This is a genomic window from Enterobacter sp. GER_MD16_1505_Eko_090 (assembly GCF_003331015.1).
Taxonomy (GTDB): Bacteria; Pseudomonadota; Gammaproteobacteria; order Enterobacterales; family Enterobacteriaceae; genus Enterobacter; species Enterobacter roggenkampii.
The window spans coordinates 1-111,636 of sequence record NZ_PUQF01000016.1 but is presented as its reverse complement, the minus strand read 5'-3'; the positions used below and the strand labels follow the sequence as shown (position 1 = coordinate 111,636).

Below are 111,636 nucleotides of genomic sequence, written 5' to 3'. Positions count from 1 at the left end.
CTCAGAAGTGAAACGCCGTAGCGCCGATGGTAGTGTGGGGTCTCCCCATGTGAGAGTAGGGAACTGCCAGGCATCAAACAAGTGAAGAGGCCATCCGAAAGGATGGCCTTTTTGCGTTTATGCGCCAAAAAACGGTAGGCCGGTTAAGGCAAAGCCGCCACCCGGCAAGTCAGACCGCACTCCAAGCCACAATAAACTGCGCAATCCCGTCCACATCATTTAAATCCAGCACCGGAACCTCAAGTTCCACTGCCACATCGCTGGCCACCGCAATGACATGCTCATCCAGCGTTAACTCGCTCATATCATGCCCGGCATCGCTTCTGAAAAGTAGGATCTTAGGCACGGCCTCATGCTTAAATCCCTCAACCAGCACCAGATCCAGCGTGGAGTGATCCATCCGGCTAACCAGATAAGCGAGATTCAGCGGCGCCTCATCCGGCGTTTCTGTCATTAACGCCCAGCGCTGAGGACTTGCTACCATCGTTTGTGCTGCTCCGGCCTTACGCAGCTCATAGCTGTCTTTTCCGGGCGTATCAATGTCCATGTTGTGATGACTATGCTTAATCAAACCAGGGCGAAGCCCTCTGGCACAAAGCGCAGGAATGAGCTTTTTCAACAGCGTGGTTTTCCCGGTCCCACTCCAGGCGGAAATGGCTACAACAGGTATCATCTTTTCTCCTGCATCATCTGCAAATCTTCACTCGTATTTACGTTCACAAACGCTGATTTCACATCGCTAAAATCAACGGAATGGCCGCCAGACTCACGCATAAAGACCATCACCCTGCGCTCTCCCGCGGCCAGGTAGGCCTGCAGAGCAGGCGCTAGCGATCGATGCATCAACGCGATAGCAGGATGGTCACGCTCGCCGTCATGTACCCAAACCACAGGAGCCGTACCACGAAGCAGGAACAGACGCTCGACAAGACAAGACGGAATAAACGGGGTATCGCAGGGGCAGAAGATGAACCACTCTCCGTGCGACTGTTGCATGACTGAAAGCATACCGGCAAGCGGTCCCGGGTAATTCTCAAGGCTATCTTGATAAACGGCGTACCCGCTTTGCCGGTAAGTGTCGATATGCCGGTTAGCGCTGATGGCCATTGCCGTCACCTGGCCGGCGAGCGTATCGGCGACATGCTGCCACAAGGGTTTTCCATTAAGAAGCTGAAGCCCCTTATCTTTACCGCCCATTCGCGTTGCTCTGCCGCCTGCCAGAACGACCCCGATGATTTCCTGGCTAACATTCACGAATATCGCCTCTTTTATTGTGGGATTGACCCTGCTAACGTGTCACTCTAAATGAAAGGAGCACCACCATGAAATGTAAACGTCTGAATGAAGTTATTGAACTCCTCCAGCCAGCCTGGCAGAAAGAGCCAGAGCTCAATCTGATGCAATTTTTACAGAAACTGGCAAAAGAGTCAGGTTTTGACGGCGATCTGGCAGACCTTTCTGACGACATCCTGATCTACCACCTTAAAATGCGCGACTCTGCCAAAGATGCTGTTATTCCTGGTATTCAGAAAGATTATGAGGAAGATTTTAAGACGGCATTGCTGCGCGCCCGAGGCGTAATTAAAGAGTAAAAGCTTGTAAGCGGCGGCACCGAAATCGCCACAAGATGATATCCTGAATCATTCGTATAATTTCCGGATGATCGGATGAACGACCAGGCTTTTACTTTCCAGACATTACACCCGGACACCATTATGGATGCCCTGTTTGAACAGGGTATTCGGGTGGATTCCGGGCTAACACCGTTAAACAGCTACGAAAACCGCGTCTATCAATTTCAGGACGAGGATCGTCAGCGCTATGTCGTAAAATTCTATCGTCCTGAACGCTGGTCCGCTGAACAAATTCAGGAAGAGCATCAGTTCGCTCACGATCTGCTGGATGACGATGTCCCCGTTGCCGCACCGCTGAAATTCAATAACCAAACGCTCCTTACGCACGAAGGGTATTACTACGCAGTATTCCCAAGTCTGGGTGGCCGTCAGTTTGAAGCGGATAATATCGATCAGATGGAGTGGGTTGCCCGCTATCTTGGGCGTATACACCAGACGGGACGCAAAAAAGCCTTTATTGCCCGCCCGACTATGGGGATTCAGGAATACCTTCTTGAACCGCGCACAATATTCGAAACGTCTGCAATGATCCCCGCAGCGCTAAAGGATGATTTCCTCAACGCCACCGATAAGCTTATTGCTGCAGTGAAAACCTGCTGGCGTGATGATATTTCCGTCCTGCGCCTGCATGGCGATTGTCACGCCGGGAATATTCTCTGGCGTGACGGCCCGCTGTTTGTCGATCTCGATGATGCGCGTATGGGGCCAGCGGTTCAGGACCTGTGGATGCTGCTGAATGGCGACAAAGCCGAGCAACGCATGCAGCTTGAAACCATTATTGAAGCTTATGAAGAATTTAGCCCGTTTAATTCAGACGAAATTGCCCTGATTGAGCCTTTACGTGCGATGCGTTTTGTTTATTATCTCGCATGGTTAATCAGGCGTTGGGACGATCCGGCATTTCCTCGTAATTTCCCGTGGCTTACCGGAGAGGATTACTGGCGTAGCCAGATATCTACATTTACTGAGCAGGTTAAGGTTCTTCAGGAGCCCCCTCTGCAATTAACGCCGATGTATTAATGGACACACCCAGGAGAGAGTTAATCATGAAAAAAATTTGGCTGGCGCTGGCAGGTATGATTCTGGCATTTAGCGCTTCTGCTGCACAGTTTACCGACGGCAAACAGTACATCACGCTGGAGAAGCCGGTCGCTGGCGAGCCACAGGTACTGGAGTTCTTCTCGTTCTATTGCCCACACTGTTACCAGTTCGAGCAGGTGCTGCATGTCTCTGACAACGTGAAGAAAAAGCTGCCGGAAGGCACCAAAATGACCAAGTACCACGTCGAGTTCCTGGGCCCATTGGGTAAAGACCTGACTCAGGCATGGGCGGTGGCGATGGCACTGGGCGTAGAAGATAAGATCACTTCGCCAATGTTTGAAGCCGTACAGAAAACCCAGACCGTTCAGACCACTGCGGATATCCGTAAAGTGTTCGTTGATGCCGGCGTGAAAGGTGAAGAGTACGATGCCGCATGGAACAGCTTCGTGGTGAAATCACTGGTTGCCCAGCAGGAAAAAGCGGCTGCTGACCTCCAGCTTCAGGGCGTTCCGGCGATGTTTGTTAACGGCAAATATCAGCTGAACATGCAGGGCATGGACACCAGCAGCATGGATATTTTCGTACAGCAGTATGCAGATACCGTGAAATACCTGGTTGAGAAGAAGTAATTTCGTTAATGTAAAAACGCCGGTCACTGACCGGCGTTTTTGTATGAAGATTTTATCTTGTCTATCTGTTCGTCTTTCTCTTTCCAGAGCGTATTAAGCCACTGCTGGAAACGACGTTTGAAGTTCTTATCGTTTACGTAATCACCGTGCAGTTCAGCGTCAATCGGAACCAGGTCGACGTGCACGACAATACGCGTCAGTTTGCCGCTGAGCATATCGAAGAACGGCGTCTTATCGTTTTCCGGATAGCAGAGCGTGACGTTAAGAAGTTTATCGAACTGTGCTCCCAGCACGTTAAGCGCCATCGCAATCCCCGCTGCCTTTGGCGGCAACAGATGCTGATACGGAGAGCGAGTTTGCTGGCGCTTCTCTTCCGTAAACCGGGAGCCTTCAACAAAGTTCACGATGGTCGTTGGATGCGCACGAAACTTTTCACAGGAGCGGCGCGTGGTCTCCACATCCTTACCGCGACGTTCCGGATGACGAATCAAATAGCTGCGCGAATAGCGTTTCATAAACGGCATATCGAGCGCCCAGCAGGCCAGCCCGATAAAAGGCACCCAGGCGAGCTGCTGTTTCAGGAAATATTTGTTCATCGGGATGTGTTTGCGAAAAAGCACGCATAACACCACGATGTCCGCCCAGCTGTGGTGATTGCAGATCAGCAGGTACCAGTTCTTTTTGTTAAGGTTCTCCAGCCCTTTGACATCCCACATCAGGTGCGGGTTAAGGCGCAACAGGATCGCCAGTCCTTCGCACCAGCAAAACATCATGAAATTACAAAATGCGGACACGGCTCGCCACACCATGGGTACAGGCAGCAGCAGTTTAATGATCCCGGCGATAATGATCGGTACGGAACAGGCGATCGTCACCAGGATAGTTAAAATGATGCTTAGCAGTAATGTTATTGCAGCGAGCAATCTCGACATGATGAGCTTTTTCAGGTGGTTAGCTGTAAGTGAGCGACCGGATAGTCGACGCTGGGCGCTGATTTTACCAGAAAACAGACAAATGAATGGCGCTTTCATAGGGTGATTTGGCGGCTTTTACCCCGGCGCAGAAGATTTCGCTGTCGTTCCGCGTAAATCAAGGCTTATATCCACATAGACTAAATTGTCATCAGTTGGCCATATAGAGGCGATCTCATAACATAACAATCTGATAATTAAGATCTAAATATTGCCTTATATGTATTTTTTACGTCTGTTATTCATGTGAAGTGAAAATACTCACAAACTTATCCACAGTTTGATTTTTACGAGCGATCCTCACGATCGCAAAATCTTTTCCTGTATCGGGCCTGAATAACTGATGTTTTCATCCTTCTGTGGCATCCTTTACGCATAAATTGATTAAAGGCACGGACATTATGGTTCAGATCCCAGAAAACCCTCTTATTCTCGTCGATGGCTCTTCTTACCTGTATCGGGCGTACCATGCGTTTCCTCCTCTGACCAACAGCGCAGGGGAACCTACCGGCGCAATGTATGGCGTGCTGAATATGCTGCGCAGCCTGATCCTTCAGTATCAGCCAACCCATGCGGCCGTCGTGTTTGATGCGAAAGGCAAAACGTTCCGCGACGAGTTGTTTGAACATTACAAATCCCACCGTCCGCCAATGCCTGACGATCTGCGTGCGCAGATAGAGCCGCTGCATGCGATGGTGAAAGCGATGGGTCTGCCGCTGCTGGCCGTTTCTGGGGTTGAAGCGGATGACGTCATCGGTACGCTGGCGCGTGAAGCCGAAAAGATGGGTCGTCCGGTACTGATTAGCACCGGTGATAAAGATATGGCGCAGCTGGTGACGCCAGGGATTACCCTGATTAACACTATGACCAACACCATTCTTGGGCCGGAAGAGGTGGTCGCAAAGTATGGCGTGCCGCCAGAGCTGATTATCGATTTCCTCGCGTTGATGGGCGACTCCTCGGATAACATTCCTGGTGTCCCTGGCGTCGGTGAGAAAACCGCGCAGGCGCTGCTTCAGGGGCTGGGCGGGCTGGATACGCTCTACGCGGAATCAGACAAAATCGCCGGTCTCTCCTTCCGTGGTGCCAAAACCATGGCTGGGAAGCTGGAAGAGAACAAAGAGGTGGCTTATCTCTCCTATAAGCTGGCCACAATCAAAACCGATGTCGAGCTCGAACTGGGCTGTGAACAGCTGGAAGTGCAGCAGCCTTCTGCGGACGAGCTTCTAAGCCTGTTTAAGAAATACGAATTTAAGCGCTGGACCACTGACGTGGAAGCCGGTAAATGGCTGCAGGCAAAAGGGGCAAAACCTTCCACAAAGCCGAAGGAGACGATTGTCGTTGATGCAGAAGAGCAGGCGGAAGAAGAAGCCGTGGCGCTTTCCTTCGACAATTATGAAACTCTTCTTGAAGAGTCACAGCTCATTGCCTGGATCGAGAAACTGAAAAAGGCGCCGGTCTTTGCCTTTGACACCGAAACGGACAGTCTCGATAACATCTCTGCCAATATGGTAGGCCTGTCATTTGCGACAGCGCCAGGTCATGCGGCCTATGTTCCCGTGGCGCACGATTACCTGGATGCGCCGGAACAGATCTCCCGTGAACGCGTGCTTGAACTGCTGAAGCCGATCCTGGAAGATGAAAAGGCGCTCAAGGTTGGGCAAAACCTCAAGTACGACCGCGGCATTCTGCAAAACTACGGCATTGAACTGCGCGGGATCGCCTTCGACACCATGCTTGAATCTTACATTCTGGACAGCGTCGCGGGCCGCCATGATATGGATTCCTTATCTGACCGCTGGCTCAAGCACAAAACCATCACCTTCGAAGAGATTGCCGGCAAAGGGAAAAATCAGCTCACCTTTAACCAGATTGCTCTTGAAGAGGCAGGACGCTACGCGGCGGAAGACGCTGACGTTACGCTGCAGCTCCACCTGAAGATGTGGCCAAAACTGCAAAAGCACGAAGGTCCGCTGAATGTGTTCCAGCATATTGAGATGCCGCTGGTACCCGTGCTGTCCCGCATTGAACGCAACGGCGTGAAAATCGATCCAACGGTGCTGCATAACCACTCCGGGGAGCTGGCGCAGCGCCTGACCGAGCTGGAGCAGAAAGCGCATGAGCTTGCAGGCGAGCCGTTTAACCTCTCTTCACCGAAGCAGCTGCAAACCATTTTGTTTGAAAAGCAGGGCATCAAGCCGCTGAAGAAAACCCCTGGCGGTGCGCCTTCAACCTCTGAAGAGGTGCTGGAAGAGCTGGCGCTGGACTACCCGCTGCCAAAAGTGATTCTGCAGTACCGTGGTCTCGCGAAGCTGAAGTCTACCTACACTGATAAGCTTCCGCTGATGATCAACCCGAAAACGGGCCGCGTGCACACCTCATATCATCAGGCTGTCGCGGCGACCGGTCGTCTCTCGTCAACCGATCCCAACCTGCAGAACATCCCGGTACGTAACGAAGAGGGCCGCCGTATTCGCCAGGCTTTCATCGCACCAGAGGATTATCTGATTGTCTCTGCTGACTACTCGCAAATTGAGCTGCGCATTATGGCGCATCTGTCCCGCGACAAAGGCCTGCTGACCGCGTTTGCCGAAGGGAAGGATATCCACCGGGCAACCGCGGCGGAAGTCTTCGGCTTGCCGCTGGACAGCGTGACCAACGAACAGCGCCGCAGCGCTAAAGCGATCAACTTCGGTCTGATCTACGGCATGAGCGCGTTCGGCCTTTCACGCCAGCTCAATATTCCGCGTAAAGAGTCGCAGAAGTATATGGATCTCTACTTCGAGCGCTACCCGGGCGTGCTGGAATATATGGAACGTACCCGCGCGCAGGCGAAAGAGAAAGGTTACGTTGAAACCCTGGACGGCCGCCGTCTCTACTTACCGGACATCAAATCCAGCAACGCGGCGCGCCGCGCGGGCGCAGAGCGTGCCGCGATCAACGCCCCGATGCAGGGGACCGCGGCGGACATTATTAAGCGTGCAATGATCGCCGTGGATGCCTGGCTCGAGAAAGAGAAACCGCGTGTGAAAATGATCATGCAGGTACACGATGAACTGGTATTTGAAGTGCACAAGGACGACCTCGACGCCGTGTCGAAGAAGATCCACGAACTGATGGAAAGCAGCATGACGCTGGACGTGCCGTTGCTGGTGGAAGTGGGAAGTGGTGAAAACTGGGATCAGGCTCACTAAGGGTTCTTCGCATAACGCGCTTTTTATGTAAGTTTGCAACATGGCAACGCGCGTTTTGTGACGATCATTAGAATTCCCTATGTAAAGAATGAAAAAAAACTACAAAAAGTGCTTTTTCTGCAACACAAAAAGGGGTAGAGTTATCGGCGTAGGGTACAGAGGTAAGATGTTCTATCTTTCAGACCTTTTACTTCACGTAATCGGATTTGGCTGAATATTTTAGCCGCCCCAGTCAGTAATGACTGGGGCGTTTTTTATTGCGGCAAAGAAATGTTCAGGCAAAAAAAGCGCGGCCATTGCCGCGCTCGGTATTACTCTTCTTCCGCTTCCGTCGCGGGTTCCAGCTCGCTAAACCAGGTGTCGAGCTTCTGACGCAGCTTGTCCACGCCCTGCTTTTTCAGCGAGGAGAACGGCTCAACCTGCACATCGCCGTTGAACGCCAGCACCGCTTCGCGAACCATATTCACCTGCGCTTTACGCGCGCCGCTTGCCAGCTTATCGGCTTTCGTCAGCAGCACCAGCACGGCGATATCGCTTGCCACCGCCCAGTCGATCATCTGCTGATCGAGATCTTTCAGCGGGTGGCGAATATCCATCAATACCACCAGACCTTTCAGGCACATGCGTTTTTCGAGGTATTCACCCAGCGCACGCTGCCATTTGATTTTCATCTCTTCGGGTACCTGCGCATAACCGTACCCCGGTAAGTCGACCAGGCGTTTGCCCTCTGCGACTTCAAACAGGTTGATCAGCTGGGTACGGCCAGGTGTTTTTGAGGTACGCGCCAGGTTCTTCTGATTGGTCAGCGTATTCAGGGCGCTGGATTTACCCGCATTAGAGCGGCCAGCAAAGGCCACTTCAATACCGGTATCAGAGGGGAGGTGGCGAATATCGGGCGCACTGGTGACAAAATGCGTCTGTTGGTAGTTCCAGGTAGTCACGTGGTCGTCTCCAAAAATCGTAATCTGAGGGGGATTATACCTGAATGCGGGCAAAAGACTTTTTTCATTGCACTCAGCCTGTAGGCTTAAGCCCTGGCCGCTGTGAGAGATTGGCTATACGTACTATGGGAGATTTCAGAGAAATCGCAGGAGCAAGAAAAAGGCAAACTGTTTTAAATCATCATCTTATTTCCAGGTAATTATCTGAAAATCCGTTTTTGTACCGTTTCGTTGCTTGTTAGTTTAAGCGAACACGGTAAAGTATGCGGCAAGGCGAGGAAGCCAACAGGATGATGACTTAAGGATAAGGGTCAGGAGCGCCAGGAGGCGAAGACGCAGGATTGTCAGGACGACCAGCGCCCGGAGGCGTTTTAACAGGAAATGGAACCGTATCACGGACGGTATTAGCCAAGGGATAAACAGGGTTTGTTGTTGGCAAACATGGAATGTCTGACCCGTTAAGGGTTGTGAGTCAGGAAAAAAGGCGACAGATTGCTCTGTCGCCTTTTTTCTTTGCTTGCTTTCTGCTAGATTTCGCCGCAATTCTATACTGAAGAAAACGACTTAAAGATAAAACATCATGAAAAAACCAACCTCCGCTGCGGGCGCGAAACGCCCTGCAAAAGCACGCCGCAAAACGCGCGAAGAACTGAACCAGGAAGCGCGCGACCGCAAACGCGACAAAAAACATCGCGGTCATGCTGCGGGTAGCCGTGCCAACGGTGGTGGTGCAGCGGGCGCTTCTGCAAAAAGCAAGCAGCAGAAAGATCCTCGTATCGGCAGTAAAACTCCCATTCCACTGGGTGTGACAGACACCCCGGTCACTAAGCAGCACAAACCAAAGAGCGAGAAACCTATGCTTTCACCGCAGGCTGAGCTGGATTTGCTGGAGAACGATGAGCGCCTGGACGCGCTGCTGGAACGTCTTGAAGAGGGTGAAACCCTGACCGCTGAAGAGCAGTCATGGGTGGATGCCAAACTGGATCGCATCGACGAGCTGATGCAGAAGCTGGGTCTGTCTTACGATGACGAAGACGACGAAGAAGAAGACGAAAAGCAGGAAGATATGATGCGTCTTCTGAAGGGTGGAAACTAACATTTGCACCCGGCAGGCACGATAGTCCTGCTTATAACCCTTCCGGTTATATGTTATCTGGTGTGGTTATTCGTTAAACTACGGCGGTTGTCGCGGCGACAGAAGTGGCTGCGCACCCGAATGATGTCCCGCAATGGGGTCAGAACGGGCCGCCGTATACGAACGCGACACCAACGGAAGGAGTGAGCATGTCAGCACCAACTATCGACTGGGATTTGGCCCTAATCCAGAAATATAACTATTCCGGGCCGCGTTATACGTCATACCCCACCGCGCTGGAGTTCTCCGATGCCTTCGGCGAGGAGGATTTTCAGCAGGCTGTCGCGCGCTATCCTGAGCGTCCGCTGTCGCTCTATGTCCATATTCCGTTCTGCCACAAGCTTTGTTACTTCTGCGGCTGCAATAAAATCGTGACCCGCCAGCAGCATAAAGCCGACCAGTATCTTGACGCGCTCGAACAGGAAGTTGTGCATCGCGCGCCGCTGTTTAAAGGCCGTCACGTCAGCCAGCTTCACTGGGGCGGCGGTACGCCAACCTATCTGAACAAAGCGCAAATAAGCCGCCTGATGACCCTGCTGCGCGGCAATTTCAGTTTTAACGTCGACGCTGAAATCTCGATCGAAGTCGATCCGCGTGAAATTGAGCTGGATGTGCTGGATCACTTACGCGCAGAAGGCTTCAACCGCCTGAGCATGGGCGTGCAGGACTTCAATAAAGAGGTTCAGCGCCTGGTGAACCGCGAGCAGGACGAAGACTTTATCTTTGCCTTACTCAACCATGCGCGTGACATCGGTTTCACGTCGACCAACATCGACCTGATTTACGGCCTGCCAAAGCAGACGCCGGAAAGCTTCGCCTTTACGTTGAAGCGCGTGGCTGAACTCAGTCCGGACCGCCTGAGCGTCTTTAACTACGCGCATCTGCCGACGCTCTTTGCCGCCCAGCGCAAAATCAAAGATGCCGATCTGCCTTCTGCCCAGCAGAAGCTGGATATCCTGCAGGAAACCATCACCTCGCTGACCGACACCGGCTATCAGTTTATCGGCATGGATCACTTTGCCCGTCCGGACGACGAACTGGCGGTCGCTCAGCGCGAAGGGGTCCTGCACCGCAACTTCCAGGGCTACACGACCCAGGGCGATACCGATCTGCTCGGCATGGGCGTCTCCGCCATCAGCATGATCGGCGACTGCTACGCGCAGAACCAGAAAGAGCTAAAGCTGTATTACCAGCAGGTGGATGAGACCGGCAACGCGCTGTGGCGCGGCATCGCATTAACCCGTGACGACTGCATCCGTCGCGATGTGATTAAGGCGCTTATCTGCAACTTCCGTCTCGATTTCAGGGACGTGGAAGCGCAGTGGGCGCTGAACTTCAGCGATTATTTCGCGGAAGACCTGAAGCTGCTGGCGCCGCTGGCGAAAGACGGGCTGGTGGATATGTCGGAGAGCGCGATTGAGGTCACGCCGAAAGGGCGTCTGTTGATCCGCAATATCTGCATGTGCTTTGACGCATACCTGCGTCAGAAAGCGCGTATGCAGCAGTTCTCGCGGGTGATTTAAACGGTAATGCCGGGTGGCGGCTTCGCCTTACCCGGCCTACAAAAGTGCGAAATGTAGGCCGGGTAAGCGAAGCGCCACCCGGCTTTTCATCGCCAACTCGCTAGCTAAACAGCCCAACCAGCGCCGCACACAGCACCGCCGCAACGGCGGTTTGTGGCGTGTGGCTTTCAGCGGCTCCGCTAGAGAGCATATTCACGAATGTTTCCAGCATGATGTTCACCCCCAATTTCCGGGCACGATCATACAAAACTCATCGGAACAGTAAAGCGCAAAATAACGGCAATTTGCGCTCAATTAATAACCTTTACACAAGCGCGGATATTACTCCATTCCCAGCTCTTTCAGCTTGCGCGTCAGGGTATTGCGTCCCCATCCTAACAGGCGAGCGGCTTCCTGCTTATGACCCTGGGTATGACGAAGCGCGGTGGTCAACAGCGTACGCTCCATCTCAGGCTGAGCCTCAGACAGCAGGTTTTGATGACCGGAACGCAGCGCGCGGTCGGCCCACTGCGCCAGCAGCGTCGCCCAGCTGTCCGGCAGCGCGTGTCCGCTACTGCTTTCCGGCGCGGTCGCCTCAAACAGCTCGGCCGGTAAATCCTGAATCAGCACTTCCTGACCGGCAGCCATCACGGTTAACCAGCGGCAAGTGTTTTCCAGCTGACGCACGTTGCCTGGCCACGCCAGACGCGTCAGAGCGGCATCGGTTTCGGGATGAAGCTGCTTAGCTTCCACACCCAGCTCGCGGGCAGCCACCTGCAGGAAATGACGCGCCAGGCGGGGAATATCTTCCCGGCGTTCACGCAGCGGCGGCAGATGAACGCGAATGACGTTCAGACGATGGAATAAATCCTCACGGAATTTGCCTTCCTGCACGCGCTGCTCCAGGTTCTGGTGGGTCGCGGCGATAATACGCACGTCCACCTTCACCGGCGCATAACCGCCCACGCGATAAAACTGCCCGTCGGCCAGCACGCGCAGCAGACGGGTCTGAACGTCCAGCGGCATATCGCCGATCTCATCCAGGAACAGCGTGCCGCCGTCAGCCTGTTCGAAGCGCCCCTGGCGAATGGTATTTGCGCCGGTAAACGCCCCTTTTTCGTGCCCGAACAGCTCGGATTCAATCAAGTCCTTTGGGATCGCCGCCATATTCAGGGCGATAAACGGCGCTTTTGCCCGCGGGCTGTGGCGATGCAGCGCATGGGCCACAAGCTCTTTACCGGTGCCCGATTCGCCGTTAATCAAGACGCTGATGGAGGAGCGGGACAGACGGCCAATAATGCGAAACACGTCCTGCATCGCCGGCGCTTCGCCGATGATGTCGGTGGTTGGCCCAAAATCGGGCGCGTGGCGCGGCTGTTGCTGCTCCTGATAATGGCTAATCGCGCGCTCAACCAGCGCCACCGCTTCGTCGATATCAAACGGTTTGGGCAGATAATCGAATGCCCCTTGCTGGTAAGCGCTCACCGCGGCATCCAGATCGGAATGAGCCGTCATTATGATGACCGGAAGCATAGGGTGGCGTTGTTTGATCTGCTTTAACAGCGCCAGCCCGTCCATGCCCGGCATACGGATATCCGACAGCAGAACATCGGGCGTTTTAGTGGTGAGTGCGTCGAGCACTTCGCTGCCGCTCTCAAACGTCGTGCAGCTTAATCCTGCCCCTGTGAGCGCGCGTTCAAGCACCCAACGGATGGAGCTATCGTCATCGACTACCCAGACTATCCCTCGTTGCATAAACGTCACCTTTATTTTTTAATCGGCAGGAAAACCGAAAACTCGGTATGTCCCGGCCAACTGGTAAATTCAATTTTTCCAGAGTGTTGGTCGATCAAACTGCGGGCAATGGATAAGCCCAGGCCGGTACCGCCTTCACGGCCGCTGACCATCGGGTAGAACAGAGTGTCCTGAAGATGCGATGGAATACCGGGGCCGTTATCCTCGACGTCGATACGGGCCGCAAGCCGATAGCGCACGCCGTGTAACGTGAGCTGGAAGGCGGTACGGGTGCGCAAAATAATCTCGCCCCCTTCCGGTCCCAGCGCCTGCAGGGCATTGCGCACAATGTTCAACAGGACCTGCTCAATCTGATCCGGGTCATGGGCCAGTTCCGGCAGGCTTGGGTCGTAATCACGCACCAGCGTGACGTTCTCCGGCAGCTCCATCGAGACGAGCTTCACCACCCGCTCGGCCACTTTATGGATGCTTTCTGTGACGTGCATTCCCGGCTGCTGTGGCCCGAGAAGACGGTCAACCAGATTTCGCAGGCGGTCCGCCTGCTCGATGATGACGTTGGTGTACTCCGCCAGCGCAGGGTCGGGCAGCGCCTTGGTCAGAAGCTGCGCCGCGCCGCGTAACCCACCCAGCGGGTTTTTGATTTCATGCGCCAGGCCGCGCACCAGGTCTCGGGCGGCAATTTGCTGCGCATGCTGAAGCTGCTCCTGGCTCAGGCGACGCTGATTATCCATCGGCGCCATTTCCAGCAGGATCAAGCCTTCGGGAAGACGTTGCGCGGTCAGCGACAGAATGTGCGAGCGCCCGTCGATCACCAGCGTCACTTCGTTATCGGTGAAACCCTGGCCCGCCTGTAAACTTTCCTGCATCAGGCCAATATTCAGCGAAAAATAGCTCAGAAGTTCCGGAAGCGGGGTGCCGAACAGTTTGCGTGCGCTTTGGGCGAGCAGCTGCTGTGCCGCCGGGTTGGCGTAATGAACGGCCAGCTCGTCATCCACCAGCAAAATGCTGTTAATCAAAGAATTGAGGATCTGCCCAGCATCGGGCAGCGTGCCAGTTGCCATTCAGCAGTCTCCTGGAGTCGTTTGCACTAATTTAGTGCAGTATAGCGTTTTCGGCGTCAAAAGCGCGTGAGATCAGGTTGTTGGTGGAGAAAAAAGCCCATCCGGAGATGGGCTAAAAGTTTCCACGGCAACTACTCCCGGCGCTTGTCACGCCGGGTAAAACAACTTAATTAAACGCTGTAGTACAGTTCGAACTCAACCGGATGCGGAGTCATGCGCACGCGGTCGTTCTCTTCAGTACGCAGGGCGATGTAGGCATCAATAGCGTCGTCAGTGAATACGCCACCTGCGGTCAGGAACTCACGGTCTGCGTCCAGCGCCTGCAGGGCTTCTTCCAGAGAGCCAGCAACCTGTGGGATCTCTTTCGCTTCTTCTGGCGGCAGGTCGTACAGGTTTTTGTCCATCGCTTCGCCTGGGTGGATCTTGTTCTTGATACCGTCCAGACCGGCCATCAGCAGTGCTGCGAAGCACAGGTATGGGTTAGCCGCTGGATCCGGGAAGCGAACTTCGATACGACGCGCTTTAGGAGACGCCACCACCGGGATACGGATAGAAGCAGAACGGTTACGCGCAGAGTAGGCCAGCATCACTGGCGCTTCGTAGCCCGGGACCAGACGCTTGTAGGAGTTGGTGGTTGGGTTCGCCAGGGCGTTGATCGCTTTAGCGTGTTTGATTACGCCGCCGATGTAGTACAGCGCCTGCTCGGACAGACCGGCATATTTGTCACCAGAGAACAGGTTGGTACCGTTCTTGGACAGAGACATGTGGCAGTGCATACCGGAACCGTTGTCGCCAAACATTGGTTTTGGCATGAAGGTCGCGGTTTTACCGAAACGGTGCGCAACGTTGTGCACAACGTATTTGTAGATCTGAATTTCGTCCGCTTTTTTGGTCATGGTGTTGAAGCGGGTAGCCACTTCGTTCTGACCCGCAGTCGCCACTTCGTGGTGGTGAGCTTCAACAACCAGGCCCATCTCTTCCATCACCAGACACATGGTGGAACGAATGTCCTGTGCAGAGTCGACCGGAGGAACCGGGAAGTAACCGCCTTTCACGCCTGGACGGTGACCTTTGTTACCACCTTCGTATTTGGTGGAGGAGTTCCATGCGCCTTCGATGTCGTCGATAGCCACGTGGGAGCCAGAGATAGAGGCACCAAAACGGATGTCATCGAACAGGAAGAACTCTGGCTCTGGCCCGAACAGAACGGTGTCCGCGATGCCGGTAGAACGCAGGTACTCTTCAGCGCGTTTCGCGATAGAACGTGGGTCGCGGTCGTAGCCCTGCAGCGTGCCTGGCTCGAGGATGTCGCAACGGATGATCAGGGTAGGTTCTTCGAAGAACGGATCAATGACCGCAGTGGTTGCATCTGGCATCAGAACCATGTCGGATTCGTTAATGCCTTTCCAGCCACCAATGGAGGAGCCGTCAAACATTTTGCCTTCTTCAAAGAATTCGGCGTTCACCTGATGAGCAGGGATTGTGACGTGCTGTTCTTTACCTTTGGTGTCGGTGAAGCGGAGATCAACAAACTTCACTTCATGTTCGTTCAGCATCGTCAAAACGTGTTCAGCGGACATACTTAACTCTCCAGATTGGTCATTGTCGTCGTGGTAACGAGGTCTTCAGTTTCTGTTTGTACTGGCTGTTGCCATGTAATTTTTATAAAGCGAAATCTGTGCCAACTTTTAAAACACCCCAAAAAGGCGTTATCATGCGCACCATAGTGCAAAAGGGCTGCACCACAATGGTAATGTTGCACCAGTATAGTGCTTCAGTGTGAACACCGAGCACCATATTGGTGCAATTTTCGTTAAAGTGCCCTTTTTCGCTCCGTGAAAGCGATCACAAAGCATCTCTGCGATACTTGTTTGCGGAGGATGTTTGTGATCCTGTTTTGTAGTGCGATTAATCCGTGTACAATAACGCGCTATTTCTAATGCCTGAGGCAAAGTTGTGATCGAAAATTTGCGTAACATCGCCATCATCGCGCACGTTGACCATGGTAAAACTACCCTGGTTGATAAGCTGCTGCAGCAATCCGGTACGTTTGATGCACGTGCCGAAACTCAAGAGCGTGTGATGGACTCCAACGATTTGGAGAAAGAGCGTGGGATTACTATCCTCGCGAAAAACACCGCTATTAAATGGAATGACTACCGTATCAACATCGTTGATACCCCAGGGCACGCCGACTTCGGTGGTGAAGTTGAGCGCGTGATGTCCATGGTGGATTCCGTGCTGCTGGTGGTTGACGCATTTGACGGCCCAATGCCGCAAACGCGCTTCGTGACCAAAAAAGCATTTGCCCATGGCCTGAAACCAATTGTTGTTATCAACAAGGTTGACCGTCCTGGCGCACGTCCTGACTGGGTTGTTGATCAGGTATTCGACCTGTTCGTTAACCTCGACGCGACCGACGAACAGCTGGACTTCCCTATCATTTACGCTTCGGCGCTGAATGGTATCGCGGGTCTGGACCACGAAGATATGGCGGAAGACATGACCCCGCTGTATCAGGCGATTGTCGATCACGTACCGGCACCGGATGTTGATCTGGATGGTCCACTGCAGATGCAGATCTCCCAGCTGGACTACAACAACTACGTTGGCGTCATCGGTATCGGTCGTATCAAACGCGGTAAAGTGAAGCCAAACCAGCAGGTTACTATCATCGATAGCGAAGGCAAAACCCGCAACGGTAAAGTGGGCAAAGTGCTGACTCACCTTGGTCTGGAGCGTATCGATAGCGATCTGGCTGAAGCGGGCGACATCATCGCGATCACCGGTCTGGGCGAGCTGAACATCTCTGACACCATCTGCGATCCGCAGAATGTGGAAGCGCTGCCTGCCCTGTCTGTTGATGAACCAACCGTTACCATGTTCTTCAACGTCAACACCTCTCCGTTCTGTGGTAAAGAAGGTAAGTTCGTTACCTCTCGTCAGATCCTTGACCGCCTGAACAAAGAGCTGGTGCACAACGTTGCGCTGCGCGTTGAAGAAACCGAAGACGCTGATGCCTTCCGCGTATCCGGTCGTGGTGAACTGCACCTGTCTGTTCTGATCGAAAACATGCGTCGTGAAGGTTTCGAGATGGCGGTTTCCCGTCCGAAAGTTATCTTCCGCGAAATCGACGGCCGTAAACAAGAGCCGTTCGAAAACGTGACGCTGGACGTTGAAGAGCAGCACCAGGGTTCTGTGATGCAGGCGCTGGGCGAGCGTAAAGGCGACCTGAAAAACATGAATCCAGATGGCAAAGGCCGCGTACGTCTCGACTACGTGATCCCAAGCCGTGGCCTGATCGGCTTCCGTTCTGAGTTCATGACCATGACCTCTGGTACCGGTCTGCTGTACTCCACCTTCAGCCACTACGACGACGTGCGTCCGGGCGAAGTGGGCCAGCGTAACAACGGCGTACTGATCTCCAACGGTCAGGGTAAAGCGGTTGCGTTTGCGCTGTTCGGTCTGCAGGATCGCGGTAAGCTGTTCCTGGGTCACGGTGCTGAAGTTTACGAAGGCCAGATCATCGGTATTCACAGCCGTTCTAACGACCTGACCGTAAACTGCCTGACCGGTAAGAAACTGACCAACATGCGTGCGTCCGGTACTGACGAAGCAACGGTTCTGGTTCCACCGATCAAGATGACTCTGGAGCAGGCTCTGGAATTCATCGATGACGACGAACTGGTAGAAGTGACTCCGCTGTCTATCCGTATCCGTAAACGTCACCTGACCGAGAACGATCGTAAACGTGCTATGCGCGGTGCGAAAGAAGAGTAATTCGGTTATGCCGTAGGCCGGGTATGCGCATGCGCCACCCGGCAACGAAAAAGCCGCTGAGCGATCAGCGGCTTTTTTTATTAGAACGAATACCGTAGCCCTAAACGGATCCGGTACTGCTCCCGGTTGTAATCATTCCATCTGTCCAGCCACTGCAGTTCGAGGTACGGCAGCCAGTTTCTGTCGATCTTATAGCTAAACTTATTGGTAATTTCCCAGTGATGGTCTTTGCCATTTTTGCTGTGATAATCATTCACCCGCTGGAAAAAGTGCGGTTCAAAGGTGTAGAAAAATGCATCCGTTACTTTGAAATTCCAGTAGTTGGCAAATTCGTGCGTGTCGTTCTTATCCATCTGCCCGTTATAGTCCGGCGTATCGTAGTTGTTATGGTTATAGCGATAGCGGAACGTCAGGTTGAACCAGTCCGTAAATTTATAATTGGTATCTAAATAGACCGCGCCACCCGAACCTGCGCTGCTGTCGTTAATCAACCCGCCGGGCTGGAAGGTGAGTTTATCGGTCGGCTTAAAGAGCGGATACCACCCCTCGATTTCGTTATAGCTGTGCTTAAGTTCATCCCATTTACCCACGTTATAGGCGTTGGTGAACATCAGTCCCGCGCCCATATCGAAGTTATAGCCCGCACGCAGGATCACCTCGTGCATCTCTGAGGCCGTATTGTAGGCTTCACGCGTTTCGACATAGGCCCCGGCAAATACCGGGCAGGACACAGACGACACGATCAGTACAGTGATGATTCTTTTCATAATTTGTCCATGTATCAGGTACAGAAAGGCCTCCCTCCTGATAAACAGGAAGGACATAGTGGCCGGATTTATTGTTATAAAGTGACTGCTGACGCTTTATTGTTGGTGGTTATCTCAGGGGTATTCGCGGTTTGTTTCTTCCGTTTTCCAATCTCCTCGATAATAAAGGCGAAGCGCGCTTCGTTGAGTTTATAAAACAGCCCCATGGTCACGGCAGCAACAATCGCCAGGCCGCACGGCCAGAGGAAAATCAGCTGACGCAACCCAAGCAGCGTGCCCGCGCTCTGCACGGCATGGGGAACGTAGCCAATCTGGGTCAGCATGATGCCGGGCAGGAAACCGGCGAGCGCGGCGGAGATTTTGCGCGAGAAGGTATAGCCGGTATACACCGACCCTTCGGCGCGAATGCCGGTTTTCCACTCGCCGTAATCGACGGTATCCGGCACCAGCGCCCAGTTCAGGCTATTAACAAACGCCGTGCCGAAGAAGGCCATGCAGGAAAACAGCACAAACAGCAGGGAGCTGGTCCCCCAGAAGAAATTCAGCACGTCGCCCACCGCCCACAGCACCAGCCCGCCCAGATAGACCGGTTTCTTGCCAAAGCGCTTTACCGCGCCGGGCACCAGAAACACACCAATCAGAATGCAGCCCATGCTGAAAAAGCCCATCCACGACAGCAGATGCAGATCGTTCAGCACGTACTGGGTGTAATAGACCTGAATCGCCAGCTTGATGTTAAACGCGGCGAGAGTGCACAGGTTGGCGATGCACAGCACCAGCAGCGGCGGATTGCGGAAAATCGCGCAGAATGATTTCAGAATGCCGGGCTTATGGTGATCGGGCGTAAGCTCGACGTAGCGTTCTTTCACCCCGCTGTAGCACCACCACATGCAGAACAGGCCGCCGGTAACGAACACCAGCGCGGCCACCAGATAGCCGAGTGAGGGCTGGTGGACGAACAGCGCCTGAATGGGCATAAAGCCGACGGTGCAGAGCAACAGTCCTACCGTTGCGCCGCCCTGACGCCACGCCGCAAGCTGCGCGCGCTCGTTCGGGTTTTTGGTGATGGCCGGGACCATCGCACCGTAGGCGCAGTTCATCAGGCTATAGCAGAGGCCAAACATCATGAAGAGCACGGTGGCGAGGGCCGTTTTCACCGTCAGGCTAAAGTCGTTGGCCATAAACTGCGCCGTCGCCACCAGCGCCACCGGAACGGAGGCGTAAAGAATGAACGGCCGGAACTTCCCCCGCGCGCCGATATTACGCCGTGAGTCGAGCAGCACCCCGGTCAGCATGTCGGTAAACGCGGTAAAAAACTTCGCGACGAGGAAAATAATGCCGCCATAGAACGCGGGCATGCCCAATTCATCGGTGTAAAACTTCAGCAGATACAGCGTGCCAATACACAGCATCAGGTTCGAGCCAAAATCACCCATCCCGTAGGCGCACTTCTCTCGCAGGCTCAATTTCAGGGTTAACGGATCAGTATTATGTGTCATGGTCGATCCTCAAAGCGCCCCGCAGGGCGCTCAATCACGTCATTTATGCCGTACGTTTGCGCAGTTCGATCTCTTCCACTATGCGCACATACATCTTCTCGTTGAGGTTGTAGAAGCAGCCCATCGCCACGATGGTGATAACTGCCAGCAGGCTCGGGTAGATAAATATCAGCTGCCGCAGCCCTTCAACCGTGCCACTGGATTGCACCACGTTGGGCACATAGCCGATCTGCGTGAGCATGATCCCCGGGAAGAAGCCCGCCAGCGCCTGGGAGACCTTCCTGAAGAAGGTAAAACCGGTATACACCGTTCCTTCGGAGCGCACGCCGGTGCGCCACTCACCGTACTCCACGGTATCGGACACCAGCGCCCAGTTCAGGCTGTTCACGAACGCGGAGCCGAAAAAGGCCAGGCAGGAGAACGCCACAAAGCTCACCGAGCCGCCGCCGAAGAAGTAGTTGAGCAGATCGCCCGCCACCCAAATCATCAGCCCGCTGATGTAGACCTTTTTCTTGCCGAAGCGCCGCACCGCGCCGGGCATCATAAAGACGCCGATAAAAATGCAGCCCATGCTGAAGAAGCCCATGTACGACAGCAGGATCGGGTCGTGCAGCACGTACTGCGTGTAGTAGACCTGAATGGCGAGTTTGACGTTAAAGGCGCCCAGCGTGCACAGGTTGGCGATGCACAGGATAAACAGCGGACGGTTCCCGGCGATGGCGCGAAACGACTGCAGCAGCCCCGGTTTTTGCGCCGGGTTAGCGGGCTGCGCCTCGACGTAACGTTCGGTCACCCCCTTGTAGCACCACCACATAAAAAACAGTCCGAACAGCGAGAAGAGGGTGGCGGCAAAGATATAGCCAAGCTGGTCATTGCCTTCAATCAGGTTCATCACCGGAACAAAACCCACGGTACAGAGCAGCAGGCCCAGCGTAGCGCCGCCCTGGCGCCAGGCGGCCAGCGAGGCGCGCTCGTCCGGGTTTTTGGTAATGGCGGGCACCATCGCGCCGTAGGAGCAGTTCATCATGCTGAAGAACAGGCCGTACAGCATGAACAGCACCGTCGCCATCACCGTTTTACCGGTGATTTCAAACGGCGTGCCAACGAAGTTGGCAATCGCCAGTAAGGTCACCGGGAACGCCGCATAGAGCACGAACGGGCGGAATTTCCCTTTCGGGCCGATCTTGCGCCGGGAGTCGAGCATGATCCCGGTGCCCATATCGGTGAAGGCGGTAAAGAACTTCGCAATCAGGAAGATAATTCCGCCGTAGGTGCCCGGCAGGCCCAGCACGTCTGTGTAAAACTTCAGCAGATAAAGCGTGCCGATATCCAGCAGGATGTTTGAGCCGAGATCGCCCATCCCGTAGGCGAGTTTTTCTTTAAACGGCAGGCGTAGGGTTGCCGGATCGGAAGTATGTTGACTCATTATTGTTCTCCGTCTGCCCGCAGGTGGCCCCGCGGGCGAGCCTTATCAGATATGACGTAAGGTGCTAAACAGATCTGCCCATTCGCTGTGCTGGCGGTAGAAGACCGGCGGCTTGCCGAGCGGGGCATCTACGTTCACGTCACCGCCCCGGCAGATTTCCCCGGTCCACGCATTCACCCAGCTGTCCTGCGGCAGATAGAGCGACCAGTCGCGGCGCCCCTCTTCATGAACCGGCGCCACCAGCAGGTCGCGGCCAAACAGGTACTGGTATTTCAGCGTGTAGGCGCGCGCGTCGTCCTCGTAGTGCAGGAACAGCGGACGCATCACCGGCAGGCCGCTTTTCGCGTTCTGCGCGACCGCAGCTTTGATGTACGGCTTTAGGGTGGTGAAGACGGTTGTCATGCGCGCGAAGTGCGCGATGGTTTCCGCGTCGCCGTCGAACTGCCAGTTGTCGCCGGGACGGTTGCCCTCATGGGTACGCATCATCGGCGTAAAGGCGCTGAAGTCGCACCAGCGCAGCAGCAGCTCTTTGCTGCGCTTCATCTCGAACAGGGTCGTATAGCCGCCGATGTCGCTGTGGTGCAGGCCGTGCCCGGTCATCGCCAGCGACAGCGCCGCAGGGATGACGGACGCCAGACCGTCGTCCAGGCTCCAGTCGACGTTCTGATCCCCCGCCCACATCATCACCGAGTGCTTCTGGCTGCCGGTATAGCCCGCGCGCATGAAGAACAGGATCTCGCCGAGCTTGCCGGTCTCCTGAAGCGCTTCGTAGTTACATTTGGCCCAAAGGGCAGGCCAGGCGTTATGCATGATCTCCGCGCTCACGCCGTTATGCAGGAAGGTGTCGGTCGGCAGGTACTCCCCGAAATCGGCCATCCAGCCGCCGCAGCCCAGTTCGATCAGGTTCTTTTTAATGACCTCTTTGTACCAGTCGTAGGCTGCCGGATTGGTCAGGTCGATAACGCCCGCGTAGAACTCGCCGAACTCGACGTGGTAGTCCTCGCCGTTGGCGTTTTTGGTCAGATAGCCGCGTTTCGCGGCCTCTTCGCAGAGATCTTTATCGCTGGCGACGTACGGGTTGATATAGGAGAGGAACTGCACGCCTTCCTCTTTCCACTTCGCAATCCGCGCATCAAGCTGCGGATAGAGCGCGCTGTTCCACTTCCAGTTCCACATCACGCGCTTGCCGAAGGAGGTCATGCGAATGCCGGACCAGTCCTGCGCCCAGATGCCGTTGACCTTCACGCCGCCGTTACGCATGGTGTCGAGCTTCTGCTGGCACACCTCGGTGCCGCCCTGAATGCCCAGCGTCACGCCGTCGTACACCCAGTCCGGCAGCTCCGGCTGGCGCCCCAGCAGGCCGGTCAGTTTTTCCAGCAGATCGACGTACGTTTGCGCACATTCGAAGCGCAGCGTGGCGTTATCTTCCCAGAACGCCAGCTCGTGGAAATCCGGCGCGCTGAAGTCGAAGTTCATATAACAGCTGTTATCCACGTGGCAGTAGTACTTCTGGGTGCTCACGAAGGTAGGCTGCGGGAAGAAGGTCCAGTAGTAGTCGCCGCCCGCGTTCTCTTTGCAGTCGGCCTGCCAGGTGACGTAGGTTTGCTTATTGCGGCCCACGCCCTGCTCGCTGGTCCACAGCGGGAACGGCTTGCCGCGCAAATCGAAATACGAGAACTGCTCGCCGCAGCCGTAAATATGATCGTCTGGCTGCGCCGCCAGCCGCAGCCAGATGCGGTTATGGCTGGCGGCGTCATTTTTCAGCTTCAGCTCGAGACGGCCTTCCGCATCTACGCTCACCAGCAGCGTCGCGCTTACCGCATCGCCGCGGGTAAAGCGGATCGCCCAGCCCGCGCTTTGCTGCGTGACGGTCGCGTCCGTCAGGGCAATCTTTTCGTTGAGCTTGTCTTTGATGCTGAAGTTGCCGCGAAACATCTCGATATCCGCCTCGCCTGCGCCAATCCACAGGCAAGGGGCATCCGCGGTGTGGGATAAAATCAGACGGTCCTGCCAGCGCAGGGTGAAGCCACTTTCGTTATTTTTCAGGTCAATATTGTGTAGGGTACGCATAAACACTCCGTCTTAATTATTTGGCCTGGCTATCCAGTAATCCGGCGGCGACGGCAGGGGCTAAGCCCGGTGCCAGCGGCAGGCGGGGGATCACCAGGCAGTGCAGCAGATGGTAAATATCCTGCTTGCCGTCCCAGACTTTGGTGGTCACTTCGTTGTTGGTGTCCAGCTCCTGCCACCACGAACCGTTTTCGTAGTCCATCAGGTACTTGATGCAGTAATCCCACCACTTCTGATACCAGGCTTCGTACTGCGCTTCGCCGGTTACGGTGTAGAGCGCATACGCTGTGCCCATCGCCTCGACGATTGGCCAGCGCACGCGTTCGCGGACGATTGGCTTGCCGTCCCAGCCCACGGAGTAGACAAACCCGTCGGCGCCGTCGGGTGCCCAGGCGTCGCGGATGGTGGCGTGGAACAGGCCTTTTGCATCTTCCAGCAGCCACTCTGGCGGGGTTTCAAAGCGCGCTTCCAGCGCGGCGCGCAGGTGCAGCATCAGGCGGCCCCACTCAATCCAGTGCCCCGGCGTGCCGCCGTAGGCGCGGAAGCGGTGAGCAGGGTTATCGATGTTGTAATCGCGGATCGGGTTCCAGTCGGTGTCGAAATGCTCGTTAACGCGGTACTCACCTTTGCGCGCCACGTCATGAATAATGACCGACGCGATGCGCAGGGCGCGGTCGAGCCATTTACGGTCGTGGGTCACGTCATAGACGATGAGGAAGGCTTCCACGGCGTGCATGTTGGCGTTACCGCCGCGATAGTCTTCCGTTTTGCTGAAGGCTTCATCCCAGGACTCCAGGCACATCTGCTCCTGTTCGCTCCAGAAGTAACGCTCAATCACCTCGATGGCATCGTCCAGCAGCTTACGTGCCTGCGGGTGACCCGTGGTCACGGCGCTCGCCGCGCCCAGCAGAACGAAGAAATGCTGATAGCCCTGCTTGGACGCATCAATCACGCCTTCATCGTTTACGCAGGCGTACCAGCCGCCGTGCTGCTTGTCGCGCAGCGGACCGTTGAGGGCGTTAATGCCGTGCTCAACCAGGGCATACGCGCCGGGACGGCCCATGTTTGCCGCCACCGCGTACACGTGCAGCATGCGGGCGGTGATCCACAGATGGGTGCCCATATCGCTGCGCACCTGGCCGTTATTGCCCAGCCAGCCAAAGCCGGTCGGTACGGCGGCGTTTTTGCCGAAATCGAGAATGCGGTCGGTCTCTTGTTCGAGCCAGCGGTTATGGCTCAGGGTGTTAAACCATTTCATGTTCGGATCCTTTCTTAACGGCGAGCCATCATTTCGTCGACGATCTCACCCAGACGCTGAAGTTTGGGGACGGAGATATCACGCAGCATCAGCTCGGTGTCCGGCAGGCCAATCACAGAGGACCAGACGGCGCGACCGGCTAAAAAGCCCGATGCCCCCGCCTGCATGGCGACGCTTACGGCGCGCGGGAAGAGCTTATCGTCCACGCCGGAGGAGAGGATCACCCACGGCATGGCGATGTTCTCGTTCAGCTTTTGCGAGGCCGCCAGCAGCGCCTGCTGCGTGCCCTTGCCGAACAGCGGCATCTCCACCTTGTAAAGGTCGGCACCGCTGTCGCCCAGCTCTTTGGCCGCATCGATAATCGCCTGTTCGCGGTTAAATTCGGCTCCGCGACGCGGCGGACGCACCACCGGCTCGATAATGCTCAGCAGCCCGTTGTCGTGGCAGAGCGTATTGAACGCTTTCACCATCTCCAGGCGCTGCTGCGGATCTTCATCGCTGCGCCACAGCACCAGCAGCTTCAGCGCTTTGCCGCCATCGCGCTTGACCGCCTGCGCGTCGACGTTCTTGTCGATCGCCACGCTGTCGACCGGAATACCGTTCCCCGGAATAAATTCGTCGGCGGCCACAATCATCGCGCAGCTTTTGGCCACGGCCTGCTGCTCGACAATCTGGCGATAGCAGAACTGCTGGTCGACGAGAATGGCCGAGGCGTACGGCGACAAAATTTTTGCCGCGTTGACCTTAAAATCGGTCAGGTTCTGGTCGGTTACCGGCACCGGCGCGCCTGCGGCGGCAAACATCAGGCGCATCGCTTCGCGCTGATCCACGGCCAGCATCGCAAAACCGCCGGAAGGTCGGGTGATATCTTTCAGGGTGTACATCGTCATTCCTCAGTCCTTTCGTATCAGTGTGATTTTTTCAGCCCGGCAGATGCGCGAACCTGTTCAAGAATGGCCGTCCAGTCTTCGCGCCCGCGCCCGGCGGCGCGTGCCTGGTTGTAAACTTCGCGGGAGGCCGCGCCCAGCGGCATCGGAACGTGGAGCTGGTTGGCCACGTCGAGGGCGATCCCCAGATCCTTATGCGCAAGGTCGATCATGAAGGCGGGAGAAAGATCCCCTTTCAGCACCTTGTTCGGCCAGGATGTCGTGAAGTGGCCTTTACCCGCAGGCGTACCGCTCATGACCTTGAGCGCCACGTCAAAGGAGAGGCCAAGCGCTTCGCATAGCACGGCGGCCTCGGCGGAAAGGGCGTTCAGGGCAATGCTCATGTAGTTATTGATAAGCTTCACGCGAATGCCCATGCCTGGCCCGCCGGCGTTAATCAGCTCATTGCCCATCGCCATTAAGACCGGGGTGGCGCGCTCAACCTGCTGCGCCGTGCCGCCTGCCAGCAGGAGCAGCGTGCCGGCGATGGCATGGTCAGAGGTGCGCCCGACGGGCACGTCCATCAGGCTGAAGCCTTGCTCAGCCATGTCGCGTATCAGCGCGTCGGTTTGCAGCGGGTGAATGGTGGACATATCAATCACCAGTGCGTCGCGGGATAACCCTTCGCACACGCCGTGCTCGCCGAACAGGACGCTGCGTACCAGGTCGCCGTTTGGCAGCATGGTGATGACGAATTCCGCGTCCGTTGCTGCCTGCGCGGGCGTTGCCGCCGCCCGAGCGCCGCTCTCTGCCAGCGCCTGAACCGCCTGCGGGTTCACGTCAAAGACGTTAAGCTGGTGGCCTTGCTTCAACAGATTCTTCGCCATTGGCGCGCCCATCTGTCCTAAGCCGATAAATGCGATTGCTGACATGCCTTTCTCCTGTCACATCGTGTCAATTTTTGCGCGTTTATGTTGTCTGTTTTTGATCGTATTTGTAATTTATAGTCAAAAAATTGACACGGGTCACTTTTTAAACATTTGGTGAAATTAAAATGAAGACATCTGAAATCGCAGAAGGAATCACCATGACTCGCATCGTTTGTGTCGGCATTACCGTGCTGGATCGCATCTGGTATCTCGATGATTTACCAAAAGAAGGTGGGAAATATGTCGCAAAAGACTATACGGAGGTGGGCGGCGGCCCGGCGGCAACGGCGGCAGTGGCGGCGGCGAAACTGGGCGCGGAAGTGGATTTTATTGGCCGGGTGGGTGATGACGATACCGGCAGACGGCTGCTCGCGGAGCTGGAATCCCTGGGGGTGAAGACCCGCTACACGCGCGTGTTTAAGGGGGCCCGATCGTCACAATCGGCGGTGCTGGTGGACGCAAGCGGAGAGCGTGTGATTGCCAACTACCCCAGCCCCGATCTCCCTGCGGCGGCAGACTGGCTGCATGAAATCGACTTCTCTCAATGGGATATTGTCTTAGCCGATGTGCGCTGGCATGACGGGGCAAAACAGGCATTTACCCTGGCCCGTCAGCAGGGCGTTCCGACGTTGCTGGATGCGGATGTCACCCCGCAGGACATCGCGGAGCTGATCGCTTTAAGCGATCACGCGGCCTTCTCCGCGCCAGGGCTGCGGCGCCTTACGCAGCGGGACGAAACAGAAAATGCCCTGAGAAAAGCACAAACGCTCACAAATGGACATGTGTATGTTACGCAGGGGCGAGACGGGTGCTTCTGGCTGGAAAACGGCGCATTGTGCCATCAGCCCGGCTTTGAGGTGAACGTGGTGGATACCACCGGGGCGGGCGACGTGTTTCACGGTGCGCTGGCGGTCAGCCTGGGGCAGCAATGGCCCGCCGCAGACGCCGTGCGTTTTGCCAGCGCCGTCGCAGCGCTGAAATGCACGAAGCCCGGTGGACGCGCGGGTATACCTGACTGTGATCAAACCCGCTCTTTTTTGTCACTTTTTGTATAAAATGCGGGGCGTGATGGTTTTCAGAGGACAGCCCATGAGCCTTACCGAACTGACCGGCAACCCGCGTCACGATCAGCTGCTGACGCTGATTGCCGATCGCGGCTATATGAACATTGATGAACTGGCGCAGCTGCTGGATGTCTCCACGCAAACCGTGCGCCGGGATATCCGTAAGCTCAGCGAGCAGGGGCTGATCACCCGTCATCACGGCGGCGCAGGCAGGGCATCCAGCGTGGTCAACACGGCGTTCGAACAGCGTGAAGTCTCGCTTACCGAAGAGAAACGGGCGATTGCCGAAGCCATTGCGGACTATATTCCCGATGGCTCGACTATTTTCATCACCATCGGCACGACCGTAGAGCACGTTGCCCGGGCGCTGCTCAACCATAACCACCTGCGCATTATCACCAACAGCCTGCGGGTGGCGCATATTCTGTATAAGAATCCGCGTTTTGAAGTGATGGTGCCTGGCGGCACGCTGCGCCCGCACAATGGCGGGATTATCGGGCCTGCGGCAACGGCGTTTGTGTCTGGTTTTCGGGCGGATTATCTCGTGACCAGCGTGGGGGCAATTGAGCACGACGGCGCGATGATGGAGTTTGACGTCAATGAAGCCAGCGTGGTGAAAACCATGATCGCCCACGCTCGCCACATTCTGCTTGCGGCCGATCATACGAAATTTACCGCATCCGCGGCGGTAGAGATTGGCAACGTGGCGCAGGCCACGGCACTCTTCACCGATGAGATGCCTGGCTCGGCTCTGCAAACTCACCTGAAATCCAGTAAGGTTGAAATCATCCTGGCCAGTACCAGCGATGATATTGCCTGAAGCAAAAAAAGCCGCTGAGCTAACAGCGGCTTAAATATTTTTATTTGAAGCTGTATTTCACCCCTAACATCCCCTGCGTATCGCTGTAGCCTTTATCGCCTATCTGCTGAGCCACGTTGCCCCATACGCTAAGCTGCGGCGTAATCTGCCCCTCTACGCCGGTCTTGAGTTCACCGATATTGCGCGTACCACGCATGTCATTGCTGATGTCATCCATGCGGATACGCGTGGTCTGGGTGTTGTGGATCCAGTTCGCTTCGATAAACGGCTGGAAGGTCCGTGATTTACCGTCGTCAATCGCGTTATGTCCGCTGATGTAGGCCTTCACGCCGAGACGTGTCATCAGGTTGCCCTGAGTCTCGTCTTTCACCCGCGTGCCGTTGCGCTCGCGATGATCGTCAGCCTGCACGTCCATCCAAACGGCCTGCGCTTTCGGCTGGATCCAGTAGCTGTTGCGGTCGCTTTCGCCCACCTTAACGCTATAGCCCGCTTCAACAGAGGCGGTCACGCCGCTGGAACGATAACTCTCAGTGGCCTGATCCTGCCCCATTACCTTATTGTCGAACCAGTTATACAGCACCCAGCTATCAACGTAGGTGCCACTTTTATCCGCCTCGTTTGCGTACCAGGTACCATACAGACCGACGCTATAGCCATTCACTTCACCGCGTGAGCGGTAGCCGGTCAGGCTGGAAGCGCTCCGGCTGTGGCTGTTGCCGTAGCCTGCCATCAGGCCAAGATGCCAACGGTCCAGGCCATCGGTGCTCCACTGGGCGACATCGCCACCCAGCTGCAGCACGTACCGATTGGCGGTGGTTTTTAGCTGGCCGCTGCCGTCGTTAAAACGCGTATGACCGCCGATGTTACGCATCCACAGGCTCGTCACTTTCTGCTCGCCCGTAAGCATGTCGGTGTACTGCGTTTCACCCAGACGATCGTGCAGACGGGTCATAAACAGCGTATTGGCCGCATAGCTGTTTGCCAGATAGCTGCCAAATTCCGGGCGATACTGGTGCTCGCTTTTCGGTGGTGCGGCTGGGGGGACCGGCTCTTGCGGCGGGATCACCGGGTCAACGGGCGGATCTACCGGGTCCACTGGGTCAACAGGTGGATCTACGGGGTCGACCGGTGGGTCTACAGGATCAACGGGCTCGACCTGGCTGGTCAAAAACCAGTTTTTACCTTTTTGCACCACGTTATAGTCATAGCCCCCCGCCACGATACGGCTGGCCTTCTCAAACGTCCCCTCAGAGTTGCCGCCAACGCTGACAATTTCAATCCCTTCTACGGTTTGCGCGCCGGCACCGCCAATGTTGTTCACTTCCACCCCGGTATGACCGGAGGTGTTGCCTTCAACGATCAGTTTGTCCGTTTCCGAAGTGTCGTCAAACAGCACGGTATTGAAAACCAGCTTGCCGCCGTTGCCGATAAAATCATCCTTGATGGTCAGCGTTTGCCACGCCGCGTCCTCTGCATGCTGGAAATTAATCGTGCCGCCCGCATTCAGCGTCAGGCTGGTCAGCGTGGAGCTGTCGCGCAGATTCCAGACGGCATCATTCATCGTCAGTGCGATAGTACCGGTACCCGCGGCGTTGCTCTCAATGAAGGACGCCCCGTTCCACAGGGAGTTGTCATCCATAGTCAGCGTAATGGTACTGTTTTGTGCCGGAAGCGCGCTGGTGGCCGCGACGCCGCCTGCGGAAAGGATATCGCCGTTGAGGATGAACTTGCCTCCTGCGGACGCATCAATCACCCCGCCGTTACTGGCGTTCAGGGCATAGCTACCGCTGTCGCGCTGGCCTGCGGTGGTAATGGTTGCACCACCCGCGAGCGCTATCACGCCGCGCGACCAGGCATACATCCCGTGCGGCGCCTGCGCGGAGCTGCTGGTTTTCTCGCTGCTGTTTACCGCAATGGTGACGTTATCTCCCAGATTCACCGCACCGGTGTAAGCGTAGACGCCATGCGCACTGGCACCGTTGGTCGTAATGGTGGCGCCTTCATCAAGGGTGATGGTTGACGAGCCGGTAGAATAAACCCCGGAGGCACTGGCCGCGTCGGTGGTAATCGTCGCGCTTTTGCCTAGCTCAATTTTTGACGCAGAGCCCGCGTACAGGCCATAGGCCGATGTGCCGTACGTTTCGATGGTCGCCACATCTCCCAGCCGGACGTATGAGCCGCTCTGGTTGGTACGAATGCCCTCAGCGTAAGTCCCGCGCGTCACAATATGCGCACGATCGCCGACGATAACGTTATTTTTTGCCTTTGAGGCATCATTCAGTGCATAAGCGCTAATCCCGCGCCCGGTGCTGCCCGTGGTTTCGATATAGAGATCGTCACCCACATAAATATTGGCGGAGCCGAGAGAACCCTGACTGAAGGAGCTGTACCCGGCATTGATGCCGTCACCGCTTTGGCCATTAACGTAGATGTGGGTGCGGTCGCCGGTAATGATAAATACCGGGTTGGCCGGCGTGTTCATCCCGTGGGTACGAATACCGTCGACGTCTTTACCATTATTGGCAGCCACTTTTGACTGGGTGCGAATAGTCAGATCGTCACCAAATATCACGCCCGGGCTGCCGGACGTGGAGTTCTGAATAACGGTAACGGAATGCTCAAAGGCTTCCGCCCCAGGCCCTTCGAGGGTGATCCCATCTCCGTAAATCGGGATATTCCCCGGGCTGTACTGGTAGACATAGTTAGGATCGCCGGTATTTTTGCTAAAGTTCGCGTTTGCCGTTGCAGGTATCAGCGCCTGTATTTCTGCAGGTAAATCCGTTACCGCTCCGGAGGCAGGTAAATTAGCAAAATCTATTACCGCTGCATGTGCGGTAAATAGCGCTGACGTTAACGCCAGCGAAATCGCAGCGGCGACTGGTGAGTGTTTCATTAAATATGGCATGACTGCCCCCTTTCTTTCAGGCGTAGAACATCCTCCACACCATTAAATGTGGGTAGGTAAACAGGTTGAAATTACAAAATAGAAACGAGAACTTTATGAATACTGGTGCCTAACTTCCTCTCAAGTCGTATTTTATGAACATAAATTTTTTTAACATCAATGCCGTCTGATTTTATAATCTCCTGGAGGCAAGCACCTGACAAAAATCTGTTCAGTAACGTAAATTCAACAGCGTTCAACATGCTGCCGCGTCTGCTATTTAACCGTCTCCCGGAGAAAAGATGGCTGATTTTTTCCTTTAATATAATGTCGTTGTCATTCGAATAAATAATTCCCTTTATTTCACTGCGCTGCATGAAAAAATAATTGGCCAATGCTTCCAGCTTGCGGTCTGTGATAATCACGATGTTCATGTTAGTTCTCACCAGACGTTCAATCCATTGCGGATCGGCAAGTACGCGCAGGTTGCAAAACGAAAAGTCTACAAATATAAAGCCGCGTAATAAGTGATTCTTGTTTCCTTGCAATATTTTATTTTCTACTGCAATCTGCAGGAAATGGTTACCACCAGGCCAAACTGCGAATGAGGCATTTCCACAATATTGTGAACGTACTGCGTTATCTGGAAATAACTGACAGGACAATTCACAGCTCATACAGCGGACAACCTTATGCGACGATGTCATCATCCAGTCCACTCCTGTCTTATTTTCACTGTCAATATTTCACTGCCATCCAAATGTGTCAATCTTGAAACATATCTCGTGCCCCTCTCTTGTTTATGATAAATAGTGGTGAAGAATATAAATTCCTGGTGATGTCTATTTTGTCAGGCCGTAGCCATAGCGAAAGGACATACTTTGGTCATCGTATTCCAGGACTATTCTTCAGCCCCTTAAGATTATTCGACAAAAAAAATACCGGAGGATGATTTACGAAATAGCACTAATAGCTAAAGATTCGTTTCTTAAATCGGCCGTAACGACAGTCTTTTCGCGACTTGGGGCTCAATATAATGAGTGGGCCGGGCGAAGTGTAATGAAATCTCATTATGTCGTTTTAGATGAGAGAAACCTAAGAAAACTGCCTTTTAACTGATTGAAAAACAATGTGTTATTTTTAATCTTAGTTGGGGTGGTATCGCGTCCTGATCCTTCTGTCCTATACTGTTGTTAAATATACGTATATCTTTCTGGTGTATATAGTTAAGGGTTGTTATTGCTGAGGAAAGGAAAATTGTATCTTATTAACAAATTGGTCGAGTATGATCCAGAAAACAAAAACCTGGTAAATCATATTACCGGGCGCTCGATACAATTGCAGCTTCCTGCCAACCTCTGTTTTCTTTATCTCATCACCCATCCCGGAGAAATAATTTCGCAAAACCAGTTAATGGTGGTGGGATGGGGGGAGCGCAATGACGTCACTACGCCGAATACCTTTTACCAGGCTATTTTGACATTACGTAATGCCCTCGCTGAGGTGGGCTTACCGCGCGATACGGTAAAAACGATTTCGCGTCGCGGGCTTATGCTTTCCGAGGCTACCGAGGTTGAATTATTTGTCCCAACCGCTGAGCCAGTCATAGCCAATAAAGACGTGCTCGTTGCCAAGGGCGCCGCGAGGCAGAGGCCAGCCTGGCTGATAATAACGACCGCAACGCTTTTGTTGATCGCGCTTATCAACGGGGGAATATTATATAAAAAGCACCAGAACATGCCGTTTAGTCACTACATTCCCCTTTCAACGGGCAGCACGACCCAGGCCTGCCAACTTTTTTATGCACCTAACGAACATATTCAGGATCATTACGTGCGCCTGCTAAACAATAATCCCGGTCTGTGTGCCGAAAAACGATACGTTTTTCTCGTCGGCTATAGTAAAACGGAGCGAATCGCGGCGTTTGTCTGTAATAACGATGCGCGAAGGGACGCGACGGCGTTATGTACCACCCATTATTTTTGGGCGCACGAAAAATGATGACTCTCCGGAACCGTATCATTTTGCTGGCGGCATTTCTGGCGGCCGCTGCCACCAGTGGCTGGTTAGCTTATTCGCATTTATCGAGTACGCCGATACGCTGTACGGGAGATGTGGAATGGACGATTGGTAAAAACCGATTTGTGGGTACGGTTTCCTGGCGGATGCAGCATCGGGAGGGGTCTACGGTTATTAACGGTAAATTATTTGGTCAGACGGTTACTGAAGTTAATCGTACCATCTATTTTCACTACAGTGACCATGAGAACGCGCGCGTGTTAAATAACAATCGTATTGTTAAAACCTTTGCCGATAATGCGGATGAGGCTGATATCAACGCAACGCTACCGGGTTTTTACCGCACGCCGGGTAGGGAGCTGAGCCTGATGATCGATGAGTATCGGGGGGCCTGGATTTTTGCCGCGTCAAACGTCCCTTCGCTTTACTGTCGTAAAAACGCGCCGTAAAAATCGATCGCACACCTTAGACCGCATCCATAGTCAAATCTCTTTATTCCCGCTACAGTTACCTCTCCACGGCGAGCAGGAGATAAACATGCTTTATATCTTTGATTTAGGAAACGTCATCGTCGATATCGATTTTAATCGCGTGTTGGGTGCATGGAGCGATTTTAGCCGCGTGCCGCTGGCGACCTTAAAGCAGAATTTCGCGATGGGCGAGACCTTCCACCAGCATGAGCGCGGTGAAATCAGCGATGAAGCATTCGCTGAACGTTTCTGCCAGGAGATGGGGCTTTCGTTAAGCTATGAACAGTTTTCCCACGGCTGGCAGGCGGTATTTGTGGCGGTTCGCCCTGAGGTGATCGACATCATGCACAAACTGCGCGAGCAGGGGCATCGGGTCGTTGTGCTATCAAATACCAACCGTCTGCACACCACGTTCTGGCCTGAGGAGTACCCTGAAGTTAAGGCGGCGGCAGATAAGATCTACCTCTCGCAGGAGATGGGGATGCGTAAGCCTGAAGCGCGAATCTATCAGGCTGTTCTGCAGGCAGAGGGATTCACCGCGGCCGATGCGGTCTTTTTCGACGACAACGCCGATAATATAGAGGGAGCTAACCAGTTGGGTATTACGTCAATTCTGGTGACCGGAAAAGAGACGATACCAGACTACTTTGCGAAGCAGCTATGCTAAAAACCGTTCATCAAAAAGCCACGCACCATACTCGCCCGCTGCGGGCCTGGCTGAAACTGCTCTGGCACAGGATTGATGAGGACAATATGACCACGCTGGCGGGTAACCTCGCCTACGTGTCGTTGCTCTCATTAGTGCCTCTGGTGGCAGTCATCTTTGCCCTGTTTTCCGCCTTTCCGATGTTTGCGGATGTCAGCCTGCAGCTTCGTCATTTTGTCTTCGCGAATTTCATTCCGGCAACCGGGGATGTCATCCAGAACTACATTGAGCAGTTTGTTGCTAACTCCAGCAAGATGACGGCAGTGGGGGCATGTGGTCTTATTATCACCGCGCTGCTGTTGATGTACGCCATCGATAACGCGCTGAACACGATCTGGCGGAGTAAAAAAGCGCGGCCAAAGGTCTATTCCTTTGCCGTGTACTGGATGATCCTCACGCTGGGGCCGCTGCTGGCCGGGGCGAGCCTCGCGATCAGTTCGTATCTGCTCTCCCTGCGCTGGGCGAGCGATTTAAACGGCGTGATTGATAATGTGCTTCGCATCTTTCCGTTGATCCTGTCGTGGCTCTCGTTCTGGCTGCTCTATAGCGTGGTGCCGACCACGCGCGTGCCTAACCGCGATGCGGTCGTGGGGGCGCTGGTGGCGGCGTTGCTCTTTGAGCTCGGTAAGAAAGGGTTTGCCCTTTACATCACCATGTTTCCGTCCTATCAGCTGATTTACGGCGTGCTGGCGGTGATCCCCATTTTGTTTGTCTGGGTCTACTGGACCTGGTGTATCGTCTTGCTTGGTGCTGAAATAACTGTCACTCTCGGTGTATACCGCGAACTTAAAAAAGCAGCAGAAGCTGAAAAACAACAAGAAGCAGACCAACCATGATTGCATTGATACAGCGCGTAACCCGTGCCAGCGTCACCGTGGAGGGAGAGGTGACGGGTGAAATTGGCCCAGGACTTTTGGTGTTGTTAGGTGTCGAAAAGGATGATGACGAACAAAAAGCCAACCGCTTGTGTGAGCGCGTGCTGGGCTACCGTATTTTCAGCGATGCGGAAGGCAAGATGAACCTGAACGTCCAGCAGGCGGGCGGCAGCGTGCTGGTGGTTTCCCAGTTTACGCTGGCAGCGGATACCGAGCGCGGCATGCGCCCGAGTTTCTCGAAAGGCGCCGCGCCGGATCGTGCAGAAGCACTTTACGAGTACTTTGTTGAGCGTTGTCGCCAGCAGGAAATGAATACGCAAACCGGACGATTCGCTGCAGATATGCAGGTATCGCTGGTGAACGATGGCCCCGTCACATTCTGGCTCCAGGTATGAGCATACTTACGGCGTGGCCGCGGGTAACAAGAGAGAGTACAGCTATGTATCACCTTCGAGTACCGCAAACGGAAGAAGAGTTAGAAGCCTATTACCAGTTCCGCTGGGAAATGCTTCGCAAGCCATTACATCAGCCAAAAGGCTCTGAGCGCGACGCCTGGGACGCGATGGCCCACCATCAGATGGTGATGGACGAAGAGGGCAACCTTGTGGCCGTCGGGCGTTTGTATATCAACGCCGATAACGAAGCGTCTATTCGCTTTATGGCGGTTCATCCCTCCGTGCAGGACAAAGGTCTGGGGACGCTAATGGCGATGACCCTGGAATCCGTCGCCCGTCAGGAAGGCGTTAAGCGCGTCACCTGTAGCGCCCGCGAAGATGCCGTGGAGTTCTTCGCTAAACTCGGTTTTGTGAATCAGGGTGAAATCACAGCCCCGCAAACCACGCCGATTCGTCATTTTTTGATGATCAAACCCATCGCCACGCTGGACGATATTCTGCATCGCGCCGACTGGTGCGGACAGCTGCAGCAGGCCTGGTATCAGCACATTCCGCTCAGCGAAAAAATGGGCGTACGCATTCAGCAGTACACCGGACAAAAATTTATTACCACCATGCCGGAAACCGGCAACCAGAATCCGCACCACACCCTGTTTGCCGGAAGTCTTTTCTCACTGGCCACGCTCACCGGCTGGGGGCTTATCTGGCTGATGCTGCGCGAGCGCCATCTGGGCGGCACCATCATTCTGGCCGATGCCCACATTCGCTATAGCGCGCCGATAAGCGGCAAGCCGACCGCCGTGGCCGATCTGGGATCACTGGGTGGCGATCTTGACCGTCTGGCACGCGGTCGCAAGGCGCGCGTACAAATGCAGGTTGAACTGTTTGGCGATAAAACGCCGGGCGCGGTGTTTGAAGGCACCTACATTGTTCTTCCGGCGAAGCCTTTTGGCGCGTATGAAGAGGGCGGGAACGAGGAGGAGTAATCTCCTGTTTACGCTCCCCGGGCGTGCTGAATCCGCCCGGCGATATCCCGCATAACATCTCGCGCTGATTGGCTAATTCCACCAAGCTGGAAGAAGCCATGTATTACTCCCAGCCATCGCTGAGCGGTACACGTCACTCCTTGCTCCGTGAGGCGTTGAAACAGCGCCTCACCTTCATCGCATAACGGATCGTACTCAGCGGTAACGATATGGACAGCTGGCAGGCCGCTGAAGTCTTCTCGCCACAGCGGGCTAACCTCAGGATGCTTACGGTCGGCTCCAGCCAGATATATTTCATAGCCGCTCAGCAGGGTATCGCGAGTAATTACGTAATCCATGCCGTTGAGGGTATAGCTTTCAAAACTGGCCGTGGCGTCGAGCATGGGGTAGATAAGAATAAGCTGTACAGGCTGCCAGAGCCCTTTAGCCTTAAGCCGCAGCGCCGTTACCAGCGCAAGATGTCCCCCCGCGCTGTCTCCGCAAAAGGTGATCCGGTTTTTATCCACGCCCAGTTTATCCGCATATTGCCAGACCAGATCTGCACCTTTTTCCGCATCGTCATGTGCGGCGGGGAAGGTATGCTCCGGCGCCAGCCTGTATTGAATCGCAACCACCCGGCAATTGCCGTAGCAGGCTAACTGACGGAGCTGGTTGTCATGGGTATCAAAGCCGCCGCTGATAAAGCATCCGCCGTGGTAGTAGATGGCAGCAGGCAATAGTTCAGGCGCATTGAGAGGCGAAAATACCCGAAAGGTCAAATCCTCTAGAACAAGCGTTTCAACCTGGACACGAGTTTCTTTTTCCCCAGCCAGCGCTGTGCTGGCGACATATCCGCTTCTCCGGTCATCAATACTCTGCTTTCGCGAGGAAGGTCGTCCTGCGGCAATAAACTCCTGTACCAGCTTATCAATACCCTTCTCCAGAGCCATGGTTACGTCCTTTTACTGTTTTTTTATACAGTTTATAGCCTGGTTTACAGCAGATGAAAACAGAGAAATGTTGAGAGGTGCATATTGTGGAAAGCGGCTCGCAAAATCGATCATTCCCTAAAAAACGTCCTTTCACTCTAAATTGATAAAGAGTATTTTGCCTGAAAATTAACCAAAGATGATATACTAAGGTGATATATGAGCGTTTTGGCGGAACTTGATATGGGCAGAATACTTATCGATTTGTCTGATGACGTGATTCAACGTTTGGATAACCTCAAGCAATTGCGAAATCAACCACGTGCTGAACTGCTTCGCGAAGCGATAGAGCTGTATCTCGACCAGCAGAGTTCTTCTGTTATCCGAAATGCGCTTGGTCTGTGGGGAGACAGAAAAGAGGACGGGCTTGAGTATGAACGCAAGCTGCGTGAGGAGTGGTAATCATGGAGCACATGGCAGTGTTTGATACCAATATTCTCATTGATCTCTTCAACAACCGTGTTGAAGCTGCGGATGCGATTGAGAATACCGCGTCGCATCGTGCCATCAGCTTAATTACCTGGATGGAAGTGATGGTGGGCGCTCGCAGGCATGGTCATGAAGCGAAAACGGCAGCCGTGATGGGCGCTTTTGAAATTATTGATGTGTCTCGGGATATCGCGGAAAGAAGCGTTTTACTACGTGAGAAGCATGGAATGAAACTGCCTGATGCTATCATCCTAGCTACAGCGCAGAGCAGAAAATGTCCGTTGGTTTCTCGCAACACGAAAGATTTTGCGGGTATTGACGAGGTCCTTACGCCTTACCAGGTGTAGGCCGGGCAAGCACGCGCCGCCCGGCACTGTCACAGGGAATTACTCCCCTTCGCCCGGGAACAGGAACGGGTTGATCGAGCTGCGGGCAAAGCCCTCCTGCTCCATCTTCGCGTCCAGAATCAGCGAGGCGAGATCGTCGGCCACCGCTTCGACTTTCGGGTCTTTTTCCTGATACAGAATCTTCAGGTAAGTGCCGCAGTCGCCGCAGCTTTCGGCTTTCACTGCCGCGTCTTCGTTTTCCAGCGACCAGTAGTTGAGATCGCGGGTCTGCTCGCAGTTGCTGCACTTGATGCGCACCACGTGCCACTCGGTTTCACACAGGTTGCAGTGCAGGTAGCGCAGCCCCTGAGTGGTGCCGATTTGCACCATGCTGGAGACCGGCATTGAGCCACACACCGGGCAGAACTGGCGCGCCTCGCCGTATTCGGCGCGAGCTTTGCCCGGGATCAGGCTTGCCATTTGTGCCCAGTAGAGCGACAGGGCTGCCCAGATAAACGGCGCCTTATCGCTGCTGACCAGCGAGAAGTCGGACGCAAACAGCGCGCTCGCCATCTCTTCCAGCTCCAGGTCAGAGGCTTTTTCCAGATTCTCAATGACCGCCAGCGCGGTTCCGCTCATTTCCGGCTTCAGCTCGGCAATCAGCGAATGCAGCAGCTTTTGCCAGTGCTTGTCGCGCGGCAGGACGTGAATGTCCAGCGGCGGCTTGCCCTGCGCGTTGGCTTCTTTGATGCGCGCGGTCAGGTCCATTTGCAGCGGGTGGTCGTACAGCACCACTTCCTGCGCGTGGGCGACCAGCGCGGCAAAGCGCAGAAAATCACCCAGCGGGTTGTTCTCTGCCAGCTCGCGCAGACGCTCTGCGCGGCGGTTGTAGAGGTTCTTGAGTCTGGGGAATAACAACGGCGGAATATAATCCGCCGTGCGTTTCTCGCTCGACCCCAGCTCATCTTGCGGGATTATGCGAATACTCATTCAGATGACTTTTCCTGTTTCTGGCGGACTTCACGGTACCAGCGCGGGTGATGTTTCTTCGCCCACGTGCTGGTGACCCATCCCTCCACCATCGCGGTAATGGTGCCTTTCACCCAGAGGGCGGCGTAGATATGCACCATGATAACCACAATTAACGCCACTGCGGCAAATGAATGCAGCATCAGCGCGAATCGGATCACCGGGATTGAGAAAGCAGGCGCAAAGTACGGACGCCAGATGATCACGCCGCTCACCAGCAACAGGACCAGGAAGATAATCGCCGCCCAGAATACGCATTTCTGGCCGAAGTTATAACGCCCGGTGTCACCCACTTCCTCGTTGACGACGATCTTACGAATATTCTTCGCCCAAAAGATATCATCCCGATTGATTAGGTTATGGTGCCAGTAGCGGAAAAACATGATGATGAACGACGCGAACATGATGACGCCCACAAACGGGTGCAGGATGCGCGCCAGCTGTGGTGTCCCCATGATCTGCATCAGCCAGTTGAAGGACGGGAAGAAGAACCCCAGCCCGCTTATCGCCGCCAGCATGAAGCAGAAGGCGGTGACCCAGTGGTTGATGCGTTCCGGCGCGGTGTAGCGCACGATGGTGTCACGTTTTCTCATTTGCGCACCTCGTCTTTCTCTTCATGCAGGTTGTCGTCTTCCTCTTCCGCGCGGTTCGGACCGACGCCGACGTAGTGGAAGATGCTCGCTGCAAAGGTGGCAGCAAAGCCCACCGCTGCCAGCGGTTTCCAGATGCCTTTCCAGAACTTCACGGTGGCGCTGATTTCCGGGTTCTCCGGCAGGCCGTGATACAGGTTCGGCTTGTCGGCGTGGTGCAGCACGTACATTACGTGCGTACCGCCTACCCCGGCCGGATCGTACAGGCCCGCGTTGTCGTAACCACGGGTTTTCAGCTCGCCCACGCGCTCTGCCGCCAGCGTTTTCATATCCTCTTTAGAACCAAAGTGGATGGCGCCGGTTGGGCAGGTCTTCACGCAGGCAGGCTCCTGGCCGACGGTAACGCGGTCCACGCACAGGGTGCATTTGTAGACGCGGTTGTCTTCCGGGTTCAGGCGCGGTACGTCGAACGGACAGCCCGCGATGCAGTAGCCGCAGCCAATGCACTGCTCGGACTGGAAGTCGACGATGCCGTTGGCATACTGAATGATAGCCCCTTCTGACGGACACGCCTTCAGGCAGCCCGGATCCGCACAGTGCATACAGCCGTCTTTGCGGATAAGCCATTCCAGCTTGTCGTTCTGCTCCACTTCCGAGAAACGCATCACCGTCCAGGACTTGGCGGTCAGGTCCGCCGGGTTGTCGTACACCCCGACGTTGTGGCCCACTTCGTCACGCAGATCGTTCCACTCAGAGCAGGCCACCTGACAGGCTTTACAGCCGATACAGGTGGTCACGTCGATAAGCTTCGCCACTTCCTGCTGGTGGTCCCGCGCCTGAGGCGCGGGCGTGAAACCGTTAGTCGCGGAACGACGGATAATGTCTTGAGATTGATAAGCCATAAGTCGTCTCCGTTACACCTTTTCCACGTTCACGAGGAAGGCCTTAAACTCCGGCGTCTGCGTGTTCGCATCACCGACGAATGGCGTCAGGGTGTTCGCAATGAACCCTTTCTTCGCCACGCCCTCATAGCCCCAGTGAATTGGGATGCCGATGGTATCCACCTGCTGACCGTGAACGTTCAGCGTGCGAATACGCTTGGTCACCACCGCCTTGGCCTTGATGTAGCCGCGGTTAGAGGAGACCTTCACGGTATCGCCATGGGCAATGCCGAGCTTGTTCGCCAGCTTCTCGCCGATCTCCACAAACTGTTCCGGCTGCGCGATGGCGTTAAGCAGCGCGTGCTTGGTCCAGTAGTGGAAGTGCTCGGTCAGACGGTAAGTGGTGCCCACGTACGGGAACTTGTCCTTTTTACCCAGCGCTTCAAAATCGCTCTTGAAGATACGGGCTGCCGGGTTAGAGACCACGTTCGGGTGCAGCGGGTTGGTGCCCAGCGGCGTCTCAAACGGCTCATAGTGTTCCGGGAACGGACCTTCCGCCATCTTATCGATAGCGAACAGACGCCCCATTCCTTCAGGCTGCATGATAAACGGCCCGACGTCGCTGCCTGGTGCGGCAGTGCTGTAGTCCGGAATATCCACGCCGCCCCATTTCGCACCGTCCCACTTCAGCAGCTGACGCTTCGGATCCCACGGGTTGCCCTGCGGGTCAGCGGACGCACGGTTATAGAGGATGCGGCGGTTGAGCGGCCATGCCCATGCCCAGCCCAGCGTATTGCCCAGACCCGACGGGTCGGCGTTATCGCGGTTGGCCATCTGGTTGCCTTTCGGCGTCCAGCTACCGGCAAAGATCCAGCAGCCGCTGGAGGTGGTGCCGTCGTCACGCAGGTGCGCGAAGGTGCTGAGCTGATCGCCTTTCTTCGCCAGCACGGTGCCGGTGGCCGGGTCGATAACGTCCGCCAGCGCCTTACCGTTGCTCTCCATCGCCACTTCTTCCGGCGCTGGGTTTTCCGGCGTCGAGTAGTTCCAGGTCATGTTCAGCACAGGCTCAGGGTTCGCGCCGCCTTCAGCCGCATACATCTTACGCAGGCGTAAGAAGATACCGGCCAGGATCTCGCCGTCGTTCATGGCGATGCCCGGGGCGTCCGCGCCTTTCCAGTGCCACTGCAGCCAGCGCCCGGAGTTGACGATAGAGCCGTTCTCTTCCGCAAAGCAGGTCGATGGCAGACGGAACACTTCGGTCTGAATCTTCGACGGATCGACGTCGTTCGATTCACCGTGGTTCTGCCAGAAGGTCGAGGTTTCGGTATTGAGCGGGTCAATCGTCACCAGGAACTTCAGTTTCGACAGCGACTCAACAACCTTGTTCTTGTTCGGGAACGAGGCAACCGGGTTAAAGCCCTGGCACAGATAGCCGTTCACTTTGCCCTGATGCATCATCTCGAAATACTGCAGAACGTCGTAACCTTTGTCCCACTTCGGCAGCCAGTCAAAGCCCCAGCTGTTTTCCGCCGTCGCTTTGTCACCGAAGAACGCTTTCATCATCGAGACGAAGAACTTCGGATAGTTGCCCCAGTAGTTCACCTGGCCTTCAAGCAGCGGTTTAGGCGTGCTGGCCGTCAGGTAGGTTTGCAGGTCGGTCTGTTTCTCGCTTGGCAGGTTCATGTAGCCCGGCAGGCTCTGAGACAGCAGGCCGAGGTCGGTCAGACCCTGAATGTTGGAGTGACCGCGCAGGGCGTTCACGCCGCCGCCTGCCATCCCCATGTTGCCGAGCAGCAGCTGAACCATCGCCATGGTGCGGATGTTCTGCGCGCCGATGGAGTGTTGCGTCCAGCCGAGGGCGTACAGGAACGACGCGGTTTTGTCTTTCGCGCTGGTTTCGGCGATCAGCTCGCACACCTTCAGGAAGTCCGCCTTCGGCGTACCGCAGATGTTTTCGACAACCTCCGGCGTGTAGCGGGAGACGTGCTCTTTCAGCAGGTTCCACACGCAGCGCGGGTGTTGCAACGTGGTGTCACGCTTCGCAAAACCTTTCTCATCCAGCTCGTAGTTCCAGCTGGTTTTGTCGTACTTGCGTTTTTCGGCGTCGTAACCGCTAAACAGACCATCTTCGAAGTGGTAATCCTCACGCACGATCAGGCTGGCGTTGGTATAGGCTTCGGTGTATTCGCGGTTGTATTTTTCGTTGGTCATCAGGTACAGCAGTACGCCTGACAGGAAAGTAATGTCAGTACCTGAACGAATAGGGGTGTAGAAATCCGCCACTGACGCAGTACGCGTGAAGCGGGGATCGATCACAATCAGTTTCGCACCGTTGTGGATTTTGGCTTCCATCGCCCAGCGGAACCCGACCGGGTGCGCTTCAGCGGCGTTACCGCCCATCACCACAATGAGGTTGGCGTTCTTGATGTCGACCCAGTGGTTGGTCATCGCACCGCGACCAAATGTTGGAGCAAGACTTGCTACCGTTGGTCCGTGTCAGACACGCGCCTGGTTGTCGACCGCGAGCATACCGAGTGCACGCGTAAATTTCTGGGTTAAATAACCGGTTTCGTTACTGGAAGCAGAAGCACACAGCATCCCGGTGGAGAGCCAGCGGTTGACCGTGACGCCGTCGGCGTTCTTCTCAACAAAGTTGGCATCGCGGTCTTCTTTAATCAGTTTAGCGATGCGGTCAAACGCCTCTTCCCAGCTGATTTGCTGCCATTTGTCGGAACCCGGCGCGCGGTATTCAGGGAATTTCAGGCGGCTTTCGGAGTGGATAAAGTCCACCAGACCGGCCCCTTTTGGGCACAATGCGCCGCGGTTAACCGGGTGATCCGGGTCGCCTTCGATATGGAAAATAGACGCTTTGGCGTTTTTAGCACCGTCGCCGAGGCTATACATCAACAGCCCGCAACCGACAGAGCAGTACGTACAGGTATTACGGGTTTCACGGGTGCGCAGCAGTTTATACTGCCGCGTTTCCGCCAGCGCTACGCCGGGCGCAAAGCCCAGTGCCGCTGCCGTGGTGCCTGCCATACCGCCAGCGCAGATCTTAAAGAACTGCCTTCTGCTGACCTGCATGGGTCACTCCTTGTTTCGACATTGCTTACATATGTAGTTTTGACTTCGCGGTTGAAGAATGACCGCAAAGGAAAAAATTTGCGTTAATCCCTCAATTCCACGAGGGATATCATCAGAATACCACATTGTCGGTACAGCTGTTCTAATGGCGTTAATACAAAGTGAACGTATTATCACCATGTTGATTATAAAGTGTGATATTGATCACGTTAACAGCTCTGCATGTTAAAGCGGTGTAGCCGGTGGCAGGTTGCACCCCTGCTAAATGAGTAGGAGAATGGTTGTCGAAAAGTTGATCCATACTATGCGTACAGCCTGTGGTTTATGCTGCAATAGCACGCTCGCTTCCGTGGTTGTTCAGGAATACCGCTGTGTCTAAACAAAACCGTGCTCCCCACTCGTCACCCCTGCCTGCCGGCATAGTGGAACTGTCGGTACACCGACCGCCCCACATAACTCATGCCATACCCGATTTTCTGGCCGAAGAAGTGCCCGTTGCGCTCGTTTACAACGGCATCTCGCATGTGGTGATGATGGCGTCTCCGAAAGATCTTGAGCTGTTCGCCATCGGTTTTTCCCTCTCGGAAGGCATCATTGAGCATCCGCAAGATATCTATGGCATGGACGTGGTGCAGGCCTGCAACGGCCTGGAAGTGCAAATCGAGCTCTCCAGCCGCCGCTTTATGGGGCTGAAAGAGCGTCGTCGCGCGCTGGCCGGGCGTACCGGCTGCGGCGTGTGTGGCGTTGAGCAGCTCAACGATATTGGCAAACCTGTTTCACCACTGCCGTTTACTCAGACCTTTAATCTGGCGCACCTCGACCCTGCGCTTGAGCACCTCAACGATGTACAGCCTATCGGCCAGCTCAGCGGCTGCACGCACGCGGCGGCGTGGGTATTGCCGTCGGGAGAGATTGCCGGTGGGCATGAAGACGTGGGCCGCCACGTGGCGCTGGATAAGCTGCTCGGTCGTCGTGCGCGTGAAAGTGAGGTTTGGCAGCAGGGCGCCGCGCTCGTTTCCAGCCGAGCCAGCTATGAGATGGTGCAAAAATCGGCGATGTGCGGGGTGGAGATCCTGTTTGCCGTGTCGGCGGCAACGACGCTGGCGGTGGAGGTGGCCGAGCGCTGCAACCTGACGCTGGTGGGCTTTTGCAAGCCGGGAAGGGCAACCATTTATACCCATCCACAGCGATTAATAGTTAATCAGTAATTTTGAATGATAATAGCAAATCCTTCCGCTTTTAGTTGTTCGCGATGAGGTCTAGTATTTATCTCATCAAGGCACGGTGCCTTACCTAAACAACTTAATGAAAGGGTTTATATTATGAAAAGCATCAAAACTTTTGTCGCTGTAATCGCTCTGGCTACTTCTTTCGGTTCTTTCGCTGCGCAGACCGTAACCGCAACCGCCTCTACCATTGATGGTGCAGAAGCGAAAATCGCGGCTCAGGCTCAGGAAGCGGGTGCGTCATCATACAAAATTACCCAGGCATTCACCGGTAACCGCGTACACATGACTGCTGAACTGAACAAATAAGCGAGCCACACCGTCGAAAGAGCGCCCCCGGGGCGCTTTTTTAGTTTATGCCCGCCACGCGCAGCAATGCCGTCACCACTGCCGCGGCCACAATGACCACGATTAACGGCATTTTCCGCCAGGCCAAAAACACCGCAAACGCCACGCCCAGCACGCGCGCCATGCCCGCGAAGTGGTCTCCCTCATAAAAGGTGGTCGCCAGCGCCACGGAGAACAGCAATACCGTTGCCGCATCTGACAGCAGCGCCTGATAACGCTCCGACAGCGCCAGCCGGTTGCCGAGTTTGGCGCCGCCAAGGCGCATTAAATAGGTTCCGGCAGAAAGAATGGCGATGCCGAGAATAAAGATCGTCATGTTTTCCATTATTTTTTCCTCGCGGCAAGACCGAGTAAAGAGAGCAGTACCGGTAATCCCACCGGGGCAAACGGTACGGCGGCCAGCGATAACACGGCGCCGCTGCAGGCGCGGATCAGCGTGGTACGGTTTTTAAAAGCGGGAACCACTAATGCCAGCAGAATGGCCGGAAATACCGCATCCAGCCCGATGGTTTCTGGGGCCGGCAGCAGCTTGCCGACCATAGCCCCCAGCAGTGCGCCAAGCGGCCAGACGAGGGCGACGCCTAAGCCGCACAGCCAGTAGGCGGCTTTACGCTGCTCGGCGGTTTTTTGCGACAGGCCAAACACCACGCTTTCATCGTTCATGATGTGGCAGCCCAGCAGGCTCAGACCGCGCTTGCCCACCAGCTCTCGCACCGTCACGCCAAACGGCACGTGGCGCGCGTTGACCAGCAAACCTGCCGCCGCGGCCGCCAGCGGATTGCCGCCGCTCGCCACGATGCCGATAAACATGAACTCAGACGCGCCCGCCAGCACGGTAATGGAGAGCACAAACGGCACCCAGACCGGGAAACCGTAGGCCATCGCCAGCGAGCCGTAGGACATCCCGACCACGCCCACCGCCAGGCAGACCAGAATGATTGCTTTTATGGTGTCGCCTTTCAGGCAAGAGAGATGATGCTTCATACAATTTTAGCCATATCGAACGTGTATCCATTATAATGAACGCAACGAAACTGATTTTCAAGACGAACGATTCGTTCGTTTTATAGAACAAGAGGCCGTTATATGACGCAGCCGATCAGCCTGATCGCCAAAAGTCTGGTGCGAGAACGCCTGCGAACCGGGCTTTCACTGGCGGAAATTGCCCGCCGTGCCGGGATCGCAAAATCCACGCTTTCCCAGCTGGAGTCCGGCAACGGTAACCCTAGCCTGGAAACGCTGTGGTCGCTCTGCGTGGCGCTGGATATTCCTTTCGCCCGTTTGCTTGAGCCGCAGCTACCGACCACGCAGGTGATACGCCGTGGTGAAGGGACGAAAGTGGTCGCCGGAGAGGCTAATTATGAAGCCATTTTGCTGGCAGCATGCCCTCCCGGCGCGCGCCGCGATGTCTATCTTCTGATGACCCAACCGGGTGCAGACCGTCTTTCTCAGCCGCATCCGCCGGGCTCGGTGGAGCATATTATTGTGACGCAGGGGCGGGCGCTGGTCGGCCTGCTCGACGCGGCGGAAGAGCTCGGCGCAGGGGATTACATTTGTTATCCCGCCGACCAGCCGCACATCTTCAAGGCCCTGGAGCCAGACACTTACGCGCTGCTGGTGGCGGAACAAAACTAACAGAGATACGGAAACTCATGTCGCTTAAAGCCATTGCCAAAGAACTGGGGCTGTCGGTCACCACCGTCAGCCGCGCCCTCAACGGATATGACGACGTCTCCGCCGAGACGCGCGCACGCGTGGAAGCAGAGGCCCAGCGCCGTGGTTACCGACCGAACACCTTCGCCCGTCGTCTGAAGATGGGCAAAATCGACGCCGTTGGGCTGGTGTTCCCGGTCCATCCTGTTCCGCTCAATAACAGCGTATTTATGGACATGGTCGGCGAAATTAGCCACGAACTGGCGAGACATGAAATCGATTTGTTGCTGATTGCCGATGACGATCTGGCCGATAAACACAGCTATATGCGCATGGTGCAAAGCCGCCGCGTGGATGCGCTGATCGTGGCCCACACGCTGGATCGCGATCCCCGTCTTGAGCAACTGCAGGCCGCCGGTTTTCCTTTCCTGGCGCTCGGGCGCAGCCAGCTACCGCAGCCGTACGCGTGGTTCGACTTCGACAACTATGCCGGTACGTACAATGCGACCCGCTGGCTGATCGGAAAAGGCCATCAGCGCATTGCCCTGCTGGGCGAAAGCAACAATCAGGCATTCATCACCCAGCGCCGTCAGGGCTATCTGGACGCGTTGCGGGAAGCCGGGCTTTCCAGCGAATGGCTGCGCGCCATGCCCCCTTCACGCCGGGTGGGGTATGCCACCACGAAAGAGCTTCTCTCGCTATCGCAGCCGCCCACGGCCATCATTACCGACTGCAACACTCATGGCGACGGCGCGGCGATGGCGCTGGCGGAGCTGGGCCGCCTGACCGGCGAGAACGCCGTTGCGCTGGTGGTTTATGACGGGCTTCCGCAGGACAGCATCGTCGATGCTGACGTGGCGGCAGTGATCCAGTCCACCCGTCAGGGCGTCGGGAAACAGATTGCCGATATGGTTCGCCAGCTGATCAACGGAGAGGCGATCGAGCAGCTCCAGGTGCTCTGGCAGCCCGAATTCTCTCCCGGCCAGACGGCCTGAATCTCTCCATTTTCTAAACCCGATCACAAATCCGAAACGTTTTGGTTTGTATCCGAAACGTTTCGGATCAAAACTCAAGGCATCCCATGACAGGAGATGTCTGATGCAAGATTCCATTTTACGACTCGAAAGCGCGACGGTGGATGTGGTGATAAAAACGCACCCATTCGCCGAAATTATTTACTGGGGGCCGCATCTTCAGCACTTTTCGCCGCAGAATGCTGAAACCCTTTCCCGGCCAGTTGCAAACGGCAGGCTGGATGTTGATTCTCCGGTCACGCTGATGGCCGAGCTGGGGCACGGCCTGTTTGGGTCACCCGGTATTGAAGGGCATCGTCTGGGCCTGGACGGTTCACCTCTCTTTAGCACCACAGACGTCCAGCAGCAGGGGCAAACCCTGACGATTACGGCAGAAGATGAACATGCGGGCCTGCGGCTGACCAGCGAGCTGGCGCTGGACGCCAGCGGCGTGCTGGCGGTGCGTCACGGCTTAACCAACCTGAAAGCGCAGGCGTGGCAGGTGGACCGTTTTGCCATAACGCTACCCGTGGCCGAACGCGCGCGGGAGGTGATGGCCTTCCACGGACGCTGGATCCGGGAATTTCAGCCGCACCGCGTGACGCTTGAGCACGACAGCTTTGTGATTGAAAACCGCCGGGGTAAAACCTCTCATGAACACTTCCCGGCGCTGATTGCCGGTACGCCGTCATTCAGCGAAATGCACGGCGACGTCTGGGGCGTGCATCTGGGCTGGAGCGGCAACCACCGCCTGCGTGCGGAAGCCAAAACCGACGGCCGCCGCTATCTGCAGGCTGAAGCCCTCTACCTGCCGGGCGAAATGGCGATTGAGGAGGGCGACACGCTCTGGACGCCGCGCCTGTATGCAAGCTACTCCGCGCAGGGTCTGAACGGCATGAGCCAGCAGTTTCACCATTACCTTCGCGACAACGTTATCCGCTTCCCCGAAAACAAACCGCGCCCGGTTCACCTCAATACCTGGGAAGGCATCTACTTTAACCACGACCCGGACTACATCATGCGCATGGCCGACGAGGCGGCTGCGCTGGGCGTGGAGCGCTTTATCATCGACGACGGCTGGTTCAAAGGTCGCAACGACGACTACGCCGCGCTGGGTGACTGGTATCTGGACGAGAAGAAGTACCCGAACGGCCTCACGCCGGTCATCAGCCATGTGAAACAGCTCGGCATGGCGTTTGGCATCTGGGTTGAGCCGGAGATGATTAACCCGGATTCCGATCTTTATCGTGCGCATCCCGACTGGGTGCTGGCGTTGCCCGGCTACAGGCTACATACCGGGCGGCACCAGCTGGTGCTTAACCTGAACATTCCGCAGGCGTTTGATTACCTGGTGGAGCGCATGAGCTGGCTTCTGGGTGAACATGAGGTCGACTACGTGAAGTGGGACATGAACCGTGAGCTGGTGCAGCCGGGTCACGACGGGAAGGCCGCCGCTGACGCGCAAACCCGCCAGTTTTATCGTCTGCTGGACGTGCTGGGCAAGCGTTTCCCGCACGTCGAATTTGAATCCTGCTCCTCCGGCGGGGGGCGAATTGATTATGAAGTGCTGACGCGCTGCCACCGCTTCTGGGCCTCGGACAACAACGATGCGCTGGAGCGCAACGCTATCCAGCGCGGCATGAGCTATTTCTTCCCGCCGGAGGTGATGGGGGCGCATATCGGTCATCATAAATGTCACGCCACCTTCCGCCAGCACAGCATTGAATTTCGCGGTCTGACGGCGCTGTTTGGTCATATGGGGCTGGAACTGGATCCCCTCACCGTTGATGAGCAGGAGCGCGAAGGTTATCGCCGTTACGCCGCGCTGTATAAGCAGTGGCGCGAGGTTATCCATCAGGGCACCCACTGGCGCGTGGATATGCCGGATGCCACTACGCTGGCACAGGGTATTGTGAGCGAAGATAAAACGCAGGGACTGTTTATCGTCAGCCAGCTCGCCATGCCGGACTACACGTTGATGATGCCGCTGCGCATGCCGGGGCTTGAGGCCAGCGCGCAGTATCGTATTTCGCTGCTCGATCACCCTGATATTCGCATCACCGGTGAGGGAGGCCATACCATGCGCAAGCTGCCGGCATGGATGGAAACGCCGCAAACGGCGAGCGGTGAGTGGCTGATGCAGGCGGGCATTGCGCTGCCGATTCTCGATCCGGAAAGCGCCATCATGATTGGCGTGGAACGCGTGTAAAGGTGACGGGCCGGGAAACTGGCCCTCCGTTGAGGATAAAAATAATGAACACAACAACCTGTACCCACAAAGACAACCCTAATTTCTGGATTTTCGGGCTGTTCTTCTTTCTCTACTTTTTCATCATGGCCACCTGCTTTCCGTTCCTGCCGATCTGGCTGTCGGATATCATCGGCCTCAATAAAACTCATACCGGCATCGTCTTCTCCTGCATCTCACTCTCGGCCATTGCCTTCCAGCCGGTGCTTGGGGTGATCTCGGATAAACTGGGGCTGAAAAAACACCTGCTGTGGATCATCTCCGTGCTGCTGTTCCTGTTTGCCCCTTTCTTCCTCTACGTCTTTGCGCCGTTACTGAAAGCTAACATCTGGCTGGGCGCGCTGAGCGGCGGCATTTATATCGGCTTTGTCTTTTCGGCGGGCTCAGGAGCCATTGAGGCCTACATTGAACGCGTGAGCCGTAACAGTTTCTTTGAATACGGCAAGGCGCGCATGTTTGGCTGCCTCGGCTGGGGGCTGTGCGCCTCCACGGGCGGGATCCTGTTCGGCATCGATCCGTCGTATGTTTTCTGGATGGGTTCGGGGGCGGCGCTGCTGTTGATGCTATTGCTGGTGGTCGCAAAGCCAAGACCCAACCAGACGGCGCAGGTGATGAATGCGCTGGGTGCCAACCAGCCGCAGATCACCGCGAAAACGGTCTTTAGCCTGTTCCGCCAGCGCAGAATGTGGATGTTTATTCTGTACGTGATTGGCGTGGCCTGCGTCTATGACGTCTTCGACCAGCAGTTTGCTACCTTCTTCAAAACGTTCTTCGCCACGCCGCAGGAGGGCACTCGCGCCTTTGGTTTTGCGACCACTGCCGGGGAAATCTGCAATGCGATCATCATGTTTTGTTCACCGTGGATCATTAACCGCATCGGCGCGAAAAACACGCTGCTGATCGCCGGGGTGATTATGGCGACGCGCATTATCGGCTCGTCGTTTGCCACCACCGCCGTAGAAGTGATTGCCCTGAAGATGCTGCACGCGCTGGAGGTCCCGTTCCTGCTGGTGGGGGCCTTCAAGTACATCACCGGGGTGTTTGATACGCGTCTTTCGGCGACTATCTATCTGATTGGCTTCCAGTTCGCGAAACAGTCGGCGGCGATTTTTCTCTCCGCGTTTGCCGGGAATATGTATGACCGGATCGGTTTCCAGGAGACGTACCTGATGCTGGGCTGTTTCGTGCTGGCGATTACGGTGGTGTCGGCGTTTACGCTCAGCAGCAGGGAGGAGATAGCGGCGGGCAATAAGGCGCTAGAAGTCCATTAACACCCTGAACCCATTCACTATTCCGGCGTTGGTCAAAAAATGAATAACCTTATAAAAACTACGGCATTGATAATCATTTTCAATATCATTTAATTAACTATAATGAACCAACTGCTTACGCGGCATTAACAGCTGTGCCGCCCGACAATAATGGAGAGGATTATGAGTTATACACTGCCATCCCTGCCGTATGCCTACGACGCACTGGAACCGCATTTCGACAAGCAGACGATGGAAATCCATCACACTAAACACCACCAGACCTACGTGAACAACGCGAACGCCGCGCTGGAAAGCCTGCCTGAGTTCGCTAACCTGCCTGTTGAAGAGCTGATCACCAAGCTGGACCAGCTGCCAGCGGACAAGAAAACCGTGCTGCGCAACAACGCGGGCGGTCACGCTAACCATAGCCTGTTCTGGAAAGGCCTGAAAACCGGTACCACCCTGCAGGGCGATCTGAAAGCGGCTATCGAGCGCGACTTCGGTTCCGTTGACAACTTCAAAGCGGAGTTCGAGAAAGCCGCTGCAACCCGCTTCGGCTCTGGCTGGGCGTGGCTGGTACTGAAAGGTGACAAACTGGCCGTGGTTTCTACCGCGAACCAGGACTCCCCGCTGATGGGTGAAGCGATCTCTGGCGCATCCGGCTTCCCAATCCTGGGTCTGGACGTGTGGGAACACGCTTACTACCTGAAATTCCAGAACCGTCGTCCGGACTACATCAAAGCCTTCTGGGACGTGGTAAACTGGGACGAAGCAGCAGCGCGTTTCGACGCTAAAAAATAAGGTTGCATTGACGCCTGTGAGAAGCGAGTCTGATGGCTCGCTTTTTTTGTATCTGCGTAATGGAGGCAGCGATGCATTATCCGGTGAATGTATTTACAGGCAAGGTAAGGGAGTACGACGGCAGCCGCCCGAGCGCCATCGCCAAAATTCAGGTCGACGGTGAGCTGACGTTAACCGACCTCGGGCTTGCGGGCGACGAGCAGGCCGAAAAGAAGATCCACGGCGGGCCGGAGCGCGCGCTGTGCCACTACCCGCGCGAGCACTATCAGCACTGGAAGGCGGAGTTCCCCGAGCAGGCGGATCTCTTCGTTGCTCCCGCGTTTGGTGAAAATCTCTCCACTGAAGGGCTCACCGAAAAGAACGTGTTTATCGGTGATATCTACCGCTGGGGCGATGCCCTGATTCAGGTGACGCAGCCGCGCTCGCCGTGCTTCAAGCTCAACTACCATTTCGGCATTCATGACATGTCGGCTCAGATGCAAAGCGCGGGTAAAACCGGCTGGCTGTACCGGGTGGTGCTGGCTGGGCAGGTTTCAGCGGATGCGCCGCTTGAGCTGGTATCACGCCTGAGTGAGGTGTCTGTTTACGACGCCTGCGCCATTGCGTGGCATATGCCGTTTGATGACGAGCAGTATCATCGCCTGCTGTCGGCGGCGGGGCTGTCGACCAGCTGGACAAGAACGATGCAGAAACGGCGTTTAAGCAGCAAGATCGAGGATAATTCGCGGAGGTTGTGGGGTAAATAGACCTCCGTAAAAAGTAGGCCGGGTAAGGCGAAGCCGCCACCCGGCACTAACAGCTACGAACGCTTATACAACGGTAGCCACAGCGTTAACCGCAGCCCACCCAGCGGGCTGTCGTCGGCTTTCACCCAGCCGCGGTGCTGCTGCATGGCGGTTTCCACAATCGCCAGCCCCAGTCCCGTACCGCCCGATTCCCGGTCGCGCGCCTCGTCGGTGCGGTAGAACGGACGGAATATCTGCTCGCGGTCTTCCGGGCTGACGCCAGGACCGTCGTCGTCGACGATGACGGTGATCCCGTCTTTATCCACCGAGAACGCCACCTCAATCTTCGTGTGCGAGTAGCGCAGGGCGTTACGCACGATATTTTCCAGCGCGCTTTCCAGCGCGTTGGGGTTACCGTACAGCGGCCATGGCCCCGGCGGGAAGTTAACGGTGAAGGATTTGCCCATCTGCTCCGCTTCGAACGCCGCGTTATCCAGCACTTCATGCCACAGATGATTGGCTTTCACCGTTTCGCTCACCAGCGCGTTTTTCTGCTGATTGCGCGACATGACCAGCAGGTCGTTGATCATGCTGTCCAGACGATGCGCTTCGGTTTCGATGCGCTCCAGCTCTTTGCTTTCTCCGCTGCGGCGGCGCAGCAGGGCGGTACCCAGCTGTAAGCGCGTGAGCGGGGTACGCAGTTCGTGCGAGATATCCGACAGCAGGCGCTGCTGGGCCGTCATCATGCGATCGAGCGCGCTCACCATCTGGTTAAAACTGGTCCCGGCGGCCAGGAACTCCTGCGGTCCGGACTCCAGTTCCGGGTGCTGCCTCAGGTTGCCCTGCGCCACTTCGTCGGCGGCGTTTTTCAGCTTACGTGCGGGTTTTGCCAGGCTCCACGCCAGCCATAACAGCAGCGGCGAGCTGACCAGCATCGTGACAATCAGCAGCAGGAGAGGGCGGTCAAACAGCAGGTTGATAAAATCGGACTGGGAGCTGCTCGCGGGGCGAATCAGGTAGAGCTGATAGTTATCCTCGCCATCTCTGACGGAGAACGGCCCCACCATCTCTACGCGGCCATATTTTTTCTTCTGGGGGTGATCGGCATTATCTGCCTGGCCAATGAAGTTGCGGATGATCTGCATTTCATTGCGATCGGCGCCAATCACGCGGCCTTCGCTGGTCACCAGCAGCAGGCGTTGTCCGGGCGGCGCCCACTTGTCGATAGCGCGAAATAGCCTGCGCCACCACATCAAATCGTTTGGCGGATCGTTTGCCAGCTCGGCTTCCACGTGCTGCTCGATCATCACGCCCTGACGTTGCTCGCTGTCGAGCAGCTCCGTCATCTGGCGTGAGTCGAGTTTTGGCAACATCAGTACGAGCATTAAAACCAGTGCCAGCGTCAACCAGAAGATGGCGAAGATGCGGGCGGTTAAGCTTCCTATCATGAAGCGGAAACCATCAGATAACCGCGACCACGCAGGGTTTTAAACCATGGGTGACCGTCTTTACGCTCCGGCAGCTTACGGCGCAGGTTAGAGATGTGCATGTCGATGGCGCGGTCAAACGGGGTAAGACGCTTGCCCAGCACTTCCTGACTTAAATGTTCACGCGATACCACCTGGCCGAGGTGCTGTGCCAGCAGATACAGCAGGGTGAACTCGGTGCCGGTGAGTTCGAGCGTCTGGCCATCAAAGCTCGCTTCCTGGCGGCCCGGATTCAGGCTCAGGGAGTCGACTTCAAGGGTAGGCGAGCTGTTGTCGGTATTCTGCTGCTGCTCGCTCCAGTGGGAACGACGCAGGATTGCGCGAATACGGGCCACCAGTTCACGGTCGTTGAACGGCTTCGGTAAATAGTCATCCGCGCCCAGCTCAAGGCCGAGAACGCGGTCAAGCTCGCTGCCGCGGGCGGTCAGCATGATAACGGGGGTCTGGTGTGTCTGGCGAAGCTCTTTCAGCGTATCAATGCCGTTTTTCTTCGGCATCATCACGTCGAGCAAAAGTAAATCGATGCTGTCGTCAAGGAGACTCAGCGCCTGCTCGCCATCATGGGCAACCAGGACGTTGAAACCTTCCATGTCGAGCAACTCCTTTAAAAGAGATGTGAGCTCTCGGTCATCATCAACTAACAGGATTTTATTCATTGTTTAAATACCTCCGAGGCAGAAATTACGACATCAAGGCTGTCTAATCCATGACTTTACGTTGTTTTACACCCCCTGACGCATGTTTGCAGCCTGAATCGTAGACTGTCTCTCGTTGAATCGCGACACGAAAGATTTTGGGAGCAAGTGATGCGCAAAGTTACCGCTGCCGTCATGGCCTCAACGCTGGCGTTCAGTGCGTTTAGCCAGGCTGCTGTAGCTATCATCAGCGATAACGGTTCCTCACAAGAGGACACAACGCAGCACAGTAGCCAAAGCCATATGTTTGACGGCATAAGTTTAACCGAACATCAGCGTCAACAGATGCGAGATCTGATGCAGAGGGCGAGACACGACCAGCCCCCTGTTAATGTTAGCGAAATGGAGACAATGCATCGCCTTGTCACCGCAGAAAATTTTGACGAAAGCGCTGTGCGCGCTCAGGCCGAAAAAATGGCACAGGAACAGGTTGCTCGCCAGGTAGAGATGGCGAAGGTCCGCAACCAGATGTTCCACCTGCTAACGCCGGAGCAGCAAGCGGTTTTGAACACCAAACATCAGCAGCGTATGGATCAGCTGCGTGAGGTTGCACGGATGCAGCGAAGCTCAGAAACCTCGTTTTTCAGTAGCAATAGCAGTACCCGTAGTAACCAGTAAACCCTGTTTTCCTTGCCATAGACACCATCCCTGTCTTCCCCCACATGATGTGGGGGTTTTTTTTGCCCCACATTCTGTTTGTTAACCGTTTATTCATCCTTCGACTCCACAAGCTTCCGTTATACTACCGGCATGACATGACAGGAGCGTTTATGAATCAATCCTATGGAAGACTGGTCAGCCGGGCCGCCATCGCGGCGACCGTCATGGCATCCAGCCTGTTACTGATTAAAATCTTTGCCTGGTGGTATACCGGCTCGGTCAGTATTCTGGCGGCGCTGGTGGATTCGCTGATGGACATTGCCGCCTCATTGACCAACCTGCTGGTCGTCCGTTACTCGCTGCAGCCAGCGGATGAAGAGCACACCTTTGGGCACGGCAAAGCGGAGTCGCTGGCGGCGCTGGCGCAAAGCATGTTCATATCCGGTTCTGCGCTGTTCCTGTTTCTCACCGGCATTCAGCATCTCGTCTCGCCGACACCGATGAACGATCCCGGCGTCGGCGTCGTTGTGACGGTCGTTGCACTTATTTGCACACTTGTTCTGGTAACGTTCCAGCGCTGGGTCGTTCGCAAAACGCAAAGTCAGGCCGTACGGGCGGATATGCTTCATTATCAATCTGATGTTATGATGAATGGGGCTATTCTTATTGCGCTCGGTCTGGCCTGGTATGGCTGGCATCGGGCCGATGCGTTGTTTGCGTTAGGGATTGGTATCTATATTTTATATAGCGCCCTGCGGATGGGGTATGAAGCAGTGCAATCGCTGCTTGACCGCGCCCTCCCGGACTCAGAACGTAATGAAATTTTTTCTATCGTGACCGCCTGGCCCGGCGTCAGCGGTGCACACGATCTTCGAACGCGGCAGTCAGGGCCGACCCGCTTTATTCAGATTCATATTGAAATGGAAGACAACCTGCCACTGGTTCAGGCTCACGTGATTGCTGAGCAGGTCGAGCAGGCGATTTTGCAGCGTTTTCCTGGTTCAGACGTCATCATTCACCAGGATCCCTGCTCGGTTGTACCCGGACATGTTGGGCTTTCGTAATTCGTTGTAAAAAAGTGAGCCAGGCCAGCATTTTGTGTATAAATTACCGCCATTTGGTCTGACCTGAATCAATTCAGCTGGAAGGGATTGATATACTATTTGCAGTATTCGTTGGTCGATAAGTTTCTTCCGGCAACAGATTTCAATTTTGCATTCCTAAGTTCAGAGGTAGTCATGATTAAGAAAATCGGTGTGTTGACAAGCGGCGGTGATGCGCCGGGCATGAACGCGGCAATTCGTGGGGTTGTCCGCGCGGCGCTGACGGAAGGTCTGGAAGTTTTTGGTATCTATGATGGTTACCTGGGTCTGTATGAAGACCGTATGGTTCAGCTCGACCGTTACAGCGTGTCTGACATGATCAACCGTGGCGGTACCTTCCTTGGGTCTGCGCGCTTCCCGGAATTCCGTGATGAACACGTTCGTGAAGTGGCTATCGAGAACATGAAAAAACGTGGACTGGACGCCCTGGTGGTTATCGGCGGTGACGGCTCGTACATGGGTGCAAAACGTCTGACTGAAATGGGCTTCCCGTGCATCGGCCTGCCGGGCACCATCGACAACGACATCAAAGGCACCGACTACACCATCGGTTACTTCACCGCGCTGGGCACCGTTGTGGAAGCAATTGACCGCCTGCGTGACACCTCTTCCTCCCACCAGCGTATCTCTATCGTTGAAGTGATGGGGCGTTACTGCGGTGACCTGACCCTGGCTGCGGCAATTGCGGGTGGTTGTGAGTTTGTCGTGGTTCCGGAAGTGGAATTCAGCCGTGAAGATCTGGTAGCTGAAATCAAAGCGGGCATCGCGAAAGGCAAAAAACATGCGATCGTGGCTATCACCGAGCACATCTGTGACGTAGACGAGCTGGCGAAGTACATCGAAACCGAAACCAAGCGTGAAACCCGTGCAACCGTACTGGGGCACATCCAGCGTGGCGGTTCCCCTGGCCCGTATGACCGTATTCTGGCGTCCCGTATGGGTGCGTATGCAATCGAACTGCTGCTGCAGGGCCACGGCGGCCGCTGCGTCGGTATTCAGAACGAGAAACTGGTTCACCATGACATCATCGACGCGATTGAAAACATGAAGCGTCCGTTCAAAGGTGACTGGCTGGACTGCGCGAAAAAACTGTACTGATTGGCTCTGTTGCCCGGTGGCGCTGCGCTTACCGGGCCTACAAAAGCACGACTCGTAGGCCGGGTAAGGCGTAGCCGCCACCCGGCTTTTTTATGCGTACACGCTTTTTTATTCCACTACGTTATAGCCAATCTTTTTTTATTCTTTAATCCTCGATTCGCTTTCTGGCACGCTGCATTCATCAAAACACTACACAAGAGAGCTGGGCGATGAATAAATGGGGCGTGGGTTTAACATTATTGCTGGCATCGACCAGCGTTCTGGCTAAGGATATCCAGTTACTGAACGTGTCATACGACCCGACGCGTGAACTGTATGAACAATACAACAAAGCGTTTGCGGCACACTGGAAGCAGGAAACCGGCGACAATGTCGTGGTTCGCCAGTCTCACGGTGGTTCTGGCAAGCAGGCGACCTCCGTCATCAACGGTATTGAAGCCGACGTGGTGACCCTGGCGCTGGCCTACGATGTTGACGCGATCGCCGAGCGTGGCCGTATCGACAAAAACTGGATCAAACGCCTGCCGGATAACTCCGCGCCCTACACCTCGACCATCGTTTTCCTGGTACGTAAAGGCAACCCGAAACAGATCCATGACTGGAATGACCTGATTAAGCCGGGCGTGTCAGTTATTACCCCTAACCCGAAAAGCTCCGGCGGCGCACGCTGGAACTATCTGGCCGCCTGGGGCTATGCACTGCACCACAACAACGGTGACCAGGCTAAAGCCCAGGAATTCGTGAAAGCGCTGTACAAAAACGTCGAAGTGCTGGACTCCGGCGCGCGCGGTGCAACCAACACCTTCGTGGAGCGCGGCATTGGCGACGTGCTGATTGCGTGGGAAAACGAAGCCCTGCTGGCGACCAACGAACTGGGTAAAGATAAGTTTGAGATCGTGACTCCAAGCGAATCTATTCTGGCTGAGCCGACCGTTTCCGTGGTCGATAAAGTGGTTGAGAAGAAAGACACCAAAGCGGTGGCGGAAGCCTACCTGAAGTATCTCTACTCGCCGGAAGGTCAGGAGATTGCAGCGAAGAACTTCTATCGTCCACGCGATGCAGCTGTGGCGAAGAAATATGACGGCGAATTCCCGAAACTGAAGCTCTTCACCATTGATGATGTTTTCGGTGGCTGGACGAAAGCGCAGAAAGAGCACTTCTCTAACGGCGGCACCTTTGACCAGATAAGCCAGCGCTGAACATAAATAAACGACACGGTGACCCGGCGTGAGAAATCCGCCGGGTTTTTTATTTGGTCATCATTTTGCGTTACTCTTTTGCCTCTATTGAAAACAGGGAACGCGTTGTGAAAAAAATTATCTTATTGATCCTCATTGTCATCGCCCTTGCCGCTGGCGGTTGGTACTGGATGAAAGCGGGTAATCCGAATGCGTTGCGACATATCGTTCTCGACCAATGCCTGCCGAATCAACTGCAACACCGTAACCCGGCACCGTGTGCGCAGGTGAAGCCTGACGCAGGCTATGTAGTCTTTAAAGACCGCAACGGGCCGCTGCAATACCTGCTGATGCCGACATATCGCATCAACGGCACCGAAAGCCCGCTGTTGACCGAAGCGCATACGCCGAACTTTTTCTGGCTGGCCTGGCAGTCGCGTAGCTTTATGACCCTGAAGCGTGGAAGCGAGGTGCCCGACAGCGCCATTTCACTGACGATTAACTCGCCGACAGGGCGCACGCAGAACCATTTTCACATTCATATCTCCTGCCTGCGCCCGGACGTGCGCGAGAAGCTCAACGCCGCACAGGGAGACATCAGCACCCAGTGGCTGCCCCTTCCTGGCGGCCTCGAAGGGCATGAGTATCTTGCTCGTCGGGTGACGGAGAATGAACTGGTGCAGCGCAGTCCGTTCATGATGCTGGCGGAAGAGCTGCCGGAAGCGCGCGACCATATGGGGCGCTTCGCGCTGGCAATGGCGCAGCAGTCAGATGGTTCGTTTGTGTTGCTGGCAACCGAGCGCAACCTGCTGATGCTTAACCGCGCGTCTGCTGAGGAACTGCAGGATCATCAATGCGCTATCCTGAATTGACCCCACCATAAATAGCGTTTACTCGCCCTGCCTGTCGCCGTAGACTTGCTGAAAAATTCTACAGGAGACAGGTATGTCGCTCTGGTCAACGTATCCTCTGCTGCTGCCTTCACTGATTGTGGGCGTCACCATCGTACTATGGGCGACGTCGCTATTGCCTGAGTTCATTACCGCGCTGCTGTTCTTCACGGCGGCAATGACCGCGAAGATCGCCCCGCCGGAGACGATCTTCGGTGGTTTTGCCTCGTCGGCTTTCTGGCTGGTCTTCAGCGGATTCGTGCTCGGCGTGGCGATACGTAAAACCGGGCTGGCGGACCGGGCCGCCCGGGCGCTGTCAGCAAAGCTCACCGACTCCTGGGTATTAATGGTAGCGAGCGTGGTGCTGCTGAGCTATGCGCTGGCGTTTGTGATGCCATCGAATATGGGACGTATTGCGCTGCTGATGCCGATTGTCGCCGCAATGGCGAAACGCGCCGGTATCGCCGACGGCTCCCGCGCCTGGTTTGGTCTGGCGCTGGCGGTAGGGTTCGGGACGTTCCAGCTTTCGGCGACGATTCTGCCCGCTAACGTGCCTAACCTGGTGATGAGCGGTGCGGCGGAAGGCTCGTACGGCATCCATCTGAACTATGTCCCGTATCTGCTGCTGCACACGCCGGTGCTGGGCATTCTCAAAGGCCTGATCCTGATTGGCCTGATCTGCTGGCTTTTTCCCGGCAGCCCAAAACCGCCGAAGGAACAGGCGCCGTCTGAACCCATGGGCCGGGATGAAAAGCGTCTTGCCTGGCTGCTGGCGATAGTGCTGGGGATGTGGGTGACGGAGAGCTGGCACGGCGTGGGGCCCGCCTGGACCGGGCTGGCGGCGTCGGTCATCGTTATGCTGCCGCGCATCGGTTTTATCACCGGGGAGGAGTTTTCTGCCGGTGTGAATATGCGCACCTGTATCTACGTTGCCGGTATTCTGGGGCTGGCGATCGTCGTGACGCAAACCGGTATCGGAACGGCGGTGGGCGAGGCGTTGCTCCGTATTATGCCGCTCGATGCAGACCGACCGTTCACCAGCTTCCTGGCGCTGACCGGTATTACCACCGCACTCAACTTCATCATGACCGCCAACGGCGTTCCGGCGCTGTATACCACCCTGGCGCAGAGCTTCTCGGATGCGACCGGCTTCCCGCTGCTGTCGGTGATCATGATTCAGGTGCTGGGCTATTCTACGCCGCTGCTGCCGTATCAGGCGTCGCCGATCGTGGTCGCGATGGGGTTAGGAAAAGTGCCTGCCAGGGCGGGGATGGTGCTCTGTCTGGCGCTGGCGGTGGCAACGTATCTGGTGCTGCTGCCGCTGGATTATCTGTGGTTTAGCCTGCTGGGACGGCTGTAAAAAAGCCCGGTGGCGCTAACGCTTACCGGGCCTACAGAACCGTAGGGCGGGTTAGCGAAGCGCCACCCGCCACAAAGGCAATTACGCCTGTTTAGCCGCTTCTGCTGCTTTAACGATCACCGCGAAAGCGTCAGCTTTCAGGGATGCACCGCCAACCAGCGCGCCATCGATGTCTGGCTGGGTGAACAGCTCAGCAGCGTTAGACGCGTTAACGGAACCACCGTACTGGATGATCACTTGCTCAGCCACTTTGGCGTCAGCTTTCGCAATGTGGTCACGGATGAATTTGTGAACCGCCTGAGCCTGCGCAGGGGTGGCTGATTTGCCGGTACCGATCGCCCAGACTGGCTCGTAAGCGATAACCGCGCCTTCGAACGCTGCTGCGCCCTGTGTTTTCAGCACTGCGTCGATCTGACGTGCGCACACTTCTTCAGTTTTGCCCGCTTCGTTTTCTGCTTCGGTTTCACCGATGCACAGAACCGGGATCAGACCCTGCTCTTTCAGCACGGCGAATTTCTTCGCGATGAACTCGTCGGATTCTTTGTGATAGGTGCGACGCTCGGAGTGGCCGATGATGATGTATTTCGCGCCGATATCTTTCAGCATTTCAGCGGACGTTTCACCGGTGAACGCGCCAGACAGGTTAACGTCAACGTTCTGCGCGCCCAGAATGATGTGGCTGCCGTCAGCGGCACGTTTAGCCAGATCCAGGTACATATCCGGCGGAGCGATAGCAACCGCGCAGCCGGTCACGCCAGCCAGCTCTTTACGCAGGTTCGCAACCAGTTCGTTTACCATGTGGCGGCTGCCGTTCAGTTTCCAGTTACCCATCACTAAAGGATGTCGCATTTCAATTCTCCACGCTCAATAAGCGAATTAAGGAATATGGCCACCCTGTCGGGCAGCATGGTCTGTGAATCAGTATAGAGATTTTCCCTCGAAAGGCTTTGCTTTTTGTCATTAATTCGCCCCGCCGAGGGTGTCAGATAGTGCCAGCTTAATCGGTTCAACAGCGAAGGTCAGTCCTTTTTCGCCGTTGTCCGCCACCACATAGCGGATCGCGCCTTCGGTATCGGCGTAGTAACGCTTGTTTTTACCGGCGGTGAGGAGTTTTTGCAGCTTTTGCTGGCTTTGCTTTTTCGTCAGCGCAGGGGTAAACGCCTGCAGGACCGCGCTCATGTACTCCAGCGCTTTCGCCTTCGCGGCTTTCTGCTCTGGCCCTTGTATCGGCAGCCAGGTGATTTGCATGCTTTTGATTTTTAACGTCCCGCGCTCCAGCGCCGTGGAGGCATACAAATTCTCGTTAATCTTGCTTGCCGCACGGGTCAGGGTAGGCGTGTCGCGGGGGCCATCAATGGCACGAAACTCATCCAGTTGCAGCGTGGGATTGGCCTGATTGAAGGCTTCACGAAACTGGCTGATGGACTGATCGAACGACGGTGCGCCCGCCAGCAGGTACGGTGCTGTGGTCGGGGCTGTGGTTTCGGCGGCGTGCAGGGTAAAACCCGCGCTGAGCAGCGCTAAACACAGGAAAAGAGAATGTGCCGAACTTTTCATCAACATTGCCCCTGGCCGTAAGTGCTCATGATTAAAACGATATCTGGTCGGCTTGTCAAAAGGTCACAACTCCAGGGTAAAATGCGGGCTAAACGATAATAAGGAACCTTACATGACCATACAGCAGTGGCTGTTTTCATTCAAAGGGCGTATTGGACGCCGTGATTTCTGGATCTGGATGGTGACGTGGGTTGTCGCCATGCTGCTTCTGTTTTTCGTCGCCTATAACGCGTGGCTGAGCACGCAAACGGCGGCCTTCGCGCTGGTCTGCCTGCTCTGGCCAACGGCGGCTGTCGTGGTGAAACGCCTGCACGATCGCGGTCGTTCCGGCGCGTGGGCATTTCTGATTATTCTGGCGTGGATGCTGGTGGCGGGAAACTGGGCGATGCTTCCATCCATCCTGCCGTGGGTGGTGGGCAGGCTGCTGCCGTCGGTCATCTTCGTGATGATGATTGTCGATCTGGGCGCGTTTATTGGCACCCAGAGCGAAAACAAATACGGTAAAGACACCGTTGAGGTGAAATACCGCTGATCACCAGTAGTGTTCGGCGGTCATATGGCCCGGTCGGCGGCGAAGATGTTTCGTCATCTGCCGGGTATCCTTCAGAAGCTGCTGCGTGTCGCGTACCATCTGCGGGTTGCCACACAGCATGACGTGGCTGGTTTCAGCCGTCATCGGTAAACCCACCGCCTCTTCCAGGGCACCATTCTCAATTAACGCCGGCACGCGACCGGTCAGCGTTCCTGCTACGGTTTCGCGGCTGACCACCGTCTGAATCTTTAACTTTCCGCCGTACTGCTGTTCCAGCGCCTGCATCTGCGGCAGGTAGCTCAGGTCTGCGGCGTAGCGCGCAGCGTGAACCAGCACGATGTTTTTAAAACGCTCCAGGTCTTTGCCGTACTGCAAAATAGAGAGATAAGGGCCGATGGCCGTACCGGTTGCCAGCATCCAGAGCGTGTCACAATCCGGGATCTCTTCGAGCACAAAGAAGCCTGCTGCTTCACTCACGATTTGCAACTCGTCGCCGGGCTTTAGGGCGGCAAGGCGCGGGCTGAGTTTACCGTCAGGAACGGTGACCAGATAGAACTCGAGATCCGGGTTATCAGGCGCGTTAACGTAAGAGTAGGCGCGCTGCACGCGCTCGCCGTCGACATCCAGCCCCAGCTTCGCAAATTGCCCGGCTTTAAACGGGTGGACGGGAGCATGCAGGGTGAGACTAAATAGCGCATCGGTCCAGAACTGTATCTTTGTGACTTTACCTGTTACCCAGTCCGCCATGATCTTCTCCTGTGCTGTTTCTCTGTTCTATCTTCCGTACTTAACGGGGAGATTTCCAGCCCATTTGGGCCGGAAAGCTCTATCGATCAAACGGTTTTACAGAATGTGCGTCTGTACGTCCGGGTCTTTGCGGTCGAGATAGTGGATAGACTGGATGCGGCGAATGGTGCGTGATTTTCCGCGGATCAGCAGCGTTTCAGTGGTGGCCATATTGCCCTTGCGGCTGATGCCGTCCAGCAGATCGCCTTTGGTGATACCTGTCGCCGAGAAGACCACGTTATCGCTACGGGCCATATCATGCAGCGCCAGCACTTTGTTGGCCTCGATGCCCATCGCTTCGCAGCGTGCCAGCTCGTTTTCCCCGATACGGCGGTTCTCTTCGCTGTCGCCTTTCACCTCGTGGCGGGGCAGCAGACGAGCCTGCATATCGCCGTCCAGCGCGCGGATCACTGCTGCAGAGACTACGCCTTCCGGCGCGCCGCCGATGCCGTACAGCACGTCTACTTCGCTGTCCGGCATGCAGGTCAGGATCGAGGCGGCAACGTCACCATCCGGAATGGCAAACACGCGCACGCCGAGCTTTTGCATCTGCGCGATGGTGGCGTCGTGGCGCGGTTTGGCCAGAATGGTGACGGTGAGTTCGCTCAGCGGTTTGTTCAGCGCGCTGGCGACGTTACGCAGGTTCTCTTCCAGCGGCAGGCTGAGGTCGATTGCGCCTTTTGCGCCAGGACCGACAATCAGCTTTTCCATGTACATATCCGGCGCGTTGAGGAAGCAGCCTTTATCGCCTACGGCCAGCACCGCCAGGGCGTTGGCCTGACCCATTGCGGTCATGCGCGTGCCTTCGATCGGGTCGACGGCGATATCCACGGCATCGCCGTTGCCGGTACCGACTTTTTCACCGATATAAAGCATCGGCGCTTCGTCGATCTCGCCTTCGCCGATCACGATGGTGCCGTCGATGTTGACCTGGTTAAGCACAATGCGCATGGCATGGACGGCTGCGCCGTCTGCGGTATTTTTGTCACCACGACCCAGCCACTTATAGCCTGCAAGGGCAGCTGCTTCGGTGACGCGGGAAAACTCGATAGCAAGTTCACGTTTCATGAGGTACTCGTACAATCAAAAGGAATTGCACGAAGTTTATCACAGAGTGGGGAGGGGCGAGGGGACCGGTGCGGTCCGGGCCCCTCACCCTGACCCTCTCCCCAGGGGAGAGGGAATATATGATTACTCTTCGTGCTCTTCCCACGCCAGGGCGCGTTTCACCGCTTTCTTCCAGCCGCTGTAGCGGAAGTTACGCTCGGTGGTTTCGATGCCAGGGCGGAATTCGCGTTCGATCACCGCTTTTTCCTGCAGCTCGTCCAGGTTCTGCCAGAAGCCTACCGCCAGACCGGCAAGGTATGCCGCGCCCAGCGCCGTGACTTCACGCACTTCAGGACGCTCAACGCGGGTGCCCAGAATGTCGGACTGGAACTGCATCAGGAAGTTATTCGCTACCGCACCGCCGTCCACGCGCAGGGCGTGCAGACGAATGCCGGAGTCCGCCTGCATCGCTTCCAGCACGTCGCGCGTCTGGTAGGCGATGGATTCCAGGGTGGCGCGAATAATGTGGTTAGAGTTAACGCCACGCGTCAGGCCAAAAATTGCGCCGCGTGCATACGGATCCCAGTACGGCGCGCCCAGACCGGTGAATGCAGGCACCACGTACACGCCGTTGGTGTCTTTCACTTTGGTCGCGAAGTACTCGGAGTCGAACGCATCGCTGATCAGCTTCATCTCGTCGCGCAGCCACTGGATAGACGCACCGGCCATGAACACCGCACCTTCCAGGGCATAGTTCACTTCGCCGCGTGGTCCACAGGCGATGGTGGTCAGCAGGCCGTTTTCTGATTTCACCGCTTTCTCGCCGGTGTTCATCAGCATAAAGCAGCCGGTGCCGTAGGTGTTCTTCGCCATCCCTTCTTTGACGCACAGCTGGCCGAACAGCGCCGCCTGCTGGTCACCGGCAATACCGGCGATAGGAATACGGGTGCCGCCTTTACCGCCGATGTTGGTCTGGCCATATACCTCAGAAGACTTGCGCACGTCAGGCAGCATCGCGCGTGGGATATCCAGCGCGTCCAGCATCTTGTCATCCCACTCCAGGGTGTTGATGTTGAACAGCATGGTACGCGAGGCGTTGGTGTAGTCGGTGACGTGAACGCGTCCCTGGGTCATCTTCCAGATAAGCCAGGTGTCGACGGTGCCGAACAGCAGCTCGCCGCGTTTTGCACGCTCGCGTGAACCTTCCACGTGGTCGAGGATCCACTTCACTTTTGTGCCGGAGAAATACGGGTCAACCACCAGACCGGTGGCGCTGCGCACGTACTCTTCCATGCCGTCGCGCTTCAGCTGCTCGCAGATCTCAGAGGTACGGCGGCACTGCCAGACGATGGCGTTGTAAATAGGCTTACCGGTTTCACGTTCCCAGACAATCGTCGTTTCACGCTGGTTAGTGATACCAATCGCGGCAATCTCGTCGGAACTGATATCGGCTTTTGCCAGCACTTCGACCAGCGTGGAGCTTTGTGACGCCCAGATCTCCATTGGGTCGTGTTCGACCCAGCCTGGACGAGGATAAATTTGCTCAAATTCGCGCTGTGACACGCTGACGATGTTCGCGTCATGATCCATTACGACAGCGCGGGAGCTGGTAGTGCCCTGGTCGAGCGCAACGATATATTTTTTTTCGGTCATGGTATGTGTCCCGTAGTCAGATTACAGCGAAGCTTTTTGTTGTGCGGTAGAAGTCGTTTCCTTCTCCTCTTCCACACAGGTGTCGCACGGTAAATGGCGACCAATTAATTTGCGGTAGCTGAACGCACCCAGCGCAGCCCCGACAACTGGCGCAAACAGCGGTACCAGGAAGTAAGGAATGTCTTTGCCACCGGTGAAGGCGACGTCGCCCCAGCCTGCGATAAAGGCGAACGCTTTAGGTCCGATATCACGCGCCGGGTTCATCGCGAAGCCGGTCAGCGGGCCCATGGAGGCACCAATCACCGCAATCAGCAGGCCAATCAGCAGTGGGGCCAGCGGGCCGCGCGGAATGCCGTTTCCGTCGTCGGTCAGCGCCAGGATAACGCCCATCAGAATAGCGGTAATCACCATTTCAACTGCGAACGCCTGCACAAAATTGATATGCGGGTTTGGATAGGTTGAGAAGATGCCTGCCAGATCCAGACTTTCGACGCTGCCGCGCACCATATGATGCGTCTGTTCGAAGTCGATGAAAAGATTGTAATAAAGCCCGTAAACTAACGCCGCTGCGCAAAACGCGCCGGCAAACTGAGAAAGAATGAAAGGAACTACTTTGCGTCCGTCGAAGCACGCGAACAGCCACAGTGCGATAGTCACCGCCGGGTTAAGATGTGCACCAGACACCCCTGCAGTCAGGTAGATGGCCATCGCCACGCCCAGACCCCAGATGATACTGATTTCCCACTGACCAAAACTGGCACCCGCCACTTTCAGTGCAGCGACACAGCCCACTCCGAAGAATATCAACAACCCGGTACCAAGGAACTCGGCAATGCACTGGCCTTTTAAGGTTGATGTCTGACTCATAATCGGAATCCTGAAGAAATTGATGTTTATTGTTAGCATGGCCGCCCGTGACAGCCACGATGCCCTGTAGACATAGTGTTAATTTATCGTTAACGAGCAAAAACGAGAAATATCGAAATCGAAATGTGTGGTCTGCGTCAATAAAATGAGCGTTTTCGCGCCATAAAGCACATTTTTGCAGCAGTACAGGATCAGTACAGGAATGTGAGCTGAATCATTTCATTAACGAATCAGTTAACAATTTAGGGGTATATGACGCGAACGCACCAGGACCAGACCTAAAAGTGTTGCAAACCGCGATCTGCGCGGTGTGTCGCTGGACACAGAGCGCCGCGCTCCATACAATCGACGGTATATGTCGTGCGCGTTTATGTTAAAGCGTCGCCTTGCAATTCAGGAGAGGTAGCATCATGTCTTTAGAAGTGTTTGAGAAACTGGAATCGAAAGTACAGCAGGCGATTGACACCATCACCCTGCTGCAGATGGAAATTGAAGAGCTGAAAGAGAAGAACAGCAGCCTGGCGCAGGAAGTACAGAACGCGCAGCACAGCCGCGAAGAACTGGAGCGCGAAAACAACCAGCTGCGCGAACAGCAGAACGGCTGGCAGGATCGCCTGCAGGCGCTGCTGGGACGTATGGAAGAAGTCTGATTCCCACTGGGATGAACTGAACAGGCCGGGTAAGGCGATGCCGCCACCCGGCTTTTTTTATGGTTCTCGCTGACTGACACCCAACCATAAAAAAGGCCGCCAAAGGCGGCCTTAACGCTACTTGTCCTGCGCTATCATAGTAAAAGCAACGAACACATTCGGTTCATCACTCTTTACAACGAGTACGCTGGCGACAATGAACGTGATACATAAATAGCGTTTCATTATGCGGTCCCTGCAGCTAACCGCTCCACCGTTCACCACCGGTGATAAGTCGGTGGACACAAGCCCGGTTAAAGGTTGCTATACGGTTGTGAAGACACCTTTCCCTGGACCGATGCCCATGTGCGAGATGGCGGAAAGGGACGATGCATCATAATGAGCAGCAGCAGCGTAGTTAAGGTTTTAATAGTTAATTAGGAATTTATAAAGGGTCGATGGGGTTACCTGAGATTTGAATCAGGGTAAGATAAAAATCCTGGTTAAAGGTTGCAAAACTCCCCAACGGACCGCGAATCCCGAGGGACAAAAAAACCGCCACATTGCTGTTGGCGGTTTTTTTATGGTCCACGCTTACGGTTTTATTACTCGATATCCAGCGGATCTTCGGAAAGGATAATGCCGGTATTATCGGCGTAGAGATGGTCGCCTGAGAAGAAGGTCACGCCGCCGAAATTGACGCGCACGTCGCTTTCGCCGATGCCGTCACCTGCCGCCCCTACCGGTATGGCTGCGATGGCCTGAATCCCGATATCCAGGTCTTCCAGATCGTCCACCTGGCGCACGGAACCGTACACCACTATGCCTTCCCACTCGTTTTGTGCGGCAATACCGGCCAGTTCAGCATCAATCAATGCGCGGCGTACGGAACCACCGCCATCGACCACCAGTACGCGGCCACGGCCGTTCTGTTCGAGCAGATCGTACAACAACCCGTTATCCTCGAAACATTTCACCGTGACGATCTGTCCGCCAAACGACGACCGCCCACCAAAGTTGGAGAACAGCGGTTCAACGACGTTGACATCTTCCTGGTAGATGTCACAAAGCTCGGAGGTATCGTATTTCATAGGTTTAACGCTCAGTTGCTGCGAATGTGTTCAGTATATCGTGCGAAATGCGTTGTTGGCAAAATCATCAATTGTTAATTGATATTTGTCAGCTAACTGAGCGTCTGGCTTAAGACAATCCCGATGACGAACAACAGGTTAGTCAGCAGCGCGCCTTTTACCGTGCGCTCCAGCATCGGCGGCATGGCGGCCGGGCTGCGTTCACGCATCACAAAACGGGCCTGCTTAATCAGCAGCGGCGCGGCAAGCACAAACAGCCAGCCCCACAGACTGTGCAGGGAAATCAGGTTAAACAGCGCCAGGCAGACCAGAGCACCCATCAGCAGGCAGGCATGGTAGCGACGCGCATTCACCGGCCCCAGACGGACCGCCAGGGTGTTTTTGCCGTTCTCCCGGTCGCTGTCGATATCGCGCAGGTTGTTGATGTTGAGCACCGCGGTCGCCAGCAGACCGCAGGCGGACGCAGGCAGGAACAGGGCAGGGATCACCGTATGCGCCTGTAAGTACCAGCTTCCCATCACGCTCAGCCAGCCGAAGAACACCAGTACGGAGATATCCCCGAGCCCAATGTAGCCGTAAGGACGCGTGCCGACGGTGTAGGTGATGGCTGCGATAATGGCCAATAAACCCAGCACCAGGAAGCCAATAAAATCGCTGGGGGTCTTAGACGCCACTGTCACCAGCGCCAGACCCGATAAACAGATCTGCACCACGGTGATAATCAGCGCGCGTTTCATCTGCGCCTGGGTAATCACCCCTTTTTGCATCCCACGCAGCGGCCCGATACGGTCAGGTTTGTCGCTGCCTTTCACCGCGTCGCCATAGTCGTTGGCGAGGTTGGAGAGAATTTGCAGCAGGCCGGCGGTAATCAATGCCAGCGCGGCAACCAGCGGATCGAAATAACCCTGCCACCAGGCAAGCGCCGTACCGACGATAATCGCGGCAAAGGCCAGAGGGAGTGTTTTAGGGCGCAGACTTTCGAGCCACGCCTGAGTACGGCTGATGTCAGTCATAAGTATTTAGCCAATAAAAATGGGGGCATTAGCCCCCATTAAACGTGATGAGAATCCAGTAACCGCGATTATAGGATAAAACGGCTCAGATCTTCATCTGCCACTAACGCATCCAGATGTTTACTCACATATTCTGCGTCAATGGTAACGGTTTGACCGTTCAGATCGCTCGCGTCGTAAGAGATATCTTCCACCAGGCGTTCCAGCACGGTATGCAGACGACGCGCACCGATGTTTTCGGTGGTTTCGTTCACCTGCCATGCGGCCTGGGCAATACGTTTGATACCGTCTTCGGTGAACTCGAGGTTCACGCCTTCGGTTGCCATCAGCGCTTTGTACTGAACGGTTGCAGAGGCGTTTGGCTCGGTCAGGATACGTTCGAAGTCTTCGGTCGTCAGCGCCTGCAGCTCAACGCGGATAGGCAGACGGCCCTGCAGTTCCGGGATCAGATCCGACGGGCTGGCAACCTGGAAGGCACCTGATGCGATAAACAGGATGTGGTCCGTTTTCACCATGCCGTGCTTGGTGGAAACGGTGCAGCCTTCAACCAGCGGCAGCAGGTCGCGCTGAACGCCTTCGCGGGACACGTCCGGGCCGGAGCTGTTGCCGCCGCGCTTACAAATTTTGTCGATTTCGTCGATAAACACGATACCGTGCTGCTCAACCGCGTCGATAGCGTCCTGCTTCAGCTCTTCCGGATTCACCAGCTTCGCCGCTTCTTCTTCAATCAGCAGCTTCATCGCGTCTTTGATTTTCAGCTTACGCGTTTTTTGCTTCTGACCGCCCAGGTTCTGGAACATGGACTGCAGCTGGCTGGTCATCTCTTCCATGCCCGGAGGTGCCATGATTTCCACACCCATTGGCGCGGCAGCGAGATCGATCTCAATCTCTTTATCATCCAGCTGGCCTTCACGCAGTTTTTTGCGGAACGCCTGACGCGCAGCGGACGGTTCCGCCTGCTGTTCAGCCTGACCCCAGTTGTTTTTTGCCGGTGGGATCAGCACGTCGAGAATGCGCTCTTCGGCCATCTCTTCCGCGCGATAGCGGTTTTTCTCAATGGCCTGGACGCGCACCATTTTGATCGCCGAGTCGGTCAGATCGCGGATGATGGAGTCCACTTCTTTACCCACATAGCCCACTTCGGTGAACTTGGTGGCTTCAACTTTGATGAACGGCGCGTTAGCCAGCTTTGCAAGACGACGGGCAATTTCGGTTTTACCGACGCCGGTCGGGCCGATCATCAGAATGTTTTTCGGCGTGACTTCGTGGCGCAGCTCTTCGTCAAGCTGCATACGACGCCAGCGGTTACGCAGGGCGATGGCCACGGAACGCTTGGCGTTATCCTGGCCGATAATGTGTTTGTTCAGTTCGCTGACAATTTCGCGTGGGGTCATTTCAGACATGGGAGATCCTTACGCTTTGGAGGTCAATTCTTCGATGGTGTGGTTGTGGTTGGTATAGATGCAGATATCACCTGCAATATCCAACGCCTTCACCGCGATATCACGCGCGTTCATGTCGGTATTTTCCAACAGTGCGCGGGCAGCAGCCTGGGCATAAGGGCCGCCAGAGCCGATGGCAATCAGGTCATTTTCCGGCTGAATCACGTCACCGTTACCGGTGATGATCAGCGAAGCGGTCTCATCGGCGACCGCCAGCAGCGCTTCGAGCTTGCGCAGCATGCGGTCGGTACGCCAGTCTTTCGCCAGCTCAACGGCGGCTTTCACCAGATGACCCTGGTGCATTTCCAGTTTACGTTCAAACAGTTCAAACAGCGTGAAGGCATCCGCCGTGCCGCCTGCAAAGCCGGCGATCACTTTGTCGTTGTAGAGACGACGCACTTTCTTCACGTTGCCTTTCATGACGGTATTACCCAGCGTGGCCTGGCCATCACCGGCGATTACCACATGGCCGTTACGGCGTACACTTACTATTGTTGTCACGAGCAGACCCCCTGGTTACAGAATCGGGAAACAGAAGCCCTGAGCCTGTGCCCAGGGCTGAATTAAATGATAGATGGGGGGGATTTTGGGGGTTTCAACCCCCGGAGGCGAGTCGAATGCAGTTTGTGTGACCGGCGATTTTCAAACGAGAAAGGGTGCCATCGGCATTTTCTTTGCCTTTGACCGGACCAATCACCACGCGATTCCAGCCGTTATTGGTGGTAATACGCGAATCAAACCCTTCAAAGGCCAGCTGCGCGCGCACCGTTTCCGCCTGCTCCGCACCTTTGAACGAACCGCACTGTACCATCCAGCGACGTTCGTCTTTTTTCTCCGCCGTCTGCTTCGGCGCTTCGGTCTCTTTCGTTACCGGCGCGGCCTGCTGCGTTTTCGGCTGCTGGGCGGTGGTATGCGCTGGCGTCTGGAGCAGATCCTGATACGGCTGAGCCGCCTGCTTCTGCGGCTGCGTTTTAGGCTGCTGCTGGACAGGCTGAGACTGCACCGTACGCGTCGGCTGCTGATACGGCTGTTCCGTGACCCGCGGCTGTGCCTTAGGCTGCTGTACCGGCTGAGTTTGCGCCCACTGCTGTTGCTGCTGAATCTGCTGTTGTGCCTGGCGACGCTGCAGCGTTTGCTGACGCTGTTCCGGCGTCTGCTCATTCCACGGCACTTCGTTCAACTGCGTAGGCTGCTGGCGCATATCGGCCTGCATTTGTGCCAGCAGCTGACGCTGTTCATCCGTCAGCTGATTCGCATTCTGCACTTCACCACCCGCAGAAGGTTCCGTTGGCGCACGTACCCCAGGCTGACGGCTTTCCAGCTCTTTGATATAGCGCCAGCGCTCTTCAGGCTTCGGAGGGAGGCCATTTCCGGCGACTTTACTGGCCTGAAGCGCCTCGGACTCTTCTTTTTTATGGTGCGTGATAAAGTACAGGCCACCAATAAAGGCGACGACTACAGCCGCAGCAATAGCGACCATTGCTGGCGAGACAGCAGGCAGGTTACGTTGCTTTTTTCTTGAGCTACTCTTTTTGCGTCGCGAAGGTGCCGGCTGGCCGCGACGTACATAATCTCGTTGTGCCACTATCGTTTCGCTGTATTTATTCGTTCGTCAGTCCGCCATGTTACTTAAGCGGCGGGGCTTTGACCAGATAAGGGTATCCGAAAGACGTTTACTTTAAGTCAATGCCTGGGTCGTGCCGCGGACGATCAGTTCGCAGTCCAGCAACCGTGAACCGCTGCTAACTGTTTGACCGTGAAGCTGATCCAGCAGAAGCAGCATCGCTTCGCGGCCGATTTGGTAGCGCGGCTGAGCGACCGTTGAGAGCGGCGGATCGCAAAATTCCGAAAGCGAAATATTATCAAAACCGATGATGGATAAATCTTTCGGTATGCGAAGGCCGCGGCGTTTGGCATACGATAATGCGCCCAGCGCCATCACGTCGCTGTGGCAAAATACGGCGGTTGGCGGCTCAGGCAGGTCCAGAAGTTTCTCCAGCGCCTGTCCACCGGCTGCGAAGGTAAAATCACCGCGCGCAATGTAGTGCGGATCGACGGTCACGCCGGTACGTCGCAGCGCCTGAACGTATCCCTGCAGGCGGTAGTGACACAGCGGCATCTCTTCCGGTCCGGCGATGCAGCCAATACGCTTATGCCCCAGCTCCTGGAGATAGTTTACGGCGTTGAACGCGGCGGTAAGGTTATCGATATGGACCGTCGGCAGCTCCAGCTCTGGCGCAAACTCGTTGGCCATGACCATCGGCGGTAAATTACGCTGCTCTTCGATGCTGGCATCAAACGGCAGGCGAGAGCCAAGCAGCAGCATGCCGTCGATCTGCTTGGTGATAATGAGGTCGATGAAGGTTTTTTCCTGTTGGTTCTGATGGGCGCAGTCGCCAATCAGCACCAGGTACCCCTGTTCCGCCGCAGTGACTTCTATGCCGCGGATAATCTCGCTAAAGAAAGGGTCACAGATGTCCGGCACAATCACCAGGATGGTGCGCGACTCGTTGCGTTTGACGTTACGTCCCATTGCCTGCGGAAAATAGCCCACTTCAAGCGCAGCCTGCTCCACCCGGTTACGGGTCGCCTGGGAGACTTTATCCGGGTTCATTAATGCGCGGGATACTGTTGCCGTAGAGACCTGTGCTTTCTGGGCAACGTCTTTCATGGTCGCAGCCGCAACCTCTTTCCTGGACTTCAACGTCTTCTCCTCGCCTGAACACCGAACTTCTGACATCACCATTTTTACAGATAGTTAATGGAATCGGTTACAGAATTTTCATAAAAAGTGTGAGGAGCGTTAAATTTTTCGATCCAGCTTCAGCCTTCGATAGGGTCGACGTCCAGGACCCACTTCACTTTTCGCGCTTCGGGCAGGGTGTTAATCAGCACCAGCGCGCCGCTGACGATATGCTGAAGACGAATGCGCGAGGGGTGCTGGAGCAAGATCTGCCAGCGGAAACGGCCGCCGCGTTTTGGCGCGAGGGCAGGCACCGGGCCCAAAATCCACAGCTGACTATCCACCAGCGGGCTGGCCTGCGGGAGGTTTCTCAGCTGCTGCAGGAAAAGTGGCGCCTGCTGATTGTTATGATCTTCCGCGCGGATGATGACGTGGCTGGTCCACGGCGGTAGCTGCATGGTCTGGCGTTCGGCCAGCGCCTGCTCGGCAAAGGCGTCATAGCCTTTGTGCAGCAGGGTTTGCAGCAGCGGGTGCTCCGGGTGGTGCGTTTGCAGCACCACTTCGCCCTGTTTACCGGCGCGTCCTGCACGTCCGGCAACCTGGGTGTAAAGCTGGGCGAAGCGCTCGGCGGAGCGGAAATCTGCCGAGAACAGCGCGCCGTCCACGTCCAGCAGGGCGACCAGCGTCACGTCCGGGAAGTGGTGGCCTTTGGCCAGCATCTGGGTGCCAATCAGGATGCGCGCGCCACCGCGATGCACTTCCGCCAGCTGCTGTTCGAGTGCGCCTTTGCGGCTGGTGGTGTCCCGGTCGATACGCGAAATCGGCACGTCCGGGAAAAAGGGCCCAAGCGCCTGCTCCAGCTGTTCCGTCCCCAGACCGACCGGCACAATATGCGTTGAGCCACACGACGGGCACTGGCGCGGCACAGGACGCTGGCTGTCGCAGTGGTGGCAGCGCAAATGACGCTGGGCCTGATGGAAGGTGTAGTAGTGATCGCAGCGCGGGCATTCGGCAATCCAGCCGCAGTCGTGGCACAGCAGGGCAGGTGCAAATCCGCGACGGTTGAGGAACAGAATGACCTGATTTCCCGCCTGCAAATGCTGGCGCATGCGGGTGATAAGCGCGGGCGCTAGCCCTGCCTGAACCTGCTGACCTTTCAAATCCAGCACGTGCTGAATGGCCGGACGGGCATTCCCCGCGCGACGCGTCAGGCGCAGCATGTGGTATTTACGCTGGCGCACGTTGTGCAGCGTTTCGAGCGCAGGCGTGGCGGATCCCAGAACAATGGGAATTTGCTCGCTGTGTGCGCGGTAGACGGCCAGATCGCGGGCGTGATAGCGCCAGCCTTCCTGCTGTTTATAGGAGCTGTCGTGCTCTTCGTCGATCACGATAACGCCAAGATTTTTAAACGGCGTGAACAGCGACGAGCGGGTGCCGATCACAATCGCTGCTTCGCCGTTTTTCGCTTTCAGCCAGGCGCTGAGCCGCTCGCTGTCGTTCAGGCCGGAGTGCAGCACCTCAACCGGCGCGTTAAAGCGCTCGCGGAATCGGGCGATGGTTTGCGGCGTCAGGCCAATTTCCGGCACCATCACCAGCGCCTGTTTCCCCTGCGCGAGCACGTTTTCCAGCACGCTCAGGTAAACTTCGGTCTTGCCGGAACCGGTGACCCCCGCCAGCAGCCAGGCAGAGAAACGATCGGAGGCGCTATGAATTGCGCCTACCGCGGTGGCCTGCTCGGTATTCAGACGCAGGCGATCCCCTGAAACGGAGAAACTCTCCCGCCAGTCGTTAAGGGCAGGCGCCTCGCTTGCCAGGTCGCTCAGCCCTTTTTTTCTTAATGCCTGTAGCGCCGTTTCGCTGACCTCAAGCTCGTCGACCTGATGCCGCCAGATTTTCCCCTGACGCAGCGCCGCCAGCGCCTGCTGCTGTTTCTGCGAGCGCTTCAGGCTGTTGATGTCGACGGCCTGGCCTTCCTCTGTGGCAAACCAGTACCACATCGGCGCATGGCTGGCGCTCTTGCCCTGACGCAGCATAATTGGCAGGGCGTGGAACAGGACGTCGCCGATGGGGTGATGATAATAATCCGCCGCCCACAGCAGCAGTCGCCAGGTGCTGGTGGAGTAGACGGGCTCGCTGTCCAGCACCTCAACGACCGATTTCAGTTCATTAAGCGGCAGTTCGCTCTTATCGCTGACGGAGACGACGATCCCCACGCGCTGCTGTTTGCCAAACGGCACGGTCACGCGACAGCCCGCTTTGGCGCTCATGCTGTCGGGCAGCAGATAGTCAAAGGTGCGGGGAAGCGGAACGGGCAGGGCAACGTGAGCGACGGGCATCGAATCTTCCTGACTTGAAAAGTGGCGCGTTAGTATACACATTAGTAAAAGCGGCGTGCGGATCAGTTTGCATACGTTGGTCAAATTCTGTATGATTCGCCGCCTTTGGTGTACTTTACGCCAAAGAACTTACAATCAACATCGCGTGGTGTCTGGCGTTAGGGCTGGAAGAGCGACGCGGCCTTAACTGAGGTTCTCCCATGAAAAAAGATATTCACCCGAAATACGAAATGATTACTGCAAACTGTTCTTGCGGTAACTCTATCCAGATCCGCTCTACCGTGGGTCACGATCTGAACCTGGACGTGTGCGGCAAATGCCACCCGTTCTACACTGGTAAGCAGCGTGATGTTGCAACCGGTGGCCGTGTTGACCGCTTCAACAAGCGTTTCAGCATCCCGGGCGCTAAATAAGTTTCCCGAAAAAAAGGCACCGCAAGGTGCCTTTTTTGTATCCGCTTCTCAGTATTCCCACGTCTCCGGGTCAATACCCAGTTCACGCATGATCACCTTCGCCTCTTCCGGGATTTCGTCACTACGCTCTTTGCGCAGATCGTCATCGTTCGGCAACGGTTGACCGGTAAACGCATGCAGAAACGCTTCGCACAGCAGTTCGCTGTTGGTTGCGTGGCGCAGGTTGTTCACCTGACGACGCGTACGTTCATCGGTGAGGATCTTCAACACCTTCAGAGGAATGGAAACCGTAATTTTCTTTACTTGCTCACTCTTCTTACCGTGCTCAGCGTATGGGCTGATATATTCGCCGCTCCATTCAGCCATGAGATACCTTTAATCCTCTCAGTCATTTATCTAAAGGTGCAAAACCAGTAACCACCCGTTTTGAACCGCAATCTTGCCTAGTTTACCGTAGAGACGATACCGTGGCACGGATATTGCCGCTGCAGCGTGCACTAAAGCATATAATTTTAACGGCTATTTGCGCATTGCTCAATCTATACGCAAAGAAGTTTAGATGTCCAGATGTATTGACGTCCATACTTTCAATGTTTACTCTGGTGCCTGACTTTTCACCTCATTCGCCAGGAAGCCCTCACCATGACGCGTAAACAGGCCACTATCGCAGTGCGTAGCGGATTAAATGATGACGAGCAGTACGGCTGCGTTGTCCCGCCCATTCATCTTTCCAGTACCTATAATTTCACCGGATTTAATGAACCCCGCGCGCATGACTATTCGCGTCGTGGCAACCCTACGCGTGACGTGACCCAGCGCGCGCTGGCCGAGCTGGAAGGGGGCGCAGGGGCCGTATTAACCAATACCGGGATGTCCGCCATTCACCTGGTGACCACGGTGTTCCTCAAGCCCGGCGATCTGCTGGTTGCGCCGCACGATTGCTACGGCGGCAGCTATCGCCTGTTTGATAGCCTCGCGAAACGCGGCTGCTATCGCGTGCTGTTTGTCGATCAAAACGACGAACAGGCGCTGAAACAGGCGCTGGCAGAGAAACCGAAGCTGGTTCTGGTGGAAAGTCCAAGCAATCCATTGTTGCGCGTTGTCGATATTGCGAAAATTTGTCAGCTCGCAAGGGATGCGGGAGCGATAAGTGTAGTGGATAATACGTTCCTCAGTCCGGCCCTTCAGAACCCACTCGCACTGGGTGCCGATCTGGTGTTGCATTCATGCACTAAATATCTGAACGGCCATTCTGACGTGGTGGCAGGCGTGGTGATTGCCAAAGATCCTGACATTGTCACCGAACTGGCATGGTGGGCCAATAATATTGGCGTCACCGCAGGCGCCTTCGACAGCTACCTGCTGTTGCGCGGCATCCGTACGTTGTCGCCGCGCATGGACGTGGCGCAGCGTAATGCTCAGGCGATTGTCGACTTCCTGAAAACCCAGCCGCTGGTGAAGAAGCTGTACCACCCGTCGCTGCCGGAAAACCAGGGGCACGAGATTGCCGCGCGCCAGCAGAAAGGGTTTGGCGCGATGTTAAGTTTTGAACTGGACGGTGACGAGCAAACGCTGCGTCGCTTCCTGAGCGGGCTGTCATTGTTTACGCTGGCGGAATCCTTAGGTGGGGTTGAAAGCTTGATCTCCCACGCCGCGACCATGACGCACGCAGGTATGGCACCCGAAGCACGTGCCGCCGCCGGGATTTCTGAGACGCTGCTGCGGATCTCAACCGGTATCGAAGATTCTGAAGATTTAATTGCCGATCTGGAAAATGGCTTCCGGGTCGCAGCCAAGGGGTAATCATGAGTGTGATAGCGCAGGCAGGGGCGAAGGGTCGTCAGCTGCACAAGTTTGGTGGTAGTAGTCTTGCTGATGTGAAATGTTACCTGCGCGTCGCAGGGATCATGACGGAATATTCACAGCCGGGTGACATGATGGTTGTCTCGGCGGCGGGCAGCACCACCAACCAGTTGATTAGCTGGCTGAAACTGAGCCAGACCGATCGCCTTTCTGCGCATCAGGTGCAACAGTCATTACGTCGCTATCAGAGCGAATTGATTGCCGGCCTGCTGCCTGCGGACGTGGCGGACGGGCTGATCAGCGCCTTCACGCACGATCTTGAGCGTCTGGCCGCCCTGCTGGACAGCGGCATTACCGATGCGGTGTATGCCGAAGTGGTGGGCCACGGTGAAGTATGGTCCGCGCGCCTGATGGCTGCGGTTCTGCAACACCTGGGCGTGGACGCCGCCTGGCTCGACGCGCGTGATTTCCTGCGTGCCGAACGCGCCGCGCAGCCGCAGGTGGATGAAGGGTTATCCTACCCGCTGCTGCAGCAGCTGCTGGTGCAGCACCCGGGCAAACGCATTGTGGTTACCGGCTTTATCAGCCGCAGCAACGCGGGTGAAACCGTGCTGCTGGGCCGTAACGGCTCCGACTACTCGGCGACGCAAATCGGTGCTCTGGCGGGCGTGTCCCGCGTCACCATCTGGAGCGACGTGGCCGGTGTTTATAGCGCGGACCCGCGCAAAGTAAAAGATGCCTGCCTGCTGCCGCTGCTGCGCCTGGATGAAGCCAGCGAGCTGGCGCGTCTGGCGGCACCGGTGCTGCACGCCCGTACGCTGCAGCCGGTTTCCGGTAGCGATATTGACCTGCAGCTGCGCTGCAGCTACACCCCGGATCAAGGCTCCACGCGCATTGAGCGCGTGCTGGCCTCCGGTACCGGGGCGCGTATTGTTACCAGCCACGACGACATCTGCCTGATTGAGTTCCAGGTTCCTGCGGGCCAGGACTTCAGGCTGGCACATAAAGAGATCGACACGATCCTGAAACGCGCCCAGGTGCGTCCGCTGGCCGTGGGTGTGCATAATGACCGCCAGCTGCTGCAGTTCTGCTATACCGCAGAAGTGGCGGACAGCGCGCTGAAAATTCTGGATGAAGCGGGCCTGCCGGGCGAGCTTCGCCTGCGTCAGGGGCTGGCGCTGGTGGCGATGGTGGGCGCGGGCGTCACCCGTAACCCGCTGCACTGCCACCGCTTCTGGCAGCAGCTGAAAGGCCAGCCGGTGGAGTTCACCTGGCAGTCGGAAGAGGGCATCAGCCTGGTTGCCGTTCTGCGCAAAGGGCCAACCGAAAGCCTGATTCAGGGTCTGCATACCTCTCTGTTCCGCGCGGAAAAACGCATCGGCCTGGTGCTGTTTGGTAAAGGCAATATCGGTTCCCGCTGGCTGGAGCTGTTTGCCCGCGAGCAGGTCACGCTCTCGGCGCGTACGGGGTTCGAATTCATTCTCGCAGGCGTGGTGGACAGCCGCCGCAGCCTGCTGAACTACGAAGGGCTGGATGCCAGCCGCGCGCTTGCCTTCTTTAATGATGAAGCCGTCGAGCAGGATGAAGAGTCGCTGTTCCTGTGGATGCGTGCGCACCCGTATGACGATCTGGTGGTGCTGGACGTTACCGCCAGCGAACAGCTTGCCGATCAGTATCTTGATTTCGCCAGCCACGGTTTCCACGTCATCAGCGCCAACAAACTGGCGGGGGCAAGCAGCACCGATAAATACCGCCAGATCCACGACGCGTTTGAAAAAACCGGCCGTCACTGGCTGTATAACGCCACCGTGGGCGCGGGCCTGCCGGTAAACCACACCGTGCGCGACCTGATTGAAAGCGGTGACAGCATTCTGGCGCTGAGCGGTATCTTCTCCGGTACGCTCTCCTGGCTGTTCCTGCAGTTTGACGGCACCGTGCCGTTCACTGACCTGGTGGATCAGGCGTGGCAGCAGGGCTTAACGGAACCCGATCCGCGCGTTGACCTCTCCGGTAAAGACGTGATGCGTAAGCTGGTGATCCTGGCGCGCGAAGCCGGTTATGACATCGAGCCGGATTCCGTCCGCGTCGAGTCGCTGGTGCCTGCCGGCTGTGAAGAGGGTTCTGTGGATCATTTCTTTGAAAATGGTGAAGAGCTTAACGAGCAGATGGTGCAGCGTCTGGAAGCGGCGAACGAGATGGGTCTGGTGCTGCGCTACGTGGCACGTTTCGAGGCCAACGGAAAAGCGCGCGTCGGTGTCGAGGCGGTGCGTCCTGAACATCCGCTGGCGGCGCTATTGCCGTGCGATAACGTCTTCGCCATCGAAAGCCGCTGGTACCGCGATAACCCGCTGGTGATCCGCGGCCCGGGCGCCGGGCGCGACGTCACCGCCGGGGCGATCCAGTCCGACATTAACCGTCTGGCTAAGCTGCTGTAAAAACTCAATTTCCCTCTCCCTGTGGGAGAGGGTTAGGGTGAGGGCATCGGACCGCGCTCACCCCCATCATGAATTTCCCTCATCTTCCCTGAGCAAACCTCACCGTTATTGTTGATTATTTCTATTGACGTCCCTCCGCTTTTCCGTCATTTTTACATCTGGACGTCTAAACGTATAGAAGTTCACAACACAACAGACAATGACACGCGATTGATAGGGGTAGGGTATGAGCTTTTTTCACGCCAACCAGCGGGAAGCACTGAACCAGAGCCTGGCCGAAGTAAACGGCCAGATTAACGTCTCTTTTGAATTTTTCCCGCCGCGCACCAGTGAAATGGAGCAAACCCTGTGGAGCTCTATCGATCGTCTCAGCAGCCTGAAACCAAAGTTTGTCTCCGTGACCTACGGTGCGAACTCTGGCGAGCGTGACCGTACGCACAGCATCATTAAAGGCATCAAAGATCGTACCGGTCTGGAAGCGGCGCCGCACCTCACCTGTATCGACGCTACTCGCGACGAGCTGCGTGCCATCGCCCAGGATTACTGGAATAACGGCATCCGTCATATTGTCGCGCTGCGCGGCGACCTCCCGCCCGGCAGCGGCAAGCCAGAGATGTATGCGGCCGACCTGGTTGGGCTGCTGAAAGAGGTGGCAGATTTCGATATCTCCGTGGCTGCTTACCCTGAGGTTCACCCGGAAGCGAAAAGCGCCCAGGCGGATCTGCTTAACCTCAAGCGTAAAGTGGAGGCCGGTGCCAACCGCGCCATTACCCAGTTCTTCTTTGATGTCGAAAGCTACCTGCGCTTCCGTGACCGCTGCGTCTCCGCGGGCATCGACGTTGAAATTATCCCGGGCATTCTGCCGGTCTCTAACTTCAAACAGGCGAAGAAATTCGCCGATATGACCAACGTGCGCATTCCGCTGTGGATGTCCAAAATGTACGAAGGTCTGGATGATGACCCGGAAACCCGCAAGCTGGTGGGGGCCAATATCGCGATGGACATGGTGAAAATCTTAAGCCGTGAAGGGGTGAAAGACTTCCACTTCTACACGCTAAACCGCGCGGAGATGAGCTATGCCATCTGCCATACTCTGGGCGTTCGCCCCGCGTAAAACACCGAAAGCCCTCTTAAATAGAGGGCTTTTTAACAGGGTAAAAAGTTAAAAGGTATCAGCTATCGAATCTGTGGATTAATTCAACTATAACTTATTGCTAGTGGTGTATATCGTAACGGTAACACTGTAAAAGGGAGCATAGCGATGAGCACGTCAGACGAGACCAATAAAGCGGCATCAGTCGGCAAATGCCCGTTCCATCAGGGCGGCGTCGATCACAGCGCGGGCGCAGGTACAGGCAGCCGCGACTGGTGGCCAAAACAACTCCGCATCGATCTTCTTAACCAACATTCCAATCGTTCGAACCCGCTGGGTGAAGACTTCGACTACCGCAAAGAATTCAGCAAGCTTGATTACTCTGCCCTTAAAGGCGACCTCAAAGCACTTTTAACCGACTCTCAACCGTGGTGGCCTGCCGACTGGGGCAGCTATGCGGGCCTGTTTATCCGTATGGCGTGGCACGGTGCGGGTACCTATCGCTCCGTGGACGGGCGCGGTGGGGCAGGACGCGGTCAACAGCGCTTTGCGCCACTGAACTCCTGGCCGGATAACGTAAGCCTGGATAAAGCGCGCCGTCTGCTGTGGCCTATCAAGAAAAAATACGGACAAAAAATCTCCTGGGCCGACCTGTTTATCCTCGCGGGTAACGTGGCGCTGGAGAACTCCGGCTTCCGTACCTTTGGTTTTGGTGCCGGGCGTGAAGACGTCTGGGAACCGGATCTGGACGTGAACTGGGGTGATGAAAAAGCCTGGCTGACCCACCGTGACCCGGAAGCGCTGGCTAAGCGTCCTCTGGCAGCCACCGAAATGGGCCTGATCTACGTGAACCCGGAAGGGCCGAACGCCAGCGGTGAGCCGCTGTCAGCGGCGGCAGCGATTCGTGCGACCTTCGGCAACATGGGCATGAACGATGAAGAGACCGTCGCGCTGATTGCAGGCGGCCACACCCTCGGCAAGACTCACGGCGCGGGTGAAGCCACCCACGTGGGTACCGACCCCGAAGCCTCACCGATTGAAGCACAGGGCCTGGGCTGGGCCAGCACGCACGGCACGGGGGTTGGCGCTGATGCCATTACCTCCGGTCTGGAAGTCATCTGGTCACAAACCCCGACCCAGTGGAGCAACTACTTCTTCGAGAACCTGTTCAAATACGAATGGGTACAGACCCGCAGCCCGGCAGGGGCGATTCAGTTTGAAGCCGTGGATGCGCCGGAAATCATGCCCGATCCGTTCGACCCGTCGAAAACACGCAAGCCTACCATGCTGGTCACCGACCTGACGCTGCGCTTCGACCCGGAATTCGAGAAGATTTCCCGCCGCTTCCTGAACGACCCGCAGGCTTTCAACGAAGCCTTCGCGCGTGCCTGGTTCAAGCTGACCCACCGCGATATGGGGCCAAAATCGCGTTACCTTGGCCCGGAAGTGCCGAAAGAAGATCTGATTTGGCAGGACCCGCTGCCGCAGGCGGTGTTCAATCCGACGAAAGAAGACATTGAAAGCCTGAAGGCGGAAATCGCTGCCTCTGGTCTCTCCGTGAGCGAACTGGTTTCTGTTGCCTGGGCGTCAGCCTCGACCTTCCGCGGTGGCGATAAGCGTGGCGGTGCCAACGGCGCGCGTCTGGCGCTGGCGCCTCAGCGTGACTGGGACGTGAACGCTGCGGCGGTTCGCGCGCTGCCAGCCCTGGAAGCTATCCAGCGCACCACCAACAAAGCCTCTCTGGCCGATATCATCGTGCTGGCGGGTGTGGTAGGCGTTGAGCAGGCCGCAAAAGCGGCAGGTGTGTATGTCACCGTACCGTTCACGCCGGGCCGCGTTGATGCGCGTCAGGATCAGACGGATATCGAGATGTTTAACCTGCTCGAACCGATTGCCGATGGTTTCCGCAACTACCGTGCGCAGGTGGATGTGTCCACCACGGAGTCTCTGCTGATTGATAAAGCCCAACAGCTGACGCTGACTGCGCCAGAACTGACGGTGCTGATCGGCGGCCTGCGCGTACTGGGTGCCAACTTTGATGGCAGCAAGAACGGCGTGTTCACCAACCGTGAGGGCGTGCTGAGCACTGATTTCTTCGTGAACCTGCTGGATATGAACACGCAGTGGAAGGCGACCGATGAGTCCAATGAGCTGTTTGCCGGAAGCGATCGCACCAGCGGTGAAGTGAAATATACCGCCACCCGCGCCGATCTGGTCTTCGGCTCTAACGCCGTCCTGCGCGCGCTGGCAGAGGTTTACGCCAGCGATGATGCGCATGAGAAGTTCGTCCGCGACTTCGTTGCCGCCTGGGCGAAGGTCATGGATCTGGATCGGTTTGACGTGAAGTAGCCAGTGTGCCGGGTAGCGGCTACGCCTTACCCGGCCTACAAATTAAAGTGCCATGTAGGCCGGGTAAGCGCAGCGCCACCCGGCTTTTTTATTACTCCCACTCCTGCAGGAATCGCTGTCCATACTGGTCTGCCACCAGCAGCGCCGCATACACCTGATCCGGCGTGACGCCCCCCGGCATGTTGTGGATCGTTTCTCCTTCCGCACAAGAGGCTTCGGCAATCAGACGCATTTTGGCCGGAATATCCTCTTTGATGTTCAGCTGTGCCAGCGTGATCGGCAGCCCTACGCTGTGGCAAAGCGCCGCGACGGTCTCAATTTCTTCTACCGGCGCGTTTTCCAGCACCAGCTGCGTCAGCGTACCAAACGCCACTTTCTCCCCATGATAGAAGTGATGCGCGTCCGGCACCGCCGTCATGCCGTTATGAATAGCGTGTGCAGCCGCCAGCCCGCCACTTTCAAAGCCGACGCCGCTGAGATAGGTGTTGGCTTCGATGATGCGTTCCAGCGCAGGCGTCACCACATGCTGTTCCGCCGCCAGCATCGCTTTTTCACCCTCTTCAACCAGCGTGTTGTAGCACAGCTCGGCGAGCGCTAATGCCGCCTGTGTGCATTTACCCCCGGCCATAGTGGTCGCGCCGCTGCGCGAGCAGGCGCGTGCTTCAAACCAGGTCGCCAGCGCGTCGCCAATCCCGGCGGCCAGCAGACGTGCAGGCGCACCTGCTACCACTTTCGTATCCACAATGACCATGTTCGGGTTGTGCGGCAGCATCAGGTAGCGATCGAACTCGCCGCTGTCGGTGTAAATAACGGAAAGGGCGCTGCACGGCGCGTCGGTGGACGCGATAGTCGGCGCAATGGCGACCGGCACGTCCATAAAGTGAGCCAGCGCTTTCGCGGTATCCAGCGTTTTACCGCCACCAATACCCAGCACCGCCAGGCAGTCGGCGCTGTCGGCCAGCTTTTTCAGGCGATCGATTTCATTTTGCGAACATTCGCCGCCAAACGGCGCGATTTCGGCATGCAGTTCGGCTTTTTTAAAACTCTGAAGCAGGGTCTCTTCGGCAAAACCCAGCACAAACTTATCGCCGACGACCAGCCAGCGGTTTGCCAGGGGTTTCAGATAGTCACCTAGACGGGTCAGCACATCCGCGCCCTGGATATATTTCCCCGGCGATTGAATGATACGGTCCATAACAGTTCTCCCTTAGAGGTTGAGGTTACCAAACGCGTTTTTCCAGTCCTGCTCGAACTTCTCTATGGCTGACTCTACCGCCGGCGTACCGAGCATGTGTTGCGCTACGTCTAAGGGAAGCGTGATTGCTTCACATCCTGCCAACAGGCAGTCGAGCGCCTGACGCGGCGTTTTGAAGCTGGCGGCCAGCACTTTACTGTCCGGCGCGTGCAGCTCCAGCAGGGACTGCAGTTCCTGAACCATGCGAATGCCGTCACCGCCCTGCGCGTCGACGCGGTTGACGTACGGCGCAACATATTTCGCCCCTGCGAGTGCGGCGAGCAAGCCCTGCGCCGCGCTGTAAACGGCGGTGCCCAGCGTGGTTATCCCCTCTTTTTTCAAGGCCTTAATTGCGATAAGTCCCTGAGCCGTCACCGGGATTTTCACCACAATGCCCGGAATAGCGTTACTCAGACGTTTGGCTTCCGCCACCATGCCTTCGGCATCGCGGCTCATGGTTTGAGCAAACAGCGTGCCTTCCGGCCCGATGGCTTGTTGCAGGCGCGGCAGCACGTCCCAGATGGATTCACGGCTGGCGGCAATGATGCTCGGGTTGGTGGTGACGCCCGCGATGGGAAAAATGCGCGCCAGGCGTTCAACTTCCGCCACGTTGGCGGTATCCAGGTACAGTTCCATCACTCTTCCTCGTTTTACAGTTCTAATTCGTGTTGTAGCAGGGAAGCAATCGCCTCCCCTGAGCTGGCGTTAACCAGCGCATTGCGAAAATCCTCATGCATGATGCGGCGTGCCAGGCGGGAGAAAATACGCATATGCTGATCGCCCGCGGCGTGTTTGTTCAGCGTTAGCATGATGATGAATTGTGCTTCTTCATCTCCCCACATGACGGGGGCTTTCAGGCGTGCAACGCTGATGGTGGATTGCTCAATGTGCTCTGATTTGCTGTGCGGAATAGCAAAGCTAAAGCCGAGCCCGGTGGAGAAGACCGCTTCGCGCGCCCACAGATCGGCCTCCAGTTTACGGGGGTATCGGCATCGTCCTGCGAGCAGCAGGTTATCGGTCATTCCTTTCATGACCTCTTCTTTGCTGTTCCAGTCATTGTCCAGTGAAATACAGCGAGGTGTAACCAGAGGTGTGTCCTGCTGATTCATGCGGAACTGCGCCAGCAGGTGCTCAACTTCAAGTGAGGTGCGACACGCCATGGCCTGATTCAGCAACTGGCGGCAGGCGCGGCTATCAAGCTGAGCCATACGCGCTTTGGTTGCCGGAATAGCGGGCGACCCCATGCTCAGCTCGTCCAAACCCAGACCCACCAGCAATGGCAACACCGAGCCTTTTGCACCCAGTTCGCCGCACAGGCCAATCCATTTCCCCTGGCGATGGACGGCTTGTACCGCGTAATCCAGCGCCCGCAGGAAGGCCGGGTTCAGGCTGTTGTAATGGCGTGTGACTTTGGCGTTATCGCGATCAACAGCCAGCAGATACTGCGTCAGGTCATTGCTACCGATGCTAAAGAAATCAATCTCTTCGCAACACTGGTCGATGATAAACATCACCGAAGGGACTTCCAGCATGATGCCAAGCGGGATTTTCTCATCAAACGGAATATGCTCAGCGCGGAGCTGTTGTTTCGCTTCGGCAAGTTTCTCTTTCACCCACAGGATCTCTTCCATGGAAGAGATCATCGGGATCATGATCTTCAGACTACCGTGAGCAGAGGCGCGCAGGATCGCCCGAAGCTGGGTGGTGAAAAGCACTGCATACTCTTCGTAAATACGTACGGCGCGGTAGCCGAGGAATGGGTTATTTTCGGCCGGGATCTTCAGGTACTCCACCGGCTTATCGCCGCCGATATCCATGGTCCGCACGATGATGCTGCGCCCGTTTGCACTTTCCAGTGCCTGACAGAAAATGTTGTAGAGCTCGTTTTCACCGGGCGCGCTGCTGCGGTCCATATAAAGCATTTCGGTGCGAAACAGGCCAACGCCTTCGGCGCCGTTCCCAAAGGCTGCCTGCGCTTCCACCGCATGGGCAATGTTCGCGGCAATCTCAACCCGCAGGCCGTCGGCGGTTCTGGCTTCCCGGTCCAGCCAGATGCCCTGCTGCTCGCGTAGTGCCTGTTGTACCCGTGCTTCCTGTCGGTAGTAGCGCGCCACCGCATCGCTGGCATCGACCACGACGGCACCAGCATTGCCATCGATAAATACGGATTGATTGCGCCACTGCAGCAGGCTTTCACTGTCGACGCCCACCAGCGTCGGAATATTAAAGGAACGTGCAAGAATAACGGTATGCGAGGTTGTTCCACCGCTTTTTAACAGCAGCCCTTTTAGCAAGGTTTTATCCAGTTCCAGGAACTGGCCGGGCGTGAGGTCGTCAGCAAGGCAGACGCTCGGCTGCGTCAGCTGCCCCGGAGACGGGAAACGCGCTTCACCGTAGATATGCTGTAAAAGCTGATAGCAGACGTCGCGTACGTCCAGCACACGCTCCTGCAAATACGTGCTGCTGGAACGAGAGAACGTATCGCAGAAATGATTCGCCGTGGCGATGATGGCCTGTGCGCAGCTTAAGCCCCGGTTGACCCCTGACAGGAGGTGCTGGCGCAGCGAGGTATCCGTAGCCAGCGAACGATGGGCTTCAAGAATGGCGCCGGCGGTGCTGTCGTTGTCCAGCGCGCGCAGCTCAATGTTTTTCACCAGCAGGGTGAGACCATTATCCAGCGCTAACTGCTCATCTTCTTCGTCTTTCGCTTCGGGTAAATCTGTCAGTGCGTTGAGATCCAGCGAGGTCAGCAAGGTCAACACGCCCTGGGCGCTACCGCTGCAGACGGGCAGGGCGCGGAAAAGCGTTGGATTAAGGCGCGCGAGAGATTCTGGCAGCGGATCGCGCTCAATATTGATGGCTTCTGCGAGAGGCGCATCACAGTGTGGAAACTCTTCCCGGAGCCATTGTTCCAGTTGCTGATGGGCGTTCTGCTCATCTTCACCTTGGATCACCAGACGACAGGCGTCGCCTGCCAGCGTATCGGTGCCAATGACTGCCAGTGCGCTCTTGGCATTCCCTTTACGGTCTGTGCGCAGGTTGTGCCATTCGATTTGCGAGATAAACGTATTGCACAGCGTTTCCACATGACTTGCCGGACGCGCGTGAACACCGTTGGGTAATTCACAGGTAAATTCCACTACGAGAGCCATACACACTCCTGAAATCAATCCTCATTCATTGGGCAACAGCATACGAGTGTGTTGATGACGTGCGCCATGTGACAAATCTGCCAAAAGCTGGACAAATGTAATGTCACGTAAAAAGTGAGATTTGACTCACAGGTTGTGGTCCTTTGTCTTATGCGTAACGTCTATCAGAAATGTCGAGGCGGATCGCATTTTTATTTCGACATTACAAAAATCCAGTAAATGGCCTTTTTGTCTCCTGTCCGCCGTCTTCCTGATTGCCTATTGTTTGCCACAACATCTTTATGGTTTTAGGCCAGGAGCGACATATGAAAGAGTTGGTGCATATTCTCAAGAACACGCGGCAGCATCTGATGACCGGGGTGTCGCACATGATCCCGTTTGTGGTCTCGGGCGGCATTCTGCTGGCGGTTTCGGTCATGTTGTATGGCAAAGGCGCGGTGCCCGATGCCGCAACCGATCCCAACCTGAAAAAGCTCTTTGATATCGGCGTGGCGGGGTTAACGCTGATGGTGCCATTCCTCGCCGCCTATATCGGCTACTCCATTGCAGAACGTGCCGCGCTGGCTCCCTGTGCAATTGCCGCCTGGGTGGGCAACAGCTTCGGTGCCGGGTTCTTTGGCGCGATTATCGCCGGGATTTTCGGTGGGATTGTCGTTTGGTACCTGAAAAAACTGCCGGTCCCGAAAGTGCTGCGTTCCGTTATGCCAATTTTCATCATCCCGATTATCGGCACGTTTATCACAGCAGGCATCATGATGTGGGGGCTGGGCGAGCCTGTAGGCGCGCTGACCACCGGCCTCACCCAATGGCTGCAAGGTATGCAGCAGGGCAGCATCGTGGTACTCGCCATCATTCTCGGTCTCATGCTGGCGTTCGATATGGGCGGCCCGGTTAACAAAGTGGCGTATGCCTTCATGCTGATTTGCGTTGCGCAGGGTGTCTATACCGTCGTTGCGATTGCCGCCGTGGCTATTTGCATTCCACCGCTGGGATTAGGGCTGGCAACGCTGATTAATCGCAAGAATTTTACCGGTGAAGAGCGTGAAGCGGGTAAGGCTGCATTAGTGATGGGCTGCGTGGGGGTCACCGAAGGGGCCATTCCGTTCGCCGCTGCCGATCCTCTGCGTGTCATTCCCTCCATCATGCTGGGATCCGCATGTGGCGCAGTGACGGCCGCCGTGATGGGCGCACAATGCTATGCCGGTTGGGGCGGGCTCATCGTTCTCCCTGTGGTGGAGGGCAAGCTAGGCTACATCATGGCGGTTGCCGTGGGGGCTGTGGTGACGGCCATTAGCGTTAACGTGCTCAAGAGTTTTGCCCGCAAGAATACAAAACAGGTCGAGGAAAAAGAGGACGACCTGGATCTGGATTTCGAAATTAACTGAGTGAGGAAAAGAACATGGCCCGAATTATCGCAGTAACAGCATGTCCGTCAGGCGTTGCCCATACCTACATGGCGGCCGAAGCGCTGGAAAGTGCCGCCAAAGCTAAAGGTTGGGAAGTGAAGGTTGAAACGCAAGGGTCGATTGGCCTCGAGAACGAACTGACGGCAGAAGACGTTGCCGCCGCAGATATGGTGATCCTGACCAAAGATATCGGCATTAAATTCGAAGAGCGCTTTGCCGGGAAAACCATTGTACGCGTCAATATCAGCGACGCGGTAAAACGCGCCGACGCCATCATGAACAAAATTGATGCCCACCTGGCGCAAACCGCCTGACGCTCTCCCGCCCTTCGGGGCGGGCTCGTTTTCCTTTACAGGAGTTCCCTCATGACGAATCGTACCCAGCGTTTGAAAGACGCACTTTTTGCCAGTCCACGTGAAATCTCGCTTGAGCGTGCTTTGCTCTATACCGCCAGCCATCAGCAGACGGAGGGCGAGCCGGTTATCATCAGGCGAGCAAAAGCCACGGCGTACATTCTTGACCATGTGAACATCGCGATTCGTGATGAGGAACTGATTGCCGGAAACCGGACCGTTAAACCGCGCGCGGGCATTATGTCCCCTGAGATGGATCCGTACTGGCTGCTTAAGGAGCTGGACCAGTTTTCCACACGTCCGCAGGACCGCTTCGAGATCGGCGAAGCGGATAAGCAGACCTACCGCGACGTGCTGTATCCCTACTGGGAAAAACGGTCGATGAAAGATTTCATCAACAGCCAGATGACGGATGAGGTGAAAGCCGCTGTAGGGACGCAAATTTTCAGCGTCAACCAGACGGACAAAGGACAGGGGCATATCATTATTGATTATCCGCGCCTGCTGAATAACGGGCTGGGTGCGCTGGTGGAGCACATGCGAGAATATTGTGCCCGCGATGCGCAGAACACGTTCTATGCCGCCGCGCTGATTCTGCTTGAAGCGTCCCAGCGTCATATTCTGCGCTATGCTGCGCTGGCTGAAACGCTTGCGATCGGCTGTGATGACGCTTCACGGCGTGAAGAGCTACGAAAGATTGCCGAAATCTCGCGTCACAACGCGCAGCATAAGCCGCAAACGTTCTGGCAGGCGTGTCAGCTGTTCTGGTATATGAACGTCATTTTGCAATACGAATCTAACGCCAGCTCGCTTTCTATCGGGCGCTTCGACCAGTATATGCTGCCCTTTTATCAGGCTTCGCTTTCGCAGGGGGACGATCCCGCATTTCTGAAAGAGCTACTGGAATCGCTGTGGGTGAAGTGCAATGACGTGGTGCTTTTACGTTCGACGAGTAGCGCACGTTATTTTGCTGGTTTCCCGACGGGTTATACCGCGTTGTTGGGCGGTTTAACGGAGAGCGGCCGTAGCGCAGTGAATGTGCTTTCCTTCCTGTGCCTGGATGCTTACCAGAGCGTTCAGCTTCCTCAACCGAACCTTGGCGTGCGGGTTAACGAACTTATCGACAGTCCTTTTCTGCTTAAAACGGCGGAGACGATCCGCCTGGGCACCGGTATCCCGCAGATTTTCAATGACGAAGTGGTGGTGCCCGCTTTCCTGAATCGGGGGGTGTCGCTGGAAGATGCGCGCGACTACGCGGTGGTTGGCTGTGTAGAACTGTCAATTCCGGGTAAAACCTACGGTCTGCATGATATCGCGATGTTTAACCTGCTGAAAGTAATGGAAATCGCGATGCAGGAGAACGAAGGTAATGCTGCGCTGAGTTATGAAGGCTTGCTGGACCATATTCGCGCCAAAATTAATCACTACATTGCGCTGATGGTTGAGGGGAGCAACATCTGCGATATCGGCCATCGAGACTGGGCACCGGTACCGTTACTCTCTTCATTTATCAGCGATTGTCTTGAATCAGGGAAAGATATTACCGACGGCGGGGCGCGGTATAACTTTTCTGGCGTTCAGGGGATCGGGATAGCCAACCTGAGTGATTCACTGCACGCCCTGAAAGGGCTGGTCTTTGAACAGCAGCGCTTAAGTTTTGATGAGCTCTTAGCCGTGTTGAAAGCGAACTTTGCTACCCCAGAGGGCGAAAAGGTGCGTGCAAGGTTGATCAACCGCTTCGAAAAATACGGCAATGATATCGATGATGTCGACAATATCAGCGCTGAACTGCTGCGCCATTACTGTAAAGAGGTCGAAAAATACCGGAACCCACGCGGCGGACAGTTCACGCCAGGCTCTTATACCGTATCGGCACACGTGCCGCTGGGGGCGGTGGTGGGAGCGACACCGGATGGCCGCTTTGCCGGAGAGCAACTGGCTGACGGTGGGCTCTCGCCGATGCTTGGGCAAGATATGCAGGGCCCAACGGCGGTACTTAAATCGGTAAGCAAGCTGGATAACTATCTGTTATCTAACGGTACGCTGTTAAACGTTAAATTCACCCCTGCGACGCTGGAAGGCGATGCCGGGCTGCAAAAGCTGGCGGATTTCCTTCGCGCTTTCACCCAGCTTAAGTTGCAGCATATCCAGTTCAACGTGGTGAACGCGGAAACATTGCGTGAAGCGCAACAGCGTCCGCAGGATTTTGCCGGACTGGTGGTGCGCGTTGCCGGCTACAGCGCCTTCTTTGTTGAGTTATCGAAGGAGATCCAGGATGACATTATCCGCCGCACAGCGCATCAGCTGTGACGTGGTTGAAACGCGCGCCGAGGTGGCGCGTATTTTCAATATCCAGCGCTACTCATTGAATGACGGTCGCGGCATCCGTACGGTGGTCTTTTTTAAAGGTTGTCCTCACCGTTGTCCGTGGTGTGCGAATCCGGAGTCGATTTCACCGAAAATCGAGACGGTGCGTAGAGAAAGTAAATGTCTTCACTGCACCCCCTGTTTATGGGACGTCGATGAGTGCCCCTCCGGCGCATTTGAGCCTATCGGGCGGGATGTTACGCTGGAGGAGCTGGTAAACGAGGTCATGAAAGACGATGTCTTCTTTCGTTCCTCGGGAGGCGGGGTGACGCTCTCGGGTGGCGAAGTGTTGCTGCAGGCGCCTTTCGCGACACAATTTCTACAGCGATTACGCCGTTTCGGCGTGCATACGGCCATTGAAACGGCAGGCGATGCCCCTTTGTCCCGACTCATGCCGCTGGCTCGCCAGTGTGATGAAGTGTTGTTTGATCTGAAGATTATGGACGCGGATCTGGCCCAATCGATTGTGGCAATGAATCTTCCCAGAGTGCTGGATAATTTCCGCCAGCTGGTGGCTGACGGGATAAACGTGATTCCTCGTGTGCCGCTTATTCCTGGCTATACGCTTAACGAAACGAACATGGCGCGCGTGCTGGCTTTCCTGCTACCTTCAGGAATACGGCAACTGCATTTATTGCCCTTCCATCAGTATGGGGAGCCAAAATACCGTCTGCTGGGACAGGAGTGGGGAATGCGGCAAGCGATCCCTCCGACAGAAGATGAGGTGTCAGCGATGCGTCAACTGGCAGAGCGCGAAGGTTTCAATGTTACCGTGGGAGGCTGAACATGACAGTGATAACGGGACGTCATCTGGTGGCGGTGACCGCGTGCGTCAGTGGCGTTGCACATACCTATATGGCTGCCGAACGGCTGGAAAAGCTCTGCCAGCAGGAGAAGTGGAGCGTTAACATTGAGACGCAGGGAGCGTTGGGCGTTGAGAGCGAGCTTACGGAAGACGACATCCGGCGTGCCGATGTCGTATTGCTCATTACCGATATCGAACTGGCGGGCAGTGAACGTTTCGAGCATGCGCGCTACGTGAAGTGCGGTATTAGCGCCTTTTTACGCGACCCACAAAAGGTGATGGGGGCGGTGCGTAAAATGTTAGCCGCTCCGCAGCATACTCAGGTCATTCTGGACTAATCGCCTTCCCGGTGAGCTGGCTGTGATACTGGCGACGGTATTCTGACGGCGAACGTTCGGTGTTCTTACGAAACAACCGACAGAAATAGTTGCTGTCAACAAATCCGCAGGCATGCGCCACCTCTTTCACTTTCAAATCATACCCTTTCAGCAACTGGCGCGCGTGTTCCAGTCGGGTGTGCGTCAGGTACTCATTGAAACCCACTGCGCCCGTTTTCTGGAACAGATGCGACAGGTAGTTTGGGGAGATATAAAACGCCTGCGCGACGGATTCCCGGGTAAGGGGAGTGGCGTAGTGTTCGTCAATATAGACCCGAATCGCTTCAAACAAAGCCTGGCTGCGGGAGGCGGTTTGGATCTGACTACCCAGCAGGTCGACGCAGTGGCTAAGCAGGCTGGCAATAATCAGCCGCGCGGTTTGTTGCTCATGCGGTTGCATCTGCATTTCATGAAGCGTCTGTAAGAGTAGCGATCCAATACGGGGACCGCGGCGGGCAACGTGTTGCTTTGTCAGGTTTCGAACGTCTATACCATTCCAGTGCAAAAGGCTAAACCCAAGCTGCTGTTTGCCAAACAGGATGCTCAGCGTTGTTGCGGGTGCTTGCCATTGCGGATTATTCCAGCCGCCAGCCGGGACGTATAAAACATCACCCTGCTGTAAAACGCAGCCAGCCTGGTCTTTCATCGAACCTTCGATCGCGATCTCCAGACGTGGAAAATCGACCTGCAAGGCAAGTTCGGGGGCGGAGGTCGCGGAGTTTGCAAAATGAACCTGACGCAGCGGCGTTGTGCCGTTGATCAGGTTAGTCAGGATCTGGGTAATGTCGTGGAGCATGGTGTGGATACCAGGGTATTGCCGGGTGGCGCTAACGCTTACCCGGCCTACTTATCGTAGGCCCGTGCAAGCGCAGCGCCGCCGGGCGTAAAGCATTAGCCGGTGTTACGCATACCCGCCGCAACGCCCGCAATCGTCACCATCAGCGCCTGTTCAACGCGTGGATCCGGCTCTTTCCCTTCTTCTTCTGCCAGACGCGAACGGTGCAGCAGCTCTGCCTGCAGGACGTTCAGCGGGTCGGTGTAGATGTTACGCAGCTGGATAGACTCGGCAATCCACGGCAGGTCCGCCATCAGGTGTGAGTCGTTAGCGATGTCCAGCACCACTTTGATGTCGCCTTCCAGCAGTTCGCGCAGCTCTTTGCCCAGCGCCCACAGCTCGGGCTTCACCAGGCGCTGATCGTAGTATTCCGCCAGCCACAGGTCGGCTTTCGAGAAGACCATCTCCAGCATTCCCAGACGGGTAGAGAAGAACGGCCAGTCGCGGCACATGGTTTCCAGCTCGCTCTGTTTACCGTCTTCCACCACTTTTTGCAGTGCGGCACCGGCACCCAGCCAGGCGGGCAGCATTAAGCGGTTCTGCGTCCAGGCAAAGATCCACGGGATTGCACGCAGGGATTCAACGCCGCCGGTCGGACGACGCTTGGCAGGACGCGAGCCCAGCGGCAGTTTACCCAGCTCCTGCTCAGGCGTGGCTGAACGGAAGTAAGGGACGAAATCTTTGTTTTCACGCACATAGCCGCGATACAGATCGCAGGAGATGCCTGACAGCTCGTCCATGATGCGGCACCAGGATTCTTTTGGCTCCGGCGGTGGCAGCAGGTTGGCTTCCAGGATCGCGCTGGTATAAAGCGACAGGCTGCTGATGGTCACTTCCGGCAGGCCGTACTTGAAGCGGATCATCTCGCCCTGCTCGGTCACGCGCAGGCCGCCTTTCAGGCTTCCCGGCGGCTGTGACAGCAGTGCTGCGTGAGCAGGCGCGCCGCCACGGCCAATTGAGCCACCGCGTCCGTGGAACAGGGTCAGCTCGATACCGGCTTTTTCGCAGGTTTTGATCAGTGCATCCTGCGCCTGATACTGCGCCCAGGATGCCGCCATCACGCCCGCATCTTTTGCGGAGTCGGAATAGCCGATCATCACCATCTGTTTGCCCTGAATAAAGCCGCGATACCAGTCGATGTTCAGTAGCTGGCTCATCACGTCGTTGGCGTTGTTCAGGTCGTCGAGGGTCTCAAACAGCGGGGCGACAGGCAGGGCGTAGTCGATGCCCGCTTCTTTCAGCAGGAGGTGAACGCCCAGCACGTCGGATGGGGTTTTCGCCATGGAGATCACATAGGCGGCGACCGATCCTTTCGGTGCGTCCACGATCGCTTTACAGGTGTTGAGCACTTCGCGGGTATCGTTGCTTGGCTCCCAGTTGCGCGGCAGCAGAGGGCGCTTGGAGTTCAGCTCGCGGATCAGGAACGCCTGCTTGTCGGCTTCGGACCAGCTTTCATAGTCGCCGATGCCGAGGTAGCGGGTCAGCTCGCCCAGCGCTTCGGTATGACGGGTACTTTCCTGACGAACGTCGATACGTACCAGCGGCACGCCGAAACACTTCACGCGACGCAGGGTGTCGAGCAGTTCGCCGTTGGCAATGATGCCCATCCCGCAGGCCTGGAGCGATTTATAACAGGCGTACAGCGGCTCCCAAAGCTGTTCGTTCTGGCTGAGCAGGCCTTCTGGTTTTGGCAGACGCTGGCCTTTCAGGCGCGCTTCCAGCCAGGTCTGAGTGGCCATCAGCTGACCGCGCAGTTTTTTCATCAGGAAACGGTACGGCTCGCTGGCACCTTCTTCACCGGCCAGCGCGCGCAGTTCCGGCGTCGCTTCCACCATCGACAGCTCGGAGATCAGCACCTGAATATCTTTCAGGAACAGATCGGTCGCTTTCCAGCGGCTCAGCAGCAGGACGTGACGGGTGATTTCTGCGGTGACGTTCGGGTTGCCGTCGCGGTCGCCGCCCATCCAGGAGGTAAAGCGGACCGGCACAAAGTCGACCGGCAGACGGTAGCCCAGGTTCGCTTCCAGCTGTTCGTTCAGCTCGCGCAGGTAGTTCGGTACCCCTTCCCACAGGCTGTTTTCCACCACCGCAAAGCCCCATTTAGCTTCGTCGACCGGGCTTGGGCGATGCTTACGAATTTCATCGGTGTGCCAGGACTGAGCAATCAGCTGGCGCAGGCGGCGCATCAGCTGGTTGCGTTCATAGTCGGCAATGTCTTTGTTATCCAGCTGCTTCAGGCAGTTGTTCACTTCCACCATTTTGTGGATCAGGGTGCGACGGGTGATCTCGGTTGGGTGAGCGGTCAGTACCAGCTCCAGCGAAAGTGACTCCACCGCTTTTTTGATGGTGGCTTCGTTGAGGTCTGGCTGGTCTTTCAGTTTACGAAGGGTGCGGGCAATGACTTCCGGGTTGCTGGCCGCTTCGCCGTTTGGCGAAATGCTGTGGTATTGCTCAGCGGTATTTGCCAGGTTCAGGAACTGGCTGAATGCGCGTGCAACGGGCAGCAGCTCGTCGTTCGAGAGGTTCTGCAAGGTGGTGAGCAGCTCCTGACGACTGGCCTCGTTACCGGCACGGGAAGATTTAGACAGCTTGCGGATGGTTTCAACGCGGTCGAGGATGTTCTCCCCCAACGCATCTTTGATGGTATCTCCAAGCACTTTGCCGAGCATACTGACATTACTACGCAACGCGGAATATTGTTCGTTCATAAAAACCCAGTCACCCCATCATTTTTGTTTATGCCCAGGCGAAAATCTTCTGGACATTATTTTGTCATCTCCCTTTATAAAGCCACGTAAAACCCCCGTCGTCAATTGCTGCGAAAACGGTTCAGCAAACGAATAAATGTGGGCAATTTACGAAATTTAATTCGCATTGCGTCAGATAAGAGATGCTTATGGAAATGTGACGGAGATCGCGGGATTTTCCCCTCTCTTCCGAGAGGGGAAAGGTCATTAATGCCAGCAGAAATGATGTACAACCTGGGTAATCAGTTCGCGGGTGGGCTTGATAAAGCGGGTTTCAAGATATTCATCCGGCTGGTGCGCCTGGTTGATGGAGCCAGGGCCAAGAACCAGCGTCGGGCACAGCGTCTGAATAAACGGCGCTTCGGTGCAGTAGTTCACCACGTCAGTCTTTTCACCGAGCAGCTTTTCCACCACTTCGACCAGCTGATGGTCCGGCGGGCATTCATAACCCGGGATCGGCGGGTGCAGTTCCGAGACCGTCAGACGGCCCGGCCAGCGCTCACTCACCGGGGCCAGTGCTTCGTTCAGTAAACCATCCAGATCGCTCAGGGTCATGCCCGGCAGCGGTCGGATGTCCATGTGCAGCTCGCAGCAGGCGCAGATACGGTTGGAGGCATCACCGCCGTGCAGGCTGCCGAGATTGAGCGTTGGATACGGCACGGTGAACGCCTCATAGTGGTAACGCTCTTTCAGATCGTCGCGCAGGGTCATGATGCGGCCGATGGCGTCATGCATCAGCTCAATGGCGTTGACGCCGCGCGCCGGATCGCTGGAGTGGCCAGACTGGCCGAGCACGCGCACGGCGGTAGAGATATGGCCTTTATGCGCGCGAATCGGTTGCAGAGACGTCGGCTCGCCGATGATCGCGCAATCCGGACGAATCGACGTGTTTTCTGAGAAGTAGCGCGCGCCCGCCATGCTGGTTTCTTCATCAGCGGTCGCCAGAATGTAGAGCGGTTTTTTCAGCTTCGTCACGTCCACGTCACGCAGCGCGTCGAGGATAAAGGCGAAGAAGCCTTTCATGTCTGCGGTGCCCAGACCGTAGAGCTTGTTGTCGTGCTCGGTCAGGGTGAACGGATCGCGCGTCCAGCGGCCATCGTCAAACGGCACGGTGTCGGTGTGACCGGCCAGCAGCAGGCCGCCCGCACCGGTTCCGGTACTGGCGAGCAGGTTAAATTTGTGGCGAGTGCCGGGGACGGGCTGAACCTCAACGTTAAACCCAAGATCGCTAAACCAACCCGCCAGCAGATTGATTAAAGACTCATTGCTCTGATCCAGCGCTTCTTCGGTTGCGCTGATGGACGGTGTGGCAATCAGGGCGCGGTAGATCTCGATAAATGGCGGTAAGTTCATTTTCATTGTTGACACACCTTAGGTCGTGATAGTATCAATATTCATGCAATAAATGTGAATAAAAATACATTAACGTTGAGCATAAAGGAACCCGATGTTGAATACGCTGATTGTAGGCGCTAGCGGTTATGCGGGCGCAGAGCTTGTAAGCTACGTGAATCGCCATCCACATATGACCATAACCGCTTTGACCGTGTCAGCGCAAAGCAATGATGCAGGAAAGTTAATTTCCGATTTGCATCCGCAGCTTAAGGGGCTGGTCGATCTGCCTTTGCAGCCCATGTCTGACATCAGCGAGTTTACCGACGGCGTCGACGTGGTGTTTTTAGCCACCGCGCACGAGGTCAGCCACGACCTGGCGCCGCAGTTCCTGGCGGCCGGATGCGTGGTGTTCGACCTCTCCGGCGCGTTCCGCGTTAACGACGGCGCGTTCTACGAAAAATATTACGGTTTCACCCATCAGCATCCGGATCTGCTTGAAAAAGCGGTGTACGGCCTGGCGGAGTGGAGCGCAGATAAACTGAAAGAAGCGGATCTGATTGCCGTTCCGGGCTGCTACCCGACGGCGGCGCAGCTTTCCCTGAAGCCGCTGATCGACGCGGGCCTGCTGGATCTGAACCAGTGGCCGGTGATCAACGCCACCAGCGGCGTGAGCGGTGCAGGACGCAAGGCGGCGATCTCCAACAGCTTCTGCGAAGTGAGCCTTCAGCCGTATGGCGTGTTTAACCACCGTCATCATCCTGAAATCACCACCCATCTGGGCGCGGACGTGATTTTCACGCCGCATCTGGGCAGCTTCCCGCGTGGGATCCTCGAAACCATTACCTGCCGCCTGAAGCCTGGCGTGACCAAAGAGCAGGTGAATGAGGTCTTCACGCAGGCGTATGCGGACAAACCGCTGGTGCGCCTGTACGACAAAGGCGTGCCGGCGCTGAAAAATGTGGTCGGCCTGCCGTTCTGTGACATCGGCTTTGCCGTGCAGGGTGAGCATCTCATCGTGGTGGCCGCAGAAGATAACTTACTGAAAGGCGCTGCCGCTCAGGCAATGCAGTGTGCAAATATTCGTTTCGGTTTCCCGGAAACGCAGGCTCTTATTTAAGGTGTGATGATGAACCCATTAATTATCAAACTCGGTGGTGTACTGCTGGACAGCGAAGAAGCGCTGGAGCGTCTGTTTACCGCGCTGGTGAACTATCGCGAATCACACCAACGTCCGCTGGTGATTGTGCACGGCGGCGGCTGCGTGGTGGATGAGCTGATGAAAGGGCTCAACCTGCCGGTGATCAAGAAAAACGGCCTGCGCGTGACGCCTGCGGACCAGATTGACATTATCACCGGTGCGCTGGCGGGTACGGCGAACAAAACCCTGCTGTCCTGGGCGAAGAAACACCGCATTGCTTCCGTTGGCCTCTACCTGGGCGATGGCGACAGCGTAAAAGTGACCCAGCTCGACGAAGCGCTCGGTCACGTTGGACTGGCGCAGCCGGGTTCGCCTAAGCTGATTAACACGTTGCTGGAAGGCGGTTTCCTGCCGGTGGTGAGCTCTATCGGCGTGACCGAAGAGGGCGAGCTGATGAACGTTAACGCTGACCAGGCGGCAACCGCGCTGGCGGCAACGCTGGGCGCGGACCTGATCCTGCTCTCCGACGTGAGCGGCATTCTGGACGGTAAAGGCCAGCGCATTGCGGAAATGACTGCGGCAAAAGCCGAGCAGCTGATTGCGCAGGGCATCATCACCGACGGCATGATCGTCAAAGTGAACGCCGCGCTGGATGCGGCGCGCACGCTGGGCCGCCCGGTTGATATCGCCTCCTGGCGTCACGCGGAGCAATTGCCGGCGCTGTTTAACGGCACGCCGATTGGCACGCGTATTTTAGCGTAAGTTTTTAATGAATGACCGTAGGCCGGGTAAGCGTAGCGCCACCCGGCGGAACTAACGAATAAAGGAACGATGTTATGGCACTTTGGGGTGGGCGTTTTACACAGGCAGCGGATCAGCGGTTCAAACAGTTCAACGACTCTTTGCGCTTCGACTACCGCCTGGCCGAACAGGATATTGTCGGCTCTGTGGCCTGGTCCAAAGCGCTGGTGACCGTTGGCGTACTGACCGCAGACGAACAGCAGCAGCTGGAAGAGGCGCTGAACAACCTGCTGGAAGAGGTACGTCTGGATCCGCAGCAAATTCTGCAGAGCGATGCTGAAGATATTCACAGCTGGGTGGAAGGCAAACTGATCGACAAGGTCGGCCAGTTGGGTAAAAAGCTCCACACCGGGCGTAGCCGTAACGACCAGGTCGCCACCGACCTGAAGCTGTGGTGTAAAGATACCGTCGCGGAGCTGCTGGCGGCTAACCGTCAGTTGCAGACCGCGCTGGTGGAGACCGCACAGAACAATCAGGACGCGGTGATGCCGGGTTATACCCACCTGCAGCGCGCGCAGCCGGTGACCTTTGCGCACTGGTGTCTGGCCTACGTTGAGATGCTGGCGCGTGACGAAAGCCGTCTGCAGGATACCCTGAAGCGTCTGGACGTCAGCCCGCTGGGCAGCGGCGCGCTGGCGGGTACCGCTTACGAAATCGACCGTGAACAGCTGGCAGGCTGGCTGGGCTTTGCCTCCGCCACCCGTAACAGCCTGGACAGCGTCTCTGACCGTGACCACGTGCTGGAGCTGCTCTCCAATGCGTCTATCGGCATGGTGCACCTGTCGCGCTTTGCCGAAGATCTGATTTTCTTTAACTCCGGTGAAGCGGGCTTCGTTGAGCTGTCCGATCGCGTGACGTCAGGCTCATCCCTGATGCCGCAGAAGAAAAACCCGGACGCGCTGGAGCTGATCCGCGGGAAATGTGGCCGCGTGCAGGGCGCGCTGACCGGCATGATGATGACCCTGAAAGGGCTGCCGCTGGCGTACAACAAAGATATGCAGGAAGACAAAGAGGGGCTGTTCGACGCGCTCGACACCTGGCTCGACTGTCTGCATATGGGCGCGCTGGTGCTGGACGGCATTCAGGTGAAGCGTCCGCGCTGTCAGGAAGCGGCGCAGCAGGGCTATGCGAACGCGACCGAGCTGGCGGATTATCTGGTGGCGAAGGGCGTACCGTTCCGTGAAGCGCACCATATTGTCGGTGAAGCGGTAGTGGAAGCCATTCGTCAGGGTAAACCGCTGGAAGATCTGGCGCTGGCCGACCTGCAAAAATTCAGCGCGGTTATCGGGGATGACGTCTATCCGATACTGGCGCTGCAGTCCTGCCTCGACAAGCGTGCGGCGAAAGGCGGCGTGTCGCCTAAGCAGGTGGCGCAGGCCATTGCGGAGGCGAAAAACCGCCTGATTTGATGCCTGAAACGTCGGGTGGCGGCTTCGCCTTACCCGATCTACAAAACCCCAGCCCAACCCTGAGTTGGGCTTTTTTACGCAAAAAAAAGCGGACCACGGGGTCCGCAAAAGTTCACGTTGGCTTTAGTTGTTCGAGTTTTGAGAGAAACTCGCTGACGGTGCGGGGACGTCAAGGGTCAAACACGTGCCGCCTCGTCTATGTGGTGTATTATTCAACAGAATGCTTGATAGGGATAATCGTTCGTTGCTATGCTATCTATCGCCATGAACTATCGTGGCGACGGAGGATGAATAATGAATATTCGTGATCTTGAATACCTGGTAGCGTTAGCCGAGCATCGTCACTTTCGCCGCGCGGCAGATTCCTGCCACGTCAGCCAGCCCACGCTGAGCGGCCAGATCCGCAAGCTTGAAGACGAGCTGGGCGTGATGCTGCTGGAGCGCACCAGTCGTAAGGTTCTGTTCACACAGGCAGGTCTTCTGCTGGTGGATCAGGCGCGCACCGTGCTGCGCGAGGTCAAAGTGCTCAAGGAAATGGCAAGCCAGCAGGGGGAGGCGATGTCCGGCCCGCTGCATATTGGCCTGATCCCAACCGTTGGCCCGTACCTGTTACCGCACATCATTCCGATGCTGCACCAGACGTTCCCGAAACTCGAAATGTACCTGCATGAAGCGCAGACGCATCAGCTGCTGGCGCAGCTGGACAGCGGCAAGCTCGACTGCGCCATTCTGGCACTGGTAAAAGAGAGTGAAGCCTTTATTGAAGTGCCGCTGTTCGATGAGCCGATGATGCTGGCGATCTATGAAGATCACCCGTGGGCGAACCGCGATCGCGTGCCGATGGCCGATCTGGCGGGTGAAAAGCTGCTGATGCTGGAAGATGGCCACTGCCTGCGCGACCAGGCGATGGGCTTCTGTTTCGAAGCGGGTGCTGATGAAGATACCCACTTCCGCGCAACCAGCCTGGAAACCCTGCGAAATATGGTCGCGGCGGGAAGTGGTATTACGCTGCTGCCTGCGCTGGCGGTGCCGCACGAGCGTAAACGTGATGGCGTGGTCTACTTGCCGTGCATTAAGCCAGAGCCGCGCCGTACGATTGGCCTGGTCTATCGTCCTGGGTCACCGCTGCGCAGCCGCTATGAGCAGCTGGCAGAGGCCATCCGCGGTGCGATGGATGGCCATTTTGACAGCGCGTTAAAACAGGCGGTTTAAGCCGTTTAGTGCCGCTACCCGGTAGGCTTCCGCCATGGTCGGGTAGTTAAAGGTGGTGTTGACGAAGTACTCAATGGTGTTACCACCACCTTTCTGCTCCATGATCGCCTGGCCGATATGAATGATTTCCGCGGCGCGTTCACCAAAGCAGTGAATCCCAAGGATCTCTTTCGTCTCGCGATGGAAAAGAATTTTCAGCGTACCCACGCTCATCCCCACGATTTGCGCCCGCGCCAGATGTTTAAACTGCGCACGACCCACCTCGTAAGGCACCTTCATTGACGTCAGCTGCTGCTCGGTTTTGCCGACTGAGCTGATTTCCGGGATGGTGTAGATACCCGTCGGGATATCTTCGATCAGATGCGCCGTCGCTTCGCCTTTCACCAGCGCCTGAGCCGCAATGCGTCCCTGGTCGTAAGCGGCGGAGGCCAGGCTTGGGTAGCCAATCACGTCGCCGACCGCGTAAACGTGCGGCAGGGCGGTCTGATACATGCTGTTGACCTTCAGCTGACCGCGGCTGTCGGTTTCAAGCCCGATATTTTCCAGCTGCAGGGAATCGGTGTTGCCGGTACGGCCGTTGGCGTACAGGAGGCAGTCCGCTTTCAGCTTCTTGCCTGACTTGAGGTGCATGATCACCCCGTCGTCGCAGCCTTCGATCTTCTCGTACTCTTCGTTGTGGCGAATCACCACGCCGCTGTTCCAGAAGTGGTAGGAGAGGGAGTCCGACATCTCCTGATCGAGGAAGGCCAGCAGGCGGTCGCGAGTATTGATCAGGTCAACTTTGACGTCCATTCCGCGGAAGATCGACGCATATTCGCAACCAATGACCCCTGCGCCATAGATAATGACGTGGCGGGGTTCATGGTGCAGGCTCAGAATCGAGTCGCTGTCGTAGACGCGCGGGTGCGAGAAGTCCACGTCGGCCGGATGGTACGGGCGTGAACCGCAGGCAATCACAAATTTTTCAGCGGTGATGGTTTCAACCGACCCGTCGTGGCATTCGAGTGCCAGGGTGTGTTCATCCACAAAATGCGCGTTGCCCTGCAAAATTTCACAGTGGTTACGCTCATAAAACCCCTGACGCATGCGCGTCTGCTGGTTAATGACGGTATCCGCGTGATTCAGGATGTCGGCAAAAGAGGAACGAAGAAGTCGGGAGTGGTCGCTGTAAAGAGGATTCTGGTTAAATTCGATAATGCGGCTAACGGCGTGGCGGAGGGCTTTCGAAGGGATGGTGCCCCAGTGGGTGCAACCGCCGCCGACATTATGGTAGCGCTCAATGACCGCTACTCTGGCTCCCTGTTTCACCAGACCCATAGCAGCGCCTTCGCCGCCGGGGCCGGAACCAATAACTATTGCGTCGTAATCGTAGGAATGTGGCATGGTAAGGCTTACCTGTTCTTATACATAAAAGCAACAGAATCATAACATCATTGCCAGAGTAACCCAATTATCGTTGTGCTTTTTTCCGGCAGTGGAGCACAAACCGCACGTAAACAATCATTCACAAAGCCAGGCAAACAGATTAATTTTATTCTCTGGTATAGTGCCATCAGGCCTTTGGAAGGATTCAACTATCGTGATGGGCGTAAGAGCACAACAAAAAGAGAAAACCCGGCGTTCGCTGGTGGAAGCCGCATTCAGTCAACTGAGTGCCGAGCGAAGTTTTGCCAGTTTGAGCCTGCGCGAGGTTGCACGCGAGGCCGGGATTGCGCCAACGTCCTTCTATCGTCACTTCCGTGATGTGGATGAACTGGGCCTGACCATGGTCGACGAGAGCGGTTTGATGCTGCGCCAGCTGATGCGCCAGGCGCGTCAGCGTATCGCCAAAGGGGGCAGCGTGATCCGTACCTCCGTGTCGACCTTTATGGAATTTATCGGCAATAACCCCAACGCGTTTCGTCTGCTTCTGCGCGAGCGTTCGGGCACATCGGCGGCGTTTCGTGCCGCCGTCGCGCGCGAAATTCAGCACTTCATCGCGGAACTTGCCGACTATCTTGAACTCGAAAACCATATGCCGCGTGCGTTTACCGAAGCACAGGCCGAGGCGATGGTGACGATTGTTTTCAGCGCAGGTGCCGAAGCGCTGGATGTCAGCATTGAACAACGCAAGCAGCTTGAAGAGCGACTGGTATTGCAGCTCAGGATGATCTCCAAAGGCGCGTACTACTGGTATCGCCGTGAACAAGAGAAACTGGCACATCAAACCGAAGAGTGAAGGTGAGTAATGAAACAGTCAGGTCAGGATAAAGGGACGCTGTTGCTGGCATTGATCGCTGGCTTATCCATTAATGGTACGTTCGCCGCTATTTTTAGCTCCATCGTGCCGTTTTCGATTTTCCCGCTGATTGCGCTGGTGCTGACGGTGTACTGCCTGCATCAACGCTACCTGAACCGCACCATGCCGGTGGGGTTACCGGGGCTGGCCGCCGCCTGCTTTATTCTGGGCGTATTGCTGTACAGCACGGTGGTGCGCGCGGAGTATCCGGATATCGGCTCTAACTTCTTCCCTGCGGTACTGTCTGTTGCGCTGGTGTTCTGGATTGGCTCGCGCATGCGTAGCCGCAAGAGCCAGTTACCGGAGTAGAGAAGGGTTTTGTAGGCCGGATAAGCGAAGCGCCATCCGGCTTTTTGGCAGGTGGCGCTTCGCTTTCCTGCCCTACAAGGTCTTCATTACTTCGCCGTGAGTAAAACGCCGCACTCCATATGGTGCGTATACGGGAATTGATCGAACAGCGCCAGACGTTCAATCTTGTGCGTCTGGCTTAACGTTTCCAGGTTTTTGCACAGCGTCTCCGGGTTACAGGAGATGTACAAAATACGTGGGTACGCCTGCACCATCTTCTCGGTTTCGCTGTCCAGGCCACTGCGCGGCGGGTCGACAAAAATCGTCTCACACTGGTAGCTCTTCAGATCGATTCCTTCCAGACGGTTAAACTGGCGTACGCCGTTCATTGCCTGCGTGAACTCTTCTGCGGCCATACGAACGATCTGCACGTTGTCGATATGGTTGGCGGCAATGTTGTACTGCGCGGCGGCCACCGACGGTTTGGCGATTTCGGTTGCCAGAACGCGCTCGAAGTTACGCGCCAGTGCCAGCGAGAAGTTGCCGTTACCGCAGTAGAGTTCAAGCAGATCGCCCTTAGACCCTTCCGTCGCCTTCAGCGCCCACTCCAGCATCTGCACGTTCATCGCGGCGTTCGGCTGGGTAAAACTGTTCTCCACCTGACGATAGACCATCTCTTTACCCGCCACCGGCAGGCGCTCGTCGACGTAGTCCTGATCCAGCATGATTTTGGTTTTTGTCGCACGGCCAATCAGGTGAACGTTGATGTTCTGCGCACGCAGCGCATCACGCAGGGCTTCGGCCTGCTCGCGCCACTCGTCGTTCAGGGCTTTGTGATACAGCAGTGAGACAATGGCCTGATTGCTTTGCGTGGTCAGGTAGTCAATCTGGAACAGCTTGTGGCGCAGCACCGGGTTGTTACGCACGCCTTCAACGATCAGCGTCATCAGCTGATTGATAAGCTCGCTCGCTGCCGGGAAGCTGTCCACGCGAATGCGGGATTTCGTCTGCTGATCGAAAATGATGTGGTACAGGTCGTCACCGTCGTGCCAGATGCGGAACTCTGCACGCATGCGGTAGTGGCTGACAGGAGAGCGGAACACCTCGGGAACGGGCGCGTTGAAAGGCGTCATCATACTTTGCAGGCGGACGACTTTCTCTGCCAGCTGCGCGTCGTACTGTTCTGTCGGGAGGTGTTCTGGGGTCATGATGCGTCCTGAGTGATAAAGAATTACGCGGCGATTGTAGGCATTGTTCAGGGGATGTCCAGAGTTAATGGCCAATAGCTGTCTGGACATCCATACGTGTCTAATTGTAGCATTCTGTTTCCGGTCTCCTGAGAGTGAAAAGGGAATCCAGTGTAAATCTGGAGCTGACGCGCAGCGGTAAAGACTGGCGGGATGAGCGTTGTAGACACTGTGAAAATGGGAAGTCTTCATCCTTATATAGCCACCTAGCCCGAAGACCTGCCGGGATCACGTCGCATTTGGTTTCATCATCGCGTGCTATCGATGAGGCCTGCGGCATCCTTCTTATATTGTGGATGCTTTAACAATGATTAAAAAAGTATCGCTGCTGACGGCGTTGTCCGTCACGGCATTTTCGGGCTGGGCGCAGGATAGCGCAGACTCGTTGGTGGTGACGGCAAATCGTTTTGAACAACCTGAAAAAACTATTCTGGCTGCAACCTCGGTTGTGACGCGTGCCGATATTGACCGCTGGCAGTCAACCTCGGTGCTGGACGTTATGCGTCGCCTGCCCGGCGTGGATACGGCGCAAAGTGGTGGGATGGGGCAACTCTCCTCTCTCTTTATCCGTGGCACCAACTCCAGCCACGTCCTGATCCTTGTTGATGGGATCCGCCTTAACCAGGCGGGCGTCACGGGGTCGTCCGATCTCAGCCAGTTCCCAATCTCCCTGGTACAGCGAATCGAATATGTTCGTGGACCGCGTTCGGCGGTATACGGCTCAGACGCGATTGGTGGTGTCGTAAACATTATTACTACTCGTGCGAAGGACGGTACCACGCTGAATGCTGGCGTAGGCTCGCACGGCTACCAGAATTATGGCGGCAGTACTCAGCAAACACTGGGCGACAGCACGAGCGTCACGCTTGCGGGTGATTACACCTATACCAAAGGGTTTGATGTGGTTGCGGACGGCAACAATGGTGGCCTTGCCCAGACCGATCGCGACGGCTTTATGAATAAAACGCTCTACGGCGCACTGGATCACGCATTCTCAGACCAGTGGAGCGGTTTTGTGCGCGGCTTTGGCTACAGCAACCGTACGGCCTACGACGGCTACTACAGCTCCTTTACCCCTGACGTACTGGTCGATACCCGCCAGCTCTATAGCCAGACCTGGGATGCAGGATTGCGCTTCAACGATGACATCTTTCATTCGCAACTGCTCACCAGCTATAGCCACAGCAAGGACTATAACTACGACCCAAATTTAGGCCGCTACGATTCGACAGCCACGCTGGATGAAATCAAACAGTACAACGTCCAGTGGCTCAACTCCGTTGATGTTGGCCATGGGAACATTGGCGCGGGCGTTGACTGGCAGAAGCAGAGCACCGAGCCGGGTACAAACTACGTGACCAACGGCTACGACCTGCGTAACACCGGCGTCTACCTGACCGGGCTGCAGCAGTTTGGTGACTTCACCCTGGAAGGGGCGGTTCGCAGCGATGACAACTCTCAGTTCGGTCGTCATGGCACCTGGCAAAGCAGTGCGGCCTGGGAGTTCGTGGAGGGGTACCGTTTCGTTGCTTCTTATGGTACGGCCTATAAGGCACCGAATCTGGGTCAACTCTACGGTTTCTATGGCAATGACCATCTTGATCCAGAAGAGAGCAAGCAGTGGGAAGGTGCGTTTGAAGGCCTGACGGCGGGCGTGAGCTGGCGCGTATCCGGCTACCGTAATGACGTTGATAATCTCATCGACTTCGATAATAACCTTCAGCAATATTACAACGTCGGTAAAGCGCGCATTAAAGGTGTGGAAGCGACAGCATCGTTTGATACGGGTCCGTTGACGCATACTGTTGGCTATGACTACGTAGATGCCCGAAATGCCGCAACCAACGAACTTCTGGATCGTCGTGCTAAGCAGCAGGTGAAATATCAGCTCGACACGCAGATCTATGATTTCGACTGGAGTCTGACTTATCACTATCTCGGTACGCGTTACGACACTGACTTTGGTACTTACCCGTCTGAGAAAGTAAAAATGGGCGGTGTAAGCCTGTGGGATGTCGCAGTTTCGTATCCTGTCACCTCACACCTTACAGTTCGTGGTAAAATAGCCAACCTGTTCGATAAAGATTACGAGACAGTTTATGGCTACCAAACTGCAGGACGGGAATACACCTTGTCTGGCAGCTACACCTTCTAATCCGCGCCCTACCGTGCTGGTGTTTGATTCCGGCGTCGGTGGGCTTTCGGTCTATGATGAGATTCGGCATCTCCTGCCGGATCTCCATTACATCTACGCCTTCGATAACGTCGCTTTCCCGTATGGGGAAAAGAGCGAAGATTTTATTGTCGAGCGCGTGGTGGAAATCGTCACTGCGGTACAACAGCGCTATCCCCTTGCGCTGGCCGTTATCGCGTGTAATACGGCGAGCACCGTTTCTCTTCCCGCCCTGCGTGAAAAATTCCAGTTCCCGGTTGTGGGCGTCGTCCCGGCAATAAAGCCTGCCGCGCGTCTGACGGCGAACGGCATTGTGGGCCTGCTGGCCACGCGAGGTACGGTAAAGCGTCCTTATACCCGCGAGCTGATCGACCGTTTCGCCAACGAATGCCAGATTGCGATGCTCGGTTCGGCTGAGCTGGTAGAGATGGCGGAAGCGAAGCTGCATGGCAAGGCGGTATCACTCGACGAGCTGCGTCGTATTCTTCGTCCGTGGCTGCGGATGCCTGAACCCCCGGATACCGTTGTGTTGGGCTGTACCCACTTCCCGCTACTCCAGGAAGAGCTATTAGAGGTGCTGCCGGAGGGGACACGCCTGGTGGATTCCGGAGCGGCTATTGCCCGTCGTACGGCATGGTTGCTGGAGCATGAAGCCCCGGATGCGAAATCTACTGATGCGAATATCGCGTTTTGTATGGCGTTAACAAAAGAAACTGAACAACTTTTACCCGTTTTACGCCGTTATGGCTTTGAAACGCTCGAAAAACTGGCGTTATAGCACGGTTTTGAGCAAAAAAGAGACGGTTGAAAGTTTTTTTTTAAAGAGGGGTTGTCAACGTCTGAGAACTCCCTATAATGCGCCTCCACTGACACGGAACAACGGCTTACAGGCCGCCGGGTTAGCGGGGTTCAGAGATGAACGCCAACAGAGAAAAGCGAAAATAATCACTTGACTCTGAATGAGGAAAACGTAATATACGGGACCTCGCAACGGTGAGCGAAAGCCGCGTTGCACTGCTCTTTAACAATTTATCAGACAATCTGTGTGGGCACTCAAAGTGACATGGATTCTTAACGTCCTCGGACGA

The 111,636-nt window shown here is 56.0% G+C and carries 101 protein-coding genes and 1 riboswitch; of the genes, 53 read left to right on the top strand and 48 right to left on the bottom strand.

Going from position 1 to position 111,636, the window contains the following annotated elements; genetic code table 11:
- Positions 1 to 169: 169 nt before the first annotated feature.
- Both mobB and mobA read right to left on the bottom strand, forming a co-directional pair.
- On the bottom strand, positions 170 to 673 hold the full coding sequence (mobB, locus tag C6A40_RS18185) for a molybdopterin-guanine dinucleotide biosynthesis protein MobB (RefSeq protein WP_023293675.1): 504 nt from the start codon (positions 671 to 673) through the stop codon (positions 170 to 172).
- Positions 670 to 1,254, bottom strand: a complete 585-nt coding sequence (gene mobA, locus C6A40_RS18180; RefSeq protein ID WP_023293674.1) for a molybdenum cofactor guanylyltransferase MobA — start codon at positions 1,252 to 1,254, stop codon at positions 670 to 672. Before mobA ends, mobB begins: the two co-directional genes overlap by 4 nt.
- A 68-nt stretch (positions 1,255 to 1,322) precedes the next feature.
- On the opposite strand from mobA, the gene C6A40_RS18175 reads away from it, so the two are divergent.
- The 3 genes from C6A40_RS18175 to dsbA all read left to right on the top strand — a co-directional run bounded on the left by C6A40_RS18175 (position 1,323) and on the right by dsbA (position 3,304).
- Entirely contained in the window at positions 1,323 to 1,592 is a 270-nt protein-coding gene (locus tag C6A40_RS18175) for a YihD family protein (RefSeq protein WP_008501866.1), read from the top strand.
- A gap of 75 nt (positions 1,593 to 1,667) precedes the next feature.
- Positions 1,668 to 2,654 carry a serine/threonine protein kinase gene (locus C6A40_RS18170; protein ID WP_008501865.1) on the top strand — a complete coding sequence of 329 codons (987 nt, stop codon included), beginning with the start codon at positions 1,668 to 1,670 and terminating at the stop codon, positions 2,652 to 2,654.
- Positions 2,655 to 2,680: 26 nt separating this feature from the next.
- The gene (gene dsbA / locus C6A40_RS18165; RefSeq protein ID WP_008501864.1) at positions 2,681 to 3,304 is read left to right on the top strand and encodes a thiol:disulfide interchange protein DsbA; all 624 of its coding nucleotides are present in this window, start codon (positions 2,681 to 2,683) and stop codon (positions 3,302 to 3,304) included.
- A gap of 23 nt (positions 3,305 to 3,327) precedes the next feature.
- Here the strand turns inward: dsbA and C6A40_RS18160 are convergent, their stop codons facing one another.
- On the bottom strand, positions 3,328 to 4,179 hold the full coding sequence (locus C6A40_RS18160; protein WP_239991055.1) for an acyltransferase: 852 nt from the start codon (positions 4,177 to 4,179) through the stop codon (positions 3,328 to 3,330).
- Here C6A40_RS18160 and C6A40_RS25300 point away from each other — a divergent pair.
- From C6A40_RS25300 to C6A40_RS25630, 3 genes are all read left to right on the top strand, one after another.
- Positions 4,076 to 4,342, top strand: coding sequence for a hypothetical protein (locus C6A40_RS25300; protein WP_239991056.1), 267 nt, complete (start codon positions 4,076 to 4,078; stop codon positions 4,340 to 4,342). The genes C6A40_RS18160 and C6A40_RS25300 overlap by 104 nt on opposite strands.
- 334 nt (positions 4,343 to 4,676) lie before the next feature.
- Positions 4,677 to 7,469: a DNA polymerase I gene (polA, locus tag C6A40_RS18155; RefSeq protein ID WP_008501862.1), complete on the top strand. Its 2,793-nt coding sequence runs from the start codon at positions 4,677 to 4,679 to the stop codon at positions 7,467 to 7,469.
- 166 nt (positions 7,470 to 7,635) lie between these two features.
- Positions 7,636 to 7,683 carry a spot 42 RNA, inhibition of DNA synthesis gene (locus C6A40_RS25630; protein WP_071892919.1) on the top strand — a complete coding sequence of 16 codons (48 nt, stop codon included), beginning with the start codon at positions 7,636 to 7,638 and terminating at the stop codon, positions 7,681 to 7,683.
- 97 nt (positions 7,684 to 7,780) lie between these two features.
- Here the strand turns inward: C6A40_RS25630 and yihA are convergent, their stop codons facing one another.
- A complete protein-coding gene (gene yihA, locus C6A40_RS18150; RefSeq protein ID WP_008501861.1) occupies positions 7,781 to 8,410 on the bottom strand; it encodes a ribosome biogenesis GTP-binding protein YihA/YsxC in 630 nt (209 codons plus the stop codon).
- A gap of 580 nt (positions 8,411 to 8,990) precedes the next feature.
- On the opposite strand from yihA, the gene yihI reads away from it, so the two are divergent.
- The gene (gene yihI, locus C6A40_RS18145) at positions 8,991 to 9,506 is read left to right on the top strand and encodes a Der GTPase-activating protein YihI (protein WP_008501860.1); all 516 of its coding nucleotides are present in this window, start codon (positions 8,991 to 8,993) and stop codon (positions 9,504 to 9,506) included.
- 188 nt (positions 9,507 to 9,694) lie between these two features.
- Positions 9,695 to 11,068: an oxygen-independent coproporphyrinogen III oxidase gene (gene hemN, locus C6A40_RS18135; protein ID WP_025912318.1), complete on the top strand. Its 1,374-nt coding sequence runs from the start codon at positions 9,695 to 9,697 to the stop codon at positions 11,066 to 11,068.
- Between the two features lie 100 nt (positions 11,069 to 11,168).
- Here the strand turns inward: hemN and C6A40_RS18130 are convergent, their stop codons facing one another.
- The 4 genes from C6A40_RS18130 to glnA form a co-directional block, all read right to left on the bottom strand.
- Positions 11,169 to 11,279, bottom strand: a complete 111-nt coding sequence (locus C6A40_RS18130; RefSeq protein WP_032622955.1) for a YshB family small membrane protein — start codon at positions 11,277 to 11,279, stop codon at positions 11,169 to 11,171.
- A gap of 110 nt (positions 11,280 to 11,389) precedes the next feature.
- Positions 11,390 to 12,802, bottom strand: coding sequence for a nitrogen regulation protein NR(I) (glnG, locus tag C6A40_RS18125; RefSeq protein WP_008501858.1), 1,413 nt, complete (start codon positions 12,800 to 12,802; stop codon positions 11,390 to 11,392).
- Between the two features lie 11 nt (positions 12,803 to 12,813).
- Positions 12,814 to 13,863 (bottom strand): nitrogen regulation protein NR(II), encoded by a 1,050-nt coding sequence (glnL, locus tag C6A40_RS18120; RefSeq protein WP_008501857.1) that lies wholly within the window; start codon positions 13,861 to 13,863, stop codon positions 12,814 to 12,816.
- Positions 13,864 to 14,033: 170 nt separating this feature from the next.
- Positions 14,034 to 15,443 (bottom strand): glutamate--ammonia ligase, encoded by a 1,410-nt coding sequence (gene glnA / locus C6A40_RS18110; protein WP_008501856.1) that lies wholly within the window; start codon positions 15,441 to 15,443, stop codon positions 14,034 to 14,036.
- Between the two features lie 376 nt (positions 15,444 to 15,819).
- Between glnA and typA the strand changes: the two genes are divergently transcribed.
- Positions 15,820 to 17,643, top strand: a complete 1,824-nt coding sequence (typA, locus tag C6A40_RS18100; RefSeq protein WP_008501854.1) for a ribosome-dependent GTPase TypA — start codon at positions 15,820 to 15,822, stop codon at positions 17,641 to 17,643.
- An 80-nt stretch (positions 17,644 to 17,723) separates the two neighbouring features.
- Here typA and ompL read toward each other — a convergent pair whose 3' ends face one another.
- From ompL to yihU, 7 genes are all read right to left on the bottom strand, one after another.
- Positions 17,724 to 18,410, bottom strand: coding sequence for a porin OmpL (gene ompL / locus C6A40_RS18095; RefSeq protein ID WP_032637905.1), 687 nt, complete (start codon positions 18,408 to 18,410; stop codon positions 17,724 to 17,726).
- A gap of 74 nt (positions 18,411 to 18,484) precedes the next feature.
- A complete protein-coding gene (locus C6A40_RS18090; RefSeq protein ID WP_045336260.1) occupies positions 18,485 to 19,909 on the bottom strand; it encodes an MFS transporter in 1,425 nt (474 codons plus the stop codon).
- Between the two features lie 43 nt (positions 19,910 to 19,952).
- Complete coding sequence (locus C6A40_RS18085) at positions 19,953 to 21,335, bottom strand: MFS transporter (RefSeq protein WP_045336258.1); 1,383 nt, start codon at positions 21,333 to 21,335, stop codon at positions 19,953 to 19,955.
- A gap of 45 nt (positions 21,336 to 21,380) precedes the next feature.
- A complete protein-coding gene (locus tag C6A40_RS18080) occupies positions 21,381 to 23,405 on the bottom strand; it encodes an alpha-glucosidase (protein WP_045336256.1) in 2,025 nt (674 codons plus the stop codon).
- A 16-nt stretch (positions 23,406 to 23,421) separates the two neighbouring features.
- Positions 23,422 to 24,663, bottom strand: a complete 1,242-nt coding sequence (gene yihS / locus C6A40_RS18075; protein ID WP_023345127.1) for a sulfoquinovose isomerase — start codon at positions 24,661 to 24,663, stop codon at positions 23,422 to 23,424.
- 14 nt (positions 24,664 to 24,677) lie between these two features.
- Positions 24,678 to 25,553, bottom strand: a complete 876-nt coding sequence (gene yihT, locus C6A40_RS18070) for a sulfofructosephosphate aldolase (RefSeq protein WP_045336254.1) — start codon at positions 25,551 to 25,553, stop codon at positions 24,678 to 24,680.
- 17 nt (positions 25,554 to 25,570) lie between these two features.
- Entirely contained in the window at positions 25,571 to 26,461 is an 891-nt protein-coding gene (yihU, locus tag C6A40_RS18065) for a sulfolactaldehyde 3-reductase (RefSeq protein WP_045336252.1), read from the bottom strand.
- A 155-nt stretch (positions 26,462 to 26,616) separates the two neighbouring features.
- Here yihU and C6A40_RS18060 point away from each other — a divergent pair, with 155 nt between their 5' ends.
- Both C6A40_RS18060 and C6A40_RS18055 read left to right on the top strand, forming a co-directional pair.
- A complete protein-coding gene (locus tag C6A40_RS18060; RefSeq protein ID WP_045336250.1) occupies positions 26,617 to 27,513 on the top strand; it encodes a sugar kinase in 897 nt (298 codons plus the stop codon).
- A gap of 34 nt (positions 27,514 to 27,547) precedes the next feature.
- A complete protein-coding gene (locus C6A40_RS18055; RefSeq protein WP_021242785.1) occupies positions 27,548 to 28,342 on the top strand; it encodes a DeoR/GlpR family DNA-binding transcription regulator in 795 nt (264 codons plus the stop codon).
- A gap of 40 nt (positions 28,343 to 28,382) precedes the next feature.
- On the opposite strand, the gene C6A40_RS18050 is transcribed toward C6A40_RS18055, so the two are convergent.
- Entirely contained in the window at positions 28,383 to 31,247 is a 2,865-nt protein-coding gene (locus C6A40_RS18050) for an autotransporter outer membrane beta-barrel domain-containing protein (protein WP_045336248.1), read from the bottom strand.
- A 71-nt stretch (positions 31,248 to 31,318) separates the two neighbouring features.
- Positions 31,319 to 31,936: a hypothetical protein gene (locus tag C6A40_RS18045; protein ID WP_045336247.1), complete on the bottom strand. Its 618-nt coding sequence runs from the start codon at positions 31,934 to 31,936 to the stop codon at positions 31,319 to 31,321.
- Between the two features lie 547 nt (positions 31,937 to 32,483).
- Between C6A40_RS18045 and C6A40_RS18040 the strand changes: the two genes are divergently transcribed.
- The 6 genes from C6A40_RS18040 (at position 32,484) to fabY (ending at position 36,677) form a co-directional block, all read left to right on the top strand.
- Complete coding sequence (locus C6A40_RS18040; protein ID WP_032654221.1) at positions 32,484 to 33,227, top strand: winged helix-turn-helix domain-containing protein; 744 nt, start codon at positions 32,484 to 32,486, stop codon at positions 33,225 to 33,227.
- A complete protein-coding gene (locus C6A40_RS18035; RefSeq protein WP_239991054.1) occupies positions 33,191 to 33,694 on the top strand; it encodes a hypothetical protein in 504 nt (167 codons plus the stop codon). Before C6A40_RS18040 ends, C6A40_RS18035 begins: the two co-directional genes overlap by 37 nt.
- 88 nt (positions 33,695 to 33,782) lie before the next feature.
- On the top strand, positions 33,783 to 34,382 hold the full coding sequence (yihX, locus tag C6A40_RS18030; protein ID WP_008501839.1) for a glucose-1-phosphatase: 600 nt from the start codon (positions 33,783 to 33,785) through the stop codon (positions 34,380 to 34,382).
- Positions 34,376 to 35,257, top strand: coding sequence for a virulence factor BrkB family protein (locus C6A40_RS18025; RefSeq protein ID WP_039265628.1), 882 nt, complete (start codon positions 34,376 to 34,378; stop codon positions 35,255 to 35,257). The genes yihX and C6A40_RS18025 overlap by 7 nt, the downstream gene beginning before the upstream one ends.
- Complete coding sequence (gene dtd / locus C6A40_RS18020; RefSeq protein ID WP_008501836.1) at positions 35,254 to 35,691, top strand: D-aminoacyl-tRNA deacylase; 438 nt, start codon at positions 35,254 to 35,256, stop codon at positions 35,689 to 35,691. Before C6A40_RS18025 ends, dtd begins: the two co-directional genes overlap by 4 nt.
- Before the next feature lie 44 nt (positions 35,692 to 35,735).
- A complete protein-coding gene (fabY, locus tag C6A40_RS18015; protein ID WP_153064012.1) occupies positions 35,736 to 36,677 on the top strand; it encodes a fatty acid biosynthesis protein FabY in 942 nt (313 codons plus the stop codon).
- Positions 36,678 to 36,685: 8 nt separating this feature from the next.
- Here fabY and C6A40_RS18010 read toward each other — a convergent pair whose 3' ends face one another.
- On the bottom strand, positions 36,686 to 37,606 hold the full coding sequence (locus C6A40_RS18010; RefSeq protein ID WP_045336240.1) for an alpha/beta hydrolase: 921 nt from the start codon (positions 37,604 to 37,606) through the stop codon (positions 36,686 to 36,688).
- Positions 37,607 to 37,804: 198 nt separating this feature from the next.
- On the opposite strand from C6A40_RS18010, the gene C6A40_RS18005 reads away from it, so the two are divergent.
- Together C6A40_RS18005 and C6A40_RS18000 are read left to right on the top strand one after the other, a co-directional pair.
- On the top strand, positions 37,805 to 38,047 hold the full coding sequence (locus tag C6A40_RS18005) for a ribbon-helix-helix domain-containing protein (protein WP_015569912.1): 243 nt from the start codon (positions 37,805 to 37,807) through the stop codon (positions 38,045 to 38,047).
- 2 nt (positions 38,048 to 38,049) lie between these two features.
- Positions 38,050 to 38,421: a type II toxin-antitoxin system VapC family toxin gene (locus C6A40_RS18000; protein ID WP_084832108.1), complete on the top strand. Its 372-nt coding sequence runs from the start codon at positions 38,050 to 38,052 to the stop codon at positions 38,419 to 38,421.
- A gap of 39 nt (positions 38,422 to 38,460) precedes the next feature.
- Here C6A40_RS18000 and fdhE read toward each other — a convergent pair whose 3' ends face one another.
- The 4 genes from fdhE to fdnG are packed head-to-tail and all read right to left on the bottom strand — an operon-like array spanning position 38,461 to position 43,984.
- Positions 38,461 to 39,390, bottom strand: a complete 930-nt coding sequence (gene fdhE, locus C6A40_RS17995) for a formate dehydrogenase accessory protein FdhE (RefSeq protein WP_025912306.1) — start codon at positions 39,388 to 39,390, stop codon at positions 38,461 to 38,463.
- The gene (gene fdoI / locus C6A40_RS17990) at positions 39,387 to 40,022 is read right to left on the bottom strand and encodes a formate dehydrogenase cytochrome b556 subunit (protein ID WP_008501832.1); all 636 of its coding nucleotides are present in this window, start codon (positions 40,020 to 40,022) and stop codon (positions 39,387 to 39,389) included. Before fdoI ends, fdhE begins: the two co-directional genes overlap by 4 nt.
- Positions 40,019 to 40,921 carry a formate dehydrogenase subunit beta gene (fdxH, locus tag C6A40_RS17985; RefSeq protein ID WP_008501831.1) on the bottom strand — a complete coding sequence of 301 codons (903 nt, stop codon included), beginning with the start codon at positions 40,919 to 40,921 and terminating at the stop codon, positions 40,019 to 40,021. Before fdxH ends, fdoI begins: the two co-directional genes overlap by 4 nt.
- A 12-nt stretch (positions 40,922 to 40,933) precedes the next feature.
- On the bottom strand, positions 40,934 to 43,984 hold the full coding sequence (fdnG, locus tag C6A40_RS17980) for a formate dehydrogenase-N subunit alpha (protein WP_088728449.1): 3,051 nt from the start codon (positions 43,982 to 43,984) through the stop codon (positions 40,934 to 40,936).
- A 371-nt stretch (positions 43,985 to 44,355) separates the two neighbouring features.
- On the opposite strand from fdnG, the gene fdhD reads away from it, so the two are divergent.
- Positions 44,356 to 45,192, top strand: coding sequence for a formate dehydrogenase accessory sulfurtransferase FdhD (gene fdhD, locus C6A40_RS17970; RefSeq protein ID WP_045336239.1), 837 nt, complete (start codon positions 44,356 to 44,358; stop codon positions 45,190 to 45,192).
- A gap of 114 nt (positions 45,193 to 45,306) precedes the next feature.
- A complete protein-coding gene (locus tag C6A40_RS17965; protein ID WP_008501827.1) occupies positions 45,307 to 45,519 on the top strand; it encodes a DUF1471 domain-containing protein in 213 nt (70 codons plus the stop codon).
- Positions 45,520 to 45,559: 40 nt separating this feature from the next.
- On the opposite strand, the gene C6A40_RS17960 is transcribed toward C6A40_RS17965, so the two are convergent.
- The gene (locus tag C6A40_RS17960) at positions 45,560 to 45,883 is read right to left on the bottom strand and encodes an AzlD domain-containing protein (protein WP_045336237.1); all 324 of its coding nucleotides are present in this window, start codon (positions 45,881 to 45,883) and stop codon (positions 45,560 to 45,562) included.
- Positions 45,883 to 46,542 carry an AzlC family ABC transporter permease gene (locus C6A40_RS17955; RefSeq protein ID WP_058657505.1) on the bottom strand — a complete coding sequence of 220 codons (660 nt, stop codon included), beginning with the start codon at positions 46,540 to 46,542 and terminating at the stop codon, positions 45,883 to 45,885. The genes C6A40_RS17960 and C6A40_RS17955 overlap by 1 nt, the downstream gene beginning before the upstream one ends.
- Positions 46,543 to 46,644: 102 nt before the next feature.
- Here C6A40_RS17955 and C6A40_RS17950 point away from each other — a divergent pair, with 102 nt between their 5' ends.
- The 6 genes from C6A40_RS17950 to yiiM all read left to right on the top strand — a co-directional run bounded on the left by C6A40_RS17950 (position 46,645) and on the right by yiiM (position 53,272).
- The gene (locus C6A40_RS17950) at positions 46,645 to 47,193 is read left to right on the top strand and encodes a helix-turn-helix domain-containing protein (RefSeq protein WP_021242797.1); all 549 of its coding nucleotides are present in this window, start codon (positions 46,645 to 46,647) and stop codon (positions 47,191 to 47,193) included.
- 17 nt (positions 47,194 to 47,210) lie between these two features.
- Positions 47,211 to 48,206 (top strand): LacI family DNA-binding transcriptional regulator, encoded by a 996-nt coding sequence (locus tag C6A40_RS17945; protein WP_023293607.1) that lies wholly within the window; start codon positions 47,211 to 47,213, stop codon positions 48,204 to 48,206.
- Between the two features lie 103 nt (positions 48,207 to 48,309).
- The gene (locus tag C6A40_RS17940) at positions 48,310 to 50,433 is read left to right on the top strand and encodes an alpha-galactosidase (RefSeq protein WP_045336233.1); all 2,124 of its coding nucleotides are present in this window, start codon (positions 48,310 to 48,312) and stop codon (positions 50,431 to 50,433) included.
- A 44-nt stretch (positions 50,434 to 50,477) separates the two neighbouring features.
- Complete coding sequence (locus tag C6A40_RS17935; RefSeq protein ID WP_021242800.1) at positions 50,478 to 51,743, top strand: MFS transporter; 1,266 nt, start codon at positions 50,478 to 50,480, stop codon at positions 51,741 to 51,743.
- A gap of 162 nt (positions 51,744 to 51,905) precedes the next feature.
- Positions 51,906 to 52,526, top strand: coding sequence for a superoxide dismutase [Mn] (gene sodA, locus C6A40_RS17930; protein ID WP_045336230.1), 621 nt, complete (start codon positions 51,906 to 51,908; stop codon positions 52,524 to 52,526).
- 71 nt (positions 52,527 to 52,597) lie between these two features.
- Positions 52,598 to 53,272: a 6-hydroxyaminopurine reductase gene (gene yiiM, locus C6A40_RS17925; protein WP_008501820.1), complete on the top strand. Its 675-nt coding sequence runs from the start codon at positions 52,598 to 52,600 to the stop codon at positions 53,270 to 53,272.
- 53 nt (positions 53,273 to 53,325) lie between these two features.
- Here yiiM and cpxA read toward each other — a convergent pair whose 3' ends face one another.
- Together cpxA and cpxR are read right to left on the bottom strand one after the other, a co-directional pair.
- Positions 53,326 to 54,699: an envelope stress sensor histidine kinase CpxA gene (cpxA, locus tag C6A40_RS17920; protein ID WP_003862003.1), complete on the bottom strand. Its 1,374-nt coding sequence runs from the start codon at positions 54,697 to 54,699 to the stop codon at positions 53,326 to 53,328.
- Positions 54,696 to 55,394, bottom strand: coding sequence for an envelope stress response regulator transcription factor CpxR (cpxR, locus tag C6A40_RS17915; RefSeq protein WP_006179159.1), 699 nt, complete (start codon positions 55,392 to 55,394; stop codon positions 54,696 to 54,698). The genes cpxA and cpxR overlap by 4 nt, the downstream gene beginning before the upstream one ends.
- Positions 55,395 to 55,544: 150 nt before the next feature.
- Here cpxR and cpxP point away from each other — a divergent pair, with 150 nt between their 5' ends.
- The 6 genes from cpxP to C6A40_RS17875 all read left to right on the top strand — a co-directional run bounded on the left by cpxP (position 55,545) and on the right by C6A40_RS17875 (position 61,662).
- Positions 55,545 to 56,051 carry a cell-envelope stress modulator CpxP gene (gene cpxP, locus C6A40_RS17910; RefSeq protein WP_045336228.1) on the top strand — a complete coding sequence of 169 codons (507 nt, stop codon included), beginning with the start codon at positions 55,545 to 55,547 and terminating at the stop codon, positions 56,049 to 56,051.
- A 152-nt stretch (positions 56,052 to 56,203) separates the two neighbouring features.
- Positions 56,204 to 57,097, top strand: coding sequence for a CDF family cation-efflux transporter FieF (gene fieF / locus C6A40_RS17900; protein ID WP_008501817.1), 894 nt, complete (start codon positions 56,204 to 56,206; stop codon positions 57,095 to 57,097).
- Between the two features lie 174 nt (positions 57,098 to 57,271).
- The gene (gene pfkA / locus C6A40_RS17895) at positions 57,272 to 58,234 is read left to right on the top strand and encodes a 6-phosphofructokinase (RefSeq protein WP_008501816.1); all 963 of its coding nucleotides are present in this window, start codon (positions 57,272 to 57,274) and stop codon (positions 58,232 to 58,234) included.
- A 209-nt stretch (positions 58,235 to 58,443) separates the two neighbouring features.
- The gene (locus tag C6A40_RS17885) at positions 58,444 to 59,433 is read left to right on the top strand and encodes a sulfate ABC transporter substrate-binding protein (RefSeq protein ID WP_021242803.1); all 990 of its coding nucleotides are present in this window, start codon (positions 58,444 to 58,446) and stop codon (positions 59,431 to 59,433) included.
- Positions 59,434 to 59,540: 107 nt separating this feature from the next.
- Positions 59,541 to 60,284: a CDP-diacylglycerol diphosphatase gene (locus C6A40_RS17880; RefSeq protein ID WP_025912303.1), complete on the top strand. Its 744-nt coding sequence runs from the start codon at positions 59,541 to 59,543 to the stop codon at positions 60,282 to 60,284.
- Between the two features lie 73 nt (positions 60,285 to 60,357).
- Positions 60,358 to 61,662: an SLC13 family permease gene (locus tag C6A40_RS17875; protein ID WP_045336225.1), complete on the top strand. Its 1,305-nt coding sequence runs from the start codon at positions 60,358 to 60,360 to the stop codon at positions 61,660 to 61,662.
- Positions 61,663 to 61,743: 81 nt separating this feature from the next.
- On the opposite strand, the gene tpiA is transcribed toward C6A40_RS17875, so the two are convergent.
- Positions 61,744 to 62,511: a triose-phosphate isomerase gene (gene tpiA, locus C6A40_RS17870; protein ID WP_003862019.1), complete on the bottom strand. Its 768-nt coding sequence runs from the start codon at positions 62,509 to 62,511 to the stop codon at positions 61,744 to 61,746.
- A gap of 111 nt (positions 62,512 to 62,622) precedes the next feature.
- On the bottom strand, positions 62,623 to 63,219 hold the full coding sequence (locus tag C6A40_RS17865; RefSeq protein WP_008501812.1) for a DUF1454 family protein: 597 nt from the start codon (positions 63,217 to 63,219) through the stop codon (positions 62,623 to 62,625).
- A 112-nt stretch (positions 63,220 to 63,331) separates the two neighbouring features.
- Between C6A40_RS17865 and C6A40_RS17860 the strand changes: the two genes are divergently transcribed.
- Positions 63,332 to 63,751, top strand: coding sequence for a DUF805 domain-containing protein (locus C6A40_RS17860; RefSeq protein ID WP_023293600.1), 420 nt, complete (start codon positions 63,332 to 63,334; stop codon positions 63,749 to 63,751).
- Here the strand turns inward: C6A40_RS17860 and fpr are convergent, their stop codons facing one another.
- The 4 genes from fpr to C6A40_RS17840 form a co-directional block, all read right to left on the bottom strand.
- Positions 63,752 to 64,498 carry a ferredoxin--NADP(+) reductase gene (gene fpr, locus C6A40_RS17855; protein WP_045336223.1) on the bottom strand — a complete coding sequence of 249 codons (747 nt, stop codon included), beginning with the start codon at positions 64,496 to 64,498 and terminating at the stop codon, positions 63,752 to 63,754.
- A 96-nt stretch (positions 64,499 to 64,594) separates the two neighbouring features.
- Complete coding sequence (glpX, locus tag C6A40_RS17850) at positions 64,595 to 65,605, bottom strand: class II fructose-bisphosphatase (protein ID WP_008501809.1); 1,011 nt, start codon at positions 65,603 to 65,605, stop codon at positions 64,595 to 64,597.
- 123 nt (positions 65,606 to 65,728) lie between these two features.
- Positions 65,729 to 67,237, bottom strand: coding sequence for a glycerol kinase GlpK (gene glpK / locus C6A40_RS17845; protein ID WP_008501808.1), 1,509 nt, complete (start codon positions 67,235 to 67,237; stop codon positions 65,729 to 65,731).
- Positions 67,238 to 67,258: 21 nt separating this feature from the next.
- The gene (locus tag C6A40_RS17840) at positions 67,259 to 68,104 is read right to left on the bottom strand and encodes an MIP/aquaporin family protein (RefSeq protein ID WP_014885705.1); all 846 of its coding nucleotides are present in this window, start codon (positions 68,102 to 68,104) and stop codon (positions 67,259 to 67,261) included.
- A 410-nt stretch (positions 68,105 to 68,514) separates the two neighbouring features.
- Here C6A40_RS17840 and zapB point away from each other — a divergent pair, with 410 nt between their 5' ends.
- Positions 68,515 to 68,754, top strand: coding sequence for a septal ring assembly protein ZapB (gene zapB, locus C6A40_RS17835; RefSeq protein WP_023326318.1), 240 nt, complete (start codon positions 68,515 to 68,517; stop codon positions 68,752 to 68,754).
- A gap of 584 nt (positions 68,755 to 69,338) precedes the next feature.
- Here the strand turns inward: zapB and rraA are convergent.
- The 7 genes from rraA to priA form a co-directional block, all read right to left on the bottom strand.
- Positions 69,339 to 69,824 carry a ribonuclease E activity regulator RraA gene (gene rraA, locus C6A40_RS17830; RefSeq protein ID WP_008501805.1) on the bottom strand — a complete coding sequence of 162 codons (486 nt, stop codon included), beginning with the start codon at positions 69,822 to 69,824 and terminating at the stop codon, positions 69,339 to 69,341.
- A 92-nt stretch (positions 69,825 to 69,916) separates the two neighbouring features.
- A complete protein-coding gene (menA, locus tag C6A40_RS17825) occupies positions 69,917 to 70,837 on the bottom strand; it encodes a 1,4-dihydroxy-2-naphthoate polyprenyltransferase (protein ID WP_114191323.1) in 921 nt (306 codons plus the stop codon).
- Between the two features lie 68 nt (positions 70,838 to 70,905).
- Complete coding sequence (gene hslU / locus C6A40_RS17820; protein ID WP_008501803.1) at positions 70,906 to 72,240, bottom strand: HslU--HslV peptidase ATPase subunit; 1,335 nt, start codon at positions 72,238 to 72,240, stop codon at positions 70,906 to 70,908.
- 9 nt (positions 72,241 to 72,249) lie between these two features.
- Positions 72,250 to 72,780, bottom strand: a complete 531-nt coding sequence (gene hslV / locus C6A40_RS17815) for an ATP-dependent protease subunit HslV (protein WP_008501802.1) — start codon at positions 72,778 to 72,780, stop codon at positions 72,250 to 72,252.
- A 94-nt stretch (positions 72,781 to 72,874) separates the two neighbouring features.
- The gene (gene ftsN, locus C6A40_RS17810) at positions 72,875 to 73,864 is read right to left on the bottom strand and encodes a cell division protein FtsN (RefSeq protein WP_032635441.1); all 990 of its coding nucleotides are present in this window, start codon (positions 73,862 to 73,864) and stop codon (positions 72,875 to 72,877) included.
- 93 nt (positions 73,865 to 73,957) lie between these two features.
- The gene (cytR, locus tag C6A40_RS17805) at positions 73,958 to 74,983 is read right to left on the bottom strand and encodes a DNA-binding transcriptional regulator CytR (protein ID WP_023293597.1); all 1,026 of its coding nucleotides are present in this window, start codon (positions 74,981 to 74,983) and stop codon (positions 73,958 to 73,960) included.
- A gap of 119 nt (positions 74,984 to 75,102) precedes the next feature.
- Positions 75,103 to 77,298 carry a primosomal protein N' gene (gene priA / locus C6A40_RS17800; RefSeq protein WP_114191322.1) on the bottom strand — a complete coding sequence of 732 codons (2,196 nt, stop codon included), beginning with the start codon at positions 77,296 to 77,298 and terminating at the stop codon, positions 75,103 to 75,105.
- Between the two features lie 200 nt (positions 77,299 to 77,498).
- Here priA and rpmE point away from each other — a divergent pair, with 200 nt between their 5' ends.
- Positions 77,499 to 77,711: a 50S ribosomal protein L31 gene (rpmE, locus tag C6A40_RS17795; protein ID WP_003862040.1), complete on the top strand. Its 213-nt coding sequence runs from the start codon at positions 77,499 to 77,501 to the stop codon at positions 77,709 to 77,711.
- A 48-nt stretch (positions 77,712 to 77,759) separates the two neighbouring features.
- Here the strand turns inward: rpmE and metJ are convergent, their stop codons facing one another.
- Complete coding sequence (gene metJ / locus C6A40_RS17790; protein ID WP_003862042.1) at positions 77,760 to 78,077, bottom strand: met regulon transcriptional regulator MetJ; 318 nt, start codon at positions 78,075 to 78,077, stop codon at positions 77,760 to 77,762.
- Positions 78,078 to 78,353: 276 nt separating this feature from the next.
- Between metJ and metB the strand changes: the two genes are divergently transcribed.
- The 4 genes from metB (at position 78,354) to katG (ending at position 85,391) form a co-directional block, all read left to right on the top strand.
- Positions 78,354 to 79,514 carry a cystathionine gamma-synthase gene (gene metB, locus C6A40_RS17785; protein ID WP_045336219.1) on the top strand — a complete coding sequence of 387 codons (1,161 nt, stop codon included), beginning with the start codon at positions 78,354 to 78,356 and terminating at the stop codon, positions 79,512 to 79,514.
- A 2-nt stretch (positions 79,515 to 79,516) separates the two neighbouring features.
- Positions 79,517 to 81,949, top strand: coding sequence for a bifunctional aspartate kinase/homoserine dehydrogenase II (locus C6A40_RS17780; RefSeq protein ID WP_008501797.1), 2,433 nt, complete (start codon positions 79,517 to 79,519; stop codon positions 81,947 to 81,949).
- Positions 81,950 to 82,175: 226 nt separating this feature from the next.
- On the top strand, positions 82,176 to 83,063 hold the full coding sequence (gene metF / locus C6A40_RS17775) for a methylenetetrahydrofolate reductase (RefSeq protein WP_008501796.1): 888 nt from the start codon (positions 82,176 to 82,178) through the stop codon (positions 83,061 to 83,063).
- Positions 83,064 to 83,210: 147 nt separating this feature from the next.
- Complete coding sequence (katG, locus tag C6A40_RS17770) at positions 83,211 to 85,391, top strand: catalase/peroxidase HPI (protein WP_114191321.1); 2,181 nt, start codon at positions 83,211 to 83,213, stop codon at positions 85,389 to 85,391.
- Positions 85,392 to 85,482: 91 nt separating this feature from the next.
- Here katG and gldA read toward each other — a convergent pair whose 3' ends face one another.
- The 3 genes from gldA to ptsP are packed head-to-tail and all read right to left on the bottom strand — an operon-like array spanning position 85,483 to position 89,777.
- Positions 85,483 to 86,586: a bifunctional L-1,2-propanediol dehydrogenase/glycerol dehydrogenase gene (gene gldA / locus C6A40_RS17765; RefSeq protein WP_045336217.1), complete on the bottom strand. Its 1,104-nt coding sequence runs from the start codon at positions 86,584 to 86,586 to the stop codon at positions 85,483 to 85,485.
- Between the two features lie 12 nt (positions 86,587 to 86,598).
- Positions 86,599 to 87,261, bottom strand: a complete 663-nt coding sequence (fsa, locus tag C6A40_RS17760; RefSeq protein WP_021242818.1) for a fructose-6-phosphate aldolase — start codon at positions 87,259 to 87,261, stop codon at positions 86,599 to 86,601.
- A gap of 14 nt (positions 87,262 to 87,275) precedes the next feature.
- Positions 87,276 to 89,777, bottom strand: coding sequence for a phosphoenolpyruvate--protein phosphotransferase (gene ptsP / locus C6A40_RS17755; protein ID WP_045336215.1), 2,502 nt, complete (start codon positions 89,775 to 89,777; stop codon positions 87,276 to 87,278).
- A 305-nt stretch (positions 89,778 to 90,082) separates the two neighbouring features.
- Here ptsP and C6A40_RS17750 point away from each other — a divergent pair, with 305 nt between their 5' ends.
- The 5 genes from C6A40_RS17750 to C6A40_RS17730 are packed head-to-tail and all read left to right on the top strand — an operon-like array spanning position 90,083 to position 95,046.
- Entirely contained in the window at positions 90,083 to 91,162 is a 1,080-nt protein-coding gene (locus tag C6A40_RS17750) for a PTS fructose transporter subunit EIIC (protein ID WP_045336213.1), read from the top strand.
- Between the two features lie 14 nt (positions 91,163 to 91,176).
- Positions 91,177 to 91,497 carry a PTS fructose-like transporter subunit IIB gene (locus tag C6A40_RS17745; RefSeq protein ID WP_023326311.1) on the top strand — a complete coding sequence of 107 codons (321 nt, stop codon included), beginning with the start codon at positions 91,177 to 91,179 and terminating at the stop codon, positions 91,495 to 91,497.
- A 51-nt stretch (positions 91,498 to 91,548) separates the two neighbouring features.
- Positions 91,549 to 93,846: a formate C-acetyltransferase gene (locus C6A40_RS17740; RefSeq protein ID WP_045336211.1), complete on the top strand. Its 2,298-nt coding sequence runs from the start codon at positions 91,549 to 91,551 to the stop codon at positions 93,844 to 93,846.
- Positions 93,812 to 94,687: a [formate-C-acetyltransferase]-activating enzyme gene (locus C6A40_RS17735; RefSeq protein WP_032654083.1), complete on the top strand. Its 876-nt coding sequence runs from the start codon at positions 93,812 to 93,814 to the stop codon at positions 94,685 to 94,687. Before C6A40_RS17740 ends, C6A40_RS17735 begins: the two co-directional genes overlap by 35 nt.
- Positions 94,688 to 94,689: 2 nt before the next feature.
- Positions 94,690 to 95,046 (top strand): PTS fructose-like transporter subunit IIB, encoded by a 357-nt coding sequence (locus C6A40_RS17730; protein WP_023326308.1) that lies wholly within the window; start codon positions 94,690 to 94,692, stop codon positions 95,044 to 95,046.
- Here the strand turns inward: C6A40_RS17730 and C6A40_RS17725 are convergent.
- The 3 genes from C6A40_RS17725 to argE form a co-directional block, all read right to left on the bottom strand.
- Entirely contained in the window at positions 95,033 to 95,881 is an 849-nt protein-coding gene (locus C6A40_RS17725; protein WP_045336208.1) for an AraC family transcriptional regulator, read from the bottom strand. The two genes, C6A40_RS17730 and C6A40_RS17725, sit on opposite strands and share 14 nt — an antisense overlap.
- 95 nt (positions 95,882 to 95,976) lie before the next feature.
- Positions 95,977 to 98,628: a phosphoenolpyruvate carboxylase gene (gene ppc, locus C6A40_RS17720; protein ID WP_045336207.1), complete on the bottom strand. Its 2,652-nt coding sequence runs from the start codon at positions 98,626 to 98,628 to the stop codon at positions 95,977 to 95,979.
- Positions 98,629 to 98,874: 246 nt separating this feature from the next.
- The gene (gene argE, locus C6A40_RS17715; protein WP_008501790.1) at positions 98,875 to 100,026 is read right to left on the bottom strand and encodes an acetylornithine deacetylase; all 1,152 of its coding nucleotides are present in this window, start codon (positions 100,024 to 100,026) and stop codon (positions 98,875 to 98,877) included.
- Between the two features lie 88 nt (positions 100,027 to 100,114).
- Between argE and argC the strand changes: the two genes are divergently transcribed.
- The 4 genes from argC to oxyR all read left to right on the top strand — a co-directional run bounded on the left by argC (position 100,115) and on the right by oxyR (position 104,562).
- Positions 100,115 to 101,119 (top strand): N-acetyl-gamma-glutamyl-phosphate reductase, encoded by a 1,005-nt coding sequence (argC, locus tag C6A40_RS17710; RefSeq protein ID WP_008501789.1) that lies wholly within the window; start codon positions 100,115 to 100,117, stop codon positions 101,117 to 101,119.
- Positions 101,120 to 101,125: 6 nt separating this feature from the next.
- Positions 101,126 to 101,902 carry an acetylglutamate kinase gene (gene argB / locus C6A40_RS17705; RefSeq protein WP_088728450.1) on the top strand — a complete coding sequence of 259 codons (777 nt, stop codon included), beginning with the start codon at positions 101,126 to 101,128 and terminating at the stop codon, positions 101,900 to 101,902.
- 74 nt (positions 101,903 to 101,976) lie between these two features.
- Positions 101,977 to 103,350 carry an argininosuccinate lyase gene (argH, locus tag C6A40_RS17700; protein WP_008501787.1) on the top strand — a complete coding sequence of 458 codons (1,374 nt, stop codon included), beginning with the start codon at positions 101,977 to 101,979 and terminating at the stop codon, positions 103,348 to 103,350.
- A gap of 294 nt (positions 103,351 to 103,644) precedes the next feature.
- The gene (gene oxyR / locus C6A40_RS17695) at positions 103,645 to 104,562 is read left to right on the top strand and encodes a DNA-binding transcriptional regulator OxyR (RefSeq protein ID WP_008501786.1); all 918 of its coding nucleotides are present in this window, start codon (positions 103,645 to 103,647) and stop codon (positions 104,560 to 104,562) included.
- On the opposite strand, the gene sthA is transcribed toward oxyR, so the two are convergent.
- A complete protein-coding gene (gene sthA, locus C6A40_RS17690; RefSeq protein WP_008501785.1) occupies positions 104,545 to 105,945 on the bottom strand; it encodes a Si-specific NAD(P)(+) transhydrogenase in 1,401 nt (466 codons plus the stop codon). The two genes, oxyR and sthA, sit on opposite strands and share 18 nt — an antisense overlap.
- A 196-nt stretch (positions 105,946 to 106,141) precedes the next feature.
- Here sthA and fabR point away from each other — a divergent pair, with 196 nt between their 5' ends.
- Both fabR and C6A40_RS17680 read left to right on the top strand, forming a co-directional pair.
- Complete coding sequence (gene fabR / locus C6A40_RS17685; RefSeq protein ID WP_008501784.1) at positions 106,142 to 106,780, top strand: HTH-type transcriptional repressor FabR; 639 nt, start codon at positions 106,142 to 106,144, stop codon at positions 106,778 to 106,780.
- 9 nt (positions 106,781 to 106,789) lie between these two features.
- A complete protein-coding gene (locus C6A40_RS17680; protein WP_008501783.1) occupies positions 106,790 to 107,149 on the top strand; it encodes a YijD family membrane protein in 360 nt (119 codons plus the stop codon).
- An 86-nt stretch (positions 107,150 to 107,235) separates the two neighbouring features.
- Here the strand turns inward: C6A40_RS17680 and trmA are convergent, their stop codons facing one another.
- Positions 107,236 to 108,336, bottom strand: coding sequence for a tRNA (uridine(54)-C5)-methyltransferase TrmA (trmA, locus tag C6A40_RS17675; protein WP_045336205.1), 1,101 nt, complete (start codon positions 108,334 to 108,336; stop codon positions 107,236 to 107,238).
- A gap of 104 nt (positions 108,337 to 108,440) precedes the next feature.
- Positions 108,441 to 108,616: riboswitch (cobalamin riboswitch) on the top strand.
- 66 nt (positions 108,617 to 108,682) lie between these two features.
- Here trmA and btuB point away from each other — a divergent pair.
- Together btuB and murI are read left to right on the top strand one after the other, a co-directional pair.
- Complete coding sequence (gene btuB, locus C6A40_RS17670) at positions 108,683 to 110,530, top strand: TonB-dependent vitamin B12 receptor BtuB (RefSeq protein WP_045336203.1); 1,848 nt, start codon at positions 108,683 to 108,685, stop codon at positions 110,528 to 110,530.
- On the top strand, positions 110,475 to 111,326 hold the full coding sequence (gene murI / locus C6A40_RS17665; RefSeq protein WP_023293583.1) for a glutamate racemase: 852 nt from the start codon (positions 110,475 to 110,477) through the stop codon (positions 111,324 to 111,326). Before btuB ends, murI begins: the two co-directional genes overlap by 56 nt.
- Positions 111,327 to 111,636 lie beyond the last annotated feature (310 nt).

Excerpts from the sequence above, each read along its gene's own strand:
- mobB (WP_023293675.1), bottom strand. The coding sequence starts at position 673 with ATGATACCTGTTGTAGCCATTTCCGCCTGGAGTGGGACCGGGAAAACC.
- C6A40_RS18175 (WP_008501866.1), top strand. The coding sequence starts at position 1,323 with ATGAAATGTAAACGTCTGAATGAAGTTATTGAACTCCTCCAGCCAGCC.
- C6A40_RS18170 (WP_008501865.1), top strand. The coding sequence starts at position 1,668 with ATGAACGACCAGGCTTTTACTTTCCAGACATTACACCCGGACACCATT.
- dsbA (WP_008501864.1), top strand. The coding sequence starts at position 2,681 with ATGAAAAAAATTTGGCTGGCGCTGGCAGGTATGATTCTGGCATTTAGC.
- C6A40_RS25300 (WP_239991056.1), top strand. The coding sequence starts at position 4,076 with ATGAAATTACAAAATGCGGACACGGCTCGCCACACCATGGGTACAGGC.
- polA (WP_008501862.1), top strand. The coding sequence starts at position 4,677 with ATGGTTCAGATCCCAGAAAACCCTCTTATTCTCGTCGATGGCTCTTCT.
- yihI (WP_008501860.1), top strand. The coding sequence starts at position 8,991 with ATGAAAAAACCAACCTCCGCTGCGGGCGCGAAACGCCCTGCAAAAGCA.
- hemN (WP_025912318.1), top strand. The coding sequence starts at position 9,695 with ATGTCAGCACCAACTATCGACTGGGATTTGGCCCTAATCCAGAAATAT.
- C6A40_RS18130 (WP_032622955.1), bottom strand. The coding sequence starts at position 11,279 with ATGCTGGAAACATTCGTGAATATGCTCTCTAGCGGAGCCGCTGAAAGC.
- glnG (WP_008501858.1), bottom strand. The coding sequence starts at position 12,802 with ATGCAACGAGGGATAGTCTGGGTAGTCGATGACGATAGCTCCATCCGT.
- glnL (WP_008501857.1), bottom strand. The coding sequence starts at position 13,863 with ATGGCAACTGGCACGCTGCCCGATGCTGGGCAGATCCTCAATTCTTTG.
- glnA (WP_008501856.1), bottom strand. The coding sequence starts at position 15,443 with ATGTCCGCTGAACACGTTTTGACGATGCTGAACGAACATGAAGTGAAG.
- ompL (WP_032637905.1), bottom strand. The coding sequence starts at position 18,410 with ATGAAAAGAATCATCACTGTACTGATCGTGTCGTCTGTGTCCTGCCCG.
- C6A40_RS18090 (WP_045336260.1), bottom strand. The coding sequence starts at position 19,909 with ATGACACATAATACTGATCCGTTAACCCTGAAATTGAGCCTGCGAGAG.
- C6A40_RS18085 (WP_045336258.1), bottom strand. The coding sequence starts at position 21,335 with ATGAGTCAACATACTTCCGATCCGGCAACCCTACGCCTGCCGTTTAAA.
- C6A40_RS18080 (WP_045336256.1), bottom strand. The coding sequence starts at position 23,405 with ATGCGTACCCTACACAATATTGACCTGAAAAATAACGAAAGTGGCTTC.
- yihS (WP_023345127.1), bottom strand. The coding sequence starts at position 24,663 with ATGAAATGGTTTAACACCCTGAGCCATAACCGCTGGCTCGAACAAGAG.
- yihT (WP_045336254.1), bottom strand. The coding sequence starts at position 25,553 with ATGACGATGTACACCCTGAAAGATATCACCCGACCTTCCGGCGGTTTT.
- yihU (WP_045336252.1), bottom strand. The coding sequence starts at position 26,461 with ATGTCAGCAATCGCATTTATCGGCTTAGGACAGATGGGCGCGCCAATG.
- C6A40_RS18060 (WP_045336250.1), top strand. The coding sequence starts at position 26,617 with ATGACTCGCATCGTTTGTGTCGGCATTACCGTGCTGGATCGCATCTGG.
- C6A40_RS18055 (WP_021242785.1), top strand. The coding sequence starts at position 27,548 with ATGAGCCTTACCGAACTGACCGGCAACCCGCGTCACGATCAGCTGCTG.
- C6A40_RS18050 (WP_045336248.1), bottom strand. The coding sequence starts at position 31,247 with ATGCCATATTTAATGAAACACTCACCAGTCGCCGCTGCGATTTCGCTG.
- C6A40_RS18045 (WP_045336247.1), bottom strand. The coding sequence starts at position 31,936 with ATGATGACATCGTCGCATAAGGTTGTCCGCTGTATGAGCTGTGAATTG.
- C6A40_RS18035 (WP_239991054.1), top strand. The coding sequence starts at position 33,191 with ATGTACCACCCATTATTTTTGGGCGCACGAAAAATGATGACTCTCCGG.
- yihX (WP_008501839.1), top strand. The coding sequence starts at position 33,783 with ATGCTTTATATCTTTGATTTAGGAAACGTCATCGTCGATATCGATTTT.
- C6A40_RS18025 (WP_039265628.1), top strand. The coding sequence starts at position 34,376 with ATGCTAAAAACCGTTCATCAAAAAGCCACGCACCATACTCGCCCGCTG.
- dtd (WP_008501836.1), top strand. The coding sequence starts at position 35,254 with ATGATTGCATTGATACAGCGCGTAACCCGTGCCAGCGTCACCGTGGAG.
- fabY (WP_153064012.1), top strand. The coding sequence starts at position 35,736 with ATGTATCACCTTCGAGTACCGCAAACGGAAGAAGAGTTAGAAGCCTAT.
- C6A40_RS18010 (WP_045336240.1), bottom strand. The coding sequence starts at position 37,606 with ATGGCTCTGGAGAAGGGTATTGATAAGCTGGTACAGGAGTTTATTGCC.
- C6A40_RS18005 (WP_015569912.1), top strand. The coding sequence starts at position 37,805 with ATGAGCGTTTTGGCGGAACTTGATATGGGCAGAATACTTATCGATTTG.
- C6A40_RS18000 (WP_084832108.1), top strand. The coding sequence starts at position 38,050 with ATGGAGCACATGGCAGTGTTTGATACCAATATTCTCATTGATCTCTTC.
- fdhE (WP_025912306.1), bottom strand. The coding sequence starts at position 39,390 with ATGAGTATTCGCATAATCCCGCAAGATGAGCTGGGGTCGAGCGAGAAA.
- fdoI (WP_008501832.1), bottom strand. The coding sequence starts at position 40,022 with ATGAGAAAACGTGACACCATCGTGCGCTACACCGCGCCGGAACGCATC.
- fdxH (WP_008501831.1), bottom strand. The coding sequence starts at position 40,921 with ATGGCTTATCAATCTCAAGACATTATCCGTCGTTCCGCGACTAACGGT.
- C6A40_RS17965 (WP_008501827.1), top strand. The coding sequence starts at position 45,307 with ATGAAAAGCATCAAAACTTTTGTCGCTGTAATCGCTCTGGCTACTTCT.
- C6A40_RS17960 (WP_045336237.1), bottom strand. The coding sequence starts at position 45,883 with ATGGAAAACATGACGATCTTTATTCTCGGCATCGCCATTCTTTCTGCC.
- C6A40_RS17955 (WP_058657505.1), bottom strand. The coding sequence starts at position 46,542 with ATGAAGCATCATCTCTCTTGCCTGAAAGGCGACACCATAAAAGCAATC.
- C6A40_RS17950 (WP_021242797.1), top strand. The coding sequence starts at position 46,645 with ATGACGCAGCCGATCAGCCTGATCGCCAAAAGTCTGGTGCGAGAACGC.
- C6A40_RS17945 (WP_023293607.1), top strand. The coding sequence starts at position 47,211 with ATGTCGCTTAAAGCCATTGCCAAAGAACTGGGGCTGTCGGTCACCACC.
- C6A40_RS17940 (WP_045336233.1), top strand. The coding sequence starts at position 48,310 with ATGCAAGATTCCATTTTACGACTCGAAAGCGCGACGGTGGATGTGGTG.
- C6A40_RS17935 (WP_021242800.1), top strand. The coding sequence starts at position 50,478 with ATGAACACAACAACCTGTACCCACAAAGACAACCCTAATTTCTGGATT.
- sodA (WP_045336230.1), top strand. The coding sequence starts at position 51,906 with ATGAGTTATACACTGCCATCCCTGCCGTATGCCTACGACGCACTGGAA.
- yiiM (WP_008501820.1), top strand. The coding sequence starts at position 52,598 with ATGCATTATCCGGTGAATGTATTTACAGGCAAGGTAAGGGAGTACGAC.
- cpxA (WP_003862003.1), bottom strand. The coding sequence starts at position 54,699 with ATGATAGGAAGCTTAACCGCCCGCATCTTCGCCATCTTCTGGTTGACG.
- cpxR (WP_006179159.1), bottom strand. The coding sequence starts at position 55,394 with ATGAATAAAATCCTGTTAGTTGATGATGACCGAGAGCTCACATCTCTT.
- cpxP (WP_045336228.1), top strand. The coding sequence starts at position 55,545 with ATGCGCAAAGTTACCGCTGCCGTCATGGCCTCAACGCTGGCGTTCAGT.
- fieF (WP_008501817.1), top strand. The coding sequence starts at position 56,204 with ATGAATCAATCCTATGGAAGACTGGTCAGCCGGGCCGCCATCGCGGCG.
- pfkA (WP_008501816.1), top strand. The coding sequence starts at position 57,272 with ATGATTAAGAAAATCGGTGTGTTGACAAGCGGCGGTGATGCGCCGGGC.
- C6A40_RS17885 (WP_021242803.1), top strand. The coding sequence starts at position 58,444 with ATGAATAAATGGGGCGTGGGTTTAACATTATTGCTGGCATCGACCAGC.
- C6A40_RS17875 (WP_045336225.1), top strand. The coding sequence starts at position 60,358 with ATGTCGCTCTGGTCAACGTATCCTCTGCTGCTGCCTTCACTGATTGTG.
- tpiA (WP_003862019.1), bottom strand. The coding sequence starts at position 62,511 with ATGCGACATCCTTTAGTGATGGGTAACTGGAAACTGAACGGCAGCCGC.
- C6A40_RS17865 (WP_008501812.1), bottom strand. The coding sequence starts at position 63,219 with ATGAAAAGTTCGGCACATTCTCTTTTCCTGTGTTTAGCGCTGCTCAGC.
- C6A40_RS17860 (WP_023293600.1), top strand. The coding sequence starts at position 63,332 with ATGACCATACAGCAGTGGCTGTTTTCATTCAAAGGGCGTATTGGACGC.
- fpr (WP_045336223.1), bottom strand. The coding sequence starts at position 64,498 with ATGGCGGACTGGGTAACAGGTAAAGTCACAAAGATACAGTTCTGGACC.
- glpX (WP_008501809.1), bottom strand. The coding sequence starts at position 65,605 with ATGAAACGTGAACTTGCTATCGAGTTTTCCCGCGTCACCGAAGCAGCT.
- glpK (WP_008501808.1), bottom strand. The coding sequence starts at position 67,237 with ATGACCGAAAAAAAATATATCGTTGCGCTCGACCAGGGCACTACCAGC.
- C6A40_RS17840 (WP_014885705.1), bottom strand. The coding sequence starts at position 68,104 with ATGAGTCAGACATCAACCTTAAAAGGCCAGTGCATTGCCGAGTTCCTT.
- zapB (WP_023326318.1), top strand. The coding sequence starts at position 68,515 with ATGTCTTTAGAAGTGTTTGAGAAACTGGAATCGAAAGTACAGCAGGCG.
- rraA (WP_008501805.1), bottom strand. The coding sequence starts at position 69,824 with ATGAAATACGATACCTCCGAGCTTTGTGACATCTACCAGGAAGATGTC.
- menA (WP_114191323.1), bottom strand. The coding sequence starts at position 70,837 with ATGACTGACATCAGCCGTACTCAGGCGTGGCTCGAAAGTCTGCGCCCT.
- hslU (WP_008501803.1), bottom strand. The coding sequence starts at position 72,240 with ATGTCTGAAATGACCCCACGCGAAATTGTCAGCGAACTGAACAAACAC.
- priA (WP_114191322.1), bottom strand. The coding sequence starts at position 77,298 with ATGCCCGTCGCTCACGTTGCCCTGCCCGTTCCGCTTCCCCGCACCTTT.
- rpmE (WP_003862040.1), top strand. The coding sequence starts at position 77,499 with ATGAAAAAAGATATTCACCCGAAATACGAAATGATTACTGCAAACTGT.
- metJ (WP_003862042.1), bottom strand. The coding sequence starts at position 78,077 with ATGGCTGAATGGAGCGGCGAATATATCAGCCCATACGCTGAGCACGGT.
- metB (WP_045336219.1), top strand. The coding sequence starts at position 78,354 with ATGACGCGTAAACAGGCCACTATCGCAGTGCGTAGCGGATTAAATGAT.
- C6A40_RS17780 (WP_008501797.1), top strand. The coding sequence starts at position 79,517 with ATGAGTGTGATAGCGCAGGCAGGGGCGAAGGGTCGTCAGCTGCACAAG.
- metF (WP_008501796.1), top strand. The coding sequence starts at position 82,176 with ATGAGCTTTTTTCACGCCAACCAGCGGGAAGCACTGAACCAGAGCCTG.
- katG (WP_114191321.1), top strand. The coding sequence starts at position 83,211 with ATGAGCACGTCAGACGAGACCAATAAAGCGGCATCAGTCGGCAAATGC.
- gldA (WP_045336217.1), bottom strand. The coding sequence starts at position 86,586 with ATGGACCGTATCATTCAATCGCCGGGGAAATATATCCAGGGCGCGGAT.
- fsa (WP_021242818.1), bottom strand. The coding sequence starts at position 87,261 with ATGGAACTGTACCTGGATACCGCCAACGTGGCGGAAGTTGAACGCCTG.
- ptsP (WP_045336215.1), bottom strand. The coding sequence starts at position 89,777 with ATGGCTCTCGTAGTGGAATTTACCTGTGAATTACCCAACGGTGTTCAC.
- C6A40_RS17750 (WP_045336213.1), top strand. The coding sequence starts at position 90,083 with ATGAAAGAGTTGGTGCATATTCTCAAGAACACGCGGCAGCATCTGATG.
- C6A40_RS17745 (WP_023326311.1), top strand. The coding sequence starts at position 91,177 with ATGGCCCGAATTATCGCAGTAACAGCATGTCCGTCAGGCGTTGCCCAT.
- C6A40_RS17740 (WP_045336211.1), top strand. The coding sequence starts at position 91,549 with ATGACGAATCGTACCCAGCGTTTGAAAGACGCACTTTTTGCCAGTCCA.
- C6A40_RS17735 (WP_032654083.1), top strand. The coding sequence starts at position 93,812 with ATGACATTATCCGCCGCACAGCGCATCAGCTGTGACGTGGTTGAAACG.
- C6A40_RS17730 (WP_023326308.1), top strand. The coding sequence starts at position 94,690 with ATGACAGTGATAACGGGACGTCATCTGGTGGCGGTGACCGCGTGCGTC.
- C6A40_RS17725 (WP_045336208.1), bottom strand. The coding sequence starts at position 95,881 with ATGCTCCACGACATTACCCAGATCCTGACTAACCTGATCAACGGCACA.
- ppc (WP_045336207.1), bottom strand. The coding sequence starts at position 98,628 with ATGAACGAACAATATTCCGCGTTGCGTAGTAATGTCAGTATGCTCGGC.
- argE (WP_008501790.1), bottom strand. The coding sequence starts at position 100,026 with ATGAAAATGAACTTACCGCCATTTATCGAGATCTACCGCGCCCTGATT.
- argC (WP_008501789.1), top strand. The coding sequence starts at position 100,115 with ATGTTGAATACGCTGATTGTAGGCGCTAGCGGTTATGCGGGCGCAGAG.
- argB (WP_088728450.1), top strand. The coding sequence starts at position 101,126 with ATGATGAACCCATTAATTATCAAACTCGGTGGTGTACTGCTGGACAGC.
- argH (WP_008501787.1), top strand. The coding sequence starts at position 101,977 with ATGGCACTTTGGGGTGGGCGTTTTACACAGGCAGCGGATCAGCGGTTC.
- oxyR (WP_008501786.1), top strand. The coding sequence starts at position 103,645 with ATGAATATTCGTGATCTTGAATACCTGGTAGCGTTAGCCGAGCATCGT.
- sthA (WP_008501785.1), bottom strand. The coding sequence starts at position 105,945 with ATGCCACATTCCTACGATTACGACGCAATAGTTATTGGTTCCGGCCCC.
- C6A40_RS17680 (WP_008501783.1), top strand. The coding sequence starts at position 106,790 with ATGAAACAGTCAGGTCAGGATAAAGGGACGCTGTTGCTGGCATTGATC.
- trmA (WP_045336205.1), bottom strand. The coding sequence starts at position 108,336 with ATGACCCCAGAACACCTCCCGACAGAACAGTACGACGCGCAGCTGGCA.
- btuB (WP_045336203.1), top strand. The coding sequence starts at position 108,683 with ATGATTAAAAAAGTATCGCTGCTGACGGCGTTGTCCGTCACGGCATTT.
- murI (WP_023293583.1), top strand. The coding sequence starts at position 110,475 with ATGGCTACCAAACTGCAGGACGGGAATACACCTTGTCTGGCAGCTACA.